102 protein-coding genes, 1 tRNA gene and 8 pseudogenes (2 of these 111 running past the window's edge) are annotated in these 115343 nt (G+C 45.8%); 59 read left to right on the forward strand and 52 right to left on the reverse strand.

Translation table 11 applies throughout. The annotated features are described in order from the left end of the window. The 13 genes and pseudogenes from IPJ02_03015 to IPJ02_03075 form a co-directional block, all read left to right on the forward strand. Window positions 1-68, forward strand: partial view of a glycosyltransferase family 4 protein gene (locus IPJ02_03015; GenBank protein ID MBK7374556.1) — the final stretch only. It extends 1063 nt beyond the left edge of the window; only the last 68 of its 1131 coding nucleotides appear in the window; the start codon falls outside the window, past its left edge; the stop codon is at window positions 66-68. Between the two features lie 97 nt (window positions 69-165). Continuing rightward, window positions 166-945 carry a glucose-1-phosphate cytidylyltransferase gene (gene rfbF / locus IPJ02_03020; GenBank protein ID MBK7374557.1) on the forward strand — a complete coding sequence of 260 codons (780 nt, stop codon included), beginning with the start codon at window positions 166-168 and terminating at the stop codon, window positions 943-945. Window positions 946-949: 4 nt separating this feature from the next. Then, entirely contained in the window at window positions 950-2029 is a 1080-nt protein-coding gene (locus tag IPJ02_03025; GenBank protein ID MBK7374558.1) for an SDR family oxidoreductase, read from the forward strand. After that, window positions 1992-3035 (forward strand): FkbM family methyltransferase, encoded by a 1044-nt coding sequence (locus tag IPJ02_03030; protein MBK7374559.1) that lies wholly within the window; start codon window positions 1992-1994, stop codon window positions 3033-3035. The genes IPJ02_03025 and IPJ02_03030 overlap by 38 nt, the downstream gene beginning before the upstream one ends. 9 nt (window positions 3036-3044) lie before the next feature. Next, entirely contained in the window at window positions 3045-3596 is a 552-nt protein-coding gene (rfbC, locus tag IPJ02_03035) for a dTDP-4-dehydrorhamnose 3,5-epimerase (GenBank protein MBK7374560.1), read from the forward strand. A 2-nt stretch (window positions 3597-3598) separates the two neighbouring features. Beyond that, on the forward strand, window positions 3599-3781 hold the full coding sequence (locus IPJ02_03040) for a glycosyltransferase (protein ID MBK7374561.1): 183 nt from the start codon (window positions 3599-3601) through the stop codon (window positions 3779-3781). After that, window positions 3714-4058 carry a glycosyltransferase gene (locus tag IPJ02_03045; protein ID MBK7374562.1) on the forward strand — a complete coding sequence of 115 codons (345 nt, stop codon included), beginning with the start codon at window positions 3714-3716 and terminating at the stop codon, window positions 4056-4058. Before IPJ02_03040 ends, IPJ02_03045 begins: the two co-directional genes overlap by 68 nt. Before the next feature lie 332 nt (window positions 4059-4390). Then, a complete protein-coding gene (locus IPJ02_03050; protein ID MBK7374563.1) occupies window positions 4391-5113 on the forward strand; it encodes a class I SAM-dependent methyltransferase in 723 nt (240 codons plus the stop codon). Window positions 5114-5127: 14 nt separating this feature from the next. Next, window positions 5128-6063 (forward strand): NAD(P)-dependent oxidoreductase, encoded by a 936-nt coding sequence (locus IPJ02_03055; protein MBK7374564.1) that lies wholly within the window; start codon window positions 5128-5130, stop codon window positions 6061-6063. Between the two features lie 3 nt (window positions 6064-6066). After that, window positions 6067-6804 (forward strand): cephalosporin hydroxylase family protein, encoded by a 738-nt coding sequence (locus tag IPJ02_03060; GenBank protein MBK7374565.1) that lies wholly within the window; start codon window positions 6067-6069, stop codon window positions 6802-6804. Between the two features lie 41 nt (window positions 6805-6845). Further along, a complete protein-coding gene (locus IPJ02_03065) occupies window positions 6846-7445 on the forward strand; it encodes an acyltransferase (GenBank protein ID MBK7374566.1) in 600 nt (199 codons plus the stop codon). Window positions 7446-7456: 11 nt separating this feature from the next. Continuing rightward, window positions 7457-8598 (forward strand): annotated as a pseudogene (locus tag IPJ02_03070) (NAD-dependent epimerase/dehydratase family protein). A 5-nt stretch (window positions 8599-8603) separates the two neighbouring features. After that, window positions 8604-9491: a glycosyltransferase family 2 protein gene (locus IPJ02_03075; protein MBK7374567.1), complete on the forward strand. Its 888-nt coding sequence runs from the start codon at window positions 8604-8606 to the stop codon at window positions 9489-9491. Window position 9492: 1 nt separating this feature from the next. Here IPJ02_03075 and IPJ02_03080 read toward each other — a convergent pair whose 3' ends face one another. Next, complete coding sequence (locus tag IPJ02_03080) at window positions 9493-10239, reverse strand: menaquinone biosynthesis protein (GenBank protein MBK7374568.1); 747 nt, start codon at window positions 10237-10239, stop codon at window positions 9493-9495. 35 nt (window positions 10240-10274) lie between these two features. Between IPJ02_03080 and purB the strand changes: the two are divergent. The 5 genes and pseudogenes from purB to IPJ02_03105 all read left to right on the forward strand — a co-directional run bounded on the left by purB (window position 10275) and on the right by IPJ02_03105 (window position 18046). Then, window positions 10275-11608, forward strand: a pseudogene (gene purB, locus IPJ02_03085) (adenylosuccinate lyase). Between the two features lie 201 nt (window positions 11609-11809). Then, window positions 11810-12799, forward strand: a complete 990-nt coding sequence (locus tag IPJ02_03090) for an IgGFc-binding protein (GenBank protein ID MBK7374569.1) — start codon at window positions 11810-11812, stop codon at window positions 12797-12799. A 72-nt stretch (window positions 12800-12871) separates the two neighbouring features. Continuing rightward, window positions 12872-13249: a hypothetical protein gene (locus tag IPJ02_03095; GenBank protein ID MBK7374570.1), complete on the forward strand. Its 378-nt coding sequence runs from the start codon at window positions 12872-12874 to the stop codon at window positions 13247-13249. A gap of 141 nt (window positions 13250-13390) precedes the next feature. Then, window positions 13391-16849: a gliding motility-associated C-terminal domain-containing protein gene (locus tag IPJ02_03100; protein ID MBK7374571.1), complete on the forward strand. Its 3459-nt coding sequence runs from the start codon at window positions 13391-13393 to the stop codon at window positions 16847-16849. A gap of 81 nt (window positions 16850-16930) precedes the next feature. Continuing rightward, the gene (locus IPJ02_03105; GenBank protein ID MBK7374572.1) at window positions 16931-18046 is read left to right on the forward strand and encodes a LamG domain-containing protein; all 1116 of its coding nucleotides are present in this window, start codon (window positions 16931-16933) and stop codon (window positions 18044-18046) included. Between the two features lie 151 nt (window positions 18047-18197). Here IPJ02_03105 and IPJ02_03110 read toward each other — a convergent pair whose 3' ends face one another. Beyond that, window positions 18198-19784, reverse strand: coding sequence for a peptide chain release factor 3 (locus IPJ02_03110; GenBank protein ID MBK7374573.1), 1587 nt, complete (start codon window positions 19782-19784; stop codon window positions 18198-18200). Window positions 19785-19999: 215 nt separating this feature from the next. On the opposite strand from IPJ02_03110, the gene IPJ02_03115 reads away from it, so the two are divergent. The 4 genes from IPJ02_03115 to IPJ02_03130 all read left to right on the forward strand — a co-directional run bounded on the left by IPJ02_03115 (window position 20000) and on the right by IPJ02_03130 (window position 24174). Beyond that, window positions 20000-20875, forward strand: a complete 876-nt coding sequence (locus IPJ02_03115) for a hypothetical protein (GenBank protein ID MBK7374574.1) — start codon at window positions 20000-20002, stop codon at window positions 20873-20875. 68 nt (window positions 20876-20943) lie between these two features. After that, on the forward strand, window positions 20944-22188 hold the full coding sequence (locus tag IPJ02_03120; protein MBK7374575.1) for an ABC transporter permease: 1245 nt from the start codon (window positions 20944-20946) through the stop codon (window positions 22186-22188). A gap of 77 nt (window positions 22189-22265) precedes the next feature. Then, on the forward strand, window positions 22266-23306 hold the full coding sequence (gene tsaD / locus IPJ02_03125; GenBank protein MBK7374576.1) for a tRNA (adenosine(37)-N6)-threonylcarbamoyltransferase complex transferase subunit TsaD: 1041 nt from the start codon (window positions 22266-22268) through the stop codon (window positions 23304-23306). A gap of 154 nt (window positions 23307-23460) precedes the next feature. Further along, window positions 23461-24174, forward strand: a complete 714-nt coding sequence (locus IPJ02_03130; protein MBK7374577.1) for a methyltransferase — start codon at window positions 23461-23463, stop codon at window positions 24172-24174. 98 nt (window positions 24175-24272) lie between these two features. Here the strand turns inward: IPJ02_03130 and IPJ02_03135 are convergent. After that, window positions 24273-25471: pseudogene (locus IPJ02_03135) on the reverse strand (alanine dehydrogenase). A 182-nt stretch (window positions 25472-25653) separates the two neighbouring features. On the opposite strand from IPJ02_03135, the gene hscB reads away from it, so the two are divergent. The 5 genes and pseudogenes from hscB (at window position 25654) to IPJ02_03160 (ending at window position 27364) form a co-directional block, all read left to right on the forward strand. Further along, on the forward strand, window positions 25654-26151 hold the full coding sequence (gene hscB / locus IPJ02_03140; protein MBK7374578.1) for a Fe-S protein assembly co-chaperone HscB: 498 nt from the start codon (window positions 25654-25656) through the stop codon (window positions 26149-26151). 59 nt (window positions 26152-26210) lie between these two features. After that, a tRNA-Leu gene (locus IPJ02_03145) sits at window positions 26211-26294 on the forward strand. A gap of 44 nt (window positions 26295-26338) precedes the next feature. After that, window positions 26339-26582, forward strand: a pseudogene (locus IPJ02_03150) (GIY-YIG nuclease family protein). Between the two features lie 141 nt (window positions 26583-26723). Further along, window positions 26724-27137 carry a GIY-YIG nuclease family protein gene (locus IPJ02_03155; protein MBK7374579.1) on the forward strand — a complete coding sequence of 138 codons (414 nt, stop codon included), beginning with the start codon at window positions 26724-26726 and terminating at the stop codon, window positions 27135-27137. Then, window positions 27116-27364 carry a GIY-YIG nuclease family protein gene (locus IPJ02_03160; GenBank protein ID MBK7374580.1) on the forward strand — a complete coding sequence of 83 codons (249 nt, stop codon included), beginning with the start codon at window positions 27116-27118 and terminating at the stop codon, window positions 27362-27364. The genes IPJ02_03155 and IPJ02_03160 overlap by 22 nt, the downstream gene beginning before the upstream one ends. A gap of 181 nt (window positions 27365-27545) precedes the next feature. On the opposite strand, the gene IPJ02_03165 is transcribed toward IPJ02_03160, so the two are convergent. From IPJ02_03165 to IPJ02_03180, 4 genes are all read right to left on the reverse strand, one after another. Continuing rightward, entirely contained in the window at window positions 27546-28607 is a 1062-nt protein-coding gene (locus IPJ02_03165; protein ID MBK7374581.1) for a cysteine synthase family protein, read from the reverse strand. Between the two features lie 201 nt (window positions 28608-28808). Continuing rightward, entirely contained in the window at window positions 28809-30026 is a 1218-nt protein-coding gene (locus IPJ02_03170; GenBank protein ID MBK7374582.1) for a tetratricopeptide repeat protein, read from the reverse strand. A gap of 51 nt (window positions 30027-30077) precedes the next feature. Further along, on the reverse strand, window positions 30078-32126 hold the full coding sequence (locus IPJ02_03175; GenBank protein MBK7374583.1) for a caspase family protein: 2049 nt from the start codon (window positions 32124-32126) through the stop codon (window positions 30078-30080). Window positions 32127-32168: 42 nt separating this feature from the next. Continuing rightward, window positions 32169-33164, reverse strand: coding sequence for a hypothetical protein (locus IPJ02_03180; GenBank protein ID MBK7374584.1), 996 nt, complete (start codon window positions 33162-33164; stop codon window positions 32169-32171). A gap of 210 nt (window positions 33165-33374) precedes the next feature. Here IPJ02_03180 and IPJ02_03185 point away from each other — a divergent pair, with 210 nt between their 5' ends. Then, a complete protein-coding gene (locus tag IPJ02_03185; GenBank protein ID MBK7374585.1) occupies window positions 33375-36176 on the forward strand; it encodes a tetratricopeptide repeat protein in 2802 nt (933 codons plus the stop codon). A gap of 14 nt (window positions 36177-36190) precedes the next feature. On the opposite strand, the gene IPJ02_03190 is transcribed toward IPJ02_03185, so the two are convergent. From IPJ02_03190 to IPJ02_03205, 4 genes are all read right to left on the reverse strand, one after another. After that, window positions 36191-37519 carry a caspase family protein gene (locus tag IPJ02_03190; protein ID MBK7374586.1) on the reverse strand — a complete coding sequence of 443 codons (1329 nt, stop codon included), beginning with the start codon at window positions 37517-37519 and terminating at the stop codon, window positions 36191-36193. Between the two features lie 137 nt (window positions 37520-37656). Next, a complete protein-coding gene (locus tag IPJ02_03195) occupies window positions 37657-39051 on the reverse strand; it encodes an amino acid permease (GenBank protein ID MBK7374587.1) in 1395 nt (464 codons plus the stop codon). A gap of 66 nt (window positions 39052-39117) precedes the next feature. Then, entirely contained in the window at window positions 39118-39321 is a 204-nt protein-coding gene (locus IPJ02_03200; protein MBK7374588.1) for a hypothetical protein, read from the reverse strand. Window positions 39322-39366: 45 nt separating this feature from the next. Continuing rightward, on the reverse strand, window positions 39367-39534 hold the full coding sequence (locus tag IPJ02_03205) for a hypothetical protein (GenBank protein ID MBK7374589.1): 168 nt from the start codon (window positions 39532-39534) through the stop codon (window positions 39367-39369). 455 nt (window positions 39535-39989) lie between these two features. Between IPJ02_03205 and IPJ02_03210 the strand changes: the two genes are divergently transcribed. Beyond that, window positions 39990-40184, forward strand: a complete 195-nt coding sequence (locus IPJ02_03210; GenBank protein MBK7374590.1) for a hypothetical protein — start codon at window positions 39990-39992, stop codon at window positions 40182-40184. A 102-nt stretch (window positions 40185-40286) separates the two neighbouring features. Here the strand turns inward: IPJ02_03210 and IPJ02_03215 are convergent, their stop codons facing one another. After that, window positions 40287-43496 (reverse strand): PKD domain-containing protein, encoded by a 3210-nt coding sequence (locus tag IPJ02_03215; protein ID MBK7374591.1) that lies wholly within the window; start codon window positions 43494-43496, stop codon window positions 40287-40289. A gap of 90 nt (window positions 43497-43586) precedes the next feature. Next, window positions 43587-46550 (reverse strand): PKD domain-containing protein, encoded by a 2964-nt coding sequence (locus IPJ02_03220; protein MBK7374592.1) that lies wholly within the window; start codon window positions 46548-46550, stop codon window positions 43587-43589. Between the two features lie 286 nt (window positions 46551-46836). Between IPJ02_03220 and IPJ02_03225 the strand changes: the two genes are divergently transcribed. Together IPJ02_03225 and IPJ02_03230 are read left to right on the forward strand one after the other, a co-directional pair. Then, on the forward strand, window positions 46837-47001 hold the full coding sequence (locus IPJ02_03225; protein MBK7374593.1) for an MmcQ/YjbR family DNA-binding protein: 165 nt from the start codon (window positions 46837-46839) through the stop codon (window positions 46999-47001). Between the two features lie 147 nt (window positions 47002-47148). Further along, window positions 47149-47721, forward strand: a complete 573-nt coding sequence (locus tag IPJ02_03230; GenBank protein ID MBK7374594.1) for a DNA alkylation repair protein — start codon at window positions 47149-47151, stop codon at window positions 47719-47721. 67 nt (window positions 47722-47788) lie between these two features. On the opposite strand, the pseudogene IPJ02_03235 reads toward IPJ02_03230, so the two are convergent. The 4 genes and pseudogenes from IPJ02_03235 to IPJ02_03250 all read right to left on the reverse strand — a co-directional run bounded on the left by IPJ02_03235 (window position 47789) and on the right by IPJ02_03250 (window position 51505). Next, window positions 47789-48579: pseudogene (locus tag IPJ02_03235) on the reverse strand (queuosine precursor transporter). Continuing rightward, window positions 48576-48887 carry a hypothetical protein gene (locus IPJ02_03240; protein ID MBK7374595.1) on the reverse strand — a complete coding sequence of 104 codons (312 nt, stop codon included), beginning with the start codon at window positions 48885-48887 and terminating at the stop codon, window positions 48576-48578. The pseudogene IPJ02_03235 and the gene IPJ02_03240 overlap by 4 nt, the downstream one beginning before the upstream one ends. A 174-nt stretch (window positions 48888-49061) precedes the next feature. Further along, on the reverse strand, window positions 49062-49718 hold the full coding sequence (locus IPJ02_03245; protein MBK7374596.1) for a protein-L-isoaspartate(D-aspartate) O-methyltransferase: 657 nt from the start codon (window positions 49716-49718) through the stop codon (window positions 49062-49064). 62 nt (window positions 49719-49780) lie between these two features. After that, window positions 49781-51505 (reverse strand): annotated as a pseudogene (locus IPJ02_03250) (phospho-sugar mutase). Window positions 51506-51579: 74 nt separating this feature from the next. Here IPJ02_03250 and IPJ02_03255 point away from each other — a divergent pair. Then, on the forward strand, window positions 51580-51972 hold the full coding sequence (locus IPJ02_03255) for a hypothetical protein (protein ID MBK7374597.1): 393 nt from the start codon (window positions 51580-51582) through the stop codon (window positions 51970-51972). A gap of 85 nt (window positions 51973-52057) precedes the next feature. Further along, entirely contained in the window at window positions 52058-53092 is a 1035-nt protein-coding gene (locus IPJ02_03260; protein MBK7374598.1) for a DUF2279 domain-containing protein, read from the forward strand. Between the two features lie 53 nt (window positions 53093-53145). Here IPJ02_03260 and IPJ02_03265 read toward each other — a convergent pair whose 3' ends face one another. Continuing rightward, window positions 53146-54963 (reverse strand): PQQ-binding-like beta-propeller repeat protein, encoded by a 1818-nt coding sequence (locus IPJ02_03265; protein MBK7374599.1) that lies wholly within the window; start codon window positions 54961-54963, stop codon window positions 53146-53148. Between the two features lie 72 nt (window positions 54964-55035). Further along, on the reverse strand, window positions 55036-55533 hold the full coding sequence (locus tag IPJ02_03270; protein MBK7374600.1) for a phosphoribosyltransferase: 498 nt from the start codon (window positions 55531-55533) through the stop codon (window positions 55036-55038). 247 nt (window positions 55534-55780) lie between these two features. On the opposite strand from IPJ02_03270, the gene IPJ02_03275 reads away from it, so the two are divergent. The 3 genes from IPJ02_03275 (at window position 55781) to IPJ02_03285 (ending at window position 58630) form a co-directional block, all read left to right on the forward strand. Further along, window positions 55781-57091: a (Fe-S)-binding protein gene (locus IPJ02_03275; GenBank protein ID MBK7374601.1), complete on the forward strand. Its 1311-nt coding sequence runs from the start codon at window positions 55781-55783 to the stop codon at window positions 57089-57091. A 137-nt stretch (window positions 57092-57228) separates the two neighbouring features. Continuing rightward, entirely contained in the window at window positions 57229-57873 is a 645-nt protein-coding gene (locus IPJ02_03280) for a hypothetical protein (GenBank protein ID MBK7374602.1), read from the forward strand. Window positions 57874-58207: 334 nt separating this feature from the next. Continuing rightward, window positions 58208-58630 (forward strand): SHOCT domain-containing protein, encoded by a 423-nt coding sequence (locus IPJ02_03285; protein ID MBK7374603.1) that lies wholly within the window; start codon window positions 58208-58210, stop codon window positions 58628-58630. A 71-nt stretch (window positions 58631-58701) separates the two neighbouring features. Here IPJ02_03285 and IPJ02_03290 read toward each other — a convergent pair whose 3' ends face one another. Then, window positions 58702-59583 (reverse strand): hypothetical protein, encoded by an 882-nt coding sequence (locus IPJ02_03290; GenBank protein ID MBK7374604.1) that lies wholly within the window; start codon window positions 59581-59583, stop codon window positions 58702-58704. A gap of 178 nt (window positions 59584-59761) precedes the next feature. Between IPJ02_03290 and IPJ02_03295 the strand changes: the two genes are divergently transcribed. The 3 genes from IPJ02_03295 (at window position 59762) to IPJ02_03305 (ending at window position 62009) form a co-directional block, all read left to right on the forward strand. After that, window positions 59762-60421, forward strand: a complete 660-nt coding sequence (locus IPJ02_03295; protein MBK7374605.1) for a hypothetical protein — start codon at window positions 59762-59764, stop codon at window positions 60419-60421. A gap of 95 nt (window positions 60422-60516) precedes the next feature. Continuing rightward, entirely contained in the window at window positions 60517-61566 is a 1050-nt protein-coding gene (locus IPJ02_03300) for a glycoside hydrolase family 18 protein (GenBank protein ID MBK7374606.1), read from the forward strand. A gap of 38 nt (window positions 61567-61604) precedes the next feature. Beyond that, entirely contained in the window at window positions 61605-62009 is a 405-nt protein-coding gene (locus tag IPJ02_03305) for a DUF1801 domain-containing protein (GenBank protein ID MBK7374607.1), read from the forward strand. A 53-nt stretch (window positions 62010-62062) separates the two neighbouring features. Here IPJ02_03305 and IPJ02_03310 read toward each other — a convergent pair whose 3' ends face one another. Both IPJ02_03310 and IPJ02_03315 read right to left on the reverse strand, forming a co-directional pair. Then, the gene (locus tag IPJ02_03310; protein MBK7374608.1) at window positions 62063-62539 is read right to left on the reverse strand and encodes a hypothetical protein; all 477 of its coding nucleotides are present in this window, start codon (window positions 62537-62539) and stop codon (window positions 62063-62065) included. A gap of 25 nt (window positions 62540-62564) precedes the next feature. After that, entirely contained in the window at window positions 62565-63050 is a 486-nt protein-coding gene (locus tag IPJ02_03315) for a hypothetical protein (GenBank protein ID MBK7374609.1), read from the reverse strand. A 188-nt stretch (window positions 63051-63238) separates the two neighbouring features. Here IPJ02_03315 and IPJ02_03320 point away from each other — a divergent pair, with 188 nt between their 5' ends. Together IPJ02_03320 and IPJ02_03325 are read left to right on the forward strand one after the other, a co-directional pair. Continuing rightward, complete coding sequence (locus tag IPJ02_03320) at window positions 63239-65893, forward strand: valine--tRNA ligase (protein ID MBK7374610.1); 2655 nt, start codon at window positions 63239-63241, stop codon at window positions 65891-65893. A 60-nt stretch (window positions 65894-65953) separates the two neighbouring features. Then, window positions 65954-66436, forward strand: coding sequence for a hypothetical protein (locus tag IPJ02_03325; protein ID MBK7374611.1), 483 nt, complete (start codon window positions 65954-65956; stop codon window positions 66434-66436). A gap of 18 nt (window positions 66437-66454) precedes the next feature. Here IPJ02_03325 and IPJ02_03330 read toward each other — a convergent pair whose 3' ends face one another. Continuing rightward, a complete protein-coding gene (locus tag IPJ02_03330; protein ID MBK7374612.1) occupies window positions 66455-66958 on the reverse strand; it encodes an Lrp/AsnC family transcriptional regulator in 504 nt (167 codons plus the stop codon). A 115-nt stretch (window positions 66959-67073) separates the two neighbouring features. Here IPJ02_03330 and IPJ02_03335 point away from each other — a divergent pair, with 115 nt between their 5' ends. After that, entirely contained in the window at window positions 67074-68402 is a 1329-nt protein-coding gene (locus IPJ02_03335) for an adenosylhomocysteinase (protein ID MBK7374613.1), read from the forward strand. A gap of 88 nt (window positions 68403-68490) precedes the next feature. On the opposite strand, the gene IPJ02_03340 is transcribed toward IPJ02_03335, so the two are convergent. Then, complete coding sequence (locus IPJ02_03340) at window positions 68491-69048, reverse strand: nuclear transport factor 2 family protein (GenBank protein ID MBK7374614.1); 558 nt, start codon at window positions 69046-69048, stop codon at window positions 68491-68493. A gap of 320 nt (window positions 69049-69368) precedes the next feature. Here IPJ02_03340 and IPJ02_03345 point away from each other — a divergent pair, with 320 nt between their 5' ends. Both IPJ02_03345 and IPJ02_03350 read left to right on the forward strand, forming a co-directional pair. After that, on the forward strand, window positions 69369-71588 hold the full coding sequence (locus IPJ02_03345) for an alpha-galactosidase (protein MBK7374615.1): 2220 nt from the start codon (window positions 69369-69371) through the stop codon (window positions 71586-71588). A gap of 3 nt (window positions 71589-71591) precedes the next feature. Beyond that, window positions 71592-72320 carry a pyridoxine 5'-phosphate synthase gene (locus tag IPJ02_03350; GenBank protein ID MBK7374616.1) on the forward strand — a complete coding sequence of 243 codons (729 nt, stop codon included), beginning with the start codon at window positions 71592-71594 and terminating at the stop codon, window positions 72318-72320. A 417-nt stretch (window positions 72321-72737) separates the two neighbouring features. Here IPJ02_03350 and IPJ02_03355 read toward each other — a convergent pair whose 3' ends face one another. The 10 genes from IPJ02_03355 to IPJ02_03400 form a co-directional block, all read right to left on the reverse strand. Continuing rightward, window positions 72738-73826 (reverse strand): AhpC/TSA family protein, encoded by a 1089-nt coding sequence (locus IPJ02_03355; protein MBK7374617.1) that lies wholly within the window; start codon window positions 73824-73826, stop codon window positions 72738-72740. Between the two features lie 46 nt (window positions 73827-73872). Next, on the reverse strand, window positions 73873-74643 hold the full coding sequence (locus IPJ02_03360; protein MBK7374618.1) for a tryptophan synthase subunit alpha: 771 nt from the start codon (window positions 74641-74643) through the stop codon (window positions 73873-73875). 2 nt (window positions 74644-74645) lie between these two features. Next, window positions 74646-75005, reverse strand: coding sequence for a hypothetical protein (locus IPJ02_03365; GenBank protein MBK7374619.1), 360 nt, complete (start codon window positions 75003-75005; stop codon window positions 74646-74648). A gap of 66 nt (window positions 75006-75071) precedes the next feature. Then, on the reverse strand, window positions 75072-76262 hold the full coding sequence (trpB, locus tag IPJ02_03370; GenBank protein MBK7374620.1) for a tryptophan synthase subunit beta: 1191 nt from the start codon (window positions 76260-76262) through the stop codon (window positions 75072-75074). Between the two features lie 70 nt (window positions 76263-76332). Then, window positions 76333-76857, reverse strand: coding sequence for an N-acetyltransferase (locus IPJ02_03375; GenBank protein ID MBK7374621.1), 525 nt, complete (start codon window positions 76855-76857; stop codon window positions 76333-76335). Between the two features lie 10 nt (window positions 76858-76867). Then, window positions 76868-77497, reverse strand: a complete 630-nt coding sequence (locus tag IPJ02_03380) for a phosphoribosylanthranilate isomerase (GenBank protein MBK7374622.1) — start codon at window positions 77495-77497, stop codon at window positions 76868-76870. Window position 77498: 1 nt separating this feature from the next. Then, window positions 77499-78296 (reverse strand): indole-3-glycerol phosphate synthase TrpC, encoded by a 798-nt coding sequence (trpC, locus tag IPJ02_03385; protein MBK7374623.1) that lies wholly within the window; start codon window positions 78294-78296, stop codon window positions 77499-77501. Next, window positions 78293-79285, reverse strand: coding sequence for an anthranilate phosphoribosyltransferase (gene trpD, locus IPJ02_03390; GenBank protein ID MBK7374624.1), 993 nt, complete (start codon window positions 79283-79285; stop codon window positions 78293-78295). Before trpD ends, trpC begins: the two co-directional genes overlap by 4 nt. A 63-nt stretch (window positions 79286-79348) precedes the next feature. Next, window positions 79349-79945, reverse strand: coding sequence for an aminodeoxychorismate/anthranilate synthase component II (locus IPJ02_03395; GenBank protein MBK7374625.1), 597 nt, complete (start codon window positions 79943-79945; stop codon window positions 79349-79351). Between the two features lie 86 nt (window positions 79946-80031). Then, window positions 80032-81465 (reverse strand): anthranilate synthase component I family protein, encoded by a 1434-nt coding sequence (locus tag IPJ02_03400; GenBank protein ID MBK7374626.1) that lies wholly within the window; start codon window positions 81463-81465, stop codon window positions 80032-80034. Between the two features lie 338 nt (window positions 81466-81803). Here IPJ02_03400 and IPJ02_03405 point away from each other — a divergent pair, with 338 nt between their 5' ends. From IPJ02_03405 to IPJ02_03415, 3 genes are read left to right on the forward strand one after another with little or no spacing between them, the layout of a single operon-like run. Next, window positions 81804-82094 (forward strand): N-acetyltransferase, encoded by a 291-nt coding sequence (locus IPJ02_03405; GenBank protein ID MBK7374627.1) that lies wholly within the window; start codon window positions 81804-81806, stop codon window positions 82092-82094. A 24-nt stretch (window positions 82095-82118) separates the two neighbouring features. Continuing rightward, on the forward strand, window positions 82119-82748 hold the full coding sequence (locus IPJ02_03410) for an SDR family oxidoreductase (protein MBK7374628.1): 630 nt from the start codon (window positions 82119-82121) through the stop codon (window positions 82746-82748). A gap of 17 nt (window positions 82749-82765) precedes the next feature. Continuing rightward, window positions 82766-85174 carry a prolyl oligopeptidase family serine peptidase gene (locus IPJ02_03415; GenBank protein ID MBK7374629.1) on the forward strand — a complete coding sequence of 803 codons (2409 nt, stop codon included), beginning with the start codon at window positions 82766-82768 and terminating at the stop codon, window positions 85172-85174. Between the two features lie 330 nt (window positions 85175-85504). Here the strand turns inward: IPJ02_03415 and IPJ02_03420 are convergent, their stop codons facing one another. Then, on the reverse strand, window positions 85505-85834 hold the full coding sequence (locus IPJ02_03420; GenBank protein ID MBK7374630.1) for a hypothetical protein: 330 nt from the start codon (window positions 85832-85834) through the stop codon (window positions 85505-85507). Between the two features lie 614 nt (window positions 85835-86448). Here IPJ02_03420 and IPJ02_03425 point away from each other — a divergent pair. The 5 genes from IPJ02_03425 to IPJ02_03445 all read left to right on the forward strand — a co-directional run bounded on the left by IPJ02_03425 (window position 86449) and on the right by IPJ02_03445 (window position 90011). Continuing rightward, complete coding sequence (locus IPJ02_03425; protein ID MBK7374631.1) at window positions 86449-87369, forward strand: hypothetical protein; 921 nt, start codon at window positions 86449-86451, stop codon at window positions 87367-87369. Then, complete coding sequence (locus IPJ02_03430; GenBank protein MBK7374632.1) at window positions 87359-88183, forward strand: hypothetical protein; 825 nt, start codon at window positions 87359-87361, stop codon at window positions 88181-88183. The genes IPJ02_03425 and IPJ02_03430 overlap by 11 nt, the downstream gene beginning before the upstream one ends. A gap of 191 nt (window positions 88184-88374) precedes the next feature. Beyond that, window positions 88375-88668: a hypothetical protein gene (locus tag IPJ02_03435; GenBank protein MBK7374633.1), complete on the forward strand. Its 294-nt coding sequence runs from the start codon at window positions 88375-88377 to the stop codon at window positions 88666-88668. Between the two features lie 129 nt (window positions 88669-88797). Beyond that, the gene (locus IPJ02_03440; GenBank protein MBK7374634.1) at window positions 88798-89352 is read left to right on the forward strand and encodes a fasciclin domain-containing protein; all 555 of its coding nucleotides are present in this window, start codon (window positions 88798-88800) and stop codon (window positions 89350-89352) included. 341 nt (window positions 89353-89693) lie between these two features. Continuing rightward, complete coding sequence (locus tag IPJ02_03445) at window positions 89694-90011, forward strand: hypothetical protein (GenBank protein ID MBK7374635.1); 318 nt, start codon at window positions 89694-89696, stop codon at window positions 90009-90011. Between the two features lie 72 nt (window positions 90012-90083). Here the strand turns inward: IPJ02_03445 and IPJ02_03450 are convergent, their stop codons facing one another. Together IPJ02_03450 and IPJ02_03455 are read right to left on the reverse strand one after the other, a co-directional pair. Beyond that, window positions 90084-91100, reverse strand: coding sequence for a dipeptide epimerase (locus tag IPJ02_03450; protein MBK7374636.1), 1017 nt, complete (start codon window positions 91098-91100; stop codon window positions 90084-90086). Window positions 91101-91286: 186 nt separating this feature from the next. Next, complete coding sequence (locus IPJ02_03455) at window positions 91287-93968, reverse strand: 4-alpha-glucanotransferase (GenBank protein ID MBK7374637.1); 2682 nt, start codon at window positions 93966-93968, stop codon at window positions 91287-91289. Window positions 93969-94083: 115 nt separating this feature from the next. On the opposite strand from IPJ02_03455, the gene IPJ02_03460 reads away from it, so the two are divergent. Continuing rightward, window positions 94084-94242, forward strand: a complete 159-nt coding sequence (locus tag IPJ02_03460; GenBank protein ID MBK7374638.1) for a hypothetical protein — start codon at window positions 94084-94086, stop codon at window positions 94240-94242. A gap of 56 nt (window positions 94243-94298) precedes the next feature. Here IPJ02_03460 and IPJ02_03465 read toward each other — a convergent pair whose 3' ends face one another. The 3 genes from IPJ02_03465 to IPJ02_03475 form a co-directional block, all read right to left on the reverse strand. Further along, entirely contained in the window at window positions 94299-96092 is a 1794-nt protein-coding gene (locus IPJ02_03465; protein MBK7374639.1) for a hypothetical protein, read from the reverse strand. Window positions 96093-96592: 500 nt separating this feature from the next. Then, on the reverse strand, window positions 96593-96907 hold the full coding sequence (locus IPJ02_03470; GenBank protein ID MBK7374640.1) for a hypothetical protein: 315 nt from the start codon (window positions 96905-96907) through the stop codon (window positions 96593-96595). 158 nt (window positions 96908-97065) lie between these two features. Next, a complete protein-coding gene (locus tag IPJ02_03475) occupies window positions 97066-97851 on the reverse strand; it encodes a hypothetical protein (protein MBK7374641.1) in 786 nt (261 codons plus the stop codon). Here IPJ02_03475 and IPJ02_03480 point away from each other — a divergent pair. Continuing rightward, on the forward strand, window positions 97832-98350 hold the full coding sequence (locus tag IPJ02_03480; protein ID MBK7374642.1) for a hypothetical protein: 519 nt from the start codon (window positions 97832-97834) through the stop codon (window positions 98348-98350). The genes IPJ02_03475 and IPJ02_03480 overlap by 20 nt on opposite strands. Before the next feature lie 38 nt (window positions 98351-98388). On the opposite strand, the gene IPJ02_03485 is transcribed toward IPJ02_03480, so the two are convergent. From IPJ02_03485 to dnaK, 10 genes are all read right to left on the reverse strand, one after another. Further along, on the reverse strand, window positions 98389-98589 hold the full coding sequence (locus IPJ02_03485; GenBank protein ID MBK7374643.1) for a hypothetical protein: 201 nt from the start codon (window positions 98587-98589) through the stop codon (window positions 98389-98391). 5 nt (window positions 98590-98594) lie between these two features. Further along, window positions 98595-98969, reverse strand: a complete 375-nt coding sequence (locus tag IPJ02_03490) for an ORF6N domain-containing protein (GenBank protein MBK7374644.1) — start codon at window positions 98967-98969, stop codon at window positions 98595-98597. Between the two features lie 197 nt (window positions 98970-99166). Then, a complete protein-coding gene (locus IPJ02_03495) occupies window positions 99167-99859 on the reverse strand; it encodes a GNAT family N-acetyltransferase (protein MBK7374645.1) in 693 nt (230 codons plus the stop codon). A gap of 92 nt (window positions 99860-99951) precedes the next feature. Continuing rightward, window positions 99952-100365 (reverse strand): DUF1801 domain-containing protein, encoded by a 414-nt coding sequence (locus IPJ02_03500; GenBank protein ID MBK7374646.1) that lies wholly within the window; start codon window positions 100363-100365, stop codon window positions 99952-99954. Window positions 100366-100683: 318 nt separating this feature from the next. Next, window positions 100684-101130 carry a DinB family protein gene (locus IPJ02_03505; protein MBK7374647.1) on the reverse strand — a complete coding sequence of 149 codons (447 nt, stop codon included), beginning with the start codon at window positions 101128-101130 and terminating at the stop codon, window positions 100684-100686. Between the two features lie 237 nt (window positions 101131-101367). Continuing rightward, window positions 101368-101883: a hypothetical protein gene (locus tag IPJ02_03510; protein ID MBK7374648.1), complete on the reverse strand. Its 516-nt coding sequence runs from the start codon at window positions 101881-101883 to the stop codon at window positions 101368-101370. Between the two features lie 849 nt (window positions 101884-102732). Further along, window positions 102733-103230 carry a hypothetical protein gene (locus IPJ02_03515; GenBank protein MBK7374649.1) on the reverse strand — a complete coding sequence of 166 codons (498 nt, stop codon included), beginning with the start codon at window positions 103228-103230 and terminating at the stop codon, window positions 102733-102735. Between the two features lie 421 nt (window positions 103231-103651). Further along, window positions 103652-103999, reverse strand: coding sequence for a hypothetical protein (locus IPJ02_03520; GenBank protein MBK7374650.1), 348 nt, complete (start codon window positions 103997-103999; stop codon window positions 103652-103654). Window positions 104000-104465: 466 nt separating this feature from the next. Further along, window positions 104466-105251, reverse strand: a complete 786-nt coding sequence (locus IPJ02_03525; protein MBK7374651.1) for a hypothetical protein — start codon at window positions 105249-105251, stop codon at window positions 104466-104468. Between the two features lie 104 nt (window positions 105252-105355). After that, entirely contained in the window at window positions 105356-107269 is a 1914-nt protein-coding gene (gene dnaK / locus IPJ02_03530) for a molecular chaperone DnaK (GenBank protein ID MBK7374652.1), read from the reverse strand. A gap of 209 nt (window positions 107270-107478) precedes the next feature. On the opposite strand from dnaK, the gene IPJ02_03535 reads away from it, so the two are divergent. Beyond that, complete coding sequence (locus IPJ02_03535) at window positions 107479-108336, forward strand: hypothetical protein (protein MBK7374653.1); 858 nt, start codon at window positions 107479-107481, stop codon at window positions 108334-108336. 10 nt (window positions 108337-108346) lie between these two features. Continuing rightward, the gene (locus tag IPJ02_03540) at window positions 108347-108703 is read left to right on the forward strand and encodes a cupin domain-containing protein (GenBank protein ID MBK7374654.1); all 357 of its coding nucleotides are present in this window, start codon (window positions 108347-108349) and stop codon (window positions 108701-108703) included. A gap of 5 nt (window positions 108704-108708) precedes the next feature. Here the strand turns inward: IPJ02_03540 and IPJ02_03545 are convergent, their stop codons facing one another. Both IPJ02_03545 and IPJ02_03550 read right to left on the reverse strand, forming a co-directional pair. Beyond that, window positions 108709-109149: a GtrA family protein gene (locus IPJ02_03545; protein MBK7374655.1), complete on the reverse strand. Its 441-nt coding sequence runs from the start codon at window positions 109147-109149 to the stop codon at window positions 108709-108711. 244 nt (window positions 109150-109393) lie between these two features. After that, on the reverse strand, window positions 109394-111022 hold the full coding sequence (locus tag IPJ02_03550) for an ATP-binding cassette domain-containing protein (protein MBK7374656.1): 1629 nt from the start codon (window positions 111020-111022) through the stop codon (window positions 109394-109396). Between the two features lie 222 nt (window positions 111023-111244). Here IPJ02_03550 and IPJ02_03555 point away from each other — a divergent pair. The 3 genes and pseudogenes from IPJ02_03555 to pyk form a co-directional block, all read left to right on the forward strand. Beyond that, window positions 111245-113048 (forward strand): annotated as a pseudogene (locus tag IPJ02_03555) (arginine--tRNA ligase). 107 nt (window positions 113049-113155) lie between these two features. Beyond that, a complete protein-coding gene (gene pfkA, locus IPJ02_03560) occupies window positions 113156-114139 on the forward strand; it encodes a 6-phosphofructokinase (protein MBK7374657.1) in 984 nt (327 codons plus the stop codon). A 143-nt stretch (window positions 114140-114282) separates the two neighbouring features. After that, window positions 114283-115343 (forward strand): annotated as a pseudogene (pyk, locus tag IPJ02_03565) (pyruvate kinase); it runs 429 nt beyond the window's last position.

The following is a 115343-nucleotide window of genomic DNA, read 5'->3' on the forward strand; positions in this document are numbered from 1 at the left end:
AATTCTTCGATCATTTTTACTGGGGGAGTATTACAGAAAAAGCAAAGGTGGCTATTACATCGATCTGACAGGTCAATTTACTATCAAAGCATATTTACCGCTTCCCGGCATTTTTAGCCGAATAAACTCCCAAATCATTTACTTTTGCACTCGAAAAAAGGATTTATGAAAGTAGTCATTTTTGCTGGTGGGCTTGGCACCCGTATCTCGGAAGAAACGGATACCCGTCCAAAGCCCATGGTGGAGATCGGGGGCAAACCCATCCTTTGGCATATCATGAAAATGTACAGTCACCATGGCTTCAATGATTTCGTGATCTGCCTGGGCTATAAAGGTTACGTGATCAAGGAATATTTCATGAACTATTTTCTGCACAATTCAGATATTACCATTGACCTCGCTGACAATAAAATGGAAATTCACGGCACCAGGTCTGAGTCTTTCAAAGTGACCCTGGTTGAAACAGGTATGAGTACCAAAACAGCCGGCAGGTTGAAGCAGGTACAAAAATATATTGGCAATGAAGATTTCCTGCTGACATACGGGGATGGGGTAAGCGATGTGAACATTGCCGATTTGGTTTCATTTCATAAGAAGGCCGACAAAATTGCTACCGTAACATCCGTGCAGCCGGATGCCCGCTTCGGCGGAATGGATCTTGCTGCCGATGGAAGCGTAAATGCCTTCCGGGAAAAATCAAAAGCGGATGCACAGTGGATCAATGGCGGCTTCTTTGTTCTTAAAGCAACTGTGTTCAACTACCTCCAGAAAGATATGTCGAATATTATGTGGGAAGATGAGCCGCTGGAAAAACTCACTGCCGACAAACAACTGGTAGCCTATAAACATAAAGGTTTTTGGAAATGCATGGATGCCCTGCGGGATAAGATCGAATTAAATGAATTGTGGGAAAGCGGAAAAGCCCCCTGGAAAATCTGGAAATAAGATCATGAAAGTATTAATAATAGGAAATCTTGGATACATCGGTCCGATCGTTGTCAAACATTTCAGGTCAGTATACCCTGGTTATTTTTTAGCGGGTTACGACATCGGTTATTTTATCCAGAACAATACTTACAATGGAATTGCCGGAGATACCTTACTGAATGTTCAGTATTTTGGCGATGTAAGGAATTTTGATGCTTCGCTGCTGAATGGATTTGACGGCGTGATCTATCTGGCCGCTATTTCCAATGATCCGATGGGTAATGCGTATGAAGCCCCTACCCTTGATATAAATTGTAATGCCGCCATTCACATTGCACAAGAAGCAAAGAAAGCGGGCGTAAAGCAGTTCGTTTTTGCCAGCAGTTGCAGTGTATATGGGTTTGCCGATAGTGCACCCCGGACCGAATCCTCCGAAGTAAATCCATTAACTGCTTACGCAAGGTCCAAAGTGAATGCCGAGAAAGGCCTGCAACCTTTGGCTGATGCTGATTTCCAAATTACCTGTTTGCGCTTTGCAACAGCCTGTGGCTATAGCGACAGGCTGCGGTTAGACCTGGTGTTAAATGACTTTGTTGCCAGTGCCATTGCTGCAAAAAAGATCAGCATCTTAAGCGATGGCACCCCCTGGCGTCCCCTGATCCATGTAAAGGATATGGCAAGGGCAATGGATTGGGCCATTCAAAGAAAGGCAGGAGGAAATTTCCTGGTCATCAATACCGGGAGCAATATTTGGAATTACCAGGTAAAAGAACTGGCTGCAGCCGTGCAGCAACTGTTTACCGATGTGGAAGTGGATATTAATGCAAATGCACAGCCGGACAAACGGTCCTACAAAGTAAGTTTTGACCTGTATGAAAAACTGGCCACTGCCCATCAGCCACAGGTAAGTTTACAGGAGGCCGTACAGGATCTCAAAAACGGCTTGCAGGGAATAGGTTTTAATGACAGCAATTTCCGACAATCAGCAATGATCCGTTTAAAGACCATTGAAAAATTAATTGACCACCGGGTCATTGACCAGAACCTTGCTTTTAAAAACAGTAATGACAAAAATCGAATCCATAAAAGAAACGCTGCGTAATACTCCTGTTTACCGGGATGCATTTATTGAAGCATTGGTTGTGTTTGAAAAAAAAACGGGTCACCCGCAGTTAAACGTGAGGGATGCTGTTTCGGGGCCTTTAGCTGATGAATTGTTTATGGGGGAACGTTTCGCCAAAGAATTACAAAACGGGTTAAAGATAAATTTTGTTTACAACTCAAAAATTGCACGAGAGTTTCTCTTGTGCGATCCCGCTGTTCCCAATCATGTGTGGGAACCGCAGACCACTAAATTGCTGCTTCATTTTTCAAAAAATGCAGGGAATGTGATCATTGCCGGTGCATATTTTGGCGACCAGGCCATACCGGTCGCTCATAATATCAGGGACACAGGCCTGTGTCATACCTTTGAGCCTAATAAGAATAATTCCGACCTGATCATTGAGAATGCAAGGCTTAATAACCTGGACAATATCCTCATCAACAACCTTGCCCTGTGGAATAAAAGCAATGAGAAACTAATCTTTGAAGGAGAAGATGCATTAGCCAGTACGGTGGAAGCATCCGGTTCAGCTGCCCATGTTCTGCATACCATAACCATCGACGATTATGTATCCGGAAATAAAGTAAGCAAGGTTGACCTTTTAATGATCGATGTGGAAGGAAGTGAAATAAAAGTTCTACAGGGTGCCGTTGAAATGCTGAAAAAAGATAAACCGGTCGTTGTTTTTGAAACCCACAGCCTGTATGATGACTGGAGCAACGGGTTGCAAAATTGCCCTTCCGCCAGATTGATGAAGGAACTCGGGTATGAAGTATTTGCAGTCCGGGAATTTCATCAGAATATCGATACCGGTGATATGCCGATCGAATTACTCCCATTAGACAGGACCTATTGCGAAACACCGCCCCATCATGGTTTCAATATGCTGGCCGTTCCTTCAAAAACACGTATAGAAAACGAATTGTTCAGGATCGTGTATGACCTCAGTCCCAAGTTGATCCTGCCGAAAAATGATGCCAGGTTCTCCCCATCGAAATTTTAAAAACTTAAAATGATATTTAACCCACTTACGCTAAAAGGAGCTTTCACCATTGATGTACAGCCTTCCCAGGATAGCCGTGGATTTTTTACAAGAACATTCTGTGAAAAGGAATTTGCCGGACATGACCTGGTTCAACATTTTGTGCAGGCCAATCATTCCGGTACGAACGGTAAGGGGGTCATACGTGGCATGCATTTTCAAAACAGTCCCTTTTGCGAAGTGAAACTGGTGAAATGTGTACAGGGCGCCATATTTGATGTGATCATTGACGTACGAGCCGGCTCATCTACATTTTTACAATGGTTTGGTGCAGAACTTTCGGCCGAAAACAAACGCATGATGTACGTACCGGCCGGGTTCGCCCACGGCTTTCAATCGCTCTCCGGATATTCCGAAATAACGTATATGGTTTCTGCTTTTTACAATAAGGAAAGTGAGGGCGGCGTAAAATATGATGACCCAAAAGTAAATATTGAATGGCCTTTGCCGGTTTCTCTCGTTTCTGATAAAGACATGCAGATCCCTTTCATTGATGCTAATTTCAAAGGAGTCTTTTTATAATCATGCATGAAACAACTCCATTGGTAACTGTCGGGATTCCTACATACAACAGGCCCGGAGGGCTTGAAAGGACACTCGCCTGCATTACAGTACAGACGTATGCCAACCTGGAGATCATTGTTTCCGATAACTGCTCTGCGGATCCCAGGGTATTGCCCGTATTGGAAAAAATATGCCGGGCTTGATAAAAGGGTAAAATACCATATTCAAAAAAAGAATCTCAGCATTGTTCCCAATTTTCAATTTTTGCTGGATAATGCAAGCGGTGAATATTTTATGTGGGCCGCAGATGACGATCAGTGGAACAATGATTTTATAGAACGCTGCGTAAAAGCAATGGAAACAAACAATGAGGTAGCCATAGCCATAACAAGGATGGATGTGTTTGACAAGAACATTATGTGGTCTATACCGGACCGCTCTGGTGAAAGATGTTCCATTTCACAACAGTTGGGGCGGTGAGCATCTTTTTCTATATGAGGTCATCACTAAAGGAAAATTTATGCTCGTGGAAGGACCACCGGCTTTTCATTACTTTGAGGGGGGCAGTTCAAAAACAAATGCTTCCATCCGGAAGGCATTTAATATCAGGAGCAGATATTATTTCCTGGATGGGTATATTTTCAAATACCTCACTTACCAATTCAGATTTAAACATTTATCTTTCATTAAAAAAGCAGGATTGTTCTTTTCAAATGGGGCAGCACTGATCTTTAACGAGGACTACATCCTGTATTATATCCTGATCAAAAAACCCCTGAGGGCTTTTCTAAATAAATTTAAAACCAAGCCAGTTGAATATCGTCCGTAAAATAAAAAAAGCATTCCTCCCGCCAAAACATAAGGTTACATATAACCAGGACGGGTTAATAACCTATCACAACAATGGCTTTATGAAAGATCCTGCTTTCATCAAAGCCGAAAAGGCCGGCGCAGCAACAGGTTCATGGGCCAGCATTCACTGGCGGGTACATACTATTTTATGGGCGGCCAGTCATTGCAAGGATATAGAAGGTGATTTTGTGGAATGCGGAACGAATAAGGGCGGATATGCAAAAGCCATTTGCGAGTACCTTGATTTCAGGAACATCAGCAAAACATTTTATTTACTGGATACTTTTGAAGGGCTGGATGAGACCTTGTTAACCGATGCAGAAAAAGCCGCAGGCAAAAAAGAATATTTTGAAGCCGCTTATTCGGATTGTTTTGAAGAAGTACAAAAGACCTTTTCATCCGAACCAAATGTTAAGCTGATCAAGGGGTCTGTTCCGGGAACACTTAACCAGGTTCCCAGTCAAAATATTGCTTTCCTGTCCATTGATATGAATAATGTGAATCCTGAAATTGCTGCCATGGATCATTTTTGGGATAAACTCAGTAAAGGAGGGATCGTTGTGCTGGATGATTATGCTTATATGACCTATGATTTCCAGTATGAAGCGCACAATAACTGGGCAATGAAAAAAGGAATTAAGATATTGTCATTGCCAACCGGCCAGGGATTGATAATAAAATAAAGAGCCTACAGGATATGAAAATACTGATCACAGGTGCAAACGGGTTTATTGGTTCTTACCTTGCTCACTTTTTTCTGCAAAAGGGATACGAGGTCATTGCCACTTCAAGGCAATTTCATCCTTCTACCCGGGCCTTACTTAAGCATGCACAGCTAATTGACCTGGATGTACTGGATACTCCACAACTGCAACGAATGGCATTGCAGGCAGACGTTGTTATTCATACTGCTACTGCCAATGACATTATTTCAAAAGATGGCATTAAGGGAATTGAACTGTCTGCCATCGGCACCAGGAACATCCTCGACCTGGCTGTAAAGAATAATATCCCGAACTGTATTGTTTTTTCAACCCTGCAGGTATACGGAACCGAATTGACCGGCGAAATTTCTGAGACCTCCCCATTGCATTTTGCCAATGACTATGGCATCAACCACCTGCTGGCAGAAATGTATGCAGAGATGTACAGCAGGCAGGGAAAAGTACAAACGGTATCGGTTCGCCCCAGCAATGTATATGGGCCGGTGTTGACCGACGCATTCAACCGCTGGTCCCTGGTGCCGGGTTGTTTTTGCAGGGAGGCCATGGGAGCAGGAACCATTACCATCAAGTCTTCCGGTAAGCAAACGCGTAATTTTATTCACCTCGAAAACCTCAGCAGGGCTGTTGAAAGCATAATAAAGCGGTTTCCGGATAAATATGAATGCTATAACTTAGCATCTTCCCGGTGCTTAATGATGACAGAAGTGGCCGAAATAACAAGGCAGGTATATGAAAAAGAATTTCAAAAACCAGTACAGGTTAACATTGAGGGTACAGAACCGGCCGAACCAAACCGGTTCAGCATCAACTTGACCAAATTACAAAGCACTGGCTTCCTTGAAGATGAAAATTCTACTTTACAAGCTGCCATTTCAGACATATTTAAATACCTTAACTCAAAAAAATAATAAATGGATCCCATTTCAGAATTTAAGAACGAAAGAGCTACCGCACAAAAGGAAATGCTTCAAGATGCAGAACTAAAACAAAAGTCGCTTGACTGGATGCTTCATGCAGACAAGTATAAATACACTTACAATTTTACCTGGATGGGACGGCCCATCATTAAATACCCCCAGGACATTGTCATCATGCAGGAACTGATATGGGATGTAAAACCTGACCTGATCATCGAAACAGGGATCGCTCATGGTGGTTCAATCATATTTTCGTCCTCCATGATGGAACTCATGGGCAATGGCGGGAAAGTGATCGCCGTAGATATTGATATCCGGAAACATAACCGGGATGAGATCGAGAAGCACCCGATGATGAAGAACATTACCATGCTGGAGGGTTCCTCCGTTGATGAAAAGATCGTTCAGCAAATTACTGACTATGCTAAAAATTTCAAGAAGGTGATGGTGGTACTGGATTCAAATCATTCACACGAGCATGTGTACAGAGAACTGGAACTATATACGCCGCTGGTAAGTTTAGATTCCTACATTTTATTACCCGATACATTTGTTGAGTTTTTTCCAAAGGGTTATGTAACCAACAGACCATGGGATGTAGGCAATAATCCATATACCGCCATGGAAGCTTACTTAGAAACCACAGACCAGTTCGTAAAGGATGAAAGCATTACCAACAAATTACTGATCACGGAGGCATTCGGTGGCGGGTACCTAAAAAGAGTCAAGTAAACTTTATTATCAACAGTATAAATATGGCCGGTTAAAATTCCATTCAGCATGTTGAAAAAATAAACCTGTTGGCCTACTATTTATTCAAGTACCCGTACTACAAATTGTCGTTTGGCGCCATTGGTTCATCCACCCGGCTCATCAACACACAGGTTGACGGGTACGCAAGGATATTCATTGGCTCAAAAGTTTATATAAACAATGCCGGTTGGCTGGCCTGCGCTCCTTTAACAGGAGATACCAATGCCCGGCTCAGTATCGGCGATGGCTGTTACATCGGGCGTTTCTGTCACCTATACGCAACGTCAAAGATCGAGATCGGCAAAAAGGTATTGATGGCCGATAAGGTTTATATCAGCGACAACCTCCACAGCTATGAGAACATTGAACTGCCGGTCATTGACCAGCCCATAAAACAAACGGAGGCTGTGATCATTGGCGATGGCGCCTGGCTGGGTGAGAATGTGTGTATCATCGGTGCCAGTGTAGGAAAGAACAGCGTGATCGGATCAAACTCCGTTGTAACAAAGAGCATCCCCGACCACTGTGTGGCCATCGGTTCGCCGGCAGTAATCATCAAACGGTATAATTTCGAAACAAAACAATGGCAGAAGACAGATAAAGAGGGCGGGTTTATCTGAAACGGGAAAACATGAACAAGCAAAAAGTATTAATAACAGGCGGCGCCGGGTTCATCGGTTCAAACCTTGCCCTGTATCTTTTAGAGAAAGGATACCGGGTAACGGTTCTTGATAACCTGTCGGAGCAGGTACATGGCGCTGAACCGGACACCACTTCCCCCCTTTTCATTTCTATCCGGGATAAAGTGAATTTCATCCGGGGTACCGTTACGTCCGTTGATGACTGGAATAAAGCGATCCATGATAATGAAGTGATCGTACACCTGGCCGCCGAAACCGGTACCGGCCAGTCGATGTACCAGATAAAAAAATATACGGAGGTGAATATCGGGGGTACAGCCATCATGTTGGATATTCTTGCCAATACTGAAACAAGCGTAAAAAAAGTAGTTGTTGCATCATCCAGGGCCATCTATGGCGAAGGGAAATACCTGTCCAAAGAACTGGGCCCTGTTTATCCCGATCATCGCCTGGCAAAAGATATGGATGCCGGGAATTTTGAAGTAAGCTACCCGGGCACAAGCCAGCCATTGCAACTGGTTGCCACCGATGAGGATTCAAAGATCCATCCAACCTCCGTGTATGGCATCACCAAGCAGAACCAGGAACAGATGGTAATGACGGTTTGCCCATCCATCGGCATAGCGCCGGTTGCTTTCCGCTACCAGAATGTATATGGACCCGGTCAATCATTGAGCAATCCCTATACAGGCATTCTTTCCATTTTTTCTACCCTCATAAAAAATAACAAGCCCATCAACATTTTTGAAGATGGAAAAGAGAGCCGTGACTTTGTTTACATCGATGATGTGGTAAGGGCCACGCACCTGGGTATTGAAAAAGCAGAAGCCAATGAACAGGTGTTCAATGTAGGAACGGGCAAAGCGGTTCCCGTTTCGGAAGTGGCCGGCTTATTGGTAAGCTATTACCATGCAAATGTTCCGGTACAGGTTTCCGGCAACTACCGCCTGGAGATATCCGCCACAACTATGCAGATGCCGGCAAAATTGAAAAACTGCTTTCTTTCAGACCGGAATATGATTTTGAAACAGGCCTGAAACGGTTTACTGACTGGGTTAACAGCCAACAGGTTCAGCAGAGTAAATACGAAGACTCCATCAACGAAATGAGATCAAAAGGTTTACTGAAATAAACACTATGGGAAAGATCGGCCTGGTTACGGTATTGTTCAAAAGCGATGAAGTATTGCCCGGCTTTTTTGCAAGCGTAGCAAAACAGGACTATAAAGAGTACATCCTTTACTTAATTGACAACTCTCCCAGCCCGGTCTCTGACAGCATCATAGAAAAATGCCTGTCCGAAAACACGATCACTGAATGCAGGCATATAAAAAGCCCCGGCAACGTGGGAGTGGCAGAAGGAAATAATACCGGCATCCGGAATGCCCTGGCCGATGGCTGTTCTTATGTTTTGTTGCTCAACAACGACATTGAACTGGAACAGGACCTTGTTTTCAGCAGCATGGTTTCGCTCAGTGAAACAAAAGCTGAAAAGATCATTATTCCCAAGATATTTTATTTCGATACCCGTAAGATCTGGATGGCCGGCGGCGTGATGAATAAATGGCGTGCCCTGGGCATTCACTATGGGGATGGAAAGGACGATGCCCCTGTATACAATGTGGCAAAGCACATAACCTATGCCCCCACCTGTTTCATGTTCATTGAAAGCAGCGTTTTCAAAAAAGTAGGGATGATGGATGCAAAGTATTTTGCGTACTACGACGATACAGATTTTGTTTTCCGGGCATTGAAGGCAGGATATAAGATGTATTACGAACCTGCGCTTACTGTGTTGCACAAGGTTTCCTCCTCTACCGGCGGTGATTCAACTTTCTATGTCTATTATTCAAACCGCAACAAGATCTATTTTACAAGAAAGAACCTGTCCGGCCTTGTAAAATACTTTGCCATCGGCTACACCCTCTTTACAAGGATATTCTACTACATCCGTTTTGATGCAGCACAAAGGAAAAAACTGCTGCAGGGATTGAAGGACGGGTTTAAGATACCTGTTTCAGGATAGGTCATTTATCCAGGGCCATCTTGCCAAAGAATAACCGTACTGCTTCAAGCATCTTTTCATTCAGCCTGAATTTTACAAAGTCTGTATAGTAGGACCGCAGGTCAAATGCAGTATATGGATTCCGGCTTATCACTTCATCTAGATGTTCAAAGCCAAAAGCATTTGCCGCAGCAAACGCTTCGGTAAAAGAAGGAGGGAATTTCTTATTGCTTATCCAGGCGGCAAAAACAAAGGGCAGTCCAGTCATTTCCTTCCAGGCCGAACCCAGGTCATAGATATATTTTGATCGCTGCCGTTGCACCAGTGCCCGGTCGCCGATCACCAAACCGGCCGTGGTGCAGGCAATATCATTCTCATAATTACTGGTTGCAGGAATTAACTGCGGGGAGATCTTCCAGTGTTCCCTCAACAATATTCTCAGCAGCGCAGCCGAGGTACGGCTCTGGTAATCCAGTAGGACCGTTTTGATTTCCCCGAGCGGTACTTCGCTGAACAGGCATACACTGGCCACTTCCCCGTCGCATGCGATGCCGTAATCAGAAATGATATGGTGTTCCTTTAGCAGGGGTATTACCGCCACCGGTACCAGCCCGATGTCGATCTGGTCGCTTAGCAGTTTCGAGGCAATATTGGCAGGATAATCAATACTGAGGTCAACCTGGTCCTTCATTATTCCCTGTTCAAAGCCATAGATCAGCGGTTTGGTATTCAGGTAACTCACCGCCCCCACCCTTATCTTCTGTGTCAATTAACGTATTTTTGCGGCAAATGTACAGCAACATCATGGATTTAAACCAACTAACTGCCATATCCCCCATCGACGGACGCTACCGCAAACAAGTACAACAGCTGGATGAATATTTCAGTGAATATGCACTCATGAAATACCGGGTGATCGTGGAAGTGGAATATTTTTTATTCCTGGCAGAAAAAAGTTTTTTAAACTTGACGCCAAAACAAAACAGCATTTGCATAAGGCCGTAGAGGAATTTTCATTAGCCGATGCGGAAGAAATTAAAAAAACAGAAAGCATCACCAACCACGACGTAAAAGCCGTTGAATATTTCATCAAAAAAGTACTTGATAACTGCGATGCCGGGCATTTGAAAGAATGGGTGCATTTTGGCCTCACTTCGCAGGACATCAATAATACGGCCATCCCATTACTCTGGAAGAACAGCATAGAACTGGAATACCTGCCGGCTGTTATCAACCTGCAGCATGCCATCGGCAATATGGCCCTTGCCTGGAAAGACATACCCATGCTGGCCCGTACGCATGGCCAGCCCGCCAGTCCTACGAGGCTGGGAAAGGAAATGATGGTGTTTGTGGAAAGGCTGGAAAACCAGATCCAGTTATTCAGCTATATACCGTTTACCGCAAAATTCGGTGGTGCCACGGGCAACTTCAATGCACATCATGTGGCTTATCCCAGATACAACTGGGTAAGATTCGCCAATGAGTTTACGGAAGAAAGACTCGGGTTACAACGCCAGCAATACACCACCCAGATCGAACACTACGATACACTGGCTGCCCATTTTGATGCCATCAAACGCATCAATAACATCATCCTTGATCTCTGCCGGGATATCTGGACCTATATCAGCATGGATTATTTCAAACAGAAAACAAAAAAAGGTGAGATCGGAAGCAGCGCCATGCCACATAAGGTTAACCCGATCGATTTTGAAAATGCAGAAGGCAACCTGGGTATTGCAAATGCCTTGCTCGAACACCTTGCCGGAAAACTTCCTGTTTCCAGGCTGCAAAGGGATCTTACCGATTCCACTGTTCTAAGAAATATCGGCGTACCCATTGCGCATACCCTGCTGGCAATCCGTTCAACCGAAAAAGGGATCGGCAAACTGGTATTGAATGAACCAAAACTTAAGGCCGACCTGGAGAATAACTGGGCAGTGGTTGCCGAAGCCATACAAACGATCTTACGCAGGGAGAATTACCCCCAACCCTATGAGGCATTGAAAGAACTCACCCGGGGTAAAAATGCGATCGATAAAAATGCCATTCACCGGTTCATCAGCAGCCTGAAGGTCTCAGCTGCAGTAAAAAAGGAATTAAAGGCAATTACTCCGTACAATTATACAGGAATATGAAATTCCCTGTGTATTTTTAAAGGGGATTTCATACCCGGTCTGCCCTTTTATGAAAAAATGTCTACTTTTTGTCTTTTTATTCCTGGCTGTTCGCGAGTCCTCAATAGCTCAAACGGATACTGCGTTTTGGTTTGCGGCTCCCAATGTTGATATTGCCAATTATCCCGCCAATGGCCCATATGACCGGCCGATCTATTTGAGATTGACCTCATTTACCACATCAGCCAATGTAACGGTATCCCGGCAAATACTGCATTTACACCTGTTAATTTAACCATACCAGCTAACTCAACTTCAACGATTGATCTAACCCCCTGGATTGACCTGATTGAAAATTTCGAATCCGGCATTATTAATAATAAGGGGATTTATATCCAGTCTACAGCTGATATAACTGCTTATTACGAGGTCAATAGTATCACATGCAAATGCAATCCGGAACTTTTTTCTTTAAAAGGGAAAAATGCGATCGGAAATGAATTTTATATCCCATCCCAGGTAACCTGGAGTATAGATACAATAAGATTTCCGGATGCAAGAGCCGCTTTCGAAATTGTGGCAACTCAAAACAATACTATAATTACCATTACTCCCACTAAACCTTTAATAGGAAGGCCTGCTAATGTTCCATTTACAATAACACTAAACAGGGGACAAACTTATTCCTGCCAGGCTTTATACCGCAATGGGCCCAGTTTATTGAATGGCAGTAAAATTGTTTCGGATAAACCCATCGGGGTGACTACAAAGGAAGATCTTTTATTTTCCGATGGTCCATGTGCTGACTTAGCCGGGGATCAGATCGTACCAACAGCCATTTTCGGTAATGAATATGCTGTGGTAAGAGGCGATCTCACGTTACGCGATAAGGCGGTGATAACAGCCCGCCAAAATAATACCAACATTTATTTAAACGGAAGTGCTACGATAGCCGCTACTATCAATGCCGGGCAATCATATGAGATAGATATAACCGCCCTGACGTCTTTATACATTACTACCAATAATCCAGTTAGTGTTTTTCATTATACCGGCAACGGCTGTGAAGTGGGTGCAGCTGTTATTCCAAAATTAAATTGTACGGGTTCTTCATCCGTTTCGATAGTGAGAAGCAATATTGGAAATGCAATAGTGTTGTTAGTTACCAACAACGGGAATCAGGGTAATTTTTTAGTCGTACCGGAATTATAACGCACCGATTTTTCACCTTTGGCCGGTACGGGTGGCAATTATGTATATTCTAAAAAGAACCTCACCGGGCCAATGGCTTTAAATGCCGCCACCACTTTCAGTAATACCAGTGGAAAATTTCAATTGGGTTTTATCAATGGAGATCCGGGTGGTTACATGTACGGTTATTTTTCTGACTTCAAAAAAAGTAATGTTACAAATTCACAGCTGGAAATATGCCGGTTCGACTCTGCGCAGTTAAATGCAACCGGCGGGATTACTTACCAATGGACCCCGGTAACCGGTTTAAGTAACCCGAATATCAGTAATCCCAAAGCATCGCCGGCTGTGACAACAGATTACAAAGTTGTTATTACAGATATTGATGGTTGCGTAGATTCGGCCTTTGTAAAAGTGATTGTGAATGCCTGTACATTGACATGTAACAACTGGCTCTACACCCAGTCTTAATTCAAATGCCCGGGTGGTGACCGGAATTTCAGGCAACACTACCAGGAAGTTAACTTTAACAGAACTGCCCCGGTTAACCCGGTTGGAGGTTATGGCTTTCTGGTTTCAAAACACACGGGTCCTGCAAATGTGAATTATGCCATGTGGCCAGAAGGATGTACGATCACTACAACCAACGGCCAGTATTTTGCCCAGGAAAACTGTTCTTTTCAATTAAATAAGACCTATCATGTTGCCATGGTATACGATGGTATCTCTCTTAAGTATTACCGGAACGGGTTTTTACACAGCCAGACCCCTGCAACCGGAAATCTGATCCTTAATGATCTGATCACTACTATCGGACAAAATGTTCCGGAGGGCGCTCCAACTATTTTCCCGTTTATTGGCAATATCAATGAGGTACGTATCTGGAATGTGGCACGCTCCCAGGTCCAGATCCAGGCATACATGAATACTTCATTACCCGGTCCGGCAACACAAACTGGGCTTCAGGGTTATTATATTTTTGATAACTTACTGAACAAGCAGGGCAATCCTACATATAATGCAGTACTGAATGGTGCAGCAACGATAAATGCAACAAATCCAGATTGCAGCTTTACTGCTGATTCCTGTTCTGTTGGAGTCAATATCAGTACCATCATCAACACCTACACCCCCATCCTGGCATTCAACCCCTGCGATAACAAATTTACCGTAGAGGATGCATCCACCTTCAATGCGGGCGATACCGTTCTGATGATCCAGATGAAGGGCGCTGTTATTGATTCCACCAACACGGCTGCATTCGGGACCATCACGGATTATAAAAATGCGGGCAACTATGAATTTAATTATGTAAAAAGCAAGGCGGGAAATATTATTGAACTGGAGAACAAACTCACCCGGCAGTATGATATCCCGGCCGGGAAAGTGCAGTTGATCAGGGTCCCATACTACAGCAGCGTCAACGTCACCGATACCCTTACCTGTTTACCATGGGATGGAAACAAAGGTGGTGTATTGGTGCTGAATGTGAGGGATACCATAAATCTCAATGCAGATATCAATGTAAGCGGCAAAGGCTTTAAAGGTGGGGTCGGGTATAACCCCGGCAATGCAACCCTTACCTGTTTTCAGAACAACTATTTCTATCCTTCCAATACCCTATTGGCGGCACAAAAAGGAGAAAGTATTTCAACCATATCGCCGAATATAAGTTGCGGAAAAGGAACACTGGCAGCCGGCGGAGGCGGTGGTGCCGGCCATAATAGTGGCGGCGGTGGCGGCGGCAATGCAGGTATTGGCGGTTTGGGAGGATACCAGCTGGAACCCTGCGGCAGTTCCCCCTTCGACAACAGGGGCATTGGCGGCCGGCAATTGGTTTATAATACAGCAACCAATAAAATATTCATGGGCAGCGGTGGTGGTGCAGGGCATGCAGACAATCCCGGGAATATTCCCCCTTCAGGAGGAAGCGGAGCCGGTATCATCATAATAAATGCCGACAAGATCCGGTCGAATTCAAAAAAGATAACTGCCAACGGAAATACCGGGCTGGCATGCACCATTCCCACCTCTCCCGATTGTCACGATGGTATGGGTGGCGGTGGCGCCGGCGGAACCGTATTACTTAACATCAATCAATATATTGACAATTCAATCGTTGAGAATAAAGGAGGGAAAGGTGCTGACATGACCGGGTCAGTTTCTACCGGCGGCAGGATCGGTGCAGGCGGCGGCGGTGGAGGCGGACTTGCTTTCTTAAAAAGTGCTGCGGTGCCTGCAAACCTGGGCATTGTAAATACCGGGGGACCAAACGGTGTATTGACAACTGATGGGAATAGTGCATGGGGAGCATCAGCCGGTACAGCCGGAATGAATTTATTCAACCTGGTACTGCCGGTTGATAATATTCCTTTCACACCAAATATCGACTCAGTCCGGATCAAAGACAGTCTCTTAAATTGCAATGGTTTTGATTTTAAAGGACTGGCTTATGTAAATACCAATCCCATCAACACCTGGCAATGGTATTTTGGAGATGGTGGTACCGCCAATACCCAAAATACATCCCATGCCTATACTGCTGCAGGCACCTATACAGTTAAACTGGTGGTAACAGATATCAATGGCTGTATGGACAGCGTGACAAAAGATGTGACTGCATTGCCCGGTATTGTAGCCGATGCAGGGCCCGATACTTCCTTCTGCTCCAACGGAACGGTTACGCATGTATTACAGGGATCGGGTGCAGGAACCTACAGCTGGACCCCTGCTGCTTACCTGAATAACCCTACCCTGCAGAACCCTACAGCTACCATAAGCGCCAGCACTGTGTTTTACCTCACCGTTACCGGTCCCAGTGCATGTAACTCAACAGACTCCGTTATCCTCTCTGTGAACCCGGTACCCATTGTACAAACCCTTGGTGATACCTTGATTTGTCAAAGCGATGTTTTAGTGCTTACCACTACGGGAGCAGGAACCTATCACTGGACACCCGGAACTTCTGTCAGTGATTCCAGCATTGCAAGCCCGGTATTCGTTGACAATGTCCCACAGACCCTGATCGTGACCGGCACTACTGCTGCCGGTTGTTTTGCCCGGGATACCGTTACCGTCAATTTAAAACCATCTCCTGCTGTACAGACGATAGCGGATACAACTTTTTGCGATACAAATCCTTCAATAACCTTGTTTACAACAGGCGCCCAAACTTATTTGTGGACACCCACCCTTTTCTTAAGTGACCCGACTATTGCAAATCCCGTTTTCACCGGAAACCAGAGCCAAACCTATTATGTTACCGGCACCGGTGCAAACGGATGTAAAGCCACCGATACGGTGAATCTCATATTGGCACCACCGTCATTGTTCCTGGCACCGCCGGATAAATATATGTGCCAGAACGGTTCTGTACAGCTGGACGGATACAACGGAACTTCTGTTGATTACCTGTGGAGCCCGGCCACCTGGCTTTCAAACCCAACCATCATTAACCCCGTTGCCAATCCACCCGTTTCAACCATTTACTCCGTTACGATATCAAGCAGGGTTTGTAATTACGACAGTACATTTACTGTGCTGGTCAACATCGTTCCAAAACCAATTATCAACGCCGGCAAACTGAATGATATTGATTGTGCAAACCGGGCTGCACAGCTATTTGCGTCAGGGGGAGATCTATATATATGGACCCCTTCAACCGGCCTTAACAATACCAGCATCCCAAACCCTGTGGCTACTATAACGAGCACCCAAAAATATTATGTCAGTGTTACCAACTCTACCGGTTGCAATAATATTGATTCGGTAACGGTGCTGGTGAACCGGCTGGCAAGCCTGGCCCGTTATATGCCCAATGCTTTTACACCCAATGGCGATGGATTGAATGACTGCTACGGATTGAAGAACTGGATGTATATAAAGAAACTGGAATTCCGCATATTTAACCGGTATGGCGAACAGGTCTTTGCCACATCCGACCTGGGCAAATGCTGGGACGGCAGGTATAAAGGAAAGACAGCCGGCCAGGGCTCGTATGTTTATTATATAAAAGCCGAAACAAACTGCGGCACCGAGGAACAAAAAGGTAATTTCCTGCTGATACGGTAGCGCCGGATAGACCGTACAGGTAATAACAATTACTTAAACAGAACTTGCTTATTTTTATAAAAATTCCCGGTTGATGTATTTATGCGATTGATCCCATGCCTTCTTTTATTCCTTTCCGGTATTTGCAATGCCCAGGTAGATATCAAAACCGGTTTACAGGCTTACTATCCCTTTAACGGCAATGCCAATGATGCCAGCGGGAATAATAATCACCCCATCTTCAATAATGCCGGCATAACCAGCGACCGGTTCGGGAATCCCAACAGTGCTTACCATTTTGATGGCGTTTACCAGTACATGCGGATAAGGAATAGTCCATCATTGAACTTCGGTAACCAGATCACCCTTTCGGTTTGGGTGAGGCCCACCGGCTTTTATTATGATATCTGCCATGCCAGCCAGGTGATCAGCAAAGGAGGCGGTAATTACAATCCCGGTAATTATGCCCTGCGTTTTGATGATGCCTTGTTCTCCAACGGAACCGGTTGCAGCGGAACAGCCTGCGACTCGCTGCACCAGAATTTCCGGGGCACGGGCACCATCCTCACTCCCTACAATGATTTTATCAAAAAAGGCCAGTGGTATTCCGTCATCTATACCAATGATGGTAAGACCGCAAAGCTTTACGTGGATTGTGAACAGAAGTATTCGGTGGTATTTCCGGAAACCTTTACCAATAATGAGGATCTTTTCATTGGCAAATCCGATGACGATCTTTTTCCCTTCTGGCTCAATGGCGATGTGGATGATATCCGTATCTATGACCGGGCGCTTGCGATTGAAGAAATAACTGCCTTATGCAGGGAAAGCCCTGAGATAAATAAGCCCGAACCACTCAAGGAAGTAAAATTAGAGAAGCGCAATAATGATGTTCTCCGGGAAATTACCGTAGACAATGATTCCATCATGGTAACCCTGTATGATAATGGCGAAATTGACGGCGACAGCGTAACCCTTATCTACAACAATAAAGTGATCACCAGCCACCAGCGGCTTACCGGCAAACCCCTCACCTATATGCTTAAAGTAAACCCGGGCAATAGCAGCAATGAACTGGTAATGTATGCAGAGAACCTGGGCAGCATTCCGCCCAACACCGCATTGATGATCATCCAGGACGGGAATAAACGGTATGAACTGAACGTGAGCAGCACCAGGAATACCAACGGGGTGATATCGTTCAAATTGAGAGAATGATGGAGGATGCAAGATGCTGGATACCGGATACCGGATACTGGATAGTTGGCAGTAACAACTCCTTCAACCCTTCAACCCTTCAACCCTTCAACCCTTCAACCCTTAAACCCTGCAACGACATAAACCCTTCAACGACTTAAACCCCGCTACCCTACTTATGTATCTCACTCGTAAAATGAAATTCAATATCTGGGTTGTTCTGTATCTCGGTATTTAAGAACCATTCGCTTTGCGCCAGGTAAACCAGGTGGCCGTCTTTATCCTCGGCAATATTGGCCTGTTTGTACCGAATGAAATCATCCAGTTTCTTAGGGTCTTTACTTACCAGCCAGCAGGCTTTGTAAAAGGGCAGGTTGTTCATCTGAACAGACGCCCCATACTCCTGCAAAAGGCGGTATTGGATCACTTCAAACTGTAGCTCTCCCACACAACCAATGATCTTCTTATTTCCTCCAAACTGTGTGAACAACTGTGCCACTCCCTCATCAGTTAGCTGCAACAATCCCTTCTCCAACTGCTTGGTTTTCATCGGATCTTTATTCACTACCTCTTTAAATATTTCAGGTGAGAAACTGGGTATGCCGGTGAAGTAAAAATCCTCTCCCTCGGTGAGGGTATCGCCTATTTTAAAGTTGCCGGTGTCAAATAAACCCACCACATCTCCCGGGTAAGCTTCTTCGATCACATCCTTCTGCCGGGCCAGGAAACTATATGGGTTACTGAACCGAAGGTCCTTGTCATTCCGTACGTGGTGGTAATATTTATTGCGTTCAAATTTCCCGCTGCACACCCGCAGAAAGGCGATCCGGTCCCGGTGCTTGGGATCCAGGTTGGCATGTATCTTGAAAACGAACCCGCTGAATTTATCTTCCCCCGGTTTAATATCCCGGGTAGTGGTATGCCTTGGCCGGGGGGTGGGCGCAATGCGGATGAACGTATCCAGCATTTCTTTCACACCAAAATTATTAACGGCACTTCCGAAAAATACAGGGGCCGTTTTTCCACCCAGGTAATCGGCTTCAGCCAGTTCTCCATAAACACCATCAATAAGTTCCACATCTTCCCGCAATGTAGCGGCATCCTTCCCTCCTATTTTTGCATCCAGCAGGCCGTCATTAAGATCTGTGATCTCCACTACATCTTCGTCATTTGCCCTGGTTCCTGCGGTAAATAATACCAGGCTCTTTTTGTTCAGGTCATATACCCCTTTGAAATCCTTGCCGCTGTTGATGGGTATGGTCATCGGGTGCAACTGTATCTTTAACTCGTTTTCAATTTCTTCCAGCAGGTCAAAACGGTTCTTGCCATCCCGGTCCATTTTATTGATGAACACGATCACCGGGGTATTGCGCATGGCGATCACTTCCATCAACCGCCTTGTCTGAGCTTCCACCCCGTTCACACTGTCTATCACCAGTACCACACTGTCAACCGCCGTCAGCGTGCGGTATGTATCCTCGGCAAAGTCCTTGTGCCCGGGTGTATCCAGCAGGTTTATCAGGTATCCCTGGTATTCAAAGGTCATTACGCTGGTTGCCACGCTGATGCCACGCTGCCGCTCGATCTCCATGAAATCGCTGGTGGCATGCTTTTTTATCTTATTACTTTTTACCGCACCCGCAGTTTGTATGGCGCCCCCAAAAAGAAGGAATTTCTCTGTAAGGGTCGTTTTACCGGCATCGGGGTGAGAGATGATGGCAAAGGTTTTACGCTTATTTATTTCGCTGATGTACTTCATAAGACCTTACTCCTGCCCTATCCGGGGAGGAGGATGTTTGTGTTTGATTAAATTAAATTTCGTTGATTATGGAATTCCCCACGATTATAGCCTGTTGTTTTTGAGGCGCAAAGGTAAGGGATGATGGATAATGCCTGTTATAAATAGAGATATTATCCTATATTTGCCACAACATTATCCCTGTTGAAATCGTTTTGAAACATTACCCTTTTATTATGAAGAATCTTTTTGCAAAACTGCTTCTGGTACTTACCTGTATATTTTTTGTTTTCTTCCTGCTGGAATTCATGCCCCTAAAGGGCAAACAATACAAAACAGGACTGAATGAGTCCTTTGATCCTGCCCTGATGCAGCTTGATAGTAAACAGAAAATTACCCGTTACTGCGACAGCATCCTTTCTGACCGGCAATCTGCAATACCGGGCCTGGACAAAGATTCGCTGTTCACAGATATCGCATCACTCACGATCCGGAACAGATTTTACCATGATAATGCTGAATATGGGATCGGAAACAATTTTGTTGCCCTGTTCCTGCAACCCTTTTTCCGGGATAAAGAGGTCACGCCCATTGTAGACGTGGACGATCTCCTTAAACTGCCGGCAGCAATCTGCGGTCAACAATCCAGGGTTCTGGCATCCGTACTCAGAAACCATAACATCCCCGTCAGGAAGGTATTGTTCGACCATCCCTCTTTTGGCGGGCATTATGCCCTGGAGGTATTTTACGGAGGAAGATGGCATTTTTTCGATGTGGATAAAGAACCTGAGCTGGAATGGCTGCAGCAGGCCGATCGTCCCTCCGTGACCACGCTACAATCCCATCCCGAATACCTGGCAAAAATGTATAAGAAAGACGATCCCAAAGTGATGGCCGATCTTTTCTCAACAGCAATAACGGAGAACTTTGAAAAGGTAGAAGGCCGTAACCTGCTTCTCTTTCAACGGGTGACAAAATTCCTTTCCTATACGCTATGGGCTGTTTTTTTACTGGTTTATTTCCTGGTTGAGCATCCTGCCAGGATAAAGACGGTAAATGTAATCCGGAAACTGTATCCATACAGGTGGAAATTTGCAACAGTCCGTGCATAAACAATTATTGGTTTCCGCCTGTGTATTTTGGTTTTACCAACCAATTTGCTTTCCGTAATTTTGATGAGATGCGTAAATCGCTGAACATCCTCCGCAACTCATTACGACTCACCTTCCAGGAACTGAGGGTTAATAAACTGCGTACGGCTCTTAGTCTTACCGGCGTTGCCTTTGGCATCTTCTGCATCATTGGTGTACTGGCAACGGTTAACAGCCTGGAAAGAAATATCCAGAATGAAGTGAAAAGCCTGGGAAGCAATACCATCTATATCGATAAATGGGATTACAGCGGGGGCCCCGACCAGCCTTTCTGGAAATTCAGGGCAAGGCCCATCCCGAAATTTGAAGAAGCAGACATGATCAGGCAGCGGGCCGTTCTGCTGGATGATATTTCATACCTGATGCAGACCGGGGGCAGTATATCCCATAAAGACGACCTGCTTCAGAATATACGTGTATATGGTGTGATCGAATCACAAATGACCATACAACCGATCGGTTTTGCTGAAGGCAGGTTCTTTTCTGCCAGTGAATTCAGTACCGGCACCAATGTGTGTATCATCGGGTTCACCAATGCAGAAACGCTCTTTGGCAGTACCGAACGGGCATTGGGCAAACAGATCGATGTGAAAGGAAAAAAGATGACCATCATTGGTGTCATAAAAAAGGAAGGAACCAATTTTATCGGTTGGGATTATGATGACTGCATCATGCTGCCCTATAAATTCTGTAAACAGCTGTTTGAAGAAGAATTTTCAAACCCCATACTGATCGCAAAGGGGAAAGAAGGCGTTACTACGGATGCATTGAGTGATGAACTGAAAGGCATCATGCGGCAGATCAGAAGACTGAGCCCTACCCAGGAAGACAATTTCTCCCTCAACAGTGTGGAAGCATTCAGCAAGGCCATCCAGGGATTCTTTGCCACCGTAAATGTGGTGGGTGCCATCATCGGCGGCATCAGCCTCATCGTAGGTATGTTTGGCATTGCCAACATCATGTTTGTGACCGTACGGGAAAGAACAGGTATGATCGGGCTTAAAAAAGCCATCGGTGCCAAGAAAGGTTCTATCCTTTTCGAGTTTCTGATGGAAGCCGCCCTGCTTTGCATTATTGGCGGCGCCATTGGTTTATTCTTTGTTTACATACTCACCCTCATCCTCTCGGGCCCCTTAAAGTTCCCGGTATATATTTCAATACCCATGCTCATCAGCACCATCATCATTTGCCTTACAGTAGGCGTGCTGGCCGGTATCATCCCGGCTTCACAGGCTGCCCGTATGGACCCGGTGGTGGCCATCCGTTCTAAATAATTTTACATGTTGAATTTTAAATGTTGAATTACTTTTGCCAGACCCTGTTCACATTTAAAATGTAACATTCAACATTTATCATAACCATTCTCGCCATAGAATCCTCCTGCGATGAAACATCGGCTTCGGTCTGCCGGGATGGGAAGATATTATCCAACCACATTGCCAATCAAACGGTACATGAACAATTTGGCGGGGTGGTTCCCGAACTGGCCAGCCGTGCCCACATGCAGAACATAGTTCCGGTGGTGGATGCCGCCCTGCAAACGGCCCACTGCTCACTGCAGTCGTTGGATGCCATAGCATTCACGCAGGCGCCGGGACTGATCGGTTCATTGCTGGTAGGCACGCAATTCGCAAAATCCCTTTCACTGGCTTTAGATGTCCCGCTGATCTCCGTACACCATATGCAGGCACACGTGCTGGCTAATTTAATTGGGGAAGAAAAACCTTCTTTCCCCTTCTTATGCTTGACCGTAAGCGGAGGTCATACGCAGATCGTGCGCTGTGATGCTCCCACACAACTGAAAGTGATCGGCGAGACCATTGATGATGCAGCCGGCGAAGCCTTTGATAAAACGGCAAAGATGCTGGGGCTTCCCTACCCCGGCGGGCCATTGATCGATAAATATGCAAAACAGGGCAACCCCAAACGCTTTACGTTTCCCGAACCCCGGATACCGGGCCTTGATTTCAGTTTCTCCGGGTTGAAAACATCCATTCTCTATTTCCTGAAAAATGCCGGCACAAGCAATTTATTCAAAGAAGAGTTCCGGGCAGATGAAGCAACAAGACAGCGTTTCATTGATGAGAACCTGGATGATATCTGTGCCTCTGTCCAGGAAAGGATCATCAGCATCTTATTGAATAAATTAAAGAAAGCTGCCGCTGAGACCGGCATAACAGATGTCTGCCTGGCTGGTGGCGTTAGCGCAAACAGCGGCCTGCGTAGCGCTTTCAAAGCCCTGGGGGAAAAAGAAGGCTGGAGAACATTCATACCCGCATTTGAATATTGCACCGATAACGCAGCCATGATCGCCATCACCGGGTATTTTAAATTTTTAGAGAAGGATTTTACGGAGTTGGGGGTAAGCCCCTCTGCAAGAGCGGAGTGGTAAGAAGATGACCCAAGGGGAATAGCCACAAGGCATAAGCTTGCTGATATCCAACCACTTTAAAAAAAATTACCCCCTAAATCAAGAGTTTGTTTCCTTAAAACTTGTATTTCTTATCCTGCATCCGGTATCTTGTATCCCGTATCTTGCATCCCTAATGTCAAACTCCTTTTTCCAATTCAAACAATTCACCGTCTTCCAGCACAAATGCGCCATGAAGGTTTGCACCGATGCCTGCTTGTTTGGAGCACTGGCTGCAGGGTATAAACCACAAACCACAAACGGCCTGGATATCGGAACCGGAACAGGATTATTGTCGCTGATGCTGGCTCAAAAAGATCCGGATGCGGTCATTGATGCCGTTGAACTTGGTACAGATGCGGCTCAACAGGCCAGGGAAAATTTTGCAGCATCTCCCTGGAAGGAGCGATTGAATATTTTCAATGCAGACATGCTGTCCTTTAAGACTGAAAAGAGCTACGACCTCATCATTTCCAACCCGCCATTCTTTGAAGACGACCTGAGATCCCCGGATGAAGCAAAGAACCATGCAAAGCATGATACTTCGCTCAGCCTGAATGAACTGGTACGGGTTGTTCAACAACTTCTTGCAGCTGATGGCTCTTTTGCCGTACTACTCCCTTATCAACGGGTGAATTATTTTACAGAAGAAGCAGGCAGACAGGGACTACACCTGGCTCAGCAGGTATTGGTTAAGCAAACAGAAAAGCATAATTATTTCAGGGGAATACTGTTTTTCAGCAGAAAGAAAACACAACCGGTAACCGCATCTATAAGCATTAAAGACAAGGAAGGGAATTACACACCTGAATTTGTGGCAGCATTGAAAGATTATTACCTGTACCTGTAATTGTTGATTTAACCACAAAGTGCGCAAAGTTAAACGCAAAGTTCGCTAAGAAAACATTCGTGGCAATTCGTGTAATTTGTGGCGGGCATTTTAGCATACTATAACCCGGCGTATTCCTTCATATACAGGAACGGCTCATTCAACCTACCTGCTTTCACCATGGTGGCTTTGTCGATCACGTTGCTTCCGCCGAGGCGAATATCATCCAGTACGAATTTTATCATCTGCTCGCCAAAATACCGGCTGGCATCTCTCGGTAATTCATTCGGCAGGTTCCCCACGGCCATCACGTCCACCGAACCCGGCAGGTAAGGTGCAGTAACCTGAAAAGTTTCCCTGTCCACCCCATACACCGGGTTCTCAATGGTTGAATCGCCGAGGTTGCAGGGCACGGAACCATTTCGGTCATCGGTGATATCGGCAATGGTCTTTATGCGGAAATGCTCATTCCGCAGGTCTTCCATCTCAAACAGGCGGGGGATATTCTTTTCCCAATAGATGCCATTCATGAGTATATCGGTATGCGAAAGATAATCAGCAAAGCGGCAGTTATAGTTCTGCGGGTTGGCATGAAAGTCATTGCGCATATACTTCCCGGTTTCCTTGTGAACATACAGGTCGGCGCCCTTCAGGTGCACATACACCGGGTAGGCAAACTCCGTTTCAAAATATTCATCCGGCTCCACTTCATGAATGCCCATCAGGTTCATGATCTCCAGTACCCCATGTGCCACCCGGCCGGTGCCGGTGACGGCAATTTTCACATGGGGTAGTTTCAGCCCAAATACGTATGTACCAGTTTCTGAAAACTGTTCACCGAACCAACCCTTGCCAGCTTAAAGGTCCCGGTTCGGTTCCCATAAGCCATCATGCCATTGTGCGCCCCCACGATACCGGCAAAGAAACCAAAGCCGATGATCCGGGTACCGTCCTCGTGTTCCAGGCATTCGTAATCGATCAATGTGATCTTTTTATCGAGTATGGCTTTGAATAATTGCTGGTTATAAGGCTGCATTTTCTTCGTGTGGGAAAAGAACATATATGTCTTCCCTTCCAGGAGCATGTCAATGGGTACTTCTTTGATCCCGAGCAGCAGGTCACATTCACGCATATCTTCCTTTACCTCCACCCCTGCCCTTTCATATTCAACATCGGCATAGCAGCGTTTGGATGAATGCTGGACGATCACGTTAATGTCCTCAAAATTTTTCTTCAGCCATTTGCAATGGGCCGGGGTAAGGGCTACCCGGTTGTCGTGCGGCACTTTCCCTTCCCGTATTAAACCAATTGTAAGCATCAATCGTTGAATTTGGATGGCAATTTACATTTTAGATTTTATATACAAGTTTCTTCTTCTGCCAATTTGAACTACATAGGCACATAGAAACATAGTAATACACACATAGTTCTATGTTCGCTTCTATTGTGACCTATGTGCCTATGTGGTTCAAAACTTCGTTACACTTACAATAAAAAGTGATGTTGTACATTTGCAGCATGAACTACTTCGACCTGTTTGAACTGCCCGTTTCCCTGAAAATAGACCAGGGCAGTCTTGCCCAAAAATATTTTGAGTTGCAGAAGAAATATCACCCCGATTTCTTTACACAGGCTACCGAACATGAACAGGAAGAAGCGCTGGAAATATCTTCCCAACTGAACAAGGCCCTCAAGGTCTTTAAGAATAAGGAAGAGACCATTAAGTACGTTCTGCAACTGAAGGGCCTGCTGGAGGAAGAGGAAAAATACCAGTTACCCCCGGATTTTTTAATGGAAATGATGGAACTGAATGAAGGGCTATCCGGTGATTCCTTTTTACAGGTAACAAACAGGGAGCAGGAACTGTACAGCATAGTGGAACCCATCATTGAGCATTACAATGATTCAACGGTCACTACCGCCGACCTGCTGAAACTGAAAGAATACTATTACAAGAAAAAATACATCCAGCGTATTTTGGACAGAACAGGCGGATAATGTAATATTGCAACCCCAAACGTTAATACGTATAAACGAATTAACAGATTAACGTGTAAGCCCAGATGGCGGAATTGGTAGACGCAGCAGACTCAAAATCTGCCGTTCGCAAGGATGTGCAGGTTCGATTCCTGTTCTGGGCACGTAAAAGCTTCGCTAAATGCGGGGCTTTTTTTATTTTAGAACCATGTTTACAGTGTATTCTATAAAAAGTATTCATAGGAATTACATCTATGTAGGTCTTACAAATGATATTGGAAGGCGATTTAATGAACACCAAAAGGGACAAAACAAAACCACTGCTCCTTATAAACCGTTTGTATTAATATATCAGGAGAACTTTACTACCAGATGAAGCCAGAAATAGAGAAGTTTACTTGAAATCAGGAATAGGTAAAGAGTTTTTAAAACAATTACTAAAGGGTAAATAAAGAGAGAATTGGTAGACGCAGCAGGCTCAAAACCTGCCTGCCGGCAGGCAGGTCTGCCGTTCGCAAGGATGTGCAGGTTCGATTCCTGTTCTGGGCACGTAAAAGCTTCGCTAAATGCGGGGCTTTTTTTATTTTAGAACCATGTTTACAGTGTATTCTATAAAAAGTATTCATAGGAATTACATCTATGTAGGTCTTACAAATGATATTGGAAGGCGATTTAATGAACACCAAAAGGGACAAAACAAAACCACTGCTCCTTATAAACCGTTTGTATTAATATATCAGGAGAACTTTACTACCAGATCTGAAGCCAGAAATAGAGAAGTTTACTTGAAATCAGGAATAGGTAAAGAGTTTTTAAAACAATTACTAAAAGATCAGGGTAATAAAGGGAGAATTGGTAGACGCAGCAGGCTCAAAACCTGCCTGCCGGCAGGCAGGTCTGCCGTTCGCAAGGATGTGCAGGTTCGATTCCTGTTCTGGGCACGTAAAAGCTTCGCTAAATGCGGGGCTTTTTTTATTTTAGAACCATGTTTACAGTGTATTCTATAAAAAGTATTCATAGGAATTACATCTATGTAGGTCTTACAAATGATATTGGAAGGCGATTTAATGAACACCAAAAGGGACAAAACAAAACCACTGCTCCTTATAAACCGTTTGTATTAATATATCAGGAGAACTTCACTACCAGATCTAAGCCAGAAATAGAAGTTTACTTGAAATCAGGAATAGGTAAAGAGTTTTTAAAACAATTACTAAAAGATCAGTTTAAATAAAGGCGGAATTGGTAGACACAGAAGACTCAAAACCTGCCTGCCGGCAGGCAGGTCTGCCGTTCGCAAGGATGTGCAGGTTCGATTCCTGTTCTGGGCACAAGGTAAAAAACCTTCTCAGGTGAGAAGGTTTTTTATTATATGGATGATACCTGAAAGCCAATCAGCTTATCATTATTACTTATCACCGGTGGATCGCTTTATAATCCACCAATTCCACATCCGGTGAAAGAAACCCCTCCTTTACAGGCTCCTCCTTCATCAGGTCGGTACTCAGGTATTTTTTATTACTGTCGGAAAAGACCGTGACCACATTGCAGTGTTCCATGCCCGGCATGTTCTGCAACTGTATAGCACCAATGATATTGGCGCCGGACGAGATCCCGACGGCCAGGCCCAGTTGCCCGGCTAGTTTTTGCGCCATGATAATGGAATCGCCATCTGAAACTTTTATCACTTCATCCAGCTGATCCAGGTGTACGATGGCAGGAATGAATTCATCCGATATGCCCTGGATGCGGTGTGATCCTGTTTTATAGCCCGTAGAAAGCGTAGGTGATTCAGCAGGTTCAAGCGGGTGGATCTTAATGGCGGGATCTCTTGACCGCAGGTATTTACCTGTACCCATGATGGTACCGCCGGTACCCACACCGGCAACAAATGCACCGGGTGTCACATCAACCGATTGCAACTGCATCCATATTTCCTTCGCGGTAGTCTTTTCGTGCGCTTCGGCATTATAGAAGTTCTCAAACTGCCGGGGTAGGAATATATGATCATTTTCCCGGTACATCTTTTCACTCAGGGCTATGCTGCCCAGGAAGCCACCCTGCTCTTTTGACACCAGGATGACCTCTGCCCCCAGACTTTTGATGATATCTTTCCGTTCCTTACTCAGCCAGTCGGGCATGATGATCCTAACATCATGGCCCAATGCCCTGCCGATGGCGCTGAACGAGATCCCCGTGTTGCCACTGGTGGCTTCAACAATGGTATCCCCGGGTTTTATTTTGTGGAACTGGTATGCCTGCTGTAAAATATAAAGTGCCATACGGTCCTTTATGCTGCCTGTAAGGTTATAATGTTCGCACTTTACATAGATTCTCCTGGTATCCTTTTTATAGCGATAGGTGATCTCCAGCATGGGGGTATTGCCAACGAGTTCCCAGAAGTGCTGGAATTTGTTTGCCAGTTTCTTTCCCGCCAGTTCGGGAGCTATGTTCTCATAACAGGTGTAATCTTTCATGTTACTGCGGGTTTATGAAACCGGGCGTTGTTATTTACAACGCCGGGTAATTTAATTAACTGTTTGGCAGTTCCTGTTTAGTTAATTCAATTTTTTTCATTCTCCCGGTAATACAGGTTACGCATGCACCGGCTAAGAGTTCGTAAAAAATGAAACGACCTTGCTGAAGGCAAAGCAGGGTGGAAAGTTACTGCAGAACATCTAAAATCCGCCAAAAAGCGCCGGGTATTTCGCCAGGGTCTCCTTCGTAAAATATTTCTTCACCATCCCTTTAAAATCTTCCAGCATCCGCACATTGTTCAGGTTCTTATCAGTTTGCCAGTGATCCAGTTCCACCATGCGCTTGTTCAAAGCGATATCCAGGTTTTTAATGGCTTCGGCAGGTTGCTTGCCCATACTGTAGGCTGCGCCCAGGTTATAATAGCCCCAGTAATCATCGGGCAGGTATGCTACCTGGTTCCGGAACAGGACAATGGCCTCGGGTATTTTTTTCTGGTTCAGCAGGCTGTAGCCGTAGCGCTGCAGGATATCCTTTTCCTGCTTATTCAACTGGTATGCTTTATTGTAAAAGAATTCGCTGCTGTCGTACCGGTTAAGCTGTAAATAATAGATATCCGCTGTTCCCTTATAACCATTCCATTCATTTGGCAGCAGCACATTGTATCGTTTAAATGCAGCGATCGCCTCACTGCTCTTATGCTGGCTTCCGTAAATGACCCCCAGGTTAAAATACACATTGGCATTGTCCGGCTGCAATACCGTCACTTTTTTAAAATCTGCCAGTGCCCCCTCCATATCATTCATCAAAAATTTTGCATTGCCCCGGTTCAGGAATGCAGCCGCTAAGGAGGGGTCAAGTTCAATGGCCTTGCTGAAATCCCTGATAGCTGCTGCATACTCTTTCAGGATGTTCTTTGCATTGCCCCTGCCCATGTACCCATCTGCACTGGCGGGCTGCAGCTCAATACATTTTTCATAATCGGCAATGGCAGCATTGTAATTCCTGGCAGCGTATTGTGCAACGGCCCGGTTCTTATAGGCAGTGAAATAAGCCGGGTCGGCTGCAATGGCCTTTGTATAATCCTGCAGGGCCTCTGCCGTCTTATTGAGACGGTAATAAACAAGCCCCCGGTCGTTGTATGCATTGGAATAAGATGGGTTCAGTTCGATGGCTTTGCTGTGATCTTTTATGGCACCTTCATAATCCTTGAGTGCATATTTTACCAATCCCCTGTTATGCAATGCTTTTTCATTCGTTGCATCCAGTTCAATGGCTTTATTGAAGTCCAGTAAGGCACCGGCATAATCCTTTGCTTTGAACTTTACCAGTCCCTGGTTATTATACCCGGTGGAAGTTTGTGCAGAAACCGGCCCGGCACAAACAACCATACCGAAGAGCAGCAACAATATTTTTTTCATAACGATCAATAAGGATGTTTCTTTTTACAATAATTCCAATGCCCCCGGCATTTACTTTGGTAATATCTGGAAGTTCAGTGAAAAAACCGTCCCATTCTGGTCTGCATTTACTTTTGTTCCTACCCCACCCCTTGTCCCGTTCTCATTGATGTTGGAACTGATGAATATTTTTTCCAACCCGCTCAATACCCCTCTTTTATTACTGGCTGCCTTGATGTCCTTTGTTGTTAAAATATCTTCCAGGTCAAGTGCCGACGTGGACAGGAATACTTTGAATATTTCTTCCCCATAGGGTTTCTGGATGCTGATGGGATAATCCCGGAGAAAAAGGGTATCATATTTTTTGACCAGGCAGTCCTCCCATTTTAACGGATACGGGTTGCCATTCCTGTCCTTCAGGTTCTTATTGGGCATCACCGGGTTTATGATACCATCGGGCTGAATATCTACTATGTTGATATAAAATTGTTTGTTGCCGTTATTGATGATGCGTAAATAAACATCATCACCCTCCAATAGCTCCAGCCGCCCAAAATGGGTCCTTGATGCCAGCCTGACACTGTCAATTTTCCCTTTAGCATCCAGAAAGACCAATTCCACAATTGCCGAAAGGCCGGATTCATTAATTGATAAGCCTTTCAAATAGCGGAAGCGGTCATACCTTTTCAGCGCTTCTTTAAGGGCTTCCATATTCTGCGTCCTGGAAAAAACAAACCCATCCTGGAAAACAGCGCCGCTGTTGGGATATTTTAATGCCCAGTTGTTTGTGGAGCCCGACGTGTCAAGGATCAGGTCATAGTTCGCATTGAATTCAACCAATTGAAAATCCTTCAGGCTGTCCTGCACCATTTTGGCCACGGCTTTGATATCCCGCACGGAGAATTTAAGCTTTTCTCCCCCATAGGATAATTCATTGATAAATGCCCATGGATTGAGGTTTATTAATTTATCATCCGCACTATCCAGTTTTACCACGGAGGTAAATGGGGATGTACTGATGACCTTGCCGCTGTTGATCCTTTTTTTACCTGCCGTGCCGGTGGTACCCGGGTTAAAGAAATTGATCTCCGATCCTTTTGTTATGCCCGAAACAAACCCGGCATTTAAAGCAACCAGGTCATTCTTGCTCTGGCCCCGGTTGATGGTAAAATAAGGTTGCTGCTTTTCATATTTTCCTCCAAAAAGTTCCCGGTCGATACCATCCCCTTCCAGGACCGGTTTTTGTTTGGGCGCTTTTTCCCGCATGATATTCTCGATCATTGCAAAAAGTCCCCGGTAGGTTATATTCCCCTTTAAGGATGATATGGTTTTACTGAATGAATAGGATAATGAACCCACGGGGTTATTGTTATCATCATAACATTCATAATTAACTTCCTTTGCCTGCGCCCCCGAAATCACCACAAAGGTGGCTGCATTATCACTGAGCCTTGCTGCCGGCCCTTCATTAAAGACCCCCTTCTCATCTTTGACCGGTAAATGCTGTGTACCGAACTTACTGCTCACCATTGGAATATTCCCCCCGCGTATCTTGGCAGTTTCCACTCCTCTTGTACCGGAACCGGAATGACAGGCATCAATGATCACCAGCAGGTCTCCGTTCTTACCCAGCTTATTCCTTAACCGGGTTACCCGGTCGCCAAAAAGGTCATCCCGCAAATAAGCAGACGACAGCTCGCTGAATTTGGCCGGGTCCGCATCAAAGACAGCGCCGTAAGGAACGATCACCTCATCCAGGCCATCGATCTCATCATTGTTATCATCTTCGATCTGCTCTCCATGGCTGGAGAAATGGACAATCACGATATCATTTTCCTTTACGTTCCCGATCAGCTTATCCAGTGCATCCACGATGCCTTTTTTGGTAGCCATGGAATCGGTCAGTACCTGTATATTCCTTTCACTGAACTGCTGGCTGTTGACCAGTGCATTCTTGATCAGTGCAACATCATTCAACGAGTTAATGACCGCCCACCCGTTATTGATGGGATCAGGATAATTTCCGATCGCCACCACCAGGGCATGTTTTGTCTGTGAAACCGAACAGGCAGTTACCAAACTGAACAGGGCGGATAGAACCAGGGTTCTGATCTTCAACATACAAAATTTTTAAATTGAAAAATGAGGCTGTATCATAACGGTTCAACGTTTGCCGGGTAAATTCCTGTTTATCATTTTTACCGCCTTTTCACGATAGGAATCGATCATCAGGTTGGTGTTTTCCACGATAACTTTTGAAACAAACACATTCTTACTGCTTTCTTTCACTTTTACGTCGATCGTATACGCTCCCTGGCTGTAGCCCGGCTTTGCGTCCCCGTCTTCCAGGTGGTATCCAAATGAACGGGGAACGATGAATGACCTTCCTGTGAGTAATTTTCCTTTCATGGCTGAATAATATGCCCTGTAATTTGCTGCCGAATTTTCCAAAGGGGCATTGCGCACAAACAGATAGAATTTACCCAGGCTTACATTGTCATACAGAACCGCATCGGAACTCACATAGGATGACCTGAATGTTATCTCGATATCCATATTCAGTTCTTTGGCACCGCCGGCAGCAATTTTTGCCTTTGCATATTTAAGATCAAAATCGCTGCACCGCAACCTGAACATGGAATTATTCAGTATCTCATAGAGGTTGGAAGTATCGAGGGAAAAGCTGGCTGTAAATGCGGTATCGATCTCTCCTTCACTATTTGTAAACGTACGGGTTATCTTAAATCCGGAAAACTGCATGCCAACCGGATCAAAAGGACCCTCATTCGAAATCTGGTCATAAAAATACAAGTCGGTAAGAGCAAACTGGTAATTGGCAATGTATTTTTTCTGTTCATTGGCTATTACTTTCTTGATGGCATCCGTGGCAATACTGGCAACAGAGCCCACCAACATATCCAGTCCCCTTGATTTATTTCTCCCACGCATAGCAAGGGATGGTGCCGACTGTTCCTTCAACTGGCTGAAACTGACCACATCCCGGTTCTCCATGATCTTCATGTTCAGCTCCTCACCCTTTCCGGCAGAACCAACATGCGATCCTGCACAGCCGGTAAAAAATACCAGGATAAGACAAACAGTAATGATCCCAAAAAAATGATCTTTCAGGGTTTTACGCATATGGAATGTGATCCTCATGATCTTTTGAACTACCGGGTTAAAAATATTTCAGAAATTTAGTAATTTAATACGCTGTTTCCTAATTATTTATAACTAAAATGTTTATCTTGGGAAACCGATCATCTCCTACGGAGAAAATAGTTTAAATCCTTCATCGCTGAAAATCAGATCGCTTTTTTAATTCAAGCCCTCTGTACTTTTTAAGAATAGCATTTAAAAAAACCAGCCATGCAAGTGATCTATTTATTTGCTAAAAAGACACTATTCCTTTTTCTTTTATGCCTTGCCGGTTTTCTCATGCAGGCACAGCCGCCCGGTACAAGCAGGGGGGTAACTGTTGCCACAACAGCAACGGCCGACAGTAGCACGGGCAATGTATACGCCATTATTACCGGTGTTTCCAAATACCCCGGCATAACCCCGCTGAAATATGCCGATAAGGATGCATTGTTATTCCGCGACTTTTTACAAACCCCTTCCGGTGGGAATACAAGACCCGAAAATATATTATCGCTCATCAACGACAGTGCAAAAGCTGCCGACTTTAATGTAAAAGCCTATAGCTGGTTGCTAAGCAGGAAACTGAAAAAGGGCGACCGCCTGTATCTCTACTTCAGCGGCCACGGGGATGCGATGAGCGAAGATCTCTATTTTTTCCTTCCCTACGACTGCGAGCCAAATAAGGATGACCACAATTACCTGGGTACCGGGAACATCAACATGCATACGGTAAAAACGCTGTTCATAAAGCCCTTGGCAGCCCGGGGAGTGGATGTATTGCTGATCATGGATGCATGCCGGACCAATGAACTTCCGGGTGGAAAAGAAGGCCAGCAGAATTTCACCAACAATTTCATAGCCGAGCAGAAGATGGGGGAAACCCTGTTGCTTTCAACAGGCGCCGGGCAGGTTTCCATTGAAAGCCCCTCCATCGGTAACGGGCATGGCCTGTTCACGTATTACCTGATAGATGGCCTGGCAGGTGCTGCTGATAAAGATTCGCTGAATGGCGACAACGACGGCAGGGTATCATTGGGCGAAATATCCACCTATGTAAAGAACCAGGTGAAGCGGATTGCCCGCACCTCTTTCAATACTGTTCAGATACCTTATTACTGCTGTGCCGAAAAAGACCTTAACACCATCAGCAAAGTAGATGCCCCCACTTTTACTGCCTGGGAATATTCAAAAAAACTTCAGCAACTGAGTTCCGACCAAAATGTATTTGCGGTAAACAACGCCAGGCCGGGGGTAAAAGGGGTTGGCGACCTTTCCGGCAATGACACGATGCAAATAAAGATCTACAACCAGTTCAACGACGCACTAAAAACGGAGAAACTGGTTGGTGAAGCGTCTGCCGAAACATTTTACCAGGAAATGGAAAAAAAATGGCCGGGCAGTATGATCTCCGAAGATGCAAAATATTCGCTGGCGGCAAAATACCTGAACTTCTGCCAGCAAAAGATAAACCTGTTCCTCGGCGGGAAGGGGCTGATCCACATTGTGTATATGGAAAAGGAGATCAATAAAGATAAACGGGAAAGCGACAAGGCTGCCATAACAGACCTGGGTGAACAGATAAAAAAATTAAAGACACTGGTAACCACTGGTTTTGACGTGGCGGCAACCATGATGGAGAAAGCATTTGATATACTGAAGCAGGAACCGGCCCTGGTGGAACCGCTTCATGCAAAACTTGATTTCCTGAGAACAATGGCCGCTTACGCGGATAAAAAAACAAAGCAGGAAGAACTGGTACGGCTTTGCCGGCAGGCGATAGCCAGTGAACCGCAATCCGCCGCAGGGTACCAGCTGATGGGATGGATATACCAGGATATGCAGGATGACTCCTGCGAATATTATTTCAAGAAGGCAGCAGATATAGCGCCCAAATGGGCTTATCCCATGAATGGCCTGGGGAATTATTATATTTCAAAGAACGATAAGAAGAAGGCCATCCGGTATTTTACAATGGCTACGCAGCTGGATAACCTGATGGGCAATGCGTACCGGAATATCGGGATGACCTACTACAACCAGAAAATATTTGATTCCGCTAAATATTTTTTCAGGAAAGCGATCGATATAGACCCCTGCGACCCGTATGCCAATGAAAATTACGGAACTGCCAATGCGGATTATATATCACCCGAATTTGGAAGCATACGCACCGACAGCCTTTACTTCACGATCGCCCGGAAATTCTTTTACAAGTCCATTAACTGCAACCCGGGCTTTGCATCGGGCTACCAGAAACTGGCTGCGCTTTATTCCCGTGCAAAATACGAAGACAGCGCCCTAGCCATACTGCACTATGCGGTGGAAATGAACCCGGAAAATGGAGAGGTGTTCCGGAACCTGGGTACCTATTATTTATACAACCGCAGGGATACATTACAGGCAGAGGAAAATTTTAAAAAAGCGATCGCACTGGATCCTTCTACGGGTGATAATTATTTTGCGCTGGCAAGGCTTTACCGCAAACAGAAAAATAAAGACAAGGCCATTGCGGTGTATACCGAAGCGCTGGATAAGATCGGCAGCAACCGGGACCTCTACAATGAACTGGGAAATGTTTATTTTGAAGCCCCTTCACAATTTGACATGGCCATCCGTTTTTATAAGAAGGCCCTGCAGATCGATCCCACCCTCGCCTATGTTCATTTCAACCTCGGGAAACTGTATGGTGTAAAAGATGCGGTAAAAGACAGTTCCATCTACCATTACAGCAAGGCTGTGCTTTACGACCCCGACCGTTTTCAGCAAATGAACTATTCCATTACCGAATTTTATACCAGCAACAAAAGAACAGCCGAGGCAAAAGCATTTTACAGACAGATGCTGGAGAAAGGGATCGCTTCAAAGTTCTGGCTGAACTCCTATACCGAGCGGCTGGTTACGATCCTGATCGAAGAAAAGGATCTTGCGGAAGCCGAACGTACTTTAAAACAGTACCTGGACCCCGGATCGGATAAAGAACTCTACGCCAAATTATCTGCCGCCATCACCGCCGGGCCTGGTAATGATTAAACCCGGTACGGATCCTAATTCTTTTTAAACAACGGGGTCTGCTTGCAGGGTTTAATGATCTTATTATTTTCCGGCTGCGGGCAATCCACTCCCCTGGCTACTTTAATGGTCTCTGCCTGGGCCTGGTTAACTACATCCCACCACGAAAATTCATCCGTAAAACCTATACCCATGTATTTTTCCAGCGACTCCCTGAATTGTGATGTAAAAAAACCTCCCTTAGCCAGTGTACCGGCCGACACTTCGCCTTTGGAAGCGGCCGTCATTAAATAGGAAACCGGCTCCGGGCTCAGGAACAATGCCTGGCAATTCGCAAGATTTAACCGGAGTGCCGATCCACGAAGCCCGGCTATATTGGGACTGATTATACTCCGGGTGGTCTCACCCCAGTTACAGCAATCGCTCAATACAAGTTTTACCCTACCCTTTTTCCCGTTGATCATGTTGTATACTTCTTCGATATTTAATTCCGCATCGGCAAGTTTCTGCGTCTTGTAATTGGTGCGCAGGTCGAGGTAAGGGAATAAAAGGGAGTTGTTCTTTTTACTGAAGCCATGGCCGGAATAATAAAAGATGACAATATCATTCTCACCCGGGCTGAGCGCATTGACCGCTTCCAATACATTTTTCTTATTGAATTCCGTGCCTGAAATTTCTTTTGCGTTAAAAGGGATCTGCAATACGGATGCGATGGATGAAAATGTTTTATAGGTTGCCTGTTTATCTACAGCGCAGGTTTTCCCGATGTCTTCCACTTCGGTATTGGTCACGGAAATGAAATGCAATTTAGCTCCCCGCACGGTATTTCCTCCCCGGCCTTTGGGTTCAAAAAGATTTTTATAAAAGCCATCTTCTTTTGTAAAATAGTTTAATACAAAATCCTGGGTCAGCGCTCCCATTTCAATAAAATTAGTACTGGTATATACCCCATTGTATTGCGTACCCGCCCTGTCTGTAATAACCTCCCAGGGTTCAAAATACCCCGACACGGAATTCACCCTGAACCAATACTGGTCCGGGGTATACTGAACGCCGCTATCCCCTCTGATCACCCGTGGATTTATACCCCGGAATATCTTTTTGCCATACTCCATATTATTATCCTTATCCCTTCCGTAATCCTCCTGCAGGTCCATATGCACCAGGATATCTGCGCTGGACTGCCGGTTTACATACCGTACCCGTATAAAGCCGGTACCGTCGTTGTTGCTGTACAGGAATGCCTTATATGCCTGCCGCAAATTCCCGGTATCATAATAATAATCCAGCTCATACACCGATTGGGCATAAAGGGGGCTGCCTGAAATGATAAGCAGCGATAAAAGGAAGAATTTTAATTTCATAAAAAAGCTGGTTTTGAATATTCCCGTACAATATAAAAAAATATCGGTTAGGTACAACCGTTTTCAGGTGACCAGGGTTCCCATCAATGATCCCCTCACTAAAAGGCGTTAGGTCCTTACGGCACCGGTAACCCACCCTATTTTATTTTCTTCCGGGTGAACTTCCAGGCAAAATAGAATACGGTGGTCACCGCAAAAAATATTGAAATGGCTTTTACTTCTGCCATGCTGATATGCGACAGGAACCATCCAATGGTAATGATGGCAAGCACCGGAATGCTGATCCCCCCGGGCATTTTGAAACCACGGTGTGTTTTAATACTGCCGGGTACCGGAACTCCAGGTTCTTCGTGCCTTCCTGTACTTTCAATAATGGCATCTTCCTGGTCAGTACCCGGCTCAATGGGCTTCTTTTGATAACGAAGCCGGATGGTGGCCAGCACCACGGCGAGGTAAATGATCAAAACAGAAGCACTGGCCAAAACTGCCAGTTGCCTGAATCCGCCACTGGATGCAAAAATAAAACATGCAAGACTGTAGGCAATGATCGCCCAATAGGGGGTGGCAAATTTTGGATGAACCTTTCCGAGCAGACCAGGCAGCAGTTTATCTTCAGCCGCCGCAAATAAAACCCTTGGTGAGGCAAGCAGGTCGCCGCTCAAAGTACCAAACATGCAGAAGACACTGGTTACAAGAATGACGGTACCGCCATTAACACCGACCAGGCTGGTGGCCAATGCTGCCAGCGGGGCATTCTTATTTACTGCCAACTGGTCTCCCAAAACGCCCTGTGCAACCAAATGTATCAACAGGTATATGATCAATATGCCGGCAACACCCATGAATATCCCCCTGGGAATATTCCGTTCAGGATCCCGTACTTCGCCACTGACACTTAAAGCGGTTTCAGTACCCATGAATACAAAAAAAAGGATAAGTGAAGCGTCCCCAATGCTTATAATTCCCGGCCAGGTTTTTATCGCAAGATTCTGAGGGGATATACTGAACAACCCTACCATGATCAGCAGCACAAGCGGCGCTGTTTTTATCAATGTTACCGCAGAAGCAAACCCCGCCCCTTCCTTTACTCCCCGGATATTTATGAATGCCAGGGAAAAGAATACAACGCTGAAAAAAATAATTTTTACATAGTTCAGTGAGAACGGAGGGATCCACAGGGCGAGCATATCGGTAAGCGCATTGGCCACGGCAGCGTTGGAAGCAGCAGCAAAACCAATCCAGAAAAGACTGTTGACCAGGAATCCGGCCAGGGGACCAAATGCTTTTTCAACATATGCATAAGAACCACCGGTTGAAACGACCTTGCTGCCCACTTCGGCATAACAAAGCATGATCAGAACAACGAGCAATCCGCAAACGAGGTAAGCGATAAAGGCTGCCGGTCCCAGGCCGGCTGCAACCGTTGCCGGAAGAACAAAGATACCGGCACCTACGGTCAGGTTAATGGCATTTAAAGCAAGACTGCTTGCACCGATCTCCCGCCTGAGCACAGGCCCGGTTGTTTTTTGCATCTTTAAATATACAATAAGAAATCAAAGAAGCAGGTATGGGCAGGCCATTGCTTTTCACTGGTTCCGTTAATGCTCATTTTTCCGGAAGCGATCTGCAATGACCGCCAGTTGCGAAGCATTGAGCGGAGTTGTTTTTTTGAGGACATCTATAAAATGATCCACTTCTTTCTGGCTTGCCGGGCATCCTGTATTTGACCCCCTGACCGTTCCGTCTGCGGCTGTTGTTCTTACCTGTGAATCAAAAAGCAGGTTATAATTCTTATCCAGCACCACCCAGTAAGGCAGCCCCTGGTCTTTTCCATTAGTATTTTTCCATCATTTCTTTTCCCCGGGATTTTCGAGTCTTTCCTTGCCCTTGCTTTCCAGTACAGTGATATGGGTGATCACAAAATTATCATCAAAGAATCTTTTTACAGAAATATCATTTAAGGAAGTATCCATCTTATGGCACCAGCCGCACCAGGAGGCATGAAAGATGAGCAATACTTTTTATTTTGAATACCGGCATCCGTAACGGCCTTTTTTAAAACATCATTTGCAGCCGGTGCAGAGATTTGTGCATGCAGGTTAACAGACATGAAAAAAAGAATAAAAAACAATATTTGTGACCGTTTCATAATGATTGTTCAGGTTTAATTAAAAATAAGAATCCAATGCTGCATTAAAACCTATGATCTCCAACCTGTAAGGTAAATTAAAATAAATACCGCTTTCATTCGGTTATCGATGATAATGCTCGTTTAACATTTTTTTAAACCGTTTAACTGCTTTTATCCATTGCCGTGAACCAAACAGTCTGTATATTTGCGGCGCAATTCAGAACTATCCGCGATAGATAATGGTTTTTTAAACCTGCTGTTTGCCCCGAGATCCGCTGCCAGACTATATCACGCCTGACGTATGGAGAATTTTATTGTGTAAAGACTAAACAGAGATATATGAAAAATGAAACAATGGGTGCTCATGCAACCCTGAACAAGAAAGAGCAGAAAGATTTATCAAATGAATCAAAAGAAACAAACACCGTTGACATGAAAGCAGACAACCAGCAACGCAGTTTTGGAGTGTTGGACATGTGGTACCTGCAAAAAAGGCAACGCACTGCCGCATCAATGCTGAGAAGGCTGCAATAAAACTGCAGGCATTCTTTGAAATAAATTTCTTCTCTACGAAACAAAAAAGCATCCGCCATTGGGCGGATGCTTTTTTTATAAAAACCTGTAAGATTTAGGTTCCTATCGCATCAGCACCGTTGTACCCTGCTTCCGGTGCAGCTTGCCATCCACATCAACGGCTTCTATCATCCATACCACCGTTTGTGTTTCTGTTGATGGCTGGCCATTTATCTTCCCGTCCCAACCCGGCCGGTCACTCTTCATCTGGAAAAGCAGTTTGCCCCAGCGGTTATAAACCCTGAAATAATTCACATGATCGAAGCCGAATAATAACGGGCGAAGCAGGTCATTCAATCCATCACCACCTGGTGTAAATACCGTAGGTACATAGATCTCGATCTTTTTAAGCGTCCTCACCAGTTGTGTATCCACGGTGATACAGCCATTGGCTGCCGTTTTTAATTCAATGGTATATAGTTGTGAATTGACCCCTTTAAATGTGGGCGTATAACTGAAACGGGTATCCAGGCTGGTGGCCGGGCTCCAGATGGCAGTATTGCCGATCTGCCTTGCATGCAGCAGTTCGGGGAAATTATAACGGGCATCAAATTCAGGATATGTGATGCCGGGCACAGGGGCATCTACCTTAATATCAAGTTCACGCACACTTACGGGTGTTGGGCATCCCGTGATATTTGTGGTCAGCCTGATCTTGTAGTTGCCCGGGGCAGGGTAACTGTAAATTGGTGTACGCATGGTGGAAGTCTGCCCATTACCGAATTCCCACAAATAATCAAGCGTGGTAGTAGTGGTATTAATTGTTTTATTCACTACATACAGCGGTAAATTGATACAGGTCAGCGGTTGAATTAAAAAATCGGCAACCGGGTACGCAAAGACAGCTACGGTAAACAGGCTGCTGTCTACACAACCCCCATCCGTTGCGGTTACCAGTAACTTTACTTTATATGTTCCCGGTTGTGCATAGCTGTGGGTTATGTTGGCGGTGGTTGCGGTGGTTCCGTCACCAAGGTCCCAGTTATACAGCAAGGTGCCGGAAAAAACAGTACTGGTATTGGTGAAGATGAACTGGTTATTGTTGAAGCACTGGCTGGCCTGGTTTATAGTAAAGCCGGCAACAGGTGTGGGGTTGACCGTAATATTAAATAAGGTACTGTCCTGGCATCCGCCATTTGCTGCTGTGATGAGCAGTTTAACGGTGTAATTGCCCGGGACGGGGTAGGTATACGTAACATCTTTTGTGGTGAACAGGTTGCCATTTCCCATATCCCAGCTATACAGCAGGTTGCCTGCAAATACAGTACTGGTATTGGTAAACACGAACTGGTTGTCTTTAAAGCACTGCTGAACAGGGCTGTTCAGAACAAAACTGGCAACCGGTGTGGGGAAGGCCGTAACAGCAAATGTGGAATCATCCACACAGTTATTGCCGGAGGTAACAACCAACCGCACATTGTATGTTCCCGGCAGGGCATAGCTATGCGTTACGTTGGGCGTGGTAGCTGTTGTACCATCGCCAAGGTCCCAGGCATATTGCATGGTACCGGATGGAATGGTGCTGGTATTGGTGAATACAAACTGGTTGTTCTTAAAACACTGGTCGGCCAGGTTTATTGTAAAACCGGCAACCGGCATATCATATACCTGCACCGTTGTGATACTGGTGTCTTTACATCCATTGGCGCTTGTGGCGATCATTCGTACCTGGTAGGTGCCGGGTGTAGCATAGGTATGGGTTGTATTGGCCGTGGTAGCGGTATTGCCATCGCCAAAATCCCAATCGTACAGCAATGACCCGGATGAAACGGTACTGGTATTGGTGAATGAAAACAGGTTGTCTTTATAGCATTGATTCACCTGGTCGGTTAAAAACGCGGCAACCGGTACCTCATGAATGGTTATAACGATCTCATCGGTGGTGGATACACAGCCAACAAAACTGAATACGGCGGCATAATAAGTACCACTCAGTATTGGACTGTACTGTGTTTGGGTAGCCCCGGGTATGGCAATATTATTCCGGTACCATTGTATGCTGTCTGCCGGCTGAACAAGCAGCAGGGCAGACTGGGGATCACCCAGGCAAAAAGTATTCAGCCCGATAAGCTGGATGGAACTGTCCTGTATCGCTGCAAAGACCATTACGGTATCTCTTGAAACACATCCCCCTCCCTCATGGGAAGTAGTAAGTATATATTCAGTGGTTATTGCCGGAGTAGCGATCGGGTTTGATATGGCAGGATTATTCAGTCCCGTGACCGGGCTCCACGAATAGAGATAGGTCGGCGTAGGGATCGCACCAAGTTGTACCGGTGTATTATTACAGGATGTCCTGTCTGGCCCGGCAACGGATTGTATGGTGAGGGTATCCTGTAAAGTAGCGGTGAGGGTATCGATACATCCATACCCGTTATAAGGATTCACCACCAGTTTCAATATCGTACCCGGCGGTGGTGGAGGGGTAAAATTAATGACCTGTGTATTGCCCAGTATCGTTGTAAAGGTCTGGTCCCACCAGGTGTATGTCTGGTAACCAAAAGGCCCGGTCACATTAATGAATGTATCATCCGGGCAATAGGTGGCGCCGATAAATGAACTGCTGCATTCCGAATTAACATCAATATAAGCGTAACCAAAATGACTTCCGTTTGTTAATCCGCAACCGCTAACGGCAAATGTAAGTTTAATGGTCTTGCCGGCCAGGTTATCCAGTTTAATGGAGGCCGCTGCCCAATCTTTGCATCTTACCGTACTGCCGTTGGGGGCGGTAATGGGGGAAGTAAAGAAACCCGGTAAGCTGCCATTCACAACGATCGGATCCAGCGGGCAAGGCAGGGGGGTTCCGTCTGTAACGTTCTCCACGGTGATCACCAGCCTTGGCTGCAGGTTTGCCGGGTGATTGGCATCATTTAAAACGATGGCATAATGATAGATCAGGTTAAACGTATTTGAAGTTGCGGGAATGGTAAATGTATAGGAAACCCCGTCTGACGTAGTGCCGGTAACCTCGTTACCGATCTTTATAGAATGCCCGCTGCCATTGGGACAGTTTTTCGGGAACCCGCCATACAGGTCATTACCATTACCCGGGGGGTTCGACAGCAGATCATGCCTTCCGGGCGTGGGCGGAACAGGAACCGGGTTCGGCGATCCGCCTGTATAGCCGCTTTGTGATAAACACTCCCAGTTATTAAAATTGCCCAGTTCAAAATCTATATTAGGCGGGCATTGGGCCTGTGTGAATTTACTGCTGCCTGCTATCAAAAAGAACAGCACTAAAAAACGGTAAACATGAGTACGAAAAGCCATTGTATTTTGTTAATTATTTTTTCTCTAATGGTTGTTTGCCCGGACAAATACAGTAGCTGACACGAACCCTTTAATCAAAGTCCGATCGTGTTACCGGATCAGCACGGTTGTACCCTGCCTCCTGTGTGTCACGCCATCCACGTCCACAGCTTCGATCATCCAAACCACCGTCTGCATCTCGGCTGGTTGCCCGTTAACCCTTCCATCCCATCCCGGCCGGTCGCTCTTCATCTGGAAGATCAGTTTGCCCCAGCGGTTATACACCCTGAAGTAGTTTACGTGATCAAATCCCATCAGCAACGGACGCAGGTAATCATTCAGTCCGTCGTTGCCGGGTGTAAATACCGTGGGCACATAGATCTCGATCTTTTTCTTTGTTTTTACAAACTGGGTATCAACGGTGATACAGCCACTCGCTGTTTTTAATTCTATGGTATATAGCTGTGAATTTATTCCCCTGAATACAGGTGAATAACTGAACCGGTTATCGAGGCTTATACCCGGGCTCCACAGCACACTGGTACCTATCTGGCGGGCAAATAGTTTTTCCGGGAAATTAAACACAGCTTCCTTATCGGGATAAACCATGCCGGGTGCCGGTGCTTCAATAACAACGGGTACCAGTTTTGTAGTGACCGTTGCCGGGCATTGGGCCGTGCTTACCGATAAACGCAGGTTGTAATTGCCAGGTGCCGGGTAACTGTATGCCGGGCTTCTTACGAACTCAGTATGACTGTTGCCAAAATCCCACACGTAATTAAGCGTGGAAGATGTGTTGTTGAGTGTTTTGTTTATTACCAGCACTTCCTGGTTGATACAGGCCGGAACCCTTACAAGAAAATCGGCCAGGGGGTATGCAAATATCTTCACGTCCCTGAAACTGCTGTCAACACAACCGCTGTCTGAAGTTGCAAGCATCCTGATACGGTAATCGCCCGACTGCAGGTAACTATGGTTCACATTTGCAGTGGTTGCTGTATTTCCATCACCCAGGTCCCAATTGTAATTAACGGTACCGGAAAAAATGGTAGTGGTATTGGTCAACACAAAATTATTTCCGCCGAAGCACTGTTGTACATTGTTCACAGCAAACCCTGCCACCGGGCTTGGATTTACCGCAACATTAATACTGATACTGTCTGCACATCCCTTATCCGTGATCACTAACAATTTCACTGTATATGAACCCGGCAGCACATAACTGTGTGTTACATCCGGGGTGTTTGCAATATTGCCGTCGCCCAGGCTCCAGTTGTACACAAGCGTTCCGGATTCAACAGTGGTATTATTGGTGAAAATGAACTGGTGGCCCGTGAAGCACTGGCTATTTGTATTAACTACCGCATCCGCAGTTGCACTCGGGTAAACATTCACGGTTCGGATAAGACTGTCCTTACAGCCATTACCGGAAGTAACCATGAGTTTTACGGTATAGGTACCGGCCTGTGCATAACTGTGATTCACATCGGTGGTCGTTAAAACAGTACCATCCCCCATATCCCAGCTATATTGAATCGTTCCCGATGCAATGGTACTCGTATTGGTAAAAGCAAACTGGTTATTCCTGAAACACTGGCTTGTTGGAGAGTTCAGATTAAAACCTGCTACGGGGTTGTCATAAACGTTAATGGTTTTAATTTCTGTGTTTGAGCTGCAGCCAACAAAACTGAAGACCGTGGCATGGTATGCACCCGTTTGGGTAACATTATATTGCGTTTGGGTTGCACCGGGTATTGCAATACCATTCCGGTACCACTGGATACTGTCTGCAGGCTGTACCCTTAATACCGCTGCCTGCGGATCACCAATACAATAGGTGTCCTTTCCTAACAACAGTATACTGCTGTCCAGGACTGCTGCAGATACAATAACGGTATCCTTGCTCACACACCCACCTCCGGCACTGGAAGTAGTGACCACGTATTGCGTGGTGGTTGAAACAGTTGCTATTGGGTTCGATATGGCAGCATTACTTAGTCCCGTGACCGGGCTCCAGGAGTACACATGACCGGGTTTGGGGGGCACCCCGATCTGAACGGGGGTAAGGTTGCAAGCTAATTTGTCGAGGCCGGCATCCGACCGGATATTTAACGTGTCCAAAAGATCGGCATATAAGGTATCCAGGCAACCATACCCGGAAAATGGTTCTATTACCACAGCGATGGTGGTTCCGGGTGGTGGTGGTGGGTTAAAATTGATCACCTGGTTTGTACCCAGTATTGTTGTAAAACCTGCATCCCACCAGGTGTATGACTGATATCCAAAGGGAGCTGTAACATTGATGGCTGTGTCATCCGCACAATACGCTGCTCCAATAAATGCACTGCTGCACCCCGTATTCACGTCTATATAAGCATACCCGAAATGGCTTCCGTTCGTTAAGCCGCAACCTGTCACTGTAAATGTGATCTGGATCGTTTTGCCTGCATTGTTGTCTAATTTGATAGAGGCTGCAGCCCAGTCCTTACATCTCACCAGGCTGCCATTGGGCGCCCGGTTTGGTGAATCAAAAAAACCGGGTAAACTGCCCGTTACAACGATCGGGTCAAGCGGGCAGGGCAATGGTATGCCATCCGTAACATTCATCACTGTTATCAATAGCCGGGGTTGCATGTCGGGAGTATGCCCGGCATCATTTAATACGATGGCATAATTATATATCAGGTTGTACGTGTTCTGCCCCGGTGGAATTGTAAAAGTATATGAAACCGCATCGGCTGTAGTACCGGTGATCTCGTTACCGATCTTAACAGAATGGCCGCTTCCATTCGGACAGTTCTTTGTGAACAATCCATAAGCATCCCGTCCGTTACCGGGCGGTAAAGAAGATAACATATCGTGTCTCCCCGGTGTTGGAGGGGTTGGTGCTAACGTGATCACGCCATTAAATCCACCCGATTGGCATTGCCAGTTGGTGAAATCTCCCAGTTCAAAATCAAGATTAGGAGGACATTGTGCATGGGTAAACAGCGCCGCTGATAGTAAAAAAAACAGTATCAGGGCCTTAAAACCAAACTGTTTCAGAGGCAGTAGTTGTTGGTGTTGAGCTTTCATGTTGTAGTGTGCAGTTCGTAAAGTTAATAAAAGGCAGGCAAACGCCCTACTGTTCAGGCTACTACATACAAAATATTTGAACCCAGGCTGTGTAAAACGGATGAGCGGGGTATCCCTAAAGCACCAAAACACTGATAATGACTGCTCTATACACATCAACAATCAGTATGCTGAACTTTCAACAAACCGATCAGCTAACCTTACCAGAGAAGGAGATCTAAAAGCTATCAAAAAACCTATAAGGTCTTAAAGACCTTATAGGTTTCTTAAAAAAGTATATTGCAGCATGGTTACTGTTGGAACATTCCGGCAAATGGCGCTGTCGCATCCGGGTGCCGTTGAATTGCCACATTTTGACAGGACCTCTTTCCGGCTGAACAAAAAGATATTTGCCACACTGGATGAAAAGAAAAGGTCCGCCGTGCCGGGGGAAAGAGGAATTAAAAAATAAGGCTGTATAACTTTGGTAAAGTTTCGAACTTTGCCAAAGTTTAAAAAATTTTTCTTAGTGCCTTCGTGTCTTTGTGGCTGATTCATCTACTTGATGGCATGTCTGTTTCTGGTCTACTTAAGCATACAGGATCTATAAAAAAACCGCATGAGCAGTAACTTAAAAGCCATACAGGCAATACTAAAGGCCAATAGTAACAAAGCCGCATTGGCAGCACAGAAGAATTTTGTGCCGGGCGTGAACAGCAAAGTATATGGCGTACGAATGCCGGTATTGAATGAACTGGCAAAACAATTCAAAGCGGGCGGATTTGATCTGGTAAAAGAACTTTGGGATGCTGGCGCCTATGAAGAAAAGATGATCGCGGTAAAGATGCTGGGCTGTATCGCAAAAAAAGACCCGGCAAGGTCATTGAAATTCATTCAGCATTTTGCCCCGGGTATTGATAACTGGGCTGTTTGTGATGCCATGGGCATGCAGGGATTAAAACCCATCCTTAAAACACATCAACAGGAAATATTTGCCCTGGCTAAAAAATACAACAGTTCTGAAAATTCCTGGGAAAGACGGTTAAGCCTGGTTTTGGTGGAATGGTATACCCGGGAACCTTCGCTTCATGCTGAAATAAAAAAACTGGTAACCCCTTTGGAAAATGACCCCGAATATTATGTCCGTAAAGCCGTGGTTTGGATCAATAAGAATTTTACAAAAGGAAAATAATAGTCACTAATTACACGGATTAACAAATTAACGTGTTAACAAATTAACGGATTAACATACAACCAACCTACCCTTCTGCCCTCATCGCTGCATCTTTCATTTCCGCTGCCAGGTTTTTGCCGAGATATTTTTCGATCCATGCATGAACAAGGTAGATAACGGGGTGAGCAATATGGCTACCGCAAACTTGTATAGGTAATTCCCGGTACCGGTTACCAGGACCTGGTGAAGGCTCCAGGGATCGCCCTGCCCGGTTTGAATACGTTTGCCCACATAGAAAGCGATGAAGAGTACCACGAAACTGTCGACCAGCTGGGATACCAATGTGGAACCGGTTGCCCGCAGCCAGATGCTTTTTTCGCCGGTCAATTTCTTTATCCGGTGAAAGATCAGCACATCCAGCACCTGTCCTACCAAAAATGCAACCATGGAACCAATGATGATCCACATGCCCTGGCCGAAAATCCCCCGGAACGCATTATCCGGTTTATCTATGCCGTTGCCGACGGAAAAATATTCAGAGGGCGAAAGGCTGATCGCACCGGTGAAGATCAGGAATGCATAACCGATCAGTCCGATGGTGAGGTAAGAAAGGAATTTTACACCCCGGGTACCATAATATTCATTGATGATATCGGTCATCACAAAAACAACGGGCCACAGTAATACACCCGCCGTGAGGTGAAAACTGAACGGGCTGCCGAAGATATTGATGTTGGCACGCGGCACTCCCACCGTATCTTCCAGGGAAAATATCTTTACGCCGATCACTTCTGCGATCAATGCACTGGTAATAAAAATACCCGCCAGCAATATGAAAAGCTTCGTGCTTTTGTCTTTGAGTATGTTGTGTATCATTGGTGCTGTTTAAAGAAAAAATGAAAATAGACCTGGCAGCAGAAAATTACGATATTAAAAATTATTATCCACCGGGCTATGCGCATATCCACTTTAAATGCAGTAAAGATCAGACAAAGAAGTAAGAAAAGAGCATTGACAATAATGGCCCCGTACCCAAGTATCACCAGCGTGCTTTCCAGCCAGGGAAGCGGTATTACCTGGTCTGAACTACCCGCCGGTTTATTTTGTGTTTCAAAATACCATAAAACAACCGATATGAGAAAGCAGGCATTGCACAGCACCGTAAATTTTGAAAAGAAACGCATGAGGGAAACGTTTAAGTCGTTGAAGGGTTGAAAATTGTTTGAGGGTTGAAAATTGTTTAAAGGTTGAAAATTGTTTAAGGGTTGAAAGTCGTTTAAAGGTTTAAGGCGTTTAAAGGTCGGTTACACATAAGGCACAACCACAAACCACAAACCACAAACTTCAAACCTCAAACATCATCCATTCCTCCCGCTCAGCATCGGCACAAAGGAAAAATTATCAAACGCTTCTTCACGGGTGGTTCCATCTTCATTTTTGGTGATACGCAGCATACGCTGGTGATGATCTTCATCCACCGGCACCACCATCTTGCCTCCGGGCTTCAGTTGATCAATTAATTTTGGCGGAATGAAGGGCGCTGCAGCGGTGATGATCACTTTATCAAAAGGAGCATAGGTCGGCAGTCCTTCATATCCATCCCCGTAAAAGAATTTTATATTCGGGTACTGGCTCTTTAAGACAAACTGCTTTGTTTTCTCAAATAATTTTTTCTGCCGTTCAATGGTGAACACCCGGGCTCCCATTTCGGCAAGCACGGTTGCCTGGTAGATACTTCCCGTACCTATTTCAAGGATCTTCTCATTGGGTTTTACCTGCAGCAACTGTGTCTGGTAAGCAACGGTATACGGTTGCGAAATGGTTTGCCCCTCGCTTATCGGGAACGCCCGGTCCTCATAAGCGATCTTATCAAAAGCGCTGTCGAGGAAATAATGCCGGGGAATATTGTTCATGGCCTGCAGCACATTTTCATCCGTAATGCCTTTTTCCCTGAGCAGGTCCATCAGTTTTTTGCGGAGGCCCTTGTGCTGGTAACTGTCTTCGTATTTTCTCATTTACCCCAAATCCGCCAGCTGGCGGAGCATTTAAAGTGTAAAATTTTATAAGCAGTCTTTAATTACTTAAGCTTCATTTCATTTATGATCCTGTCGATCCTCCCATCCAGTTCTTTTTCTTTTGCATCAAAGGCTGCTGCATTATCCAGTTTTGCATTTACACTGAAATAGAATTTTATCTTAGGCTCCGTACCGCTTGGCCTGGCCGATATCTTTGTTCCGTCCGCCAGTACAAACTGCAGCACATTGCTCTTTGGCTGGTCTATCTTCCAGCTTTCACCGGTTTGCAAATTTTTACCCACCTGTGATTCATAATCCAGTAATTCTGCAACAGCAGCGCCGTCAATGACCAATGGCGGATCTTTCCGGTAGCCCTCCATCATGCCGGCAATCTCTTTGGCACCGTTCATTCCCTTCTTCGTAATGCTTACCAGGCTTTCTTTGTACAACCCGTACTGCAGGTACAGGTCAATGAGTTTATCAAAAAGGCTGCGGCCCTTGTTCTTTTCATATGCTGCCATCTCACAAAGCAAGGCAACAGCGCTTACCGCATCCTTATCCCGTATCTCGTCACCGATCATCAAGCCAAAACTCTCTTCGCCGCCAATGATGTATTTTTCCTTTCCTTCTTTCTCTTTTATTAATGCGGCTATCCATTTAAAACCGGTGAGCACATTGTAACAGCTGACACCGCTTGCTTTTGCGATCACATCGATCATATCGGTGGTAACAATGGTCTTAACCACCATGTCATTGGGTTGCTGCAATCCTTTTGTCTTTCTTGCCTCGATCATATAATTGAAAGCAAGCAGGGCGGTCTGGTTCCCGTTCATCAGTATCCACTCGCCTTTATGGTTCTTTACCCCAATGCCCACCCGGTCGGCATCGGGGTCTGTACCCAGCAGGATATCGGCATCCAGTTCCTTTGCATTTTTCAACCCGATGCTCATGGTTTCTGTTTCTTCCGGGTTGGGGTAAACCACCGTCGGGAAATTCCCATCCGGAATGCTTTGCTCTTTCACAATATGCACATTGGTGAAACCATATTTTGCCAATGTCTGCGGCACCAGCATAATACCCGTACCATGTATGGGTGTGTAAACAATTTTCAGGTCATGTTGAGCTGCACATACTTCGGGATAAACAGAAAGCCCCTTCACCATTTCCAGGTAGGCCTCGTCCATTTCTTTGCCGATGATGGTAATGTTTGCTTCTCCCCCTCTCCACTTCACGTCATCCACTGAATGGATCTTTTCCACTTCCCGGATCACATTCTTATCATGCGGAGGTACCATCTGGGCACCGTCATCCCAGTAGGCTTTATACCCATTGTATTCTTTCGGGTTATGGCTTGCCGTACATACCACCCCACCCTTGCAACCCAGTTTGCGGATGGCATAACTGATCTCGGGTGTAGGCCGAAGGGCTTCAAACAAATAAACCTTAACCCCATTGGCAGCAAAGACATTGGCCGTTGTTTCCGCAAAAAAACGGCTGTTGTTCCGGCTATCATGACCGATCACTACCCCCACTTCATTTCCAAAGCATTGCTTCAGGTAATTGGCATAGCCCTGTGTGGCCATGCCCACGGTATATTTATTCATGCGGTTGGTGCCAATGCCCATGATGCCACGCAGGCCGCCGGTACCAAACTCCAGGTTCTTATAAAACGCATCTTCCAGTTCGGCAGGGTTCTCTTTCTGCAAACGGCTTACCTCATCCTTTACCGGCTGTTCATAATTTCAGTTAAGCCAGCTGTTGATCTTTTGCTGTGTAGCTGCATCCATATTTTTACATTTTTTTAACCCCTCAAAAATATATTATTCAACCATCATTTATGCAAAATAAGTAGATTTGTTCTATGCGTTCAGCCAACAGCAGCTATTTGTATCTTCTTTTCCGAAAAACAATTTTACCTGTTGTGCTGGTATCCGGCTTTACATCATTGGCACACGCACAGAATAAGCCGGCAGAAAAAGCCAGTTCCATACATCATCTCAGTCCTTTGCTTCTCTCCGCTCCTGGTAAATCTATAAAGCCTGCTTCCGATCTTAACCAATACTTTAAAAGGCCCGGCAACCAGTTGATGAACTGGCCGGATTACCCGTTAACTGCAGCGCAAATAATGGAACGGGACAAAAAATACGACCAGCCGATCGGCCAGCAACTGGCCAGCAGTATCGCAGAGTCGTATATCAATTCAATCCTGGATGGCAAAAACAAAAAGCCCGTTGCCAGCGTTCCTAAGTTTTAACATTACCCGGATCTACCCGTTTAACTTTTCCGTAAATCTTTTATAACGCAATAATACAGCCTGCTTATTCTTATTTTTGTTTCCCATGGCACTATCGTCAATACATAGATCAGTTTTACCCGGCTTTTTTTTCATCATCCCGTTCTGTTCATCATCTTTTGCCCAGGATTCAACCAATAAACCAACCTTACCCACCGGCAGGCAGGTTAACCAATTAACGGATCAACGGATTAACGGATTAACGGATCAACGGATCAACGGATTAACCCAAAAACAAATAACCAACCGGACAAAAATAATCGCCGGTACCAACATCATTGGTTACAGCGCCGCCATGGTGGGCCTTTATTCTGCCTGGTACAAGAATTATCCCCAGACCAATTTTCATTCCTTCAATGATTTTGGTGAATGGCAGCAGATCGATAAGATCGGCCATGTGTACAGCGCCTATGCCGAAAGCAAGGCCAGCATGGAACTTTGGCGCTGGACAGGCATTGACCGGAAGAAAAGGATCTGGATCGGGGGCATGAGCGGCGCCTTTTATCAAACAGTGATAGAAGTACTGGATGGCTTCAGCGCCGAATGGGGATGGAGTTGGTCGGATTTTGGTGCGAATATCCTGGGAAGCGGTATGCTGGTGGCACAGGAACTTGCCTGGGATGAACAACGGATCCAACTTAAATTTTCATTTCACCGGAAGTCATACAATGATGCCTCATTGAACCAGCGAAGCAATAAGCTATTCGGCAAAAGCACCGCCGAACGTTTTTTAAAGGATTACAACGGGCAGACCTACTGGCTGAGTGTGAATCTCAGATCATTTTTTCCCGAAAGCAGGGTACCTGCCTGGTTAAATGTATCCATCGGCACCGGGGCCGAAGGGATGTTTGGCGCCAATGAGAACATCGGCAAGGATGATAACGGCAACATCAACTTTTACCGGCCCGATGTAAAACGCTACCGCCAGTGGTACCTGGCACCGGATATTGACCTGACAAAGATCAAGACGAACAAAAAAGGATTGAAACTTGTATTTACGCTGCTGAATGTTGTGAAGTTCCCCATGCCGGCGCTGGAATATTCAAACGGGAAATTCCGGTTCAATGCGATCGCATTTTAATACCTGAGATCCGAAGCCTGACTCCCTACTCCCTACTCCTTACTCCCTACTCCCTACTCCAGTTCCCTTTCACCCAGTTTAATGAGCGCATCCAGGTTAACCGGCAGTTCGGGGTGCATCCAAAGCTGGACAAAAGCACCGCCTGACCTGTATTTCTTTACAAATGTAGAAGCAAGCCCGTTCTCATTTTCACCCAAAACAATATCCACCTGTTTTTTATCAATCCCGAAATTGGATACCCAGAAATCGGGAAGCCCGTACCATTTCCCTTTTTCATTGGCAAAACCGCTGAAGAGTCCACCGAACGCACGGGTATCTGTAGGGCCGTAGTCAATACTCAACACAGAATCAATTCTGCGGTTTGTTAACCCGGTCATTTGTTTTTTGGCCTCATCCACATTAAAGAACAGGGGATTGTTGCCTGAGATGATCACCCTTCCGCCTGCATCAAGGAATTTCCGAAGGATGGAATTAGCTCCTCCTTCAATGATCCTCTTGGGGAAATAGTTGCTGGCAAAAACGACCACTTTATGGGTATTACTGTCTGACAGCACCGCCGGCAGTGTATCCGATGCAATAGTTTTGAAGCCGTTTGCCTGCAGGTAATTCTTTATCCGCACATCTGCCCCATTCCGGAAATACAGTTTTATCATACCGGCATCATAATAAACAAACTGCTTTCTTTCATTTTGACTGGCCGGTGCCTGCCCCCTTAATGCATACATGCCTCCGTCATCCGAGCCAATATACAGCAAACTGTCGCTGATGACGGGCGACGAATAAATGATGCCGTTGGTTGTGAACTGCGAAATGCGTTTACCTGTTTTAAGATCAAGACAGAATAACTGCCCATCGTAGCAGCCTTCATAAACCTTATCATTATTGATCAGCGGCGAAGACCAGGTTGCCAGTGGGGTAGGATGTTTCCAGATCTCTTTACCGGTGTTTAAGTTCACGGCCTGTACAAATCTTCCGTCGGAAGTGCCGGTAACCACAAAGGAATCTTTGATGGCGACAGTGGAGATGATCCAGGAAACCTCGTGATCCATTGTCCAGTTCAGTTTGCCGTTGTTGGCATCCAGGCAATAGAGATAACCATCCCGGGCGCCAAAAACTATTTTATCATTGCTTACCACGGGTGCGGCAAGGATGGCTTTACGGTCGAACCCAAGCGTATCCATTTTCAGGGGTTCACCGATTATTTTGTAGTTCCATTTTTCCTTCCCGGTCTTTATATCCAGGGCATAAAAATACCCTTCGGTGTCTCCAAACAGCACATCTTCCTTATTCACCGATGCGGTGCTTCGTACCAATCCCCTGCTTTTGAATCTCCATACTTCCTTACCGGTCTTTTGTTCCAGCATGTAGAGGTTGCCATCATCGGCGCCGATGATAATTTTATCCTCAACCAATGTGGGGGAAGAAAAATAATAATCGAACCGCCAGGGATAAGGGATCTTCTCTCCCATTTTGAATTTCCATTTCAGTCCCCCGCTGTTTTCATCCAAAGCATACACTGTTTGCTCATTGTCGGAGAAAAAAACGGTTCCACCCTGGCAGGCAGCCGATGCGTTGATGGCAAAGCCGGTATGATACTGCCATATTACAGATCCGGTCTTTTTATCCAGTGCAAAAAAGTCACCCCGGGTATTGCCAAAATAAAGGACATCGCCATGCACAAGGGCCGTTGACCGCACCGGTGCACCGGCGTCAAAGCGCCAGGCCTTTGTATCATACACCAGGTCGTAGGAAGTTTTTGCTTCGGTCCGGTGTGTTTGATTATCCCGGAACATACCGGTACTGTTATCTGTTTTTACTGAGCAGCTGCAAAAAAATAAAACAGCAGTAAGAAGAAAGAAAGGATTAAGCATAGCATTGGCTTTGATGCGTAAACTTCCACAATTACACAACAGGGAGACCTGGTAAAGGTACGGGCGGCAGAATCATTCCATCCAGGCTCCGGCAACCTGTCCATTTTTTACTTCCACCACGATATGCTCGTCTTTGGTGGTAGAAACAGAGAGGCCGGTATAATCCACATCAATGGGAAAGGTCTTGTGGGTCCTTTCAACAAGGGCAAGGGTCTGTATCTTTTCGGGTAGCTGCTCAAGCAGGGGTTTTAGTGCATACAGCATGGTTCGGCCGCTGTTGGCAACATCATCTATCAGCAAAATCGTCTTGCCGTTAAAATCCATTTGTTTATCCAGGCGGATGACGGAGGGTTTCTTTTTATCCATACTCAGCTCCAGCACGATCACTTCGCCTTTGAAAACCTCTTGTAAATATTTGCTGATGATATTGGCAATAAAGATGCCGTTGGCCCTGATGCCGATGAGGATGAGCTGCTTCGCATCATAGTTCTGCTCCACCACCTGCAGGGCCATGCGGCGGAGTTTTTTATCGGCTACTTCGGCAGACAAGATGTACTTTTTATCTTTCATGATAACACGAATTTAACTGAAAATGAAACACAAAGGAAATGTTATAGCCACAAAGACCCAAAGTCACGAAGGTATTTTCCCCTCGGCAAAAGAATATTGCCACCGGGTCACTGAAGCACATAAATGGATACAATTACTTCGTGCCTTCTCGGCAAATCTCTTCTGTACTTCTGTGGCCATCTGTGAAAACAAATCTGTGTTATCTGTGGTTATAAAATAATTACCTTAGCAGCATCAATCATTGCTTATGCAAATTCTTCAACAGGCTCTCTTCGTTGCACTTGCCGGCCTGGCTTCCTGGCTCTTTGCAAAGAATATCGGTATCATCCGCCGCAATGTTTTACTGGGCAAGGAAGAAGACCTCACCGGCAACCCCTCCCTGCGCTGGAAAAACCTGCTGCTGCTCGCTTTCGGTCAAAAGAAAATGTTCCGCAATCCCCTGGTGGCGTTCATGCACTTTGTAATCTATGCCGGTTTCATCATCATCAATATTGAAGTGCTGGAGATCGTGCTGGACGGGATCCTGGGAACACACCGGCTGTTCCTTCCTTACCTCGGCAGCTTTTACACGTTCCTCATCAATTTTTTTGAGATACTGGCTGTGGGCGTATTGGCCGTTTGCATCGTTTTTTTGATACGGAGGAATGTCATCAAACTGAAACGCTTCATCAGCAAGGACCTGGATGGCTGGCCAAGAAGCGACGCCAATTATATCCTGATCACCGAGATCATTTTAATGAGCCTCTTCCTCATCATGAACAGTACCGACCGGGCATTGCAAGTCAAGGGGGCAGAACATTACCACGATACCGGCAACTTCATCATCTCCGGCATCCTCGCCCCATCCCTCAGCGGGTTTTCGTCCTCCGCTCTCATTGCACTGGAACGTGGCTGCTGGTGGCTGCACATCATTGGCATATTTGCATTTTTGAATTACCTGCCTTACAGCAAACACCTGCATATTCTCCTTGCCTTTCCCAATGCGTATTACGCAAGACTTGAGGTGGCCGGCAAGATGGATAACATGGAATCTGTGCAGAATGAAGTGAAATATATGATGCAACCCGAACTTACACCGGCTGAACAAACTGCACCAATGAAATTCGGCGCCAAAGATGTGTTTGACCTGAGCTGGAAAAGTTTATTGGATGCCTACAGCTGCACCGAATGCGGACGCTGCTCGGCTGCCTGTCCTGCTAACCAGACCGGTAAACTTTTAAGTCCCCGGAAAATAATGATGGACACCCGTGACCGGCTGGAAGCCGTAGGTAAGAACATAAAGGCAAACGGAGAATTTAAAGACGACGGAAAAAATCTATTCTCTCACATCACCGTGGAAGAACTGCGTGCCTGTACTACCTGCAATGCCTGTGTACAGGAATGCCCCGTTTCCATATCCCCGCTTGAGATCATTTTAGAACTGCGCCGCTCCCTCATCATGGAAGACAGCAATGCCCCGCAGGAATGGAACGTGATGTTCGGCAATATTGAAAATAACTTTGCGCCCTGGAAATTCAGCCCGGATGACCGGGATAAATGGGTGGAGGAGATGGGTTAGGGGTTAGAGGTCAGGAGTTTGTAGTTTGTAGTTTGTAGTTTGAGGTTTGAAGTTGGTAGCAGTTTATGTTTTATGCTACCCTGGTAATACTAAAAGGGAAATAAATTTCATATCAGCATGACTTAAACTGGTATTGTATGAAAATTGCACCCGTTCTTCTTGCATTTATCTGCTCACTTCTATCAGCATGCTCATCCACTAAAAATTCAACAAGCCCAAAAAATGCCGGCAGGTCCTATAGCAAACTGTTTATAATCGGTAATACGGCAGATATAGAAGCAAGGGTACGATTGGAAAAAGAGTTAGCCGCTGCGGCAGGATCAAAAGGGTATACTGCTGTAAAAAGTATAGATGTTATGCCCCCATCGATCCGTGAACCAAAACCGCCTCCCAAAGAAGAATTCGTGAGCCAGGCCAAAGCAGCAGGCTGCGATGCCATGTTCATTATCTATTACATAAGGGAAAAGGATGCTGTAAATTATATTCCAGGCGCAAAGTTCGATGGAACCGACCCCTGGATCACCGGGCTGGTTTCGGCAGCGATGGGTTATAAGGGTACCGTTGATGGCACCAGCTACAAAAAAAGCACATCTACTCCCGGCCGGTATAAAATAGAACGGGGCTTTTATATATTCAGTGGTTTATTTGATGCTTCTTCTGAGGAGATCCTTTACTCAGAAAAATCGGAAATGTTTGATGCTGCTGACCTGGCTTCATTCAGTAAGGATTACATGACAGGGCTGGTGAAGCACCTGGAAATTAAAAAGATAATAATGAAGTAAACTCCTGATCAACACCTGCCGGCTGCGGCATACGCAAGTTTAAAACAATTGTTGGCTTTTGACAGCTTTAAATAAGATCTTATCCGGTTGTATTGCAGTTTTCATTTCAGGTAAAAATCCGTTCCTTTAATAATAATTTAAGCGAATGAAAGAATTAATATTCATCCTCCTCCTTTGCCCCGTGATATCCACCGCCCAAACAAGCCTGCCCCGGTTTGAAAATGATACGTTGTACACCTCGGGTGGATATAGTATCTACAAAGGACAGGTACTGCACCTGGCCAGCGGCACATCAGAGGCCGGTTATTTCCGTTACCTGAAATTTCATTACAGCATGAGCAGGAATGATACCTATATCCTGCAGAACAGCAGCATCCTCGTAGACAAATTAAGGAACTACAAAAATTCCGGGGCCGGCAATTACAGCATCCGTATCTCCGGCACGGCAACCCGGAAGGACAATTCGAAAATGGAGGTGGATTTCATCCTGGAATTTGAGAATGCCATTGCCGGTTTCAACGGATCAGCGGGTGAACTGACCATACCGGAAGCATTCAGGAAAAAGCGGGCCGAAACCATTGCCATGGAACCGGAAAAACAAACGACGCCGGTTGAAACCAAAAAACAAACCGTCCCCGATGAAATGAAAAAACTGTTGATAGCCGATGAGATCAAAAAACTGTTTGAGCTGCACAAAGCAGGCGCTTTGACCAAAGAAGAATACGAAGCAAGGAAGAAAAAACTATTGGAGCAATAAACACATTACCTGTTGGTACTCCTCAATGACTAATGACCAATGACTAATGACCCTGTATTGGTCATTGGTCATTATTTCTTCACCACATACTTCAACCCGGCTTCCAGGGTACTATACTTAAAATCATGCAGGCCCTGCTGAAACCCAAACAACAGGCCAAATTTTTTAATTCTTTTTTCCATATTGAAACGGAACACAACAGGTTTATCACCGCTGTTCTCCAGGTAGCCCAGGTAACCCGCCACATTGGTTTGCAGGCGCCAGGTATTTTTATTCCACTCCAGCCCGGTACCAAACAGGATTGCATCATCCTGGTTATTTTTGTCTGATTCGATATGCCAGGAATAAAAACCAAGCATGCCGACCCATTTTAATGCGGAACGATTGATGGGCTTGCCGAATGAAAGATCAAAATAATATCCGGGCGCATCGATGTCCCGGGCAGCCCCAAAACCCGAACCGGTCGGGAAACGGTATCCCATCCGCAGGGCCAGGTGGATGTATTTCCTCCATCTTTTCATCAACTGGATATTTGTGTTCAGGTGCAGTTCTCCTTCGCCTTTATTATCATAAAAGAACTGGGGATAGATATGCCGCTCTTCTTTTATGGCCTGGCTCATTTGATAATATTCAAACGGCACCCAGTAAATATCCATGGAAATAAGTTCTTTTACCAGGCAGTAATTGGCATATACAGTATAGTTCTGTGTATTGTCACCCTTAGAAAAATGAAAATTACCTCCCGCACTTACAAAAAAAATGCTGTCGATACTGCCATTGCCCACCCGGGGAACCGGTAATGCATTTGGACCCTGGTAGGCAGGCTGCGTACGCAAATATCTCGACCAGTGACTCACCCCATCCCAATGCACGAGTTGCGACCATTGCACAAGGGTCTGGGCATGCCCACCCGGCGAACAGGAAAAGAAAAGTAAAACAAACCATATCCGCATCTTCCAAAAATTGTCTTTAGCATAAAATACCCGGCGATCAATAACCCAATCTGGAACTTTTGATACTCTAAATCATCAGTAACCCATGTTTAAAATAAGAAACCATTTCATTTCTTCCCAATTATTTTTATTTTACGATCAGAAAAATCACTTTTTTATATTCAACCAAAACTAACCTATGTTCATCGGTCACTTCGGGCTTGGCTTTGGCGCCAAAAAAGCCGCTTCCGGTATTTCATTGGGCACCCTCTTTATTGCCGTACAGTTCTTAGACCTGTTATGGCCTGTATTCCTGTTACTGGATATTGAACATGCTGTACTAAAACCCGGCACCGGGCATTCCCAACCGATCGGGTTTACAGACTACCCGGTTTCGCACAGTTTATTGATGGTGCTTGGCTGGGCCCTGCTCTTTGGTTTTGTTTACTGGCTGATCAAAAAGAATATAAAAGCAGCCATCATCCTCGCCCTTTGTGTCATCAGCCATTGGGTGCTTGACCTCATTGTACATCTTCCCGACCTGCCGCTTTATCCAGGCAGTAATTCCCCGAAGCTCGGCTTTGAACTGTGGAATTCATTCTGGGGAACCCTGCTGGTTGAAGGCGGTATTTTTATTGCAGGGCTTGTGCTTTACATGCGGTCAACCACAGCCAAAAACAAACAAGGGAGCATCGGGTTATGGATACTGACCGGCCTGCTGCTGGTTTCGCATGCCGCAAATCTTTTAGGTCCGCCACCGCCGGCCATGAATGCCGTTGCCTGGGCAGGTAACCTGCAATGGTTATTTGTGATACTGGCTTACTGGGTAGATCATAACCGGTTGGCCAGTAATAAATAAACCATAGGCTGAAAATAAAAGTTCCGGAATTTTGACCTAATATCGTTTGCTTTTTCAACGTTATTCTCATCAACCAGATCTAAAACTGCTTTCGTATGAACCGGGTAAGATTATTTTTATATGCATTGCTACTCATTGTCATTGCCGGCTCCTGTAAAAAGGAAGACCAGCCCGGGCCCGTAAATCCACCCGCCGTAATTGCTCCCCCTGCCCCATTCGGGTTTTATGTGGTTGGATATTTTCCTTCATACAGAACGGTTGCTACCGTGCCGGATGTGAAATTCAAAATGTGCAATGTTGTAAATTATGCATTTGCCACCGTAAATAATACCGGTGGCCTGGTATTGGGCAATGCCGGCCATTTACTGGAGGTGAAGAACAAAGCAAAGGCAAACGGCGCCCGGGTTTTCATCAGCGTATCCGGACTGGCAGCCGATTTCAAGACCATGGCATCGGTTCCTGCCGGAAGAACTTCCTTTATAAACCAGGTAATGAACCTTGTGAGGACCTACGGCATGGATGGTGTGGATATAGACTGGGAATTTCCAAGAACCGATGACGGAACAGACCTCACTTTTACTGCACTGATGAAACAATTAAGCGACAGTTGTCACACAGGCAGTAAATATTATCTGACCGCAGCCATTACAGCGGGTAAATACGCAGGCGCTGTGCGGGATGCCATCAGCAGTGAATTGTGGCAGGGCAATTATGTAGATTGGTTCAACATCATGTCGTACGACGATTTCAGCACCACCCAGCCTTACAAACATCATTGTGATTATACCCTGGCCACAACAAGTTTAAATTACTGGATAAACACCAGGGGGATGCCCGGCGCCAAAGCCGTTTTGGGCATTGCCGGTTATGGAAGGCCGAGCGGGATCACGCAAACGAATACCGTTTTAAGTTTCAGCGACATCCTCTCCAGGGGAGGAAACCCGCAATCCGATTCGGCGATCGTTACCAACGGGGGTTTCTCCAACTATACCATTTATTACAACGGCATTACCACGGTAAAAAAGAAAGCCATCCTTTCAAAACAAATGGCAAACGGCATCATGCTTTGGGAAAAAAGCCATGATGTGCATGACAATAATTCCCTTTTAAAAGCGGTTTGCGATACGGTGGGCAGGACCTACTAGCCGCACTCAAATTCATCATTTCAGCGAAGGAGTTTAAAATGAAAACGATCCATCCCGTTAAGATCAGGTCCTTATTGCAGCTCTATGAGATACTCCCGGAGAACGAACGGCTGATCGTGGACATATTGCGGGAACTGGTAAAAGAGCAACTGCCGCCAAATGGCAAAGAAAAAATATCTTACAATGTTCCCTTCTTCTATGGCTATAAGGGGATCTGCATTATCTGGCCTTCCAGCATTCCCAGGGGTGGTATCAGGAAAGGCGTATTATTAGGTTTCTGGTATGGCAACCGGCTTACCGACGCAGACAATTATCTCACCCACGGCAGCAACAAACAAATATTCTATAAGATCTATAACAGCGCCGGGGAAATAAATATCAAAGCAGTTACAAAACTGCTGAAGGAAGCGGTGAAGCTGGATAAGAGCTGGCGTGAAAGATAAACCTATAAGGTCTGCCAGCACGAAAGCAGCGCTGCAGACCTTATAGGTTTTGTTTATTGCCAGTAAGAAGACGTATTGTTCACATCGCTTGTGAACTTATCCGTATGACGGCGCATGATGGCGGGGGTGATTCCCCGGTTCTCCACCGCAAGTCCCATCATGAGCTTTCCCTTCTCGGTGATATAGAACTGGCAGGGCTGAATTTTACCATTCTGTTTCAGCAGCGCCGCATTGGTAGTGGAGTATTCATCCTTGGGCGAGCCCAGGTGGGCAGTAAGCCACACAAAATTCTTACTGGCACTGATCTCGTATGCCACCGGAACATTGAAGCTGCTTGTTTTGATCATCACTTCATATTTTTCCTTCCCGGATTCGGTGTTCAGTTCTTTTACGGTATAACCCATCTGGGTCAGCATGTCTTTTAGCTGCCGGGCATCAAGGGGATCGCAGCTCTGTGCGCCAGCCAATGAAGGCAGCAGCCATGCAAAAAGAACGATGGCAGGGTAGCGGATGATATTTTTCCATTTCATATTGCGGAAGTTTATGTACGTAAAATTATTTTTTCATATTGAAACTAAGGTAGCTTACCACCTCTCCATTCTTTCCCCTCCCCCTTGCCATGGCGAGTTTATCTGCCTTAATGGTAACACTGCCGTCTTCATTAACGGTGCAGGATACTTTTTGGTCTCCGGTGGCATATAATTTTTTGGTGCCCTGCACCAGTTCAATACAAACCTGGCTGCCTGAGTTAAGATCACCGGTCTCCACTTCGGTATTCAGTTCGATCGATCTTTTGGGTTTCCCTTTTAAATAGATACGTACCCCGGCTTTTGACCGGCTGTCGCCGAGTTTTCCATTGATGAAATAGTTTCCCAGGCCAAAACCGCCTGCCCATATGGGGAAGGGCGCTTCTGCATGACAGAGTAAACCATCAATGCAATAATCATTTTCAGCCAGGGTTGCACAGTCCTGCGAATAAGATGACTGGGTGGTCATTAGTCCTGCAACCAGTAATGCCAGTGAAAAAATGATACGCTTCATGAGTTGATTTTTGGATGATATCCCCGTTTTAAAAGATCCTGCATCAAAACTAGGGTCTGCACAAAAATGTCCAATACCCACTGAAGGGTATTTTGATCCGGTGACCATAAACCAGAAACACCCGGCTCCAAACCCATAACTGCCCTCTTTTTCGTAGTTTTGCCCCCTTCAAGAACAAGAATGATAAAATGGAACTGAGTAAAAATTTTGAACCGAAGGCCGTTGAGGATAAATGGTATAAGCATTGGCTGGGTAAAGGATATTTCAATAGTAAGCCGGATGGCCGCCCTGCTTTTACGGTGGTGATACCACCCCCGAATGTTACGGGTGTGCTGCACATGGGCCATACCCTGAATGAAACGGTTCAGGATATACTGGTACGTAAGGCAAGAATGAGCGGCTTTAATGCCTGCTGGGTTCCGGGCAGCGACCATGCATCCATTGCCACCGAGGCAAAAGTGGTGGCCATGCTGAAAGAAAAAGGCATTGATAAGAACAGTTTATCAAGAGAGGAGTTTCTGAAATATGCATTTGAATGGAAGGATAAATACGGTGGCATCATCTATAACCAGATAGAAAGGCTTGGCTGCAGCGTTGACTGGAGCAGGACCACCTTCACCATGGATGATCATTATTACAAAGCCGTAATAAAAGTATTTATTGATCTCTACAATAAGGGACTGATATACCGCGGCGCCCGGATGATAAACTGGGACCCCGCCGCAAAAACCGCCCTGAGTGATGAAGAAGTGGAATACAGGGAACTGACGGGCAAGCTTTATTACCTGACTTATAAATTAGTGGATAAAGATGGAAATGCAATTAACTCCCCTTCAGGGGTTGGGGGCATCAGCATTGCAACCCAGCGGCCGGAAACGATCATGGGCGATACTGCCATTTGCGTTAATCCCAATGATGATCGTTATGCACATTTAAAAGGGGCTCATGCGTTCGTTCCTCTTATCAACCGCCGCATCCCCATCATTTTTGATGAGTATGTTGATCCTGCTTTTGGTACGGGGGCGTTGAAGGTTACCCCGGCACATGATATCAACGATTATAACCTGGGGTTGAAACATAACCTGGAAGTGGTTGATACCATTAACGAAGACGGAACCCTGAGCGCCGCCGCACAGATATATGTTGGAGAAGACCGGTTTTCAGCAAGAAAAAAGATCATCAGGGAACTGGAAGAAAAAGGCTTTCTCAAAAAAGAAGAAGAATACACAACAAGGCTGGGTTACAGTCAGCGTACCGGCGTGGTGGTGGAACCCAGGATAAGCACCCAGTGGTTTGTGAAGATGAAAGAACTGGCAGAACCTGCATTGAAAGCCGTGGTGAACGGGGATATTAAAATTCACCCCGGTGATAAATTTTTAGCCACGTATAAATACTGGCTGGAAAATGTGAAGGACTGGTGCATCAGCCGCCAGCTTTGGTGGGGACAGCAGATACCGGCATGGTATGATGCGGAGGGAAGAATGGTGGTTGCGGAAACAAAGGAAGAAGCTCTCGCCCAATTCAAAATTCAAAATTCAAAACTCACCATTGAAGACATAAAGCAGGATGAAGATGTACTGGATACCTGGTTCTCTTCCTGGCTATGGCCCATGGAAGTGTTCAAAGGCATTACCAACCCGGGTAATGAAGAAGTGAAATACTACTACCCTTCTTCGGTGCTGGTAACCGGGCAGGATATCATTTTCTTCTGGGTGGCCCGTATGGTAATGGCGGGAATGGAATATGAAAAACAGATACCTTTCAAAGATGTTTACTTTACCGGCATGGTACGGGATAAGCTGGGAAGGAAAATGAGCAAAAGCCTGGGCAACAGTCCCGACCTGCTTGACCTGGTCGACCGCTATGGCGCCGATGCAGTACGGTTTGGCATCATGGTGTCTTCGCCGGCAGGCAATGACCTGATGTTTGATGAAGCAGCACTGGAACAGGGAAGGAATTTCAATAACAAGATATGGAATGCACTGAAGCTGGTGAAGATGTGGCAAGAAAGGCAGACGACAGAAAACAGACAACAGACAACAGACAACTTCGCATTAGACTGGTTTGAAAGCCGGCTGAATGAAGCAAAAACTGAAGTGGATACACTGATGAAACAATTCCGCTTAAGTGAAGCATTGAAAGTTATTTACTCATTGATATGGGATGATTTCTGCAGCTGGTACCTGGAATGGGTGAAGCCGGGTTTTGAACAACCCATCGAAGCATCGGTTTATAAAAAGACCATTGAGTTCTTTACCGGGTTAGTGCAACTGTTGCAACCCTATATGCCATTTGTTACCGAAGAAATTTATCACCTGCTGGAAGAAAGAAAGGATGACCTGTGTATAATGCAATTTGTGCAGGCAAAACCGGCCGATAAGAAAATATTATTACAGGGAGAATTACTCAAGCAGGTGATCACTACCATACGGGATGCCAGGAACAGGAACCAGTTAAAGCCCAAAGAAATCATCAGGCTTTACATCGAGACCGCTTCACCCGAAAGTTACAGCTCCATCAAAGACATCTTAAGTAAACAGGTAAATGCGGGAGAGATCAGCTTTGTACACGAAGCGGTGGCAAACAGCATTGTGGTGGCGGTGGAAAAAGAAAAGTTCTATATCGAAACCGGAAAAGAACTGGATACCACTACCCTGAAAGCTGACCTGCTGAAAGACCTGGAACACCAGAAGAATTTCCTGGTTTCGGTGGAGAAAAAGCTCCGCAACGAAAAATTTGTTCAGAATGCAAAACCGGAAGTGCTGGCGCTGGAACAGAAGAAGAAAGCCGATGCCGAAGCAAGGATAAAGACCATTGAAGAGAGCCTGTCAACAATTAGTTAAATGTAAACAGGCACACTAATTGTCCGGCAAATTCGTTGTAATCTTACATAAACAGATAACATGAGAACAGTTGTACAATTCCTGCTTGCCGTACTATTTTCCGCAACAGCTGCAACTGGTTCGGCCCAAAAGCCAAAACCGGCTCCTGCCGGTCAATCCACCCAAAAATTCAAGCCGCCAAAGCTTACCAGTAAACTGGGCATTCATTCCGATTCGGCAACGGTTATCATAGAGGAAGCCCTTCAACTGGTCAACCTGCCATTAAAGATCACCGACGATAAAAAGAATCCCTACAGCATATCTTCGTACCAGCTGATGTACAAAAGGAAGGGCGTTACGGAAGATGAAGAAACCGGGAAAGTGTCTCCCACCACAACCAACGTGGCCCAACTCTTCCGGGAAACACCCCTGCCCGCCCTTTGGAAAAAGATTCTCACGGAACAGCTTAAACAGGGAGATGAATTGTATTTCTTCGATGTTATTGCAAAAGATGCACAGGGCAGGTATATGTTTGCACCTGAATTAAGGATAAGGGTCAAATAGATCTATACTTATCCGGCATCATCCCCACACCAGCTGGTGCGTCTGCTTGATCACCCCCATCACAAAGATACTCTGCACATGTCCCATGTTCTCGATGTTGCTTAGTTTGTTCACATGGAAATCGTGATAGGTATTCATATCCGCACACATCACTTTTAACATAAAATCAAATTCCCCGCTGATGGTGTAGCATTCAACCACTTCCGGCATCTGCAAAATGGCTTTTACAAATTTGGTGCCCGCCGTTTTATTGTGTTCCTTTAAGGATACATAGCAGATCGCGATCAGGCCCTTATTCACTTTGGTATGATCCAGCAGGGTGGCATATTGTTTGATCACCCCGTTTGCTTCCAGCCGTTTGATGCGTTCATGTACCGGTGTGGTGCTCAGGTGGATCTTACCGGCAATTTCCTTTACCGTCATCCGTGCATTTTGTTGCAGCAACTGGAGGATCGCAATGTCTTTGGCATCCAGTGCAATGGAACCGGTAGCTGTTTTTTCTGTTTGAAGTGCTTTTGCCATAGTAAAAAAGGATTTTATCCTGTTATTAACACGATAACGTGATATTTCCCCAAATTTATATAAAACCTTAGAATATTATCCTGTAAGTTTATTTTTGTACCCTAAAAAACAAACCATGTCTACATTATCAAAAACCTCCATCGATTTCAGCCTTAAATACAAGGTTGCCGATATGAGCCTCGCTGAATGGGGCCGTAAAGAAATAAGATTGGCCGAAGCAGAAATGCCGGGCTTAATGGCCATCCGGGAAGAGTTTGGCCCCTCCCAACCCCTGAAAGGTGCACGCATTGCAGGTTGCCTGCACATGACCATCCAGACCGCCGTATTGATCGAAACACTGGTTGCACTGGGCGCAGAGGTTAAATGGAGCTCCTGTAATATTTTCAGTACACAGGACCAGGCTGCTGCTGCCATTGCTGCTGCCGGTATCGGTGTATTTGCCTGGAAAGGACAGACACAGGCAGAAGCCGACTGGTGTATTGAGCAAACCTTATTCTTTGGTGGCGCCGACCGTCCCCTGAATATGATCCTGGACGATGGCGGTGACCTGACCAATATGGTTTTTGACACCTATCCCGAACTGATACAGCATGTGAAAGGATTGAGCGAAGAAACCACCACCGGAGTTCACCGTTTATACGAAAGGATGCAGAAAGGCACCCTGCCTGTTCCTGCCATCAACGTGAACGACAGCGTTACAAAATCTAAATTTGATAATAAATACGGATGTAAAGAAAGCTTGGTGGATTCTATCCGCCGGGCCACGGATGTGATGATGGCTGGTAAAGTAGCTGTGGTAGGTGGATACGGTGATGTGGGTAAAGGTTCTGCCGCTTCATTGAAAGGCGCCGGTTGCCGGGTGATCGTTACCGAGATCGATCCGATCTGTGCTTTGCAGGCTGCCATGGATGGCTTTGAAGTAAAGAAAATGATCGATGCCGTTAAAGAAGCAGACATCATCGTTACGGCAAGCGGTTGCCGCGACCTGATCACGGAAAAACATTTCCGCCTGATGAAAGACAAAGCCATTGTTTGCAATATCGGTCACTTCGATATTGAAATTGACATGGCCTGGTTGAATGGAAGCTATGGTAAAACAAAAAACACCATCAAGCCACAGGTTGATATGTACACCATCGACGGTAAAGACGTGATCGTACTGGCTGAAGGCCGCCTGGTGAACCTGGGTTGTGCAACCGGCCACCCATCCTTTGTAATGAGTAACTCGTTCACCAACCAAACGCTGGCACAAATTGAACTGTGGACCAACCACAGCAAGTACAAGAATGAAGTATATGTGCTGCCAAAAGTACTGGATGAAAAAGTTGCCCGCCTGCACCTTGCAAAAATCGGTGTAGTACTGGATGAACTGACCCCTGCCCAATCCGATTACCTGGCAATCCCGGCAGAAGGCCCATTCAAGCCGGAGCATTACCGGTATTAATAGAACAGTAATCCCGGCATAATGCCTGGGACTTAAATAAAAAGCCCAACCGCCAGCTGGCAGTTGGGCTTTTCTTATGACCCCATAATTATTTTACCAGGTCCTTGGTGGCTTCCATTAAAGGATGCCTGTCGATATACTGTACAAACTGATCGATCTTACCGGCATCATTATAATGCTGGGCATTATGTGCCCAAAACATGATCGCCTTGCCATTTTTATACTTTACATTGACCATGTACCAGGTAAGCATCCATTTTCCTGACGCTGTTGCCCCTCCATTCGGACTTACGTTGGCCATGAGCGGAAGAAAGATATGGTCGGAAAATTTGATATTGTCAATGATGTTAAACCTTCCGGTATACCAGTCTTTAACCGCCTGTTTTCCGGCAAGGCTGTCACCGCCCGACCACCGGAACATTACATTATCAGCCAGGTTAGCCGTATAGCCCTCAATATCTTTGTTCTCGAAAGCGGTGAAAGCAGCTTTTACAGTGTTCACAAGGTTACTGTCATTAAGAAGCTCAACCGGGGCAGCAGGCTTATCGGATTTAACCTCCGGTGCAGCGGCTGTTTCTTCTTGTTTTTCATTGTTGCAGGCTGACAAAACCACCGAAATGCAAATGATTGAAAGGAACTTTTTCATACTAGTTTAAGTTTTGAAGTGATAAAAAAAGCCATTGATCTGTGAAAGCAGAGGATAAACCAGTATCCATCGGGAGGGAAAGAACAATATAAACAAATTATTGACAAATTCAAATCAACCGGGCAAATTTGTTTACACTGCTGAAACCGCAGGTCTCAATGATATCTGCGCTTTCTATGATCAAAAACCCCTGTGAAAATGTCTATTCCTTCCTCTTCAGATGGAGAAAATATACAAACCCGTTCGTCATGAACGACCCCGGGCAATTTTGGCCATAAAGGCTGTTCAGGAATTGCTAAATTTGTTAAAACCCAAGCTACATGAGAGTATTGTTTATTATCTCTTGCCTTTCACTTTCATTCACATCAATTGCACAGAGAATTGAACTGCCCACTGCGAGGTTCATGACGGGCGATGATATAAGCTACAGTTACCCGGCAACAGACGAAAGCAAATGGAAGGATATAAAGTCAACCATTGTCTGGGATGCCCAGGGCTATGAAAATTATAATGGCTATGCCTGGTACCGGTTTCATATCATTTTACCAACCACATTAAAAACGAACTCTTTATGGAAAGATTCGCTGCGGATCTTCCTGGCAAAGATCGATGACGTGTGCGAAGTATACCTCAATGGAACAAAGATCGGGCGGTCAGGTTCCTTTCCGGAAGATAAAGAGGGATACATCACTACCTGGAATAAAAAACAGGAATACCATGTAGCCATCCGCAACCAGTTTTTGAATTGGGGAGGGGAAAACCTGCTGGCCGTAAGGGTTTATGACGGGGGTGGCGCCGGCGGAATCTTTGGCGGAACACCCTGTATCAGCATGCTGGACCTCATAGATGGCATTGAGATCAACAACCACTCCCCCGTTGAATTCCTGTCTAAGGGCAGGGCAAAAAAAATTATTACACTGACCAATGGCTTTAACCAGGGAATCACCGGTACACTTCATTACTCGGTCATTGATGCAGGGAATGATAAAGCAGAGAAACATTCCATCCCGGTAAGTATTACACCAAACGGCAAATTCACTATTGCCATTCCCATAGCACTGGCGGAAAGAAATAATATCGTTTATGAATTTGAAGAAAGCAATACGCATAAAACGATCCGGCTTACAGAGATCATCCCATACATATTAACACCTCGCCCTTCGCCATTGCCAAAAATAAATGGCGCAAAGGTCTTTGGTATCCGGCCCAATGCACCTTTTCTTTTTAAAATCCCGGCAACCGGGAAAAAACCTTTACAATACAGCGTTGAGCATTTACCCCCCGGGCTCAAAGTGGATGCCGCCACTGGTATCATAACCGGCAGTATAAAAACGGCTGGCGATTATAAGATGAACCTTATTGTAAAAAACAGCCTGGGCACTGATAAAAGGTTGTTCACCGTAAAATGCGGTGACCTGCTTGCGCTTACACCGCCGATGGGCTGGAATAGCTGGAACTGCTGGGGACTAAGCGTAAGTGATGCAAAACTGAAGATATCAGCACAGGCCATGATCGATAAAGGACTGATCGACCATGGCTGGACCTATATGAATATTGATGACGGCTGGGAAGCTGAACAAAGAAATGATAAAGGAGAGATCGTTTCCAACAAAAAATTCCCTGACATGAAGAAAACAGGTGACTGGTTACACCGGAAAGGATTGAAATTCGGAATTTACTCATCGCCGGGTACAAAAACATGTGGAGGCTATTTAGGAAGCTATCAACATGAAAAACAGGATGCGGATTCGTATGCCGCCTGGGGAATTGATTATTTGAAATACGACTGGTGCAGTTACGAAGCGGAATACAGGAATGAAAAAGATACCAGCCTGGCCGCTTTCAAAAAACCATATGCCATTATGCAGGCTGCATTGCAAAGCCAGAACCGGGATATTGTTTACAGTCTTTGTCAATATGGAATGAAGGATGTGTGGAAATGGGGAGCTGCCGTAAATGGTAATTGCTGGCGAACCACAGGTGATATTGAAGACAGCTGGGAAAGCCTGGTGAGTATCGGGTTCAATCAAACCAGTCAATATTCATATGCAGGGCCCGGGAGATGGAATGACCCCGACATGATGATCGTAGGGCAGGTTGGATGGGGCGAAAACCTGCACCCGACAAGATTAACACCGGACGAACAATATACGCACATGAGCCTCTGGAGCCTGCTCAGCGCTCCGTTACTGATCGGTTGCGACCTGGGAAAACTGGATGGTTTTACCCTGAATTTATTGACGAACGATGAAGTGATCGCTGTGGACCAGGATCCGCTGGGTAATCAGGCCCGCCGGTTATTGAAAACAGACACGTACCAGGTCTGGATGAAAGAACTGGATGATGGTTCCAAAGCGATCGGTATTTTTAACCTGTCGGATAAAGACGATGTGGTTCGTTTCTATTGGAACGAACTAGGACTTTCCAACAACCAAAAAGTAAGAGACCTATGGCGGCAAAAGGACATCGGAAATTTTTCAACCATGTTTTCAACCAACGTTGCTTCTCATGGTGTAACATTGATAAGAACATTTAATTAAACCATGACAAAACTTTCTGTTAACATCAACAAACTGGCCACCCTCCGCAACAGCCGTGGCGGCAACAACCCCGACCTGCTGAAGGCAGCAAAAGACATCGAGCGCTTTGGTGCAAATGGCATCACTGTACATCCCCGGCCCGATGAACGCCATATCCGCTATGCGGATGTGTATGACCTGAAAAAAATTGTAACCACCGAATTCAATATAGAGGGTAATTGCACCGAGCAGGGTTTTGTTGACCTGGTGCTGGCCAATAAACCCACACAGGTGACATTGGTTCCCGATGCCATCGGGCAATTGACCAGTAACCATGGGTGGAATACGATCGAGCACGCGGATTACTTAAAAGGCATGACCACTGTGTTTAAAAATGCCGGTATACGGGTCTCTGTTTTTGTTGACCCCATTATTGAAATGGTGGAAGGAGCGAAAGCCACGGGTACAGACCGGATCGAATTATATACGGAAGCTTTTGCAAGGGAATATGCAATGGGCAATAAGCAAACAGCAATCGCTCCGTATGTTGCTGCTGCCATTAAAGCCAATGAACTTGGGCTGGGCATCAATGCCGGGCACGACCTTGACCTGAACAACCTGAAATATTTTGCCGGGCACATCCCCGGGCTCCTGGAAGTTTCCATTGGCCATGCATTGATCTGCGATGCGATCTACCTGGGGCTGGAGAATACGGTGCAGTTGTATAAGCGGCAGTTGCATACTGTTGCATAAACAGGTGAGGGTGATCCCTGGAATCCATTCTATACCTAAACAGCATTTATGAATATTAAAAACTTTGCAAAAGCATTTATCATAACTTTTGGAATAGCTCTGATCGCGAATATCCTGCTATCGCTGTTATGGAATTATTTCATTAAAGAAAAAGGCCTGGTCGTAGATTGGGAAACATGTTTCAGAATGGCTATACTCTTTGCCATCATTATCCCGTTAACGCAGCGTAGTAATAAATCATCGGGTTAAGCTTAAGGTATCTTGATACCGGATCACTGTTCAACTGAACAGGCATTGCTGCTTCAATAAAGTTGAGAAGAAGTATAATGTACCAGCAAGGCCAGGCATTTATCCGGACAAAGAAGTTGAGTAAAGTACAAATGCCGGCAACCTAAAACTTCAAACCTCAAACCATCCCTACTTCAGCATCCTTTCCAGCTTCCTCTCCAACGCCGCTCCCCGCAGGTTTTTACCAACTACTTTTCCTTCGGGGTTGAGTAAAAAGTTTTGCGGAATGCTGTATATCTGGAACTGCTGTGCCACGGCATTGCTCCAGCCCTGCAGGTCGCTTACCTGGGTCCAGTAAAGGCCATCCATTTTTATAGCGTCGAGCCATGATTCCTTTGCTTTGTCGAGCGAAACGCCCAGCACGGTGAAGTTTTTGTCCTTGAATTTATTGAATGCTGCAACCAGGTTCGGGTTTTCCATGCGGCAGGGGCCGCACCAGCTTGCCCAGAAGTCGATCAGCACATATTTGCCACGCAGGGAGGACAGGCTCACCGGCACACCAGCCGTATCTGCCTGAGTGAAATCAGGCAACAACGTTCCTACCCCGTTCTTTTTGCCATCGGCCACCAACTGGGCAATGTACAAACCCATGGGAGATGACTTTATCTCAGGAGCAAGCTGGTTGTACAAACCTTCCATCTTAACAATATCATCTGCTACCTGGTTATAGCGCATTACAGCCAGTGGTGTTATGTAAGATGCGGTATGCGATGCCACAAATTCTTCGATCAGTTTCATGGCAGCAATACTGGCAGCAGAATCATAAAGAGCATTTTCTGCAAACAATGCCTGGTATGGTTCCAGGGTGGTATTGAACTGCTCAAAGTCTGTATGCGATCTTGATCCGGTCACTTTTGCTTTATCAATTGTTTCCTTTCTTCCGCTGATCTGAACCTGGCTGTTGTCGAGGAACAGGGTTATATAGGGCGCCTGCCTGTTGAAGAGTACGATCTTGAAATCCGGCTTTTCCATTTTTCCCCTGAACAGAAACTTATTCGCCTTTACGGTGCTGGTAAGCTCGGTCTCACCCGTCCGGCCATTCAAAAGCTCCACCTTGGTTCCTTCCGGAAAGCCCTGTACATCGCCGCTGACAACAAATCCGTCTACCGGTTTGGCCTGGGTAATTGTTTTAGCCGCCGGCTTTGGTTTCGGCTTTGGTTTTACCTGCGCAACAGAAAGAACGGGGATCAGCAAGAACAAAAGGAAAATTCTTCTCATCATTTCAAATTATGGACTGCAATTTAGGAAGATTTAGGCAGAACGGTTATGGCCGTATATCATTTAGGAATTCTTTAGTAGTCAGGTTGATATCCGCACTGTTGTGCAGCGCATTGATATAGGCTGAGCCGATGATGGCCCCGTTGGCGTGGCTGCAGGCAGCCGCAAAACCGGCCTTGTCTTTTATACCAAATCCCACCAGCACCGGGTTCCTGAGATCCAACGCTTTCAACCTGGTAAAATAACTTTCCTGCGCTTCTACCGGCTTGTTATTCCCGGTAGTGGCAGATGATGAAACAGCATAAATAAAACCACTGCCCAGACTGTCCAGTTTTTTTATTCGCTCATCCCCGGTTTCGGGCGTGACAAGGAAAATAAAGTCAAGCCCGTATTTGTTCAGGATAGCTCCGTATTCCGTCTCGAATTCATACACGGGCAGGTCGGGCAGGATGATCCCATCAATACCAAATGCAGCTGCAGCTGCACAGAATTTCTCAAAGCCGTATTGCAGAACCGGGTTCATGTATCCCATTAAGATAACAGGCAGGTGAATTTCATTCCTGAAATCTTTCAGCTGTTCAAACAGCCTGGCAATGGTCATCCCGTTTGCAATGGCTGTGCTGCTGCTTTGCTGAATTACCGGTCCGTCGGCAAGGGGATCGCTGTAAGGCATGCCGAGTTCAATGATATTGGCGTTGTAATCCTGTAATGCTTTTATCATTTCCATGGTGGAGTCCAATTGAGGATAACCTGCAGTACAGTAGATGTTCAATATGTTTTTCCTCTTTTCAGAAAAAAGTTTTCTTATCCTGCTCATTTCTATCTTTCTGAAGGAACAAGGGTCAGTTCCTGCCCGTCTAAAATGATGTGGTTATAACGTGGCTTGGCATCGATATCGAGTACCAGGTTATACCGGGCCTTCTTTTTAGCTACGGTATTGGGGAAAGTTACAATGATGCTGTCACCCTTCCTGTCCACGGTATAATTCTTTCCATCAAATCCATCATCCATACAACTGGTGAATTCATAGCGTTCGCCATTGATGTTGGAGATGATCTTAACGGGAGATGCCTGGCTGTTACATTCACCCAGCTTTTCAAATTTCAACTTATGGTTGATGAATGAATCGCTGCAGGAAAAAAGAAAACTACAACAGGTAATAAAAGTTATGTATCGCATTATTTAAAACATTTTAGTGAATTAGTGTCTCTGGCCCCTCTCCTTTGGAGAGGGGTTGGGGTGAGGTCAGATATATCTCATGTACGTTTCAAGGTCCTTATCCCCCCGGCCGCTCAAACAAACCACCACCACATCGGTCTTCTTAAAGTTGATCATTTTTAAAGCATGCAGTGCATGTGCCGATTCCAGCGCCGGGATGATCCCTTCCAGTTTACTCAGTTCAAAAGCGGCATTCAATGCTTTGTTATCGGTGGCGCTCATGAATATTGCCCGGCCCGTTTCAAACAAATGTGCATGCAGCGGACCAATGCCGGGATAGTCGAGGCCGGCAGAGATGCTGTGCGGCTCCACCACCTGGCCATCTCCGGTCTGCATCAGCAGGCTTTTACTGCCATGCAATATACCGGGTTTACCCAATTGGGTGGTGGCAGCGCTCATGCCGCTGTTGATACCACAACCGGCCGCTTCCACTGCGATGAGTTTTACATCTTTATTATCTAAAAAATGGTAGAAAGCTCCTGCTGCATTGCTGCCGCCCCCCACGCATGCCAGTACATAATCCGGATCTTCACTGCCTGACTGTTCCAATAGCTGTTGCTTTATTTCTTCGCTTATCACAGCCTGGAACCTGGCAACCATATCGGGATAAGGATGTGGCCCCACCACCGAACCGATTATATAATGTGTATCCACCGGGTTATTGATCCAGTCGCGGATGGCTTCATTGGTAGCGTCCTTCAATGTCCTGCTCCCGCTGGTCACAGGTACCACGGTTGCACCCAGCATTTTCATCCTTGTTACGTTGGGCGCCTGGCGCTCCATATCTTTTTCTCCCATGTACACGATACATTCCAGTCCTTTCAATGCACAGACGGTTGCCGTTGCCACACCATGCTGACCTGCACCGGTCTCAGCAATGATCCTTTTTTTACCCAGGCGTTGCGCCAGCAGTATCTGCCCGATGGTATTGTTTATTTTATGGGCACCGGTATGGCAAAGGTCTTCCCGCTTTAAAAATATCCGTACCCTGTATTTACTGCTCAACCGTTCTGCAAAAAACAGGGGTGTAGGCCTGCCAACATAATCCCTCAGCAGTTCCTGGAATTCTTCCTGGAACCCTTCTTCATACATTAGCTGCAGGTAATTGTCCTGGAGTTCCTTCACATTGGGGTATAGCATCTCCGGTACGAAGGCGCCTCCGAAATTTCCGTAGTACCCGTGTTCATCTGGTTGCTGATATGTACCTGTTGTTATCATTTCCGATTCAATTATATATCATCCAGCCATGCTGCGATATGAATTCCTTTTGCAAAACAGGATCACCGTTTCAATCTTTTCTGTTTTGCCCTTCAGAAGACAGGGGTAATATCAACTGCAGGAATTTCAGGTCAAGCCACCTGCCAAACTTGAACCCCACTTCCTTAAAATGTGCCACTTCCACAAAACCAAAACTCCTGTGCAGGTGCAGACTCACTTCATTGCCGGCATCAATACCGGCGATGATGGTATGCATCTTCAGTTTCCCTGCTGCTTCAATGATGGGCGGCATCAGTAATTTTCCTATCCCTCTTCTCCTTGCGTTTGCTGCCACGTGTACCGTATTCTCTACCGAGAACTGGTAGGCCGTTGGCACCCGGAATGGCCCGATGGTACTCATCCCTAAAATGACCCCGTCCTCTTCAGCCACAAATACCGGGAAACCCCTTTGTTTCCTTTCTTCAAACCATTGCCTGCGCATCTCCAGCGTGTGCGGTTCATAATAATATACCGCCGTAGTATGTTCAATAATATCATTGTAGATATCCAGTATCGGCGGCAGATCATCTTCCGTTGCAGGTCTGACGGTTATCATGCTTTATCATTTATTTCTTGAACCCCTGCCTGAACTGCAACAGCAGCGCCATGTCTTTTACACCCGGCTCTTTCTCAAATTTGCTGTTGATGTCCACTGCATAAAAATCCGGGTGCCTGAATGCTTTTATTTTCGCCACATCGTCCACCCCGATGCCGCCACTTAAAAAGAAGGGCTTTTCTATTTTGGCCCGGGTCAGGATATTCCAGTCGAACTGCTTACCCGTACCACCTAAACTCTCCGTCAACCCACCCGTATCAAATAAATAATAATCACAAACCGCATCGTAGGGTGCAACCAGTTTATCAATATCCTCATCCCCGCTGATGCGGAAGGACTTTATCACTTCCACTTCACTGCTCAGGTCTTCGCACATTTCCGGGCTTTCGTCTCCATGCAGCTGCACCACTTCCAGCCCATACTCATCAATGGCATCCAGCACATCGATCATTTCGGGATTAACAAACACACCCACTTTCTTCAGGTCAAAATCAGCATTCTTCAGGTCCTTCCCGGGGATCTTGTCGCCCATGTACCTCGGGGAATCCTTGTAAAAGATCAATCCGGCAAAATCAATGTCCAGGCCATCTAACTGCTGCAGTTGTTTCAGTTGGGTAATGCCACATACTTTAATGTTCATCTTATGATTGTTTTAATTGTTGTACAAATTGCCTGAATGCCTCTCCCGGGTGACCGGCTTTCATGAATTTTTCCCCGATTAAAAATCCATTGAATCCTTCTTCTCTCAGCATTCGTATCGTTCCCACATCATCAATACCGCTTTCGGCGATTTTGATCTTACCGGCCGGCAACTTCTTTGAAAGCCTTATGGAATGACCGATGTCAACCTGGAAAGTTTTTAAATTTCGGTTATTTATCCCAACCATATCCACTTCGTTACAAATATGTCCCAATTCACTTTCGTCATGCAGTTCCAGCAGTACTTCCAGCCCGTATTTTTTGGCTTCAATTGCCAGCGCTTCTACCCGGGCCGGAGACAGAATGGCTGCTATGAGAAGAATTACATCTGCCCCATACGCCTTGGCTTCCAGCACCTGTATTTCATCAATAATAAAGTCTTTTCTCAAAATGGGGAGTTCTGTCACAACCCGGCAAACAGTGATATCCGGCAGATCACCGCCAAAGAATTCAGCATCTGTTAAAACCGAGGCGCCGGCTGCCCCATACTCTTCATAGCACATTACAATTGCCGGCGCTGAATAATCATCCGCTTTAAACCAGCCTTTGGAAGGCGATCTTCTTTTAAATTCTGCAATGATACCCGTGCTGTTCTCTTTTAATAAACTTTGTTTCAGGGAAAAACATTCCCGGTCAAAGTCAGTCGAAAAGGACCTGTACCAATCCAGGTCAGCAAAGGATTTTTTATACTCAACTTCTTTTTTCTTGACTGCAACTATTTCATCTAAAATAGTATTCACTGGAACGATATTAATTTTTTAAATGATTGATAAGCCCTCCCGCTCTCCAGGCTTTCTACTGCCAGTTGGTAACAGGCTTCGTAACCTTCATATTTTCCCGTGCATTGCAATGCCATCGCCGAATTAGCCAGTACCACCGCATTCTGTGCCCAGCTTCCCTCCCCCTTCAATATCTTCAGGAAGATCCCTGCAGCTTCCTCCACGGAATTACCCCCATGAATGTCCGTTGGGTTCACCGTCCGCTTCCCAAGTTGTTCAGCACTGCAGATCTTTTCCCCGCTGTTGCTTATTATTTTAGTATCCCCTGTCAGGGAAATCTCATCATAGCCATCCAGGCCATGAATAATGGTAAAAGCACCCGCTCCCTGCTGCAATAAATAATTATATATCCTGGCCATCTCCAGGTTATACACGCCCACCAGCAGGTATTTTGGTGAAGCAGGGTTCACCATCGGGCCCAGCATATTAAAAAAGGTACGAACGCCCAGGCTCTTCCGGATGGGACCTACCACTTTCAATGCCGGGTGAAATAACGGAGCATGTAAAAAACAAATATTGGCTTCTTCCAGTTCTTTTTTCAATGCTCCTGTATCGGCTTTAAAAGTATAACCCAGTTGTTCCATTACATTGCTGGAGCCGCTGATGGAGGAAGCGCCGTAATTACCATGTTTGGCAACTTTGTTACCCGTTCCTGCCACGATAAAACAACTGAGGGTAGAGATATTGAATGTATTCTTCCCGTCGCCGCCCGTACCAACTATATCCATCAGTTCATATCCATCCAGGCCAACCTGCACACGTAGTTCCAGCAATGCATCCCGGAAGCCCTGCAGTTCATCAATACTGATGCTGCGCATTAAATACACGGTAATGAATGCGGCGATCTCTGCATCACTGTACACTTTTTTGGAAATATTGTGCAATACTTCCTTTGCCTGTTCCCTGGAAAGGCTTTTGTGTTCGAATAAATAGTTCAGGATCTTTTTCATGCCCCTGTCTCCGCCTGCTGGCGGAGAACTTAGATTTATGATGAATACTATTTTTACTCTTGCCTAGTTCCTCCGCCAGTTGGCGGGGGCGGAGGGGGTTAACCAGTTCCGCAATATCTGCTCCCCGTCCGGCGTCAGCACACTCTCCGGGTGAAACTGAACTCCCTGCACATCAAATTCTTTATGCTGCAACCCCATGATATATCCATTCGCATCCCGTGCAGTTACTTCCAGCACCCCGGGAAGGTCATCATCGCTTACGATCCAGCTATGGTAACGCCCTGCTTCGATTTCCTCTCCAAGTCCTTTCAGGATCCCGGACCTGGTATTCAGAATTTTTACCGGGGTTGCCACCCCATGATAAACAGTAGTAAGGTTCACCAATGTTCCTCCAAAAGCTTCCGCTATGGCCTGGTGTCCGAGGCAAACACCCAATATCGATTTTGAAGCGGCATATTCCTTTATCAATGGCAAAAGCAAACCGGCTTCTTTCGGGATACCTGGTCCCGGGGATAAAATTATTTTATCATAAACGGCAATGTCCGCTAAACCGATCCGGTCATTGCGGAACACATCAATTTTCTCACCCGTTATCTTTTCAACAAGATGAACGAGGTTGTACGTGAACGAATCGTAATTATCGAATACTAAGATTTTCATGGTCTGACGTTAATGTTCATGGTTCATAGTTCATGGTTCATGGAAGCGGGTTCTGCTATGAACCATCAACCATGAACCATGAACAATTAATCGATATTTCCTGCCCCTTCAATGGCCTGTTTCAATGCGTTCAGTTTATTATTCACTTCCTGCAGTTCAGTTTCCGGTTCACTGGCTGCTACGATACCGGCACCCGCCTGGTAGAACAGGGTATTATCCCTGCTCAAAAATGTACGGATCATGATGGCATGGTTGATGCTGTTGTCGAAACCGATGAAACCGATGGCCCCGCCATAATAACCGCGGGCTGTTGTTTCATATTCACTGATCAGCTGCATGGCCTTTATTTTCGGAGCCCCGCTTAACGTACCTGCCGGAAAAGTGGCCGCCAGCAAGGTGAACGGGTTTATGTCACCATCCACTTTCCCGGTCACTTCGCTCACCAAATGTATGACATGGCTATAGTAATTTATTTTCTTGTATTGCGTCACTGCTACTTCGCTGCACACCCTGCTCAGGTCATTCCGGGCCAGGTCAACCAGCATCACGTGTTCGGCATTTTCCTTTGGTTCGTTCTTCAATTGTACCGCAAGCAGTTCATCCTGTTCATCATCGCCCGTTCTCTTGAACGTGCCGGCAATGGGATGAACAACAGCCTTACCTTTGTCAACGATCAGCTGGCTTTCGGGTGAAGAACCCATCAGTTTATAATCGCCGTAATCAAAATAAAATAAATACGGGCTCGGGTTGATGCTCCGCAGTGCCCGGGATACATTAAAATCATCCCCGGTAAAATGCTGCTCAAAACGCCTGCTGAGCACAACCTGGAATACATCTCCCCGGTAACAGGCGGCGATCCCCTTCTTCACCATTTCCACATAGGCTGCATCGGTCATATTGGACATCTCTTCTCCAACACTCCTGAATGGAAAAACAGGAACGTCGCGGTTCCTGATCAGGCTTTCAATTATTTCCAGCTCACTCTCTATCCCCTGTACCTGGTTTTCGCAAAGGAGCAGTTCATCTTTAAAATGATCGATGGCGATCATGTACTGATAAAGGCGGTAACGTATTAACGGAATGCCGCTCCCCTCTCCTCCTGGAGAGTCCCGATACCCATCGGGAGGGGGTATGTCATCAAAGAACTGAACCGCCTCATAGCTGGTATAACCAAATAACCCCTGTGCAACACGTACCGGTTTTGTTACGGCCCCCTTTATTTCAAACCGCTGCATGAATTCCCGGAGATGCCGGGTTACGTCCCCCGGGGTATCGATCCTGATCCGTTCAGCATGCTGGCCCGGAAGTTTAAATTCAATGACAGAAGGATTGCTTACCTCAATTCCTGCAATGGCATTGACACCGATGAATGAATAACTGTTCTCCCCGGCGTGGAAATCGGTACTCTCCAATAGTATCGTATCCCTGAACCGGTCACGCAGGCGCAGGTAAATGCCAACAGGTGTATATACATCGGCGAGCATTTTTTTGTACGTGGTTTGTATCTCTATTCTTTTCATTACCCCTGTCTCCGCCAGTTGGCGGAGAATTTCAATTTATAGTTTATAAAATAATTTCTGACTGCATACAATAAAGAAATGCTTTTACTATTTTTTACTCCTGCCCGGTTCCTTCGCGAACTGGCGGAGGTGGAGGGGCATCAAAAAGCCCCAACACATCGTGTCGGGGCCCGTAATTATTTAGTTACATGTAATAACAGTGCAGCGACACGTCAGTCTTTTGACTGCCACCACCAACTGCTGCTATTTGTATTGATCATGCTCATTCCTGTTGCAAATATGTGTACAAATCGGTTACTAAAAAAACTTTTTTAGTAAATTGAATAAATTTTTACAATATGCTGATACAACAGAAACAGGATGGCAGCAAAGGCTCCTTTTATGTGGAAGAGCAAGGAAGGCCGCTGGCCGAAATGACCTGGTCGATGACCGGAACCGACCTGATGATCATTGACCACACCGAGGTATCAGATGAATTAAGGGGTAAAAATGTGGGCTACCAGCTGGTGAACGCTGCCGTGGAATATGCCCGGGCAAACCACATCAGAATTTTACCACTCTGTCCCTTTGCAAACTCCGTTTTCAAAAGAAAAGCAGAAGAATTTGGCGACGTACTCAGGGGGAATTGAAGTAACTTCATCAAAATAAAAAAAGTGAACCTCATCGTATTCGGAGCCACCGGCCAGGTGGGTAAGCAACTGGTTCAGCAGGCGCTGTTCAAAGGCCATCATGTAAAAGCATTTGGAAGGAATGTTTATACCACCGTTTTTTTGCAGGCAGATGACCTGCAACTGGTACAAGGGGCTTTGTTTGATGAAGGCGAAGTGTATAAAGCGGTCAAAGGTTGCGATGCGGTGCTCTCTGCCATTGGCGGCGCCTCCGACGGAAGCGATAAGACCCGTACGCTCGGTATGAAGAACATCATAAAGCAAATGAACAAGGCGGGCGTGAAGCGGATCGTTGCGCTTGGCGGCCTGGGCGTTCTGAATGCAGATGAGACCAGACTGTTGATCGACAAAGAGGATTACCCGCCGGAATATAAAGCCGTGGGCCTGGAGCATAAAAAAGCGTTTGAACTGCTGAACCAAAGCGGGCTGGACTGGACCTTTGTTTGTTCTCCCGATATTATTGACAAGGGGCCAACGGGCAGCTATGTCACCAATGCCGGTTATCCTCCCGAACAGAATAAATACAGGATCAATACCGGTGACCTGGCCATGTTCATGCTGAATGAACTGGAAAAGAATGAGTACATTAAACAACGCGTTGGAATTTCAAACTGAAAATACAAACACACAATATGAAAAATATCTTCATCATCGCCCTGCTGTTCATTGGCAACAGCCTCTTCGCCCAGGATGCCATCGAATACCAGGTACCGCCCAAAGAGATTTACGACCTGGTAATGGCAAAACCAACCCCCGGCGTCAGCTTCGACAGTAAAGGGCAATACATGCTCCTGCTCGACCGGAGTGACATGCCATCGGTGGAAGACCTTGCCCAGCCCGAGTTACGCATCGCCGGGCTACGGATAAACCCAAACAATTTCGGACCCAGCAGGACCAGCTATTTTACCAATATCACCATTAAAGAAGTGGCAACCGGCAAAGAATTCCCTGTTACCGGCTTACCGGCTAACCTGAAAGCCGGCAACCTGCAATGGAGCCCCGATGAAGACAAAGCCGCTTTCACCAATACCACCGGCAACGGCATTGATATTTATGTGTTGGGTATTAAAACCCGCAAAGCAACCAAAATAAACAAAGCTGCCGTTAACCTGGTTTTAAACGCGGCTTTCGACTGGATAGACAACAACAGCCTGCTCTATGCTGCCGTAAACAAGCCGCTCAGCATGGCGCCAAAAAAACCACTGGCACCAAAAGGCCCGGTTGTACAGCAGAACTTAGGCAAGGTAGCTGCCAGCGTTACCTTCCAGGACCTGATAAAATCTCCCTTTGATGAAACACAGTTTGAATTTTATGCCAGCACCCAACTGGTAAAAAACACCAATGGCATTGAAACGAAGATCGGTACACCAGCCATATACAGCAGTGTAAATATATCTCCTGATAAAAAATACCTGCTTGTAAAAAGAATTGACAAACCCTTTTCCTATTTAGTTACCGCCGGTGGCTTTAACAGCACCATGATGATAACCGACATGAACCTGGTCACTGTAAAAGTGCTGGCAAAATTACCGAGCAGCGAGCTGGCGCCAAGAGGAAACGACAATGTATTGAATGCACCCCGTGGTTATGGCTGGTTAAGTAATTCGCCGGCAACCGTAAGGTGGATAGAGCCATTGGACAGCGGCCTCATCAAAAATAAAATGGATCACCATGATGCAGCTTTTACGTTAGCAGCTCCATTTACCGGCACGCCAAAAGAACTCGTAAAAACTGCCGAACGCATGTACAGTATAACGGATGTTACTGCCGATCTTTTCTTTGTTACCGAAGGTTCGCGGGCAAAACACCGAATGAAGATGAGCAAGATGTATGGCAATGGAAAAATGGAAGTGCTGGTTGACCGGAGTACCGACGATGCGTATAACGATCCCGGTTCACCCCTCACCGAAAAAAACAAATGGGGCCGTACTGTTCCCAAACTGATCAACGGTTCACAGTTGGTCATGCGGGGGAATGGCGCTTCAGCCAAAGGCGACCTGCCTTTCCTAAACAGTTTCGACATCAATACCAAAGAGACCAAACAGCTCTGGCGCTGCGAAGAACCCTATTATGAGACCGTGACCGATGTGCTGGACTATGATAAGCTGATCATTGTTACCAACAGGCAAAGCCAGGATGAACAACCCAATTATTACCTGCGTGACCTGAAAAATAATTCCGTAAAAGCCATCACCGGTTTCCCCGATCCGCAACCCGGGCTGCGTGGCATCACCAAACAGAAGATCACGTACAAGCGCAAAGATGGTGTTGACCTGGCTGCCGACCTATACCTGCCAAAAGGTTACGATGCAAAAAAAGACGGGCCATTACCTGTTATCATGTGGGCCTATCCCCGTGAATTTAAAAGTGCAGCCGATGCGGCACAATTGCGTGGCAGCAAATACACATTTACCCGGGTAGGCTATGGCTCTGTTGTTTTCTGGGCTACGCAGGGGTATGCTATTATGGATAACACCGAGTTCCCCATTGTGGGCGAAGGCGACAAACAACCCAACGATAACTTTGTGGACCAGCTGACCTGGAGCGCTGAAGCCGCCATTGATAAAGTGGCGGAAATGGGTGTTGGCGACCGCAACCGGGTGGCTGTTGGCGGCCACAGTTACGGGGCATTCATGACCGCAAACCTGCTGGCACATACAAAATTGTTCAAGGCAGGCATTGCCCGCAGCGGCGCTTACAACCGCACCCTCACCCCATTTGGTTTCCAGAATGAGGAACGTACCTACTGGCAGGCGCCCGAAGTGTATTTTAAAATGAGCCCCTTCAGTTATGCAAGCCAGATCAAAACACCGATGCTGATGATACACGGCGAAGCCGACAACAACCCCGGCACCTTTCCCATACAAAGCGAACGCCTGTACAATGCCATCAAAGGCCATGGCGGCACGGTACGTTTTGTGCAACTGCCATTTGAAAGTCATGGTTATGCCGCAAAGGAAAATATACTGCACATGCTTTGGGAACAGGACCAGTGGCTGAGCAAATATGTGAAGTATTATGGTACGCCGTATGTGAAGTAACACTGAGCGGAGTCGAAGTGTTGGTTGGAAGTACTGAGCGAAGTCGAAGTACGGGCGAAGTCGAAGTACGGGCGAAGTCGAAGTACGGGCGAAGTCGAAGTACGAGCGAAGTTGAAGTACGGGCGAAGTCGAAGTACGGGCGAAGTCGAAGTACGGGCCGACTTGAGAAATAAGTTTAACAAACTATATTTCTTTACCCAATCCCGTCCCGGTCGCGGCAGGACTTATTTGTGCAGTACACTATTCAAGCATTGGCTGAACAGGAGGGTTAAAATGCCATAAATTCTGATATAATCTTCTTAAATTCAGGCGTTTGCATCATCTTTTCTGTCAAAGCAGTTGCATCAGAAACTTTAGGATATTTTTTTCCATTTTAAAAAGCGTACACCCGCAATAATTTTTCGCTTTTTCCTCACTGAGCTCCGCCTTTGCGGATTCAATGCAGCTTGCCAGGAAATCTGACCGGTCTGCTGAGGACCATGAGCTTTTAGAGACAAGACAATCCTGGATCTCTTTTTTCATTTCAGGGGTATTCAGATCCGCTTCCGTTAACTTAGCGGCCTCTTCGATTGCCGGATATTTTCTTTCGATATATTCCTGCATACAATAGCAGTAGTAGCGGGCGGCATCTTCATTCATTCCCTTTTTTGCATTTCCCATACAGTCGGTTATAAAAGAATACCGTTCGGCTGAAGGCCAGCCTTTTTTTTCTGCTGACCCCTGGGCAAAAACTTTCCCGGTGAAGAGGATGGAGATCAGCAGGCAGGAGTATAGTGCTTTTTTCATGATGTAATATACAAATTCATTACAAATGAAACCCGCAGCGTATTTTCATGCTGCCGGGTGCGGGCATGCAATAAAGCAAAATTGTGTGTTGCCGAATCGGCCGTGCTGGCATGACTGCACAAAATCGTTTCCCGTTTAAATAAAAAAGGTCGTAGGTTACAAACAAAAGTTCTTTTAAGCAGACCCTGCGAAGATCAGCATTGATCACGGCAAAAGGCTTCCTTATATCCTTGCCTTCACCATCCTGTTCTTCCTGCTGATCCTGTGGTTCTGCACCTGGCTCAATGGCCTGGAATGCACGGTTCGTCAGCAGGTGACCAAAAATTCAGGCATTCAAATATTGAGTACATTTATTAAATGAATCCCGGCACACTAAAAAGGTTCAAAAAGCAACCCGCTTTATATTTTCTTCCATCCCCGTTCATGTAAAGGTCTCTTCCCTTGCGTGCCTGTTCACGGGCCTGCAATTTTTCTCCTATGCCCAGTTATTGCCGGGCTTTAAGCCAACAGGCCTGTTTGATGAGCAGGAATTGACCCTGGAAGGTCAATGGAAAGACGTTACCATAAACATCAATGCGCCGGTACAGCTGAACCCCCGGGGAAAAACCTACCTCGTCTTTTATGCATTGCCCAACGGCAACAGCATAGAATGGACAAAAGGAAAGAAACTGAAACCAGGTGATGACTGGCATTTTGATATCCAGCATATTGCTGCACAAACCAGGTATGTCCGGCGTATCGACAAAAAGAATACGTACATCCTGGTTTATTTAATGGCCGGTCAAAAAAGCTGGCCCGCCTGGAAACGCAGCACCCCGGATCCCATTTACGTGGTCAAAAATATTGTTGACAGTATCTGCCGGCTGTTCGGGACCTATGATCCTAAGATCATACTGAACGGGCATAGTGGCGGAGGCAGTTTCATATTTGGATTCCTTGATGCAGTGGAGAACATACCTGCCACGGTTGAACGGATCGCTTTCCTGGACAGCGATTACGGGTACGAAGAAGATAAGCATAAGCATAAACTGCAGAACTGGTTGGAGCAAAGCAAGGCCAACAGCTTACTGGTGCTTGCATATAATGACAGCATGGTGATATACAATGGCAAACCCCTCGTAAGTGCAACCGGCGGCACCTGGTACCGCAGCCGCCTGATGCAGCGAAACCTTTCTTCTTCCTTTGATTTTACTACCGTTATTGACACGGCTTTCATTCATCATTCAGCCCTTGGCGGAAGGATAAAGATCATCCTGAAAGAAAATCCTGCCGGGCTTATCTACCATACCGAACAGGTGGCCAGGAACGGATTCATCCTCTCCCTTCTTTTCGCTACAAAATTTGACCGGAAAAAGTACTTTACCTATTTTGCTGAACGGGCTTACGAAAAATTCATACTTGATCAGTAAATTTCTTATAGCGGCATACCTTATCACCGGTCTTGTTGCCTGCAGCAGCAGCAGCAGATCATTTTACCTGGAAGTACCTACTCCGGCAACACAAAGAATAAGCGGAACCATTTTTTATAAAACCGTGGCAGCCTGGCAATGGGCGGCCAGGGACTCCCTGGCGGTACAGGAGATACTGGCGGGAAATGTCCCCTCCTTCCTGCAGAAATTTGTGAGGGTAAGCTCCCAGATAACAGACAGTGCAGGCACTATTCACCAGGCTGTTTTTTATGTGTCTCCCGATTACCTTTCAGTAGGTACGGATGAAGATTGGGCAAGGGTTCCGCTCACACCCATGGCAGCACAAAAGATCGCCGACCGTTTTCACTGTTTTCTGCCCACCCGGAAAATGGTTGATCTCATTTACCAACAGGCAGTGACAAAACCGGAACCGGTACCCATGTATGCCTTCCGTGACAGCAGTGTGACCATGTGGCAACATCACCTGGTCATTGAGGGACAACGAAAGGGAAGGATGGGGTTGATAGCCGGCATCAAAAAAGATGTAGTGATCTCGGAAAAGATCTCAAGAGACCCCAAACCCGCCCGGGTAGCCATTTACGGATGGCATCAATTAAACGGCAGACCGATCCAGCCCCTCTACACAGGGCACATAAACTGGTATGTGGATTACAGCCATGGCATACGATTGATCCATCAGAAAATAAAAGTGGACGGAAAAGAAATGGATTATACGGATATACTGAAACATCCTGTCTATCACAGGTTAATCTGTGATGAAGAATTCTGTGATCAGTATAAATACTCTTATTAGGTTCCAGGACGTTTACCGGGTGAAACAAATTTTTCCTGCCCGATTCCTGTCTCAGCTCCGTTTTTTACAATACGAAGTAACCAAAGACAATTAGCAATTCTTTAACCCGGCCCAGGCCTGCCAGGATAACGTTTTGATTCCATGTCCTGAAACTTTATTTGCCATAATTTGTTATAAAGAAAAGTACACTTATGAAGAATGAAGTAAAGAACAATTTTCTGAATCACAGGCCCCTCACTTGTGAGGCGTTGAATAAATTACAACAGAAAGGATATAAATATCTGCAGGTACAGGGCTACACAATGGATCATCACCTGGAATATGTAGATCCCCATTACCTGATGCTGGTTCCTGTTAAAGAACTGTCGTCAAGCAGGTCAAAAATGGATGTGTATGAAGCCATCGACAGCGATATAATCCTGGAATGGATGAAAACGGCCGACACAAGTGACCGGGTGGAAATATTCCTGGCGGGCGCAAACTGATTTTTGTTTAACCTGGCCACACGCTTAAAACGAAAGTTTAAACAGCAGAAAAAAACAGATCTTTTTCATGTCCTTTAGCAAACATTTAGGGATGGTTTGTGTTGTTTCTGAAACACAAATTATATGATTATGAAAAAGAACATTTTCTCAATTATTGCCTTCACCGCATTCAGCACATTTGCATTAACCGCCTGTAATACCGGTGAAAAAAAAGAGGTGGAAGCGGCTCCGGAAGTCGTTAAAGAAGAAGTGAAAGCACCTGCTCCGGCCCCAAAAGATATTGTTGATGTAGCCATCGGTTCAACCGATCATACTACACTGGTAGCAGCGGTAACAGCAGCAGGCCTGGTTGAAACATTGAAAGGTGCAGGCCCGTTTACCGTATTTGCCCCAACCAATGCGGCTTTTTCAGCTTTACCAGCCGGAACTGTGGAAGGTTTATTGAAGCCTGAGAACAAAGCAAAGCTCACCGGAATTTTAACGTACCATGTGGTAGCCGGGGCAGTTAAAGCTTCCGACCTGAAAGACGGCCAGAAAGTAAAAACCTTGCAAGGCGAAGAACTCACTGTATCCATCAAAGACGGCAAGGTAATGATCAATGGCGCCAATGTTACTTCTGCTGATTTAACTGGCAGCAATGGTGTGGTGCATGTAATTGATGCTGTTTTGATGCCAAAAAAATAAGGCAGTATTTGTTTACGGTTTATAATTATAAGGCGGGAGCAACTTTTGTTGCTCCCTTTTTTTGAAATCTCTGCACCCCGCCCGCATCTCCACCAAATAATTCCATAGCTTATTCTATGATCCTGCGCCCTGGTCGGTGTCCTCACCGAACAGTTCCATTGCTTATTCTATGATTCTCAATGCTTAAACTGTCAACAGGAAATCCCCCATAGCATAATTACTACCCTCAAATTAAATTAACTCTACATTTTTCCCTGGCTGCCACACTTAACTTCACATCACGAACGTTATAGGTTACCGATTCTATCCATATTCTGTATAAAAGCATTAAAATCTATTTTATGAACACCAATCAGCAGCAAACAGAGCTTTTGCTCATGATGCATACCAGGTTCTTCTCAAAGCAGCTTGAAAAAGTAAACCGTATTGATGCCAGGGACTGGTATTCAAAAAGGGAGCAACTGATAGAAGCCTGCTGGGAAGGACTGACATCAGAAATACTGCCCGAGTGTTTTGTTGAGGGAAACCAGGCAGAACTGTGGGAGATCATTGACGGCAATAATTATCTTGACCTTGAATTTTGTGAAGGCAGGATAAAAAAAGACAAGCATCATTCCTTAAATCCTTATGTTTTCATGCAGGTACAGGGCTTGAATTAATACGATCTGAAATCATTCTTAAAAACCTATAAGGTCAGCAACAGGCGGGTCTTATAGGTTTTTTAATTCTTATCAGAACGCTTCCATACGTATACCCAACCCAGGGCCTTCTGTATAAATGATCTTCCCGTTCTCAAATCCCACCCCTTCCGCAATATCTTCTGCCAGTAACAACGGCCCATCCATGTCCACATGGTCAAGCAGGGGCGCCAGTTGTGCGATGGCGGCTGTGCCTATCGAACTTTCATTCATACAACCCACCATCACCTGCATACCCAGTTCCCGTGCATGTGCTATCATTCTTCTTGCCGGGGTGATGCCGCTGCACTTGGTTAACTTGATATTGATACCGTGAAAATGATGCTGGCATTTTTCTACATCCCCTTCAAACACACAGGCTTCATCGGCAAACAATGGCAGGGGCGATTGTGCATACAATGACCTCATCCCTTCCCAATCGTCTTTGGCAAGCGGCTGTTCAACCAGTTCCACTCCCAGTTCTTTCAGCAACGGGATCTTTTGCAGGGCCTGCTCCAGTGTCCAGCCGGCATTGGCATCCACCCGAAGAACAGCATCGGTATGCTTACGCAATTCAGCTACCATTTCTATATCATGCTCCACTCCTACTTTTATTTTGTAGATGGGCCATGGCTTTTCTTTCAGCTTGGCAACCATTTTCTCCATGGTATCAATGCCAATGGTATAGTCGGTAAGCGGCGCCCGGGCGGTATCCAGGTCCCACAGTTCATGCAACTGCTTCCTTTTCAGTTTGCCATAAAGGTCCCACCCGGCCATATCCAATGCACAGACCAAAAAAGGGTTGTTGGGAAAGAGATGATGCAGGTAGTGCCAGTATCGTTCCGGGTCGGAGAAGGCGAATTTTTCTACAAATATTTTTTTACGTTCCAGGTCTGCGGCCATTTGCTCAACCGGTATATTGTAATAGCTTATGGAAGGCGCTTCGCCATAACCCCGTATACCCATGAACTCAAGCTCCGCCACAAAGGTTGGCTGCTCAGTCTTTGTTCCTTTAGAAATGCTGAACGGGTAGCGGAAAGGAAGGTTGAATGTTTTGTATCTGACTTTCATAGTGGAGCGTTTTGTCATCCTGGGTCCTGAGCGTGGTCGAAGGAGTGAAGGATCTCATAATTACTACCCGGCTTAAGGCTATGCAGGATGCTTCGTTCCCTGCCTACCGGCAGGCAGGCTCAGCATGACAGCGAATTAGAATTTAAGAACTTATACCGATCAGGCAGAAGATCAGTTCAGTATTAATCACCTGCCGCTGGCCTGTACATAGCCCTTCAACTCTTCATTGAATGCTGTTTTCTTCAGCAGGTCCTCCAGGTTTATATGCAGGCGGTAATTCCAGTAATGCTCCGGTTCGGATGGATTGTTGATCCGTTCTTCCCGGGGATCTTCCCTGCGGATGGTCTCGCTCATGCCCATCAGGTCCTGCAACTGGAATACACACCACATGGCCGGTGAATAAAGGTGCTGTACAACGATCTCTTTATTTATCCAGGGTTCACAATATTCAGGCGCATCGCCTTCGTGGTTCAGCACCAGGTTATAGAAACGTTTGGTCTTGAAGCTGTCTTCTTCCCACCAGCCGCGTATGGTACTCATGTCGTGGGAGGAGGGCGTAACCACACTTAAATACGGTGCGTCTTTCGGATGAAAGAATTCGGTACCGGCCTTTTTCGGCATGCGCTGTATCTCCAGGCTCAGGATACCCAGCTGCTCCATCACTTCCGGAACACAATGCGGCACCATGCCCAGGTCTTCGCCGCAAACAAGCATATTGGTGTTTCGCTTCAGGCCCGGGAGTTTTTTCATGGCTTCTTTGCGCCACATCTCATCCTGGCGGTGATAGAAGTAATCGATGTATAATTTTTTAAGCTCATCCTGTGAATGCTTGTCGAGGTGTTTGAACGAATACGTGTCTTCCATGGAAATGCGGAAGTGAAACTGCTGCCCGTTCGATCCCGGCACTTCAAAAAAGATCACATTGCTGATGAGGTCGTACAAGCCAAGCTTCACATCCTTGCTGAATGCATTGTTCTTTGAAAAATATTCTTCCACCTTTCGTTGTGTATTGAAACCTTCTTTCAGTTTATTGCCATTGAAAAAAGTTTTTTTAACCGCATCCTTCTGGTCGCCAAACAGGTCGTACAGGATCGCATCGGTCACATAAGGCTGGGTATAACGGTGCCGTTCAAAAACGATCTTCCGTTCAAATATCTCATTGATGGATACGGGTATGGCCGGTACGAACCGTGCCATGATACCTTCCACGGCATGGGCAGGTATGCTCCAGATGCGGAAGAAGCCAAGGATATGATCGATGCGGAACGCATCGAAGTAACTGCTCATCTGCTCAAAGCGTTTCCTCCACCAGGTAAAATCATCCTGCTGCATCACTTCCCAGTTATAGGTAGGAAAACCCCAGTTCTGTCCCTTGGCCGTAAAGGCATCGGGCGGGGCACCGGCCTGTTCATCCATGTGATAAAGTTCCGGCTCTATCCATGCATCCACGCTGTTGCGGCAGATGCCGATGGGAATATCGCCTTTTATTATGATACCGTTCTTATGGGCATATTCGGTGGCTGCCTTTAACTGCAGGTGCAGGTGGTATTGGGTGAAATAATGAACAGCGATCTCATCGTAATGCTTCCGGGCAGGACTTACCAGCTCCCGGATCTCGCTTTCATCGTATACCGAATACCCCTCCCATTTACTGAAATCGGCGGTATGGTATTTGTCCCTCAGGTACGAAAAAGCAGCATAGGGTTCCAGCCAGTAACGGTTCAGTTCAAAGAAAGTGATGTACGCAAGATCGTCTTTGAAGACCCCTTTCTTCAGGCCATATAATTGCCGGATGACGCCGGTCTTGAGCCGGACCACTTCCTCGTAATCAACCTGGGTAAGTTTGTTCAATTTCTTATGCTGTGCCGCCAGCGCTTTAATAATGGCTTCGTGTTCCTTTCCCGCCACCTGTTCCACATTCAGCAACATGGGGTGCAACGCAAAAGCAGAAATGGCTGAATACGGATACGAATCCTTCCACGTATTTGTTGCGGTGGTGTCGTTTACCGGCAGTAACTGGATCATTTTAAGCCCGGTCTTTTTGGCCCAGTCCACCAGCAGTTTAAGATCGGTGAACTCGCCGGTACCGAAACCTTTTTTACTGCGCAGGCTGAAAACGGGAATGGCCACCCCGGTTCCCTTCCAGTTGGTTGGATGCACTTTTGCAAAACCATCATGTATAAAAGAAACGGTCCTGTTCGATTCATCGGCCAGCAGGATCCGGTTATTCCCTTCTTCAAAGCGGATGAATTTTTTTTCATCCGTGTTGTAAAGTCCATATTTATATACCAGCGGAAAATGTTCCCCGGCCAGGTTCAGCTTTATCGTCCACCAGTTGCCGTTCTTTGAAAGGGGCAGTACATTATCCTTATCCCAGTCGTTTAATACGCCGGCAGAGCCACTGATGCAGATGACCTCGTTCTCATTAAGCAGCGGCGCCTTCACCCTGAACTCGTGGGTATGATTTTTTATCTCTTTTTTCGAAACTGGTGATCCTGGCCGCTTCGCCTTCAGCAGAACATCCTGGAATGCGGCTGTGAAAAAAACATTCTCCACCAGCCCTGCATGGTTCCAGGTATCAGTGAATATTATCTTCTCGGCCCTGACCTTTTGCAGGTCAACAATGCGGTCATCGCCAAATTCCAGTATCTCCTCCTCTTTTTCATCGTGCAGGATGTATTTATAGTTCAGCGGTCCTTCCAGCAGCTTGGGATCTATTTCCACGCTGCCATGCCAGAGCTGCTCATTGAGGTATTCAAGTGAAAAAGCCCGGGAAAGATCATTATTTCCCAAGGCCGCCGTATTTCCACTTACCAGCATGGTTTGCCCGAACTTGGTGGAATAACGCAAATAAAAATGTAATATCATCCGAAAGGGTTAAAAGAAGCGGCAATATACCACTTTACAGAAAAAATTTGACATACAATCTCAGAAAAAGTGGAGGGAAAAGGGTTCTCCCTTATATTTGCATAAAATTTTTCAAATGGAAACAACCAAAAAGAGAACCGGCCTTTACTGGGTATTATTCTTACTGTCTGTTGCTGCTTTTTTTGCAGTACTTTGGTCGCCCATTGGCTCGTATTGCTCTATGGTGCTGCCTTTTAATACAACCTTTTTGGCAAAGGCGCTGGACCTGATGTAATATACCCGAAACTTAATAATTCATACGCCATCCGCCGTAAGGCGGATGGCTTTTTATTAGTTGGCAATGATCTCCGAAGGCCGGTTAATAAAACTGCTCCTGAACCGGAACCGTATATTGCTGTTCAATTCCACTTTCCAGTTACGCATGTCGCCATTTACCCTTGGGTAATAATATCCTTTCAGTTCTATGGTCCCAAAGACCAGGTTCTCATTCCGGGTGCGTATACCGCCGCCAAAGGCCGTGAACAGGTCGCTTTGTTCTAAATTCATTTTTGTGGGTTTCACCATGCAGGCATCGGCAAAGGCAAAGGGTGCAAAGCGGAAGCCAAGTACCCGGTTGGTATTATAAAAGACCGATTCGGCCTTCACCGATACCCGGAGGTCGGAACTGATGGTGCCGTTATTGAAATAAGGCAGTCCAAAATCGCTTTGCAGAAATAACGGGGTATTAAGCGCCGGGTTTACCTGTGCGGTAATGCCTGTACTGAGGAACATACGGTTGTACCAGGTGCGGCTTAATTTCCGTAACCGGGTAAAATAATCTGCAGAGAGCAGCAGGTCAACGTCCTCAAAACGTTTGTCATAAAAATATCCCCCCAGCCTGAACGTGTAGTTGCTGTAAAAACCCTTATCCCGTAAGTTAGGTACCGAAATATCCAGCCCGGCATAAGGCCTTCCCCTGCTTTGCTTGTTGATATAACCTGCCGTAAGCACTGCATTAAAACCCTCCGGGATATCCTCACTGCGGCCAAAGCCATAAATGAAACTGGTTTTATAGAATACCTGCTTAAATATGTTAAGTGATCCAAGCACACCGGTAAAATCGGCAAAGCGGTAGTCGTAAAACGTTTTGTATTTTAATGGTTCACTGATGAAATGCTGTTTAAAACCCCGTATGGCAACAAAGCGGTGTACCCGTATTTCCCTGTTATCATACAGGGCACGCTTACTGTCGAGACTGTACCCAAACCAGGCATCGATATTGTAAGAGGCATATCGTATATCATAATTGTAAAGTGAATCGGGATCAAATACATTCCGGGTGCGCTGGTACGACCATTCCAATGCTCCCGTACTGGGTATGTATGGCGTTACCATTGGTTTTTCTATCCGGGTATACACTACGGTTTCCTGGTTACGGCCGCTGGTAAATGCATAGCGGTAGTCCTTATAGCCCGATACCCAGTCGATGAACGACCCACCGATGTTGCGCCGGATCAGTTCGCCCCCGACACCCGTTTTGGGAAACCGCTGACGCTCGTAATAACTGCTGAACTGCAGGCGGGTGCCGCTGCCCAGGAAATTCTCTTCCGTGATCTCTCCCCTGCCCCTGTCCTTATTGCTGATGAGCAGTTTTGCGCCTATGGAAAAAACATCTTTGGTAAGCACCACCACATCCACCGAATCGGTGCTGCCTTCGGCATATTCAACCAGTATGCGGGCGTCTTTTATATAGGTGAGGTCACGCAGGTACCGTTCGTTATCGGCCAGCAGGTATGGATACAGCCGCTGGCCTTCCCGGAAAAAAAGATTGTTCCGGATTACCTGGTCGTTCGTGTTTTTGTGGAAAACCTTGCCAACCGTAGTGCCAAAATTATTTTTCACGCGGTTGGTATCATCAAAATTATATTCAAAGCCCAGGCGGATGGTCTCCACCGACCGGATGATCTTACCCCTGAATTTCAAAAAAGGGTTCTCCACTTTTACCGGGATATCACCGGGCGGGCTGATGGAGATACTGCGGACCAGCATGCCCAGTATGCCGTTCTTTTTTGAAAGAAAAAAGCTATCGGCCTGTTTGGGCGTTTCCTGTGCAGCAACAGCATTGCACAACAATAAAAAAGTCATTATGCCCAACCCGATATAAAACCGCCTTTCCATCATGCATGAAGGTAACTTTAATTAAAGGGCTAAAGATATTGAAACAGGGCAACAGATTGTTCATGCAGGGACAACAATGCCCTTTATTTACCGGTGGCCCGGCAATAAGATGTATGCAGGATGGTTTCTTAAATTACCGGAGGGCCCTTGTACCCCGGTAATTTCGGTTAGCTGCCTGTTGGGTGGTTACCGATTGGGCGCAGGAAGCCAGAACAACGATGATGATCAGGAAGATGGTAAAATTTTTCATAGGAAGTGATTTTATGCTTAAAAAGCTATTGTAAAAATAAGGCCTGCCTGGCTGATTGTTATAAGCAAAAACGCCGATTTTTTTAGTAAATACCCTTGCGGGGATTACGCAGAATATGTAACAGATTGTTTTACAGGCTGCACAAAAAACATTGTCTTTACGGCCATACCGTAAGGACAATGCGTGGCATACCGGATATGCACACTTAACTGCTATGTTAGATCATTTTTTCAGAGATAAAGGAGCCATCCGGAGCAAACAGTGCCTGCCAGCGCTGGCTGCCAAGGAAGAACTTTACTTTATAGGTATTGCCGTTTTCTTTTTCCCATTCTATCTGTCCGCCGGCGGATGGATAACGGCTGTTGAAATTACTCATGACAGAGGCCGGGACAGCAGATGAACTGATGACCGTACTGGAGGAAACCGCATCATTTTGCTTGGAACAGGAGATGGCCATGGTAATGCTTATCAGCGCCAGGAAAAAAAGGATCTTTCTAATGCTTGTTATTTTCAGGTGAATGTTTTTTTGCACGTTGAAGATAATACCCCGGCAGGCCAGTGAAGAAACAGAAGATACCCGGCAGGGATTTTTTATACCTGAACAGGATTTCCAGGATGTTGATCAGTGGGAGAAATTATGACCGTGCCATATATTAACGGGATGCCAGCCTGAAGGAAATAGCTGATTGATCATTTCCCTCCCTGCAGATCTGTAAGGGTTGGCAATGTGGTCTTATAGTCTTTATTAAGCCCTTCATAGAAAGTAGCCAGCCGGAGTGAATCCCGTTGCCTCAGCTGTCCCATTTGCTGCTTAAGTCCTTCGCCCAGGTCAAGGATGAATGCCTGGCCCTGTTCTTCGGTAGGGTTGGTAGCAATGTATGCGTTGATATCATCCAGGAATTTATTCATGATCGGTTTCATATCCTTCATTTGCTGTATCACAATATCAACCGATGAATAAACCCGCTGGTCGGCATTGGGTTCCTTTTTTATATTCTCCAGGTTACCCACCGTAACATCGATCTCATGATTGATATTGCTGCGGGTCACCTCAATATCGCCTGACTTACCCAGGTCTTTCATCACCGTAGAAAAGATCCCCCGGTTCTGGATATAGGCCGACCAGGCTTTTTCGGTGGCCTCTTTTCTTTTTTTGAACTCCGCTTTACTCTCGTCTTTATTATTAAAGCCCAAAAAATAAATGATGCTGGCTGCCAGCACGGGCGTGATAACACCGATGGCAATATTCCTGAACATTGAGTTGCCGGATGATTGTTTGGCCGGTTTATTTTCCATTTCCTTTTTTGCTAAAAGTAAAAAATAGCGGGTTAATGACAAAAGAAACAGCAAAAAACCATTCCCGGGCACATGCAACTGCAGATGCCTGTTGAAAGAATACCCACTGGCGGGTAGAATAGTATACCGGGAAACCCGTTTATTTGAAAAAATATTCAGTATGAAACGGATCCTTTCCATTTTTGCCTTTTTCATGATAGCCCTCCAAAGCAATGCCCAGGTAAAAAGTTTTGAAACCGCAGTTGCCTATAACGATTTTATTGTTGCCGAGCAGACCAAAGTGGGTGAAACAATAAAGGCATTCATCGATACATACGGCAGTTCAAAAGACAGTTCTGTGATACAGGAAGCCCGTCGGAAAATTGTGATACAGGCCGACTCAGCGGTTAAACAGGTAAAAATGCTGGTGCCATTTAAAGGAGATACCTCTCTGAAAAGGAATGCCATCAACCTGTTTGGCTTTTACTACCAGATCGCGGCAAAGGAATATGACCAACTGGTACAACTCGGCTTTGATACAAAGAAAAGCAATGAAGAGATCAGTAAAGAGATGACAGCCATCATCCAGGGTATCACTGCCCGGGAAAAACTGCTTGATGCATATTTCCAGGAAGCCCAAAAGACCTTTGCCGCCAAATACAATATTAAACTTTCGGAAAATTCGTTTAAGATAGATTAGTAAATAAGGGCTCAATTATACCTTACAGTTTTATCCAATTACCTGAAGTTTAAACAGCTGCCCTGTGGTTTAAAACCTATCCGTTGCCTTGGCGCCTGTGGCGGGCTAAGCAATTTTTTCAATGCCTGGAAGATCAGTTGAATATCCACATCGTGCTGTTTCACTTTACCATCCTGCAGCAGCATTTTCTTCTCTACGTGCTCCAGCTTTAATAAGATCTCTTTGTTTGACAAAAGCAATTCCCTCATTTTACTGAATACCCGTACCTGCCTGCCGGCAGGCAGGTGACCTGGATATTTACTTCAATGGCTGTTGAACTGTTGAGTACACTGGACAGCATAGCCACTCCCTGTTCGGTAAAAGCCATCGGCATATAACGGGTTCCGCCCCAGCCTGTTTCAGTTTCATCCAAACTTGAGGTGCCAATCTGGCTCCTCAAGTTCTCAAACTCCTTTTTAGAAAGAACAAACATAAAATCCTTCGGGAACCGCTCCGGGTTGCGTTTTACCTGTCTTTTCAGTTGTTTTGTTTCCACCGCATACATTTCGGCCAGGTCAAAGTCAAGCATTACTTTCTTACCCCTTACCAGGTAAATCTTGCTGATGACCTTTTCTTCCAGTAATGATATTGACCTGCTTAACCTGCGCATAATTATTTTATGATACCGGGCAAACTGCCGGTTCTTAAATATAGCCTGCCGGTATATTTATTCAATGGTGAAAAAAACAGGAAATATTGTGGATCCAGGCATAGAACTTAATGAGATCGTGGGTATAACTTCCCCTGTGCTGACATTGCTGCAAAGAAAAGGGCTGTTTATCCTGCCAATACCCTTTTTATTTTGGTGACCGGGATGATCCTTCTTTTCTTATAACCCAGCAACTCGTAGATCTTAATGGCCCGTTCATTGCCGGAACCGGTATGCAAAAAAGGGATGATGCCGTTGTGCAGGTTCTTATGATCAAGGTAAGTGACCAGTTGCTGCGCATATTTACGCCCCACGTGATCGGGGTGGGTGACCACCGCACTTATTTCAGTTAAGCCATCCATGCGTAACCGTTCACCTGCCATGGACACCAGTTCTCCCTCTTTGAAAATACCAAAGTAGTCCCCCATTACCGGTGTGCCGGGCAGGTAATAACCCGGGAAGACCCTGCTCACCAACGAATACATTTCTTCCCAGTTGGTCTCATTCAGGGGCAGGATATTTTCAGTAATAGGTATGTGTGCAACTTTTTCGCAAACCATCTGCAGGCATTGCACAACCGTTTCTACCTGGTAATTGGCCGGCAATACCGGAAGATCATCAAAAAGAAAAAAAGAATCACCCGGTTCAAATACTTCGTCGAATTTTTGGGCAATATCTTTTTCACCAGGGTCGTAACCTGCAAACAAAACGATATCGGGGTAGTAGCGTTTTAGTGCATCCGTGCCGGTGGCAAAAGCGGCATGCGTTTCTGTTAAGGCATGCCAGGCAGGGTTATCTAATTTTTTGTATTGGGCAGGCATAAGCCAGATTGAAAAAGCAAATTTAAACCGGGGGAAGAGAATGAAAAAACGGGAACTTCCCAACGGCGGAGACCTACAGCGCTGAAGCAGTATTATTTATCCACCAGCTTCAACCAGTCCTTTATTATTTTCTGCAGGGCCTTTTCTTTCGATCTCACATCTTTCATGTCGGTAAATACAGTGATCCGCCTGCCATCCTTATAATCGCCGGTAAGCAGGCCCGAGCCGTCTTTTACTTTTGCCCCGCCGGGGAACACCAGCATGATCCTGCCTTTGTGAAGGTTCATCACCACGATCTCCCGTTTATATTCCTTCGGGTCAAAGGGTTTCATTTCGCCGGTATAATAAAAGCTGGGGTTGTTCCATTTGATCCGCTCCCCCACTTCCTTGCCGGTGCTTAAGATGATCTGCCGGATGGTCTCAATTATTTTCCCAATGGCCGGGTCCAGCTTTTTGATGTGCTGCGTTACCTGTTCGGTATCGGAGAGTTTGACTGCCTTTGCCATAACATATTTTTTTGATTACCCACAATGGGTCATACATAAATATACAAAACACATTTTTAAATCAATAGCGGCCAGGTGAGGCTTTGCGGTCTTTGCGCTGCACTCCCTTTGCGTTCTTTGCGGTAAAAAAAATAGAACGCAAAGGGTTTCGCAAAGGGCGATGCAAGACCTAACCACAGATCAACACAGATCGATGCACAACTTGTCCCGCTTTCGCAGGAGATCCGCTCAGATAAGATCCGTGTTATCCGTGATAATAATCTGTGGCCATCTGTGGTAAAATAAACCCGGCAACGGCGGAGAGTGGAGATTAAGAACTCAGGCCCCAAACTGCCTTAAGTGATGGTCGGCATGCTTGTATACAAAGCGGCCGATCTGTTCGGTGGTCATGGGCCCGAAAAAAGGGTGAACAAAACCGGGGCTGGTATGATGGGCATATTGTTCAACACGGCTTATCCATTCCTTTTTCTGCTGTTCAATATCGCCGGATGCGGCAGTTGTTTTCAATACATCACTGGTGGGCGAGTTCTTTCCAAAGGGCTTATCATCTTTCAGTACTTTTTTCAAGACCATTGGCCCGATCAGCCGGCCGATAAAGACCCGCTTCATATTGAGCTTCCCCAGGAACATGTCTTCACAAAGCGTGCAATGCAGCAGCATCTGGTATGCATTCATCTTGCCCCATTGTGCCTTGTTCTGCTGGCTTACAGCATGGACCCTGCTTATCAATTCTTCCCGTACGGGAGCATCAAAGACCGATTTCATGATCATACGGTTGATTTTAGCTGGGGAAATTAAGCATTAAAAATAATAATCAAAAATTGAACCCTGCCCTCTTTGCGCTGCACTCCCTTTGCGTTCTTTGCGGTTAAAAAAAATCTAAACTGCAAAGAACGCAAAGGGTTTCGCTAAGGACGCTAAGGATTTTATTGGTACAGATAAGCCAACGATCTTTAGCCGTACTGAATGCTGGCCAGATGGGGAGATCCGTCTTTACCCCTATCAAAATAAACCCCGCTTACTGAACCGGGCCCAGTATTGCCAGTTCTTATTCAGGATGCTGTCTTTATCAGGAAATTCCCTGCGCCGGATATTGCCTGCAGGATAATAGGACAAACTTTCCCCGATATCTACCTGGGACTTTGAATTGAACCTTGTTCGTACATATATCTTAACACTGCTGTCTTTAAAAACATCAAAGGCATAAATAAGATCCTTTCCGAGCCGGGTGTAATATGGGTCGATCTTTGGGGCCGCCTCCGGCGGCAATTTTATAAAAACATCCGGGTCATCCGTAGCAGGCATATACCGGAATGCCCGATGCCCATCTTCATCCCTGATATATTTTTTAAAAGAAGCGTAGTTCTCAATAATAGCAGATACCAGGCTATCATAAAGCGGCAGCTTTTCGATCACACCGGTATCAAATGTATACCCGTTATAGTCGTCCCTGATCTCTTCCTCTGATGAGCCACAACCGGCCACGGAAAAAAGAAATAATGCCAGGAATGCGTTCATAAAAAAATGCCGGGTAAGGTATTGCATAAAATAACAGGGATTATGGAAGTTTTTTTTGAAACTTAAGATACATGTTTTTTGCTTCTCAGCAAGGCCCCGCCAGGGGTTTGCAATTGCAAGACACGGGTCCCAGGGTATACACAGCCATGGTTCGTATGTCATCGGGGTGGAGGGATAATATCACCCCTTCGGGGTTTACCAACCCCATCTCATTCCGTTCTATAATAATCACATCCCTTCGGGATTAAGAATGCAAAGCCTGAAAGGCTGATACTATTATAGAAAAGAGTTAAGAATTAAATAATGCAGAACCCTGAAGGGGTGACATAGAGAATTAAAATATTGTTCGTCGTTGGTCATAAGACCAGACGGCGGCAGAGACCTGCCGGCAGGCAGGCAGGTTGGGGTGTAGACCAACAACGATTTGAATTGAAGTGTATTTGATATTTATTTATGAGGTATGCTGCGGCTCTTTGCCGTTGGTCATAAGACCAGACGGCGGCGTATGCTGGTGCACCAGTTGGGCTTGCGTGTGAATGAGGAACACCAACGACGGCGAAGAGTTTGAGGCGAAGACCAACAGCGGCGAGTGTTATCACCAACATTGAATTGCTTAATTATACTGTTCGTCGTTGGTCATAAGACCAAACAACGGCGATGCGTGTGAATGGAGAACTCCAACAACTGCGAAGACCAACTACGGTAGATCAACCGTCGCACACATCTTCGCCAATGTTGTGTGTTATCACCAACATTGAATTGCTTACTTATGTGGTTCGTCGTTGGTCATAAGACCAGACGACGGCGAGGATTGAGGTGAAGACCAACAGCGGCGAAGAAGTTGGATGATTATTGGATTAATATTAATTTTTCTCTGACTTCATAAGAAATATCCTTCAATTCTCTTATTTCAATTGAACTTGAAGTGTTTGAATTAATAGGAGTTAAAATGCCATTTATTTTATTCCTTCTTTCAGGAAGTGTCCACATACATCCCGTTAACGGATCAATTATCAGCATTCCAATTGCGCCACCGAGCAAAATATTCCCAAAATAAAAATCGCTTATTATAAAATCTATAGGAAATATTTTTTCTGAGTACCCAGGAGCCGAAAGCCTGACTATATAACTTTCTTTTTTGAAATATCCACTGCTCGATTTTAAAGTTACCACGGCAGGAGCTGTTCCATTAAATACGGTATCACCCTTTTTGTTAGTAATTGTTATGTTAGCTGCATTAGGAGTTGAGTTAATTGTAACCGGATATTTTGATTTCCCAAAAATTGTAGCACAGCTTGAAATACTTAAGGAAACCAGTAAAACCCAAAGAGTATAGATTAAACCCATATTTATAACTTGTTTTTTAAAGATGTATCAGTTTTAAAATACTAAAACTTGTACGGCATTCGTAAATATACACAAAAATTAAAGTATTGCAAGTGAACAAAGTTTCTTCTCAGCAACGTCTCCGCTAGGGACGTTGAGTACTACGAAGACGCAACGTCCTCAGCCTTGCTTCAAACTCGTGGAGAGACGGGGCAGAATTACCCGGCATCAAGTGATCCCATGAACTGTACGTGGTAAATTTAATAATTTGGGTGGGGAACACTTGCGCCAGTTTGGCCAGTTGGGTTTATCAGCATTTGTATTCCAAATTCCGGACACAGTCCGGCAGAATTACCCGGCATCAAGTGATCCCATGAACTGTACGTGGTAAATTTAATAACTTGGGTGGGGAACACTTGCGCCAGTTGGGGGCTAAGCATACTCATTTTCGTTGAAAGACATGAAGCTTTCCTGAATTTGTATGCCGGTAGGCAAGCGTTGAATTCGACAACCCGGTTATTTCAAAGCAGGTTTCGTCAAGTTTTGATATCAATAAAATGAAATCGGCTTTCTGGGTACTGTTCATATACTTTGCATCGCAGGAACGAACCGATCTTTTAAAGCTGCCTGTACGTACGGTATCTGTATCATACAGGGAGTAATACTTCTGCCCCTTAAAAATGATAGTGGCTTTTTTATCATCAACCGATACCCATACCCCGTTTAGTGAAGGCTCTTTCTGCACGAAGTAATAGGCAGATAGTGACCAGATCAGAAAAAACGTTTTCATAACGAAGGCTCTTTCTCAAATATACAAAATCTAACATTGTTGATTCGTCGTTGGTCATAAGACCAGACGACGGCGTATGCTGGTGCGCCAGTTGGCTTGCGTGTAAATAGGGAACACCGACGACGGCGAAGCGAGCGTGTGAATGGGGAACTCCAACAACGGCGAAAATCATTTATCCAGTTAATATCCGTTTCTACCCTTGCAATAATCATTATGTCGCTAAAATTTGTCTCAAAGTAATAAGAAAATCATTAGCCTGATGTTTGAAATTTTCAGGGAATCTTCTCCGTTCTCAGCATTTGTATTCCAAATTCCGGACACAGTCCGGCGCAATTAAAAGGCATCAAGTGATCCCATGAACTTCATGTTCGTAATTTAAGCAGTTGGGCGGGGAACACCAGCGACGGCGAGGTAGATTAAATAATTTGGGTGGGGAACACTTGCTCCAGTCGGGGGAAAATATTATCTAGTGTTCTCTTTGTTTAGGATATTTAAAATCAACCGATGTAAGTATCAAATAAGCCATTACTCCTAAGCCTTCAAATAAAGCATCAATATTATTTACGGTATCGATTTCATTACTTTTTTTGTTAGCTCTAAAGTATTTATCCAAAAAAACTATGTCTTCTTTTGACAGTTTTTTAATTGTATCATCGCTCAACAAAGAATTCGAGTGAATTATAGCATGCCTTACTTGACTATACACTTTATAAAAATGAAAATAATTTTGAAGGTCTTTTTTTTCTTCAAAAGCTTTACTCAAATTTGGCATTATTCGTCGCAGTAATTTTAATAAATCGAGATTATCTCGATATTGAGACGCTAGATAGATTTTACAAGATTTAACATTTCTAAATCCAAGTCGTTGATCATATTCAATTGCCTTTTTATTATACTTGACAATAAGTCTAGATGTTATAGTACGCAAAAATGATTCAAAAACTTCATACCCATGAGCAGAATAATAATTACATAATCTTCTTTGAAGTAATATAACCTTATCCTCTATGTTTTCACTTGTGACTTCATAATTATCGCCATCCTTAACAAGCTTACCATTTAATGGAGAATAAAAAGACAACCGACTTCCCAAATAAAAAAGGCTTTCCTTTTCAGTTTTCTTTGTTTCTTTCAAATAATTCTTATAGATAATCTTGGAATGAAAAACCATTCCACTAAGTTCGCTTAGGCGGATAATAAACTCATCATAATCCTTTGTTACTTGCCTTCCCAAAAGGTGCTCTTTTTCCATATAAGTTCATTAAAAAAGCCAGTACTTACACTTAAGTAAGCCTGGCTTCATTTATGAGGTTTAATAATTCACTCTTCGACTAACTCAGAGTGACATTGCGTTAATTACTTCACCTCCTCAAAAGGCACATCCTCTACTTTACTTTCACTGTTGCTGGTCTGTTGCTCATGGCCATTGGGTCCGGCTTGTTGAGCCCCTCCGGGTTGTGCGCCTTCTTGTGTGGCCTTATACATGTCTTCACTGGCGGCTGTCCAGGCGGCGTTCATTTCGGTCATGGCGGCATCAATGGCGGTAAGGTCCTGCGCCTTGTGGGCATCCTTTAATTTGGTCAGCGATGCTTCAATGGCCCCTTTCTTGTCGGCCGGTATCTTTTCGCCGTATTCCTTCAGTTGCTTTTCTGTCTGGAATATCAGGCTGTCGGCCTGGTTGATCTTTTCCACCCTTTCTTTTTCTGCCTTATCGCTGGCTTCATTGGCCTTGGCATCGTTCTTCATCTTCTCTATCTCTTCCTTGCTCAGTCCGCTGCCGGCTTCAATGCGTATTTTCTGTTCTTTACCCGTACCCTTGTCTTTGGCGGTTACGTGCAGGATACCGTTGGCATCAATATCAAATATTACTTCTACCTGCGGTACGCCACGCGGGGCCGGCGGTATTCCGTCCAGGTTAAAAGTACCCAGGCTCTTGTTCTGGCTGGCCATCGGCCGCTCGCCCTGCAGCACATGTATCTGTACGCCGGGCTGGTTATCGGCCGCCGTACTGAACACTTCACTTTTCTTGGTTGGTATGGTGGTATTGCTTTCGATCAGCCTTGTCATCACGCCGCCCATGGTCTCGATGCCCAAACTCAGCGGGGTAACGTCCAGTAACAGTACGTCTTTGATATCTCCGCTCAATACCGCACCCTGTATGGCTGCACCTACGGCAACTACTTCATCGGGGTTAACACCCTTGTGTGGTTTTTTGCCGAAGAATTTTTCCACGATCTCCTGCACTTTCGGGATCCTTGTTGAGCCACCTACCAGGATCACTTCATCGATCTCAGATGTGCTCATGCCGGCGTCTTTCAATGCCTGTTCGCATGGTTTTAAGCAGCGCTCGAATAATTTATCGGCCAACGCCTCAAATTTTGCACGGGTCAGTTTTTTAACCAGGTGCTTGGGCACGCCGTCCACCGCCGTTACATACGGCAGGTTTATCTCTGTTTCGGATGAAGAAGAAAGTTCAACCTTTGCTTTTTCAGAAGCTTCTTTCAGTCGTTGCAGTGCCATGGGGTCTTTACGCAGGTCGATGGCTTCATCTTTTTTGAATTCATCGGCCAGCCAGTCCATGATCACTTTATCAAAGTCGTCGCCACCCAGGTGGGTATCGCCATTGGTTGATTTCACTTCAAATACGCCATCGCCCAATTCCAGCACGGAGATATCGAATGTACCACCACCGAGGTCAAACACGGCGATCTTGTGGTCCTTACCTCCTTTGTCCAGTCCGTAAGCCAGGGCGGCAGCGGTAGGTTCGTTCACGATACGGCGAACATTCAGCCCGGCAATTTCACCGGCTTCTTTGGTGGCCTGGCGCTGACTGTCGTTGAAGTAGGCCGGTACGGTAATAACGGCATCGGTCACTTCTGCACCCAGGTAATCCTCGGCTGTTTTCTTCATTTTCTGAAGCACCATGGCGCTGATCTCCTGTGGCGTATACAGCCTGCCATCTATGTCAATACGCACCGTATTATTGTCACCTTTCACCACTTTATAGCTCCAGTGGCTGATCTCTTCTGTCACTTCATCAAAACGGCGGCCCATGAAACGCTTAACACTGCTGATGGTGTTGTGGCTGTTGGTGATGGCCTGGCGCTTGGCAGGGTCTCCCACTTTGCGCTCTCCGTTTTTAAGGAAAGCCACTACAGACGGGGTCGTACGGCGTCCTTCTTCGTTGGCTATAACCACCGGCTCGTTGCCTTCCATTACCGAAACGCAGCTGTTGGTGGTCCCAAGGTCAATTCCTATAATCTTTCCCATGATATAAATTTTAAGTTGTTTATATAAGATAGTCAATGATTGTGCCATGGGGGAAAAGATGAAAAAATGGCAGGGAACGAAATGCCGATACGGGATACGGGATCCCAGATGCAGGATACGGGATGCCAGATACGGATGATCGGATCATGATCCTGCATCTTGTATCCTGCATCTGGGATCCTTATCTTGCATCTTCCAAATCACCCAAAATGAAAAAACTGACCTGCTTTCTTGCCCTTATGATCTCCTTTATTTCCTTGTATGCCCAGTATGGAGAGGACCATGTTGTAAAACTTACCGAACCCATTGTAAAAGAAGGCAAAGCCATGTATCGTACGGAGATGGCTTCCTGGTACGGCACAGATATTTTCTTAGAGGCCTATAAGGACCGGGCAAATATTGGTGGGTATTTCTCCTACCCGGATAAAGATCTGACGAAATGTATTTTCTTTTCAAAAACAGATAACCCTAAAGTTATAGGCACCATAAGCTTTGACAGAACGTATAGTACAATCACTGCCAAAACCGACCTCGCTGAAAGGGATTTTTCTGTGTTTGAAAAAGACATGTACCTGTTGAGGAAGACCGCTTCTGACCTGATGCGTACAGACACTTTTTTCAAACACTACCAAAATACAGATCTTAACATCATACCGATAATCGGCAACGGGGAGAAAAAAGTTTACTTTCTGACAGGGCCCAAAAACTCCGGTTGGGTGATCTTCGGCAATGATTACCTGGTAACATTTGACGAAGGGTATAAGGTAAAAGAAAAGAAAATGCTGCACAGGAATATCATACCCGTTGAATATGGAAAGAAACCGGAGGAGACAGGTGAAATTTTTGCCACACTGCATTCCCATAAAGGAGAAACAGGGGATTTTATTACCGCCACCGACATCTGCACACTGATGCTGTATGCAAAGTTTTCCAAGTGGCAGCAACACTATATTATTTCAGAAAAATTCATCGGCATATGGGATTGTGAGAAGGAAACGCTGCTGACACTGACCATGGAAGCATGGGACAAGATAAATGCACATCAAAAAGGAATAAAGAAAAATTAAAACAGTAATCATGGGTTTCATCAACTACAATACAAAGAACCAATCCGAGATTTTTCCGGGTATCAAAAGCGCCATGGAGCACTCCGCACAGGTAACTTTTGGCTGCGTAAGCCTGGAAGAAGGCGTGGTGGCCCCGCTGCACAGTCACCCGCACGAACAATGGACCTTTGTGCTGGAAGGCCAAATGGAATTTACGCTGGAAGGAGAAAAGCAATTGCTGCTGCCGGGCATGGGGGCTTATATCCCATCCAATGCGCCGCATGGGGCGGTGGCCGTTACTGCCTGCAAAGTGATCGATGTGTTTACGCCGGTGAGGGAGGATTACCGGAAGCTTGATGCAGGATACGGGATGCAGGATGCGGGATGATCGGATCATGGATCCTGCATCCTGGATCCTGTATCGGTTTTCCGGAACGAAAAATGCTTCTGACTCAGGTAGCTGATGGTAATAATGATGGCGGTGGTGAGGCACTGACTTAAGAAGGGCCACCAGCCAAATACCTCCACAAATATCTTCAGTATAAAATAGTTGAGCGTAAGGTTAAACAGGAACGACAGCCCGTAGCGGAACAATTGTATCCTCCCTTTTAAATTGGAATCCACAAATACCACGTACTTCATCAACAGGAACCCAACTAAAAAATTAACACAGAAGGAAATGAACAGGGCAGCGTTGTGCGGCTTTAAGGTATAGAAACCCAGTTCAACATTCTCCAGCTTGAATACATACACCAGTAATATCTTGAAAAGCGCCAGTCCCAGTACCGTATTGGCTCCCCCGCATGCTGCATAACGGAAGGTCTGTTCCGGCATCCATCTTTTGAACGGCGGGTAGAAGAAGTCGATGAATCGTATGATAGCCTGTTTAGCCAATGGAATAGTATTAGGATCGTTTAAGTCGTTGCAGTCGTTCGAAACGTTCAAGACGTTTAAATCGTTTCAACGTTGAGGTCCTAACCCTGCAACGACTTAAACGATTTTAAACCCTGCAACGTTTTAAACCCTGCAACGACTTAAACGATTTTAAACCCTGCAACGTTTTAAACCCTGCAACGTTTTACGTGTATAACTCCTCCCTCATCGCCCTCACCCTGTCATCTTCCAGGTATTCATCGTAGGTCATCAGCCGGTCGATCATTCCTTTGGGCGTAAGTTCAATGATGCGGTTGGCCACGGTCTGCATGAACTGGTGATCGTGGGTGGTGAACAAAATGATACCGGGATAAGCGATCATGTTATCGTTGAAGGAGATGATGCTTTCCAGGTCGAGGTGGTTGGTGGGTTCGTCCAGTATCAGCACATTGGGGTTCTGCAGCATCATCTTGCTCACCATGCAGCGCACTTTTTCACCCCCGCTTAATACGTTTGTCTTCTTCATCACTTCTTCGCCGCTGAACAGCATCTTGCCTAAGAAGCCACGCAGGAAATCCTCATCCACATCTTTGGTGCCCGGCGGAACGTATTGGCGTAGCCAGTCCATCAGGTTCAGCTTGCTCCCCTCAAAATATTCGCTGTTATCGTTCGGCAGATAGGCGGTGGTGACCGTGGTTCCCCATTCGTAGGTACCGCTGTCGGCCTTCATCCTGCCATTGATGATCTCAAAGAAACTGGTAAGTGCGATCGGGTCGCGGCTGATGAAAGCGATCTTCTGTCCCTTCTGCAGGTCGAAATGTATCTTGCTGAAGATGGTCTTGCCTTCAATGGTCTTGGTAAGATTCTCTACTTTCAGGATCTCGTTACCCACTTCCCGCTCCTGTTTGAAAATGATGCCGGGGTATTTCCGGTTGCTGGGAGCGATCTCTTCAATGACCAGTTTCTCCAATGCCTTTTTACGGGAAGTGGCCTGTTTACTTTTAGAAGCATTGGCGCTGAAACGGGCAATGAATTCCAGGAGGTCCTTGCGCTTTTCTTCCATCTTCTTGTTCTTATCGCTCATCTGCCTGGCTGCCAGCTGGGAGCTTTCATACCAGAAAGTATAGTTACCGGTGTATATTTTGATCTTGCTCCGGTCCACATCCGCCACGTGTGTACATACCGCATCTAAAAAGTGACGGTCGTGACTCACCACCAGTACAATATTCTCGTAGTCGGCCAAAAAGTTCTCCAGCCAGCTGATGGTCTCCACGTCGAGGTTATTGGTAGGCTCATCCAGTAATAATATGTCGGGGTTACCGAAAAGCGCCTGCGCCAGCAATACCCTTACTTTCAGGTTGGCGCCAATGTCTTTCATCAGTACCTGGTGCAGTTCGTCCTTCACGCCCAGCTCACTTAATAAAGTAGCGGCATCGCTTTCGGCGGTATAGCCACCCATTTCGCCAAAATCATGTTCCAGTTCACCGGCCTTGATGCCGTCGGCTTCGGTAAAATCTTCCTTGGCATAAATGGTATCCCGTTCATGCATCACGTCCCACATTTTTTTGTGGCCCATCAGCACGGTGTTCAGCACGGTCACTTCATCAAAAGCGAACTGGTTCTGGTTCAGTACGGCCATCCGTTCCCCGGGGGTGATGTCGATGGTTCCTTTATTGGGCTCAATCTCGCCGCTGATGATCTTCAGGAAGGTGGACTTGCCGGCCCCGTTGGCACCAATGATGCCGTAGCAGTTTCCCTTGGTGAAGCCAATGTTCACTTCATCAAACAAAACCCGCTTACCGTAGGCCAGCGTTATGTTATTTGCACTTATCATAGTTATAAAAAGGGTGCAAAGATAAGGGTTTCAAAGATGCGGGAAGCAGGATACAGGATACAGGATGCAGGATGCAGGATACAAGATCCGGGATACAGGATACAGGATACAAGATGCAGGATACAAGATGCAGGATACAGGATACAAGATGCAGGATATAGGATATGAAACAACGATCCTCTTATCTGGCATCCTGAATCCTGTATCTTGTATCTTTGCCTCATGTCAATAGTAAGCAGTCTGCAAAAATGTACCGTTGAGAGTTTATCGGCCTTATTCAACCAACCCTTCACCGAAAAGGACTTCCAGGTCAACCAGACCAAGCCCGAATTTGAGGGGGATTATACCGTGGTGATGTTCTCCCTGGTAAAATCGCTGAAATTATCCCCGGATGCCATTGGTAACCGGCTGGGGGATCACCTGGTTAAGAATTACCCGCAGCTTTTCAGCAAATACAATATCATTAAGGGATTTCTGAACCTTACTGTATCCGATGCTTACTGGCAGGACCTGCTGCAGAAGAATCACCACGACATCTGCTACGGAAAAAAAGCAATGAATGGCAAAAAAGTGATGGTGGAATATTCATCGCCCAATACCAACAAGCCGCTGCACCTTGGCCACCTGCGGAATAATTTCCTGGGATGGAGTGTAGCGGAAATTTTTAAGGCCAGCGGATATGAAGTGATCAAAAGCTGTATCGTGAACGACCGGGGCATACATATATGCAAGAGCATGATCGCCTGGCAGAAGTTTGCCAACGGTGCCACGCCACAAAGTACCGGCATCAAGGGCGACCATTTTGTGGGAGATTATTATGTGAAGTTCAACGATGCCTATAAACAGGAGGTTGAACAACTGATCCGTGAAGGGGTTGACAAGGCCGTTGCAGAAAAAGAAGCGCCCATCATGAAAGAAACGCGGCAGATGCTGCTGGACTGGGAAGCCGGTAAGCCGGAAGTGATCAGCCTTTGGAAACGGATGAACGGGTGGGTGTATGAAGGCTTTGACGTTACCTATAAACGCATCGGCAGCGATTTTGATACCATGTATTATGAAAGCAATACCTACCTGCTGGGTAAGGATATTGTAAAGCAGGGACTGGATAAAAAGGTTTTTTACCAGAAGGAAGACAGCAGCATCTGGATCGACCTTACTGCGGAGGGGCTGGATGAAAAGATCGTTCAGCGCAAGGATGGTACCTCGGTCTACATCACGCAGGATATCGGCCTGGCCCTGCAGAAATATGAGCAATATAAAATTGACCAGAATATTTACGTGATCGGCAACGAACAGAACTACCACATGAAAGTGCTGCAGCTCATCTGCCGGAAACTGGGTATCCCCAATGCAGATAAAATATACCATTTGAGTTACGGCATGGTGGAACTCACTACCGGCAAGATGAAAAGCCGGGAAGGAACGGTGGTGGATGCGGATGAGTTGGTAGATGAGATGGTGGCCACTTCAAAACGGCATACCGAAGAACTGGGCAAAGTGAAGGACTTCACCGATGCGGAGCTGAAAGAACTGTATGATACCATCGGCCTGGGCGCCATGAAATTCTACCTGCTGCGGGTGGATCCCAAAAAGACCATGGTATTCAATCCCGAAGAAAGCATCGACTTCCACGGCTTCACCGGGCCCTTTTGTGCAATACACGTACGCCAGGATAAAAAGTATTCTGAGGAAGGTTGATAGTTCATCGATCATAGATCATGGCAAAACCATGAACCATGAACCATCAACCATGAACCTGCTTCCGTTAGAAAAAGACCTCATCATCGCCGCCGAACAATACCCGGCTATGATCGAACAGGCCTGTGCAGAACAGAATCCATCGGTGATCGCCAATTATGTTTTTCACCTGGCCAAAACATTCAACTCCTTTTATACCGAACATTCCATTGCCAATGCAGAAACGGAAGAAAAGAAACAACTGCGTTTGCAACTGGCCGGCATGACCTCCAACATCATAAAAAGCGGGATGAACCTGCTGGGGATCAACGTACCGGAAAGGATGTGATGTGCCATGATATTATTATGAAGAAACTGACCGGGATGCTGGTTTAATTATTAATGTGTAAATTTGACACTATTCCGGGTCATCCCGGTAAGTCTTATATCTAAAACATGGCAAAAAAAGTAACAAAAATAGGCGTGCTTACTTCCGGTGGCGACAGCCCGGGTATGAATGCCTGCATAAGGGCAGTTGTGCGTACAGGCATTTTCCACGGCCTCGAAGTGTATGGCATCATGCGGGGTTATAGTGGTATGGTGGAAGACGACATCGTTCATATGGAAAGCCGCAGCGTGGCCAACATCATCCAGCGGGGAGGCACCATTTTGAAGACCTCCCGTTGCAAGGATTTCTTTGAACACGAAGGAAGAAAAAGGGCTTATGAGAATTTAAAGAAAAGGGGCATCAACGGACTGGTGATCGTTGGCGGGGATGGCAGTTTCCGGGGGGCACAGATATTCAGCAATGAATTTGACATACCCTGTATCGGGTTGCCCGGTACCATCGACAAGGATATTGCCGGCACCGATTTCACCATTGGTTTTGATACCGCTGTGAATACGGCTGTGGAGGCGATCGATAAGATACGCGACACGGCAGAAGCGCACGACCGTCTTTTTATCATTGAAGTGATGGGCCGGGATGCCGGTTACATCGCATTGCACAGCGGCATTGCCACCGGTGCAGAGAACATACTGATACCCGAACGCAAAACAGAGATCGACAAGATCGTTGCCCAGCTGCAGGAAAAGGAAAGGCGCCATAAACTGGTTAACCTGATCGTGGTTGCCGAGGGGGATGAATTCGGCGGCGGCAATGAAGTGGCCAAAGTGATCAAATCCCGCCTGCCCTTGCTGGAAGTACGTGTTTGTATCCTCGGGCACATACAAAGAGGCGGTTCACCCAGTTGTATGGACCGGCTTATTGCCAGCCGCATGGGCTACCACGCCGTGGAATCGCTGGTGGAGGGAAGGCACAATGTTTTCATCGGTATCGTAAACAACAAAATAAATTACATTCCACTGGATGAAGCGGTGAAGAAAAAACAACGCATCAGTGAGGAATGGCTGAAGATCGTGAAGATACTGGCAACGTAACGAAAAGCCGATACGGGATGCAAGATCACGGATATGTTCGCTTTGTTATCCTGCATCCCGTATCCTGTATCCTGTATCCTGTATCTTGCATCCGGTATCCTGAATCCTGTATCCTGAATCAAATTAAATCAAGCATCAACTAAATGAGCAAACACCTAGCTAAGTACCTGCACCAGCAGATGGATAAGGAAGCCGGCATTACCCACTCACAAAAAAGGACCAAAATCGTAGCCACGGTTGGCCCGGCGTGTGAGGCCCCTGAAAAACTGCTTGAACTGGCCCGCGCAGGCGCCAATGTTTTCCGGCTCAATTTTTCCCACGGCACACAAGACAACAAGAAAGAGATCATTGAACGCATCCGCACGATCAACAAATCGCAGCCTTATAATATTGCCATACTGGCCGACCTGCAGGGCCCGAAATTACGGGTGGGTGAACTGGAGAACGGGGAGATAGAACTGGTGGAAGGAAATGACCTCATCATGACCACCGAAAAATGACCGGCAACCAGTCAAAGGTCTATGTCTCCTACCCGCACCTTACCAAGGATGTGAAAGTGGACGAACGCATTTTCCTGGATGACGGCAAGATGGAAGTGAAGGTAAAGAAGATCCTCAACGACAAAGAGATACTGGTAAGCATCACCCTCGGTGGTCAGTTGCTTCAGAAAAAAGGAGTTAACCTGCCCGATTCGGAACTGACCATGCCTTCTATGACCGAAAAGGATTTCGCCGACCTGGATTTCATCATTGAACAGAACCTGGATTGGGTGGCGCTGTCTTTTGTACGCAAGCCAAAAGACATCATCGAACTGAAGAAGATCATCAAAAAGCGCATCAGCAAAATAAAAGTCATCGCCAAGATCGAAATGCCGGAGGCGTTGAAGAACATCCGGGATATCATTGTGGAGAGCGACGGCATCATGGTGGCCCGTGGCGACCTGGGTGTTGAATTACCCGTTGAACAGGTGCCCATCATCCAGAAAGAGGTCATCCGCAAGTGCATGCACCGGGCCAAACCGGTGATCGTGGCCACGCAGATGATGGAGAGCATGATGGACCGCACCAAACCAAACCGCAGTGAAGTGACCGATGTAGCCAATGCGGTGCTGGAAGGCGCCGACGCCGTGATGCTGAGTGGCGAAACGGCCATGGGCGAATACCCGACACTTGTTGTGGAGACCATGAGCAAGATAATCATGGAG

The sequence above is a fragment of the Chitinophagaceae bacterium genome (assembly GCA_016710165.1).
Classification (GTDB): Bacteria; Bacteroidota; Bacteroidia; order Chitinophagales; family Chitinophagaceae; genus Ferruginibacter.

Coding starts and splice junctions, on each gene's coding strand:
- IPJ02_03030 (MBK7374559.1), top strand. CDS start 1,992: ATGACAAAAATCGAATCCATAAAAGAAACGCTGCGTAATACTCCTGTT.
- IPJ02_03265 (MBK7374599.1), bottom strand. CDS start 54,963: ATGCTTAATCCTTTCTTTCTTCTTACTGCTGTTTTATTTTTTTGCAGC.
- IPJ02_03175 (MBK7374583.1), bottom strand. CDS start 32,126: ATGTTGAAGATCAGAACCCTGGTTCTATCCGCCCTGTTCAGTTTGGTA.
- IPJ02_03280 (MBK7374602.1), top strand. CDS start 57,229: ATGAAAATTGCACCCGTTCTTCTTGCATTTATCTGCTCACTTCTATCA.
- IPJ02_03435 (MBK7374633.1), top strand. CDS start 88,375: ATGAAGAATGAAGTAAAGAACAATTTTCTGAATCACAGGCCCCTCACT.
- trpD (MBK7374624.1), bottom strand. CDS start 79,285: ATGAAAAAGATCCTGAACTATTTATTCGAACACAAAAGCCTTTCCAGG.
- IPJ02_03345 (MBK7374615.1), top strand. CDS start 69,369: ATGAGAGTATTGTTTATTATCTCTTGCCTTTCACTTTCATTCACATCA.
- IPJ02_03455 (MBK7374637.1), bottom strand. CDS start 93,968: ATGATATTACATTTTTATTTGCGTTATTCCACCAAGTTCGGGCAAACC.
- IPJ02_03260 (MBK7374598.1), top strand. CDS start 52,058: ATGGCACTATCGTCAATACATAGATCAGTTTTACCCGGCTTTTTTTTC.
- IPJ02_03510 (MBK7374648.1), bottom strand. CDS start 101,883: ATGAACGCATTCCTGGCATTATTTCTTTTTTCCGTGGCCGGTTGTGGC.
- IPJ02_03095 (MBK7374570.1), top strand. CDS start 12,872: ATGGCTTTAAATGCCGCCACCACTTTCAGTAATACCAGTGGAAAATTT.
- IPJ02_03225 (MBK7374593.1), top strand. CDS start 46,837: ATGGTTACTGTTGGAACATTCCGGCAAATGGCGCTGTCGCATCCGGGT.
- IPJ02_03495 (MBK7374645.1), bottom strand. CDS start 99,859: ATGCCTGCCCAATACAAAAAATTAGATAACCCTGCCTGGCATGCCTTA.
- dnaK (MBK7374652.1), bottom strand. CDS start 107,269: ATGGGAAAGATTATAGGAATTGACCTTGGGACCACCAACAGCTGCGTT.
- IPJ02_03155 (MBK7374579.1), top strand. CDS start 26,724: ATGTTTACAGTGTATTCTATAAAAAGTATTCATAGGAATTACATCTAT.
- IPJ02_03515 (MBK7374649.1), bottom strand. CDS start 103,230: ATGGGTTTAATCTATACTCTTTGGGTTTTACTGGTTTCCTTAAGTATT.
- IPJ02_03285 (MBK7374603.1), top strand. CDS start 58,208: ATGAGCAGGAATGATACCTATATCCTGCAGAACAGCAGCATCCTCGTA.
- IPJ02_03405 (MBK7374627.1), top strand. CDS start 81,804: ATGCTGATACAACAGAAACAGGATGGCAGCAAAGGCTCCTTTTATGTG.
- IPJ02_03445 (MBK7374635.1), top strand. CDS start 89,694: ATGAACACCAATCAGCAGCAAACAGAGCTTTTGCTCATGATGCATACC.
- IPJ02_03365 (MBK7374619.1), bottom strand. CDS start 75,005: ATGCGATACATAACTTTTATTACCTGTTGTAGTTTTCTTTTTTCCTGC.
- IPJ02_03330 (MBK7374612.1), bottom strand. CDS start 66,958: ATGGCAAAAGCACTTCAAACAGAAAAAACAGCTACCGGTTCCATTGCA.
- IPJ02_03105 (MBK7374572.1), top strand. CDS start 16,931: ATGCGATTGATCCCATGCCTTCTTTTATTCCTTTCCGGTATTTGCAAT.
- IPJ02_03210 (MBK7374590.1), top strand. CDS start 39,990: ATGAAAAATGAAACAATGGGTGCTCATGCAACCCTGAACAAGAAAGAG.
- trpB (MBK7374620.1), bottom strand. CDS start 76,262: ATGATAACAACAGGTACATATCAGCAACCAGATGAACACGGGTACTAC.
- IPJ02_03300 (MBK7374606.1), top strand. CDS start 60,517: ATGAACCGGGTAAGATTATTTTTATATGCATTGCTACTCATTGTCATT.
- IPJ02_03335 (MBK7374613.1), top strand. CDS start 67,074: ATGTCTACATTATCAAAAACCTCCATCGATTTCAGCCTTAAATACAAG.
- IPJ02_03215 (MBK7374591.1), bottom strand. CDS start 43,496: ATGGCTTTTCGTACTCATGTTTACCGTTTTTTAGTGCTGTTCTTTTTG.
- IPJ02_03350 (MBK7374616.1), top strand. CDS start 71,592: ATGACAAAACTTTCTGTTAACATCAACAAACTGGCCACCCTCCGCAAC.
- IPJ02_03325 (MBK7374611.1), top strand. CDS start 65,954: ATGAGAACAGTTGTACAATTCCTGCTTGCCGTACTATTTTCCGCAACA.
- IPJ02_03465 (MBK7374639.1), bottom strand. CDS start 96,092: ATGACTTTTTTATTGTTGTGCAATGCTGTTGCTGCACAGGAAACGCCC.
- IPJ02_03060 (MBK7374565.1), top strand. CDS start 6,067: ATGGATCCCATTTCAGAATTTAAGAACGAAAGAGCTACCGCACAAAAG.
- IPJ02_03415 (MBK7374629.1), top strand. CDS start 82,766: ATGAAAAATATCTTCATCATCGCCCTGCTGTTCATTGGCAACAGCCTC.
- IPJ02_03130 (MBK7374577.1), top strand. CDS start 23,461: ATGTCAAACTCCTTTTTCCAATTCAAACAATTCACCGTCTTCCAGCAC.
- IPJ02_03220 (MBK7374592.1), bottom strand. CDS start 46,550: ATGAAAGCTCAACACCAACAACTACTGCCTCTGAAACAGTTTGGTTTT.
- IPJ02_03540 (MBK7374654.1), top strand. CDS start 108,347: ATGGGTTTCATCAACTACAATACAAAGAACCAATCCGAGATTTTTCCG.
- IPJ02_03110 (MBK7374573.1), bottom strand. CDS start 19,784: ATGAAGTACATCAGCGAAATAAATAAGCGTAAAACCTTTGCCATCATC.
- IPJ02_03420 (MBK7374630.1), bottom strand. CDS start 85,834: ATGGGAAATGCAAAAAAGGGAATGAATGAAGATGCCGCCCGCTACTAC.
- IPJ02_03075 (MBK7374567.1), top strand. CDS start 8,604: ATGGGAAAGATCGGCCTGGTTACGGTATTGTTCAAAAGCGATGAAGTA.
- IPJ02_03160 (MBK7374580.1), top strand. CDS start 27,116: ATGTTTACAGTGTATTCTATAAAAAGTATTCATAGGAATTACATCTAT.
- IPJ02_03545 (MBK7374655.1), bottom strand. CDS start 109,149: ATGCCGGAACAGACCTTCCGTTATGCAGCATGCGGGGGAGCCAATACG.
- rfbC (MBK7374560.1), top strand. CDS start 3,045: ATGATATTTAACCCACTTACGCTAAAAGGAGCTTTCACCATTGATGTA.
- IPJ02_03115 (MBK7374574.1), top strand. CDS start 20,000: ATGAAGAATCTTTTTGCAAAACTGCTTCTGGTACTTACCTGTATATTT.
- IPJ02_03550 (MBK7374656.1), bottom strand. CDS start 111,022: ATGATAAGTGCAAATAACATAACGCTGGCCTACGGTAAGCGGGTTTTG.
- IPJ02_03310 (MBK7374608.1), bottom strand. CDS start 62,539: ATGAAATGGAAAAATATCATCCGCTACCCTGCCATCGTTCTTTTTGCA.
- IPJ02_03505 (MBK7374647.1), bottom strand. CDS start 101,130: ATGAAATCGGTCTTTGATGCTCCCGTACGGGAAGAATTGATAAGCAGG.
- pfkA (MBK7374657.1), top strand. CDS start 113,156: ATGGCAAAAAAAGTAACAAAAATAGGCGTGCTTACTTCCGGTGGCGAC.
- IPJ02_03340 (MBK7374614.1), bottom strand. CDS start 69,048: ATGAAAAAGTTCCTTTCAATCATTTGCATTTCGGTGGTTTTGTCAGCC.
- IPJ02_03040 (MBK7374561.1), top strand. CDS start 3,599: ATGCATGAAACAACTCCATTGGTAACTGTCGGGATTCCTACATACAAC.
- IPJ02_03315 (MBK7374609.1), bottom strand. CDS start 63,050: ATGAAGCGTATCATTTTTTCACTGGCATTACTGGTTGCAGGACTAATG.
- IPJ02_03375 (MBK7374621.1), bottom strand. CDS start 76,857: ATGATAACCGTCAGACCTGCAACGGAAGATGATCTGCCGCCGATACTG.
- IPJ02_03240 (MBK7374595.1), bottom strand. CDS start 48,887: ATGCGTTTCTTTTCAAAATTTACGGTGCTGTGCAATGCCTGCTTTCTC.
- IPJ02_03400 (MBK7374626.1), bottom strand. CDS start 81,465: ATGAAAAGAATAGAGATACAAACCACGTACAAAAAAATGCTCGCCGAT.
- IPJ02_03480 (MBK7374642.1), top strand. CDS start 97,832: ATGAAACGGATCCTTTCCATTTTTGCCTTTTTCATGATAGCCCTCCAA.
- IPJ02_03305 (MBK7374607.1), top strand. CDS start 61,605: ATGAAAACGATCCATCCCGTTAAGATCAGGTCCTTATTGCAGCTCTAT.
- IPJ02_03380 (MBK7374622.1), bottom strand. CDS start 77,497: ATGAACATTAAAGTATGTGGCATTACCCAACTGAAACAACTGCAGCAG.
- rfbF (MBK7374557.1), top strand. CDS start 166: ATGAAAGTAGTCATTTTTGCTGGTGGGCTTGGCACCCGTATCTCGGAA.
- IPJ02_03185 (MBK7374585.1), top strand. CDS start 33,375: ATGCAAGTGATCTATTTATTTGCTAAAAAGACACTATTCCTTTTTCTT.
- IPJ02_03520 (MBK7374650.1), bottom strand. CDS start 103,999: ATGAAAACGTTTTTTCTGATCTGGTCACTATCTGCCTATTACTTCGTG.
- IPJ02_03290 (MBK7374604.1), bottom strand. CDS start 59,583: ATGCGGATATGGTTTGTTTTACTTTTCTTTTCCTGTTCGCCGGGTGGG.
- IPJ02_03295 (MBK7374605.1), top strand. CDS start 59,762: ATGTTCATCGGTCACTTCGGGCTTGGCTTTGGCGCCAAAAAAGCCGCT.
- IPJ02_03440 (MBK7374634.1), top strand. CDS start 88,798: ATGAAAAAGAACATTTTCTCAATTATTGCCTTCACCGCATTCAGCACA.
- IPJ02_03245 (MBK7374596.1), bottom strand. CDS start 49,718: ATGAGAAAATACGAAGACAGTTACCAGCACAAGGGCCTCCGCAAAAAA.
- IPJ02_03475 (MBK7374641.1), bottom strand. CDS start 97,851: ATGGAAAGGATCCGTTTCATACTGAATATTTTTTCAAATAAACGGGTT.
- IPJ02_03120 (MBK7374575.1), top strand. CDS start 20,944: ATGCGTAAATCGCTGAACATCCTCCGCAACTCATTACGACTCACCTTC.
- IPJ02_03395 (MBK7374625.1), bottom strand. CDS start 79,945: ATGAAAATCTTAGTATTCGATAATTACGATTCGTTCACGTACAACCTC.
- IPJ02_03360 (MBK7374618.1), bottom strand. CDS start 74,643: ATGAGCAGGATAAGAAAACTTTTTTCTGAAAAGAGGAAAAACATATTG.
- IPJ02_03055 (MBK7374564.1), top strand. CDS start 5,128: ATGAAAATACTGATCACAGGTGCAAACGGGTTTATTGGTTCTTACCTT.
- IPJ02_03500 (MBK7374646.1), bottom strand. CDS start 100,365: ATGGCAAAGGCAGTCAAACTCTCCGATACCGAACAGGTAACGCAGCAC.
- IPJ02_03320 (MBK7374610.1), top strand. CDS start 63,239: ATGGAACTGAGTAAAAATTTTGAACCGAAGGCCGTTGAGGATAAATGG.
- IPJ02_03450 (MBK7374636.1), bottom strand. CDS start 91,100: ATGAAAGTCAGATACAAAACATTCAACCTTCCTTTCCGCTACCCGTTC.
- IPJ02_03255 (MBK7374597.1), top strand. CDS start 51,580: ATGCGTTCAGCCAACAGCAGCTATTTGTATCTTCTTTTCCGAAAAACA.
- IPJ02_03165 (MBK7374581.1), bottom strand. CDS start 28,607: ATGAAAGATTACACCTGTTATGAGAACATAGCTCCCGAACTGGCGGGA.
- IPJ02_03355 (MBK7374617.1), bottom strand. CDS start 73,826: ATGAGAAGAATTTTCCTTTTGTTCTTGCTGATCCCCGTTCTTTCTGTT.
- IPJ02_03535 (MBK7374653.1), top strand. CDS start 107,479: ATGAAAAAACTGACCTGCTTTCTTGCCCTTATGATCTCCTTTATTTCC.
- IPJ02_03230 (MBK7374594.1), top strand. CDS start 47,149: ATGAGCAGTAACTTAAAAGCCATACAGGCAATACTAAAGGCCAATAGT.
- IPJ02_03170 (MBK7374582.1), bottom strand. CDS start 30,026: ATGAAAAAAATATTGTTGCTGCTCTTCGGTATGGTTGTTTGTGCCGGG.
- IPJ02_03275 (MBK7374601.1), top strand. CDS start 55,781: ATGCAAATTCTTCAACAGGCTCTCTTCGTTGCACTTGCCGGCCTGGCT.
- IPJ02_03180 (MBK7374584.1), bottom strand. CDS start 33,164: ATGAGGATCACATTCCATATGCGTAAAACCCTGAAAGATCATTTTTTT.
- IPJ02_03270 (MBK7374600.1), bottom strand. CDS start 55,533: ATGAAAGATAAAAAGTACATCTTGTCTGCCGAAGTAGCCGATAAAAAA.
- IPJ02_03100 (MBK7374571.1), top strand. CDS start 13,391: ATGTGGCCAGAAGGATGTACGATCACTACAACCAACGGCCAGTATTTT.
- IPJ02_03190 (MBK7374586.1), bottom strand. CDS start 37,519: ATGAAATTAAAATTCTTCCTTTTATCGCTGCTTATCATTTCAGGCAGC.
- IPJ02_03195 (MBK7374587.1), bottom strand. CDS start 39,051: ATGCAAAAAACAACCGGGCCTGTGCTCAGGCGGGAGATCGGTGCAAGC.
- IPJ02_03460 (MBK7374638.1), top strand. CDS start 94,084: ATGGAAACAACCAAAAAGAGAACCGGCCTTTACTGGGTATTATTCTTA.
- IPJ02_03525 (MBK7374651.1), bottom strand. CDS start 105,251: ATGGAAAAAGAGCACCTTTTGGGAAGGCAAGTAACAAAGGATTATGAT.
- IPJ02_03025 (MBK7374558.1), top strand. CDS start 950: ATGAAAGTATTAATAATAGGAAATCTTGGATACATCGGTCCGATCGTT.
- hscB (MBK7374578.1), top strand. CDS start 25,654: ATGTTGTACATTTGCAGCATGAACTACTTCGACCTGTTTGAACTGCCC.